The organism is Leptospira soteropolitanensis (genome assembly GCF_026151655.1).
Lineage (GTDB): Bacteria > Spirochaetota > Leptospiria > Leptospirales > Leptospiraceae > Leptospira_A > Leptospira_A soteropolitanensis.
Genome location: NZ_JAMQPN010000011.1, coordinates 1 through 115,343, shown reverse-complemented (window position 1 = coordinate 115,343; position 115,343 = coordinate 1). Strand labels below are relative to the sequence as shown.

The 115,343-nt window shown below is 38.1% G+C and carries 106 protein-coding genes, 1 tRNA gene, 1 other RNA gene and 1 pseudogene (1 of these 109 running past the window's edge); 63 read left to right on the top strand and 46 right to left on the bottom strand.

Annotated features, from left to right (window positions below):
• Positions 1 to 1,096, bottom strand: partial view of a flagellar hook-length control protein FliK gene (locus ND811_RS17800; protein WP_265353333.1) — the 5' portion only. Its footprint begins 542 nt before the window's first position; only the first 1,096 of its 1,638 coding nucleotides appear in the window; its start codon is at positions 1,094 to 1,096; the stop codon falls past the left edge of the window.
• A 179-nt stretch (positions 1,097 to 1,275) separates the two neighbouring features.
• Between ND811_RS17800 and ND811_RS17795 the strand changes: the two genes are divergently transcribed.
• From ND811_RS17795 to ND811_RS17755, 9 genes are all read left to right on the top strand, one after another.
• Positions 1,276 to 2,313: a sulfate ABC transporter substrate-binding protein gene (locus ND811_RS17795; protein ID WP_322113236.1), complete on the top strand. Its 1,038-nt coding sequence runs from the start codon at positions 1,276 to 1,278 to the stop codon at positions 2,311 to 2,313.
• Positions 2,314 to 2,316: 3 nt separating this feature from the next.
• Positions 2,317 to 3,144, top strand: coding sequence for a sulfate ABC transporter permease subunit CysT (cysT, locus tag ND811_RS17790; protein WP_135743523.1), 828 nt, complete (start codon positions 2,317 to 2,319; stop codon positions 3,142 to 3,144).
• Positions 3,141 to 3,956 carry a sulfate ABC transporter permease subunit CysW gene (gene cysW / locus ND811_RS17785; protein WP_265353332.1) on the top strand — a complete coding sequence of 272 codons (816 nt, stop codon included), beginning with the start codon at positions 3,141 to 3,143 and terminating at the stop codon, positions 3,954 to 3,956. The genes cysT and cysW overlap by 4 nt, the downstream gene beginning before the upstream one ends.
• Positions 3,946 to 5,010, top strand: a complete 1,065-nt coding sequence (locus ND811_RS17780) for a sulfate/molybdate ABC transporter ATP-binding protein (protein ID WP_265353331.1) — start codon at positions 3,946 to 3,948, stop codon at positions 5,008 to 5,010. Before cysW ends, ND811_RS17780 begins: the two co-directional genes overlap by 11 nt.
• 67 nt (positions 5,011 to 5,077) lie before the next feature.
• The gene (locus ND811_RS17775) at positions 5,078 to 5,803 is read left to right on the top strand and encodes a phosphoadenylyl-sulfate reductase (protein WP_265353330.1); all 726 of its coding nucleotides are present in this window, start codon (positions 5,078 to 5,080) and stop codon (positions 5,801 to 5,803) included.
• A gap of 7 nt (positions 5,804 to 5,810) precedes the next feature.
• Positions 5,811 to 6,719 carry a sulfate adenylyltransferase subunit CysD gene (gene cysD / locus ND811_RS17770; protein ID WP_265353329.1) on the top strand — a complete coding sequence of 303 codons (909 nt, stop codon included), beginning with the start codon at positions 5,811 to 5,813 and terminating at the stop codon, positions 6,717 to 6,719.
• Positions 6,719 to 7,951, top strand: a complete 1,233-nt coding sequence (locus ND811_RS17765) for a sulfate adenylyltransferase subunit 1 (RefSeq protein WP_265353328.1) — start codon at positions 6,719 to 6,721, stop codon at positions 7,949 to 7,951. The genes cysD and ND811_RS17765 overlap by 1 nt, the downstream gene beginning before the upstream one ends.
• A gap of 68 nt (positions 7,952 to 8,019) precedes the next feature.
• A complete protein-coding gene (locus tag ND811_RS17760) occupies positions 8,020 to 9,090 on the top strand; it encodes a TauD/TfdA family dioxygenase (RefSeq protein ID WP_265353327.1) in 1,071 nt (356 codons plus the stop codon).
• Entirely contained in the window at positions 9,091 to 9,996 is a 906-nt protein-coding gene (locus ND811_RS17755; RefSeq protein WP_265353326.1) for a bile acid:sodium symporter family protein, read from the top strand.
• On the opposite strand, the gene ND811_RS17750 is transcribed toward ND811_RS17755, so the two are convergent.
• Both ND811_RS17750 and ND811_RS17745 read right to left on the bottom strand, forming a co-directional pair.
• Complete coding sequence (locus tag ND811_RS17750) at positions 9,993 to 11,660, bottom strand: NADPH-dependent assimilatory sulfite reductase hemoprotein subunit (RefSeq protein ID WP_265353325.1); 1,668 nt, start codon at positions 11,658 to 11,660, stop codon at positions 9,993 to 9,995. The two genes, ND811_RS17755 and ND811_RS17750, sit on opposite strands and share 4 nt — an antisense overlap.
• A 7-nt stretch (positions 11,661 to 11,667) precedes the next feature.
• On the bottom strand, positions 11,668 to 13,437 hold the full coding sequence (locus tag ND811_RS17745) for a diflavin oxidoreductase (protein ID WP_265353324.1): 1,770 nt from the start codon (positions 13,435 to 13,437) through the stop codon (positions 11,668 to 11,670).
• 165 nt (positions 13,438 to 13,602) lie between these two features.
• Between ND811_RS17745 and cobA the strand changes: the two genes are divergently transcribed.
• Together cobA and ND811_RS17735 are read left to right on the top strand one after the other, a co-directional pair.
• The gene (gene cobA, locus ND811_RS17740; RefSeq protein ID WP_265353323.1) at positions 13,603 to 14,394 is read left to right on the top strand and encodes a uroporphyrinogen-III C-methyltransferase; all 792 of its coding nucleotides are present in this window, start codon (positions 13,603 to 13,605) and stop codon (positions 14,392 to 14,394) included.
• On the top strand, positions 14,384 to 14,980 hold the full coding sequence (locus tag ND811_RS17735) for a precorrin-2 dehydrogenase/sirohydrochlorin ferrochelatase family protein (protein ID WP_265353322.1): 597 nt from the start codon (positions 14,384 to 14,386) through the stop codon (positions 14,978 to 14,980). The genes cobA and ND811_RS17735 overlap by 11 nt, the downstream gene beginning before the upstream one ends.
• On the opposite strand, the gene ND811_RS17730 is transcribed toward ND811_RS17735, so the two are convergent.
• Positions 14,973 to 15,578: an LBF_1134 family protein gene (locus ND811_RS17730; protein ID WP_265353321.1), complete on the bottom strand. Its 606-nt coding sequence runs from the start codon at positions 15,576 to 15,578 to the stop codon at positions 14,973 to 14,975. The two genes, ND811_RS17735 and ND811_RS17730, sit on opposite strands and share 8 nt — an antisense overlap.
• Before the next feature lie 43 nt (positions 15,579 to 15,621).
• Between ND811_RS17730 and ND811_RS19650 the strand changes: the two are divergent.
• Positions 15,622 to 16,011 (top strand): annotated as a pseudogene (locus ND811_RS19650) (nuclease-related domain-containing protein); the annotation flags it as partial.
• A 1,151-nt stretch (positions 16,012 to 17,162) separates the two neighbouring features.
• Here the strand turns inward: ND811_RS19650 and rnpB are convergent.
• Positions 17,163 to 17,512: RNase P RNA component class A (gene rnpB / locus ND811_RS17725), an RNA gene on the bottom strand.
• A 104-nt stretch (positions 17,513 to 17,616) separates the two neighbouring features.
• On the opposite strand from rnpB, the gene ND811_RS17720 reads away from it, so the two are divergent.
• Positions 17,617 to 18,063: an LEPBI_I1174 family sigma 54-regulated protein gene (locus tag ND811_RS17720; RefSeq protein WP_265353320.1), complete on the top strand. Its 447-nt coding sequence runs from the start codon at positions 17,617 to 17,619 to the stop codon at positions 18,061 to 18,063.
• A gap of 89 nt (positions 18,064 to 18,152) precedes the next feature.
• Here ND811_RS17720 and msrB read toward each other — a convergent pair whose 3' ends face one another.
• Positions 18,153 to 18,533, bottom strand: a complete 381-nt coding sequence (msrB, locus tag ND811_RS17715; RefSeq protein WP_265353319.1) for a peptide-methionine (R)-S-oxide reductase MsrB — start codon at positions 18,531 to 18,533, stop codon at positions 18,153 to 18,155.
• Positions 18,534 to 18,642: 109 nt separating this feature from the next.
• On the opposite strand from msrB, the gene ND811_RS17710 reads away from it, so the two are divergent.
• Genes ND811_RS17710 through ND811_RS17680 form a run of 7 tightly spaced genes read left to right on the top strand, consistent with a single transcriptional unit; the run spans position 18,643 to position 26,855 of the window.
• The gene (locus tag ND811_RS17710; protein ID WP_265353318.1) at positions 18,643 to 19,512 is read left to right on the top strand and encodes a Rossmann-fold NAD(P)-binding domain-containing protein; all 870 of its coding nucleotides are present in this window, start codon (positions 18,643 to 18,645) and stop codon (positions 19,510 to 19,512) included.
• Positions 19,505 to 21,040 (top strand): hydroxymethylbilane synthase, encoded by a 1,536-nt coding sequence (gene hemC / locus ND811_RS17705; RefSeq protein WP_265353317.1) that lies wholly within the window; start codon positions 19,505 to 19,507, stop codon positions 21,038 to 21,040. Before ND811_RS17710 ends, hemC begins: the two co-directional genes overlap by 8 nt.
• Positions 21,037 to 21,990 (top strand): porphobilinogen synthase, encoded by a 954-nt coding sequence (hemB, locus tag ND811_RS17700; protein ID WP_265353316.1) that lies wholly within the window; start codon positions 21,037 to 21,039, stop codon positions 21,988 to 21,990. Before hemC ends, hemB begins: the two co-directional genes overlap by 4 nt.
• On the top strand, positions 21,987 to 23,270 hold the full coding sequence (hemL, locus tag ND811_RS17695) for a glutamate-1-semialdehyde 2,1-aminomutase (RefSeq protein ID WP_265353315.1): 1,284 nt from the start codon (positions 21,987 to 21,989) through the stop codon (positions 23,268 to 23,270). The genes hemB and hemL overlap by 4 nt, the downstream gene beginning before the upstream one ends.
• Positions 23,267 to 24,310 (top strand): uroporphyrinogen decarboxylase family protein, encoded by a 1,044-nt coding sequence (locus ND811_RS17690; protein WP_265353314.1) that lies wholly within the window; start codon positions 23,267 to 23,269, stop codon positions 24,308 to 24,310. Before hemL ends, ND811_RS17690 begins: the two co-directional genes overlap by 4 nt.
• The gene (hemN, locus tag ND811_RS17685) at positions 24,307 to 25,647 is read left to right on the top strand and encodes an oxygen-independent coproporphyrinogen III oxidase (protein WP_265353313.1); all 1,341 of its coding nucleotides are present in this window, start codon (positions 24,307 to 24,309) and stop codon (positions 25,645 to 25,647) included. The genes ND811_RS17690 and hemN overlap by 4 nt, the downstream gene beginning before the upstream one ends.
• Entirely contained in the window at positions 25,644 to 26,855 is a 1,212-nt protein-coding gene (locus tag ND811_RS17680; RefSeq protein ID WP_265353312.1) for a protoporphyrinogen/coproporphyrinogen oxidase, read from the top strand. Before hemN ends, ND811_RS17680 begins: the two co-directional genes overlap by 4 nt.
• Here ND811_RS17680 and hemH read toward each other — a convergent pair.
• From hemH to ND811_RS17655, 5 genes are all read right to left on the bottom strand, one after another.
• Positions 26,820 to 27,914 (bottom strand): ferrochelatase, encoded by a 1,095-nt coding sequence (gene hemH / locus ND811_RS17675; RefSeq protein WP_265353311.1) that lies wholly within the window; start codon positions 27,912 to 27,914, stop codon positions 26,820 to 26,822. The genes ND811_RS17680 and hemH overlap by 36 nt on opposite strands.
• A complete protein-coding gene (topA, locus tag ND811_RS17670) occupies positions 27,904 to 29,793 on the bottom strand; it encodes a type I DNA topoisomerase (RefSeq protein WP_407658923.1) in 1,890 nt (629 codons plus the stop codon). Before topA ends, hemH begins: the two co-directional genes overlap by 11 nt.
• 57 nt (positions 29,794 to 29,850) lie before the next feature.
• Positions 29,851 to 30,765 carry a cysteine synthase A gene (gene cysK, locus ND811_RS17665; protein WP_265353310.1) on the bottom strand — a complete coding sequence of 305 codons (915 nt, stop codon included), beginning with the start codon at positions 30,763 to 30,765 and terminating at the stop codon, positions 29,851 to 29,853.
• Between the two features lie 65 nt (positions 30,766 to 30,830).
• Positions 30,831 to 31,718, bottom strand: a complete 888-nt coding sequence (locus tag ND811_RS17660; RefSeq protein ID WP_265353309.1) for a HEAT repeat domain-containing protein — start codon at positions 31,716 to 31,718, stop codon at positions 30,831 to 30,833.
• A gap of 48 nt (positions 31,719 to 31,766) precedes the next feature.
• Positions 31,767 to 32,315: a polyhydroxyalkanoate synthesis regulator DNA-binding domain-containing protein gene (locus tag ND811_RS17655; protein ID WP_004789271.1), complete on the bottom strand. Its 549-nt coding sequence runs from the start codon at positions 32,313 to 32,315 to the stop codon at positions 31,767 to 31,769.
• Between the two features lie 58 nt (positions 32,316 to 32,373).
• Here ND811_RS17655 and ND811_RS17650 point away from each other — a divergent pair, with 58 nt between their 5' ends.
• Positions 32,374 to 33,237, top strand: a complete 864-nt coding sequence (locus tag ND811_RS17650) for a hypothetical protein (RefSeq protein WP_265353308.1) — start codon at positions 32,374 to 32,376, stop codon at positions 33,235 to 33,237.
• 11 nt (positions 33,238 to 33,248) lie between these two features.
• Here the strand turns inward: ND811_RS17650 and ND811_RS17645 are convergent, their stop codons facing one another.
• From ND811_RS17645 to ND811_RS17625, 5 genes are read right to left on the bottom strand one after another with little or no spacing between them, the layout of a single operon-like run.
• A complete protein-coding gene (locus ND811_RS17645) occupies positions 33,249 to 34,022 on the bottom strand; it encodes a hypothetical protein (RefSeq protein ID WP_265353307.1) in 774 nt (257 codons plus the stop codon).
• A gap of 17 nt (positions 34,023 to 34,039) precedes the next feature.
• The gene (locus tag ND811_RS17640) at positions 34,040 to 34,549 is read right to left on the bottom strand and encodes a TlpA family protein disulfide reductase (RefSeq protein WP_265353306.1); all 510 of its coding nucleotides are present in this window, start codon (positions 34,547 to 34,549) and stop codon (positions 34,040 to 34,042) included.
• Between the two features lie 5 nt (positions 34,550 to 34,554).
• Complete coding sequence (locus ND811_RS17635; RefSeq protein WP_265353305.1) at positions 34,555 to 35,454, bottom strand: decaprenyl-phosphate phosphoribosyltransferase; 900 nt, start codon at positions 35,452 to 35,454, stop codon at positions 34,555 to 34,557.
• Positions 35,451 to 36,476 (bottom strand): hypothetical protein, encoded by a 1,026-nt coding sequence (locus ND811_RS17630; protein WP_322113488.1) that lies wholly within the window; start codon positions 36,474 to 36,476, stop codon positions 35,451 to 35,453. Before ND811_RS17630 ends, ND811_RS17635 begins: the two co-directional genes overlap by 4 nt.
• 54 nt (positions 36,477 to 36,530) lie before the next feature.
• The gene (locus ND811_RS17625; RefSeq protein WP_265353303.1) at positions 36,531 to 38,057 is read right to left on the bottom strand and encodes a TrkH family potassium uptake protein; all 1,527 of its coding nucleotides are present in this window, start codon (positions 38,055 to 38,057) and stop codon (positions 36,531 to 36,533) included.
• Between the two features lie 126 nt (positions 38,058 to 38,183).
• On the opposite strand from ND811_RS17625, the gene fusA reads away from it, so the two are divergent.
• The 7 genes from fusA to prmC all read left to right on the top strand — a co-directional run bounded on the left by fusA (position 38,184) and on the right by prmC (position 44,953).
• Positions 38,184 to 40,301: an elongation factor G gene (gene fusA / locus ND811_RS17620; RefSeq protein ID WP_265353302.1), complete on the top strand. Its 2,118-nt coding sequence runs from the start codon at positions 38,184 to 38,186 to the stop codon at positions 40,299 to 40,301.
• A gap of 99 nt (positions 40,302 to 40,400) precedes the next feature.
• Positions 40,401 to 41,039, top strand: coding sequence for an LIC_10271 family cell wall hydrolase (locus ND811_RS17615; protein WP_265353301.1), 639 nt, complete (start codon positions 40,401 to 40,403; stop codon positions 41,037 to 41,039).
• Positions 41,039 to 42,268: an amidohydrolase family protein gene (locus ND811_RS17610; protein ID WP_265353300.1), complete on the top strand. Its 1,230-nt coding sequence runs from the start codon at positions 41,039 to 41,041 to the stop codon at positions 42,266 to 42,268. Before ND811_RS17615 ends, ND811_RS17610 begins: the two co-directional genes overlap by 1 nt.
• Positions 42,269 to 42,293: 25 nt before the next feature.
• Complete coding sequence (locus ND811_RS17605) at positions 42,294 to 43,346, top strand: tetratricopeptide repeat protein (RefSeq protein ID WP_265353299.1); 1,053 nt, start codon at positions 42,294 to 42,296, stop codon at positions 43,344 to 43,346.
• 11 nt (positions 43,347 to 43,357) lie between these two features.
• A complete protein-coding gene (locus ND811_RS17600) occupies positions 43,358 to 43,990 on the top strand; it encodes a Crp/Fnr family transcriptional regulator (protein ID WP_039928954.1) in 633 nt (210 codons plus the stop codon).
• A 2-nt stretch (positions 43,991 to 43,992) separates the two neighbouring features.
• Positions 43,993 to 44,065: transfer RNA gene (locus tag ND811_RS17595), tRNA-Arg, on the top strand.
• Positions 44,066 to 44,071: 6 nt separating this feature from the next.
• The gene (gene prmC, locus ND811_RS17590) at positions 44,072 to 44,953 is read left to right on the top strand and encodes a peptide chain release factor N(5)-glutamine methyltransferase (RefSeq protein ID WP_265353298.1); all 882 of its coding nucleotides are present in this window, start codon (positions 44,072 to 44,074) and stop codon (positions 44,951 to 44,953) included.
• 7 nt (positions 44,954 to 44,960) lie between these two features.
• On the opposite strand, the gene ND811_RS17585 is transcribed toward prmC, so the two are convergent.
• Positions 44,961 to 45,416 (bottom strand): MarR family winged helix-turn-helix transcriptional regulator, encoded by a 456-nt coding sequence (locus ND811_RS17585; RefSeq protein ID WP_265353297.1) that lies wholly within the window; start codon positions 45,414 to 45,416, stop codon positions 44,961 to 44,963.
• 128 nt (positions 45,417 to 45,544) lie between these two features.
• Here ND811_RS17585 and ND811_RS17580 point away from each other — a divergent pair, with 128 nt between their 5' ends.
• Positions 45,545 to 46,405, top strand: a complete 861-nt coding sequence (locus ND811_RS17580) for an alpha/beta fold hydrolase (protein WP_265353296.1) — start codon at positions 45,545 to 45,547, stop codon at positions 46,403 to 46,405.
• 93 nt (positions 46,406 to 46,498) lie between these two features.
• On the opposite strand, the gene ND811_RS17575 is transcribed toward ND811_RS17580, so the two are convergent.
• Together ND811_RS17575 and ND811_RS17570 are read right to left on the bottom strand one after the other, a co-directional pair.
• Positions 46,499 to 47,482, bottom strand: coding sequence for a malate dehydrogenase (locus ND811_RS17575; RefSeq protein ID WP_004789024.1), 984 nt, complete (start codon positions 47,480 to 47,482; stop codon positions 46,499 to 46,501).
• A 31-nt stretch (positions 47,483 to 47,513) separates the two neighbouring features.
• Complete coding sequence (locus ND811_RS17570) at positions 47,514 to 48,563, bottom strand: DsbA family protein (RefSeq protein ID WP_265353295.1); 1,050 nt, start codon at positions 48,561 to 48,563, stop codon at positions 47,514 to 47,516.
• A gap of 160 nt (positions 48,564 to 48,723) precedes the next feature.
• Between ND811_RS17570 and ND811_RS17565 the strand changes: the two genes are divergently transcribed.
• Positions 48,724 to 49,032 (top strand): hypothetical protein, encoded by a 309-nt coding sequence (locus ND811_RS17565; RefSeq protein WP_265353294.1) that lies wholly within the window; start codon positions 48,724 to 48,726, stop codon positions 49,030 to 49,032.
• A gap of 2 nt (positions 49,033 to 49,034) precedes the next feature.
• Positions 49,035 to 49,673, top strand: a complete 639-nt coding sequence (locus tag ND811_RS17560; RefSeq protein ID WP_265353293.1) for a hypothetical protein — start codon at positions 49,035 to 49,037, stop codon at positions 49,671 to 49,673.
• A 7-nt stretch (positions 49,674 to 49,680) separates the two neighbouring features.
• Here the strand turns inward: ND811_RS17560 and thrB are convergent, their stop codons facing one another.
• Genes thrB through ND811_RS17545 form a run of 3 tightly spaced genes read right to left on the bottom strand, consistent with a single transcriptional unit; the run spans position 49,681 to position 53,427 of the window.
• Positions 49,681 to 50,634 carry a homoserine kinase gene (thrB, locus tag ND811_RS17555; protein ID WP_265353292.1) on the bottom strand — a complete coding sequence of 318 codons (954 nt, stop codon included), beginning with the start codon at positions 50,632 to 50,634 and terminating at the stop codon, positions 49,681 to 49,683.
• Between the two features lie 34 nt (positions 50,635 to 50,668).
• A complete protein-coding gene (locus tag ND811_RS17550; RefSeq protein WP_265353291.1) occupies positions 50,669 to 52,189 on the bottom strand; it encodes a phytoene desaturase family protein in 1,521 nt (506 codons plus the stop codon).
• 53 nt (positions 52,190 to 52,242) lie between these two features.
• Positions 52,243 to 53,427: an acyl-CoA dehydrogenase family protein gene (locus tag ND811_RS17545; protein ID WP_265353290.1), complete on the bottom strand. Its 1,185-nt coding sequence runs from the start codon at positions 53,425 to 53,427 to the stop codon at positions 52,243 to 52,245.
• Between the two features lie 374 nt (positions 53,428 to 53,801).
• On the opposite strand from ND811_RS17545, the gene ND811_RS17540 reads away from it, so the two are divergent.
• A complete protein-coding gene (locus ND811_RS17540; protein WP_265353289.1) occupies positions 53,802 to 55,274 on the top strand; it encodes an HD domain-containing phosphohydrolase in 1,473 nt (490 codons plus the stop codon).
• Here the strand turns inward: ND811_RS17540 and ND811_RS17535 are convergent.
• Complete coding sequence (locus ND811_RS17535; RefSeq protein WP_265353288.1) at positions 55,271 to 56,620, bottom strand: adenylate/guanylate cyclase domain-containing protein; 1,350 nt, start codon at positions 56,618 to 56,620, stop codon at positions 55,271 to 55,273. The genes ND811_RS17540 and ND811_RS17535 overlap by 4 nt on opposite strands.
• Positions 56,621 to 56,701: 81 nt before the next feature.
• On the opposite strand from ND811_RS17535, the gene ND811_RS17530 reads away from it, so the two are divergent.
• From ND811_RS17530 to ND811_RS17465, 15 genes are all read left to right on the top strand, one after another.
• Positions 56,702 to 57,532 carry a hypothetical protein gene (locus tag ND811_RS17530; protein WP_265353287.1) on the top strand — a complete coding sequence of 277 codons (831 nt, stop codon included), beginning with the start codon at positions 56,702 to 56,704 and terminating at the stop codon, positions 57,530 to 57,532.
• Positions 57,533 to 57,548: 16 nt separating this feature from the next.
• Positions 57,549 to 57,848: an LIC10362 family protein gene (locus ND811_RS19645; RefSeq protein WP_407658922.1), complete on the top strand. Its 300-nt coding sequence runs from the start codon at positions 57,549 to 57,551 to the stop codon at positions 57,846 to 57,848.
• Between the two features lie 67 nt (positions 57,849 to 57,915).
• Positions 57,916 to 58,677: an electron transfer flavoprotein subunit beta/FixA family protein gene (locus ND811_RS17525; RefSeq protein ID WP_265353286.1), complete on the top strand. Its 762-nt coding sequence runs from the start codon at positions 57,916 to 57,918 to the stop codon at positions 58,675 to 58,677.
• A 10-nt stretch (positions 58,678 to 58,687) separates the two neighbouring features.
• Positions 58,688 to 59,647 carry an electron transfer flavoprotein subunit alpha/FixB family protein gene (locus ND811_RS17520; protein WP_265353285.1) on the top strand — a complete coding sequence of 320 codons (960 nt, stop codon included), beginning with the start codon at positions 58,688 to 58,690 and terminating at the stop codon, positions 59,645 to 59,647.
• Positions 59,648 to 59,669: 22 nt separating this feature from the next.
• Entirely contained in the window at positions 59,670 to 60,251 is a 582-nt protein-coding gene (locus ND811_RS17515) for a LolA family protein (protein WP_265353284.1), read from the top strand.
• 3 nt (positions 60,252 to 60,254) lie between these two features.
• Positions 60,255 to 62,222, top strand: coding sequence for a hypothetical protein (locus tag ND811_RS17510; RefSeq protein WP_265353283.1), 1,968 nt, complete (start codon positions 60,255 to 60,257; stop codon positions 62,220 to 62,222).
• Positions 62,219 to 63,187 carry a tryptophan--tRNA ligase gene (gene trpS, locus ND811_RS17505; RefSeq protein WP_265353282.1) on the top strand — a complete coding sequence of 323 codons (969 nt, stop codon included), beginning with the start codon at positions 62,219 to 62,221 and terminating at the stop codon, positions 63,185 to 63,187. Before ND811_RS17510 ends, trpS begins: the two co-directional genes overlap by 4 nt.
• Before the next feature lie 44 nt (positions 63,188 to 63,231).
• Complete coding sequence (locus tag ND811_RS17500; RefSeq protein WP_265353281.1) at positions 63,232 to 65,061, top strand: ComEC/Rec2 family competence protein; 1,830 nt, start codon at positions 63,232 to 63,234, stop codon at positions 65,059 to 65,061.
• A complete protein-coding gene (rsmA, locus tag ND811_RS17495) occupies positions 65,015 to 65,893 on the top strand; it encodes a 16S rRNA (adenine(1518)-N(6)/adenine(1519)-N(6))-dimethyltransferase RsmA (RefSeq protein ID WP_265353280.1) in 879 nt (292 codons plus the stop codon). The genes ND811_RS17500 and rsmA overlap by 47 nt, the downstream gene beginning before the upstream one ends.
• 19 nt (positions 65,894 to 65,912) lie before the next feature.
• Positions 65,913 to 67,154, top strand: coding sequence for a sterol desaturase family protein (locus tag ND811_RS17490; protein ID WP_265353279.1), 1,242 nt, complete (start codon positions 65,913 to 65,915; stop codon positions 67,152 to 67,154).
• A 253-nt stretch (positions 67,155 to 67,407) separates the two neighbouring features.
• Positions 67,408 to 68,193, top strand: coding sequence for a M23 family metallopeptidase (locus ND811_RS17485; protein WP_265353278.1), 786 nt, complete (start codon positions 67,408 to 67,410; stop codon positions 68,191 to 68,193).
• Positions 68,194 to 68,199: 6 nt separating this feature from the next.
• A complete protein-coding gene (locus ND811_RS17480) occupies positions 68,200 to 69,027 on the top strand; it encodes an HAD family hydrolase (protein ID WP_265353277.1) in 828 nt (275 codons plus the stop codon).
• A complete protein-coding gene (gene rsmI / locus ND811_RS17475) occupies positions 69,024 to 69,710 on the top strand; it encodes a 16S rRNA (cytidine(1402)-2'-O)-methyltransferase (protein ID WP_265353276.1) in 687 nt (228 codons plus the stop codon). The genes ND811_RS17480 and rsmI overlap by 4 nt, the downstream gene beginning before the upstream one ends.
• A 39-nt stretch (positions 69,711 to 69,749) precedes the next feature.
• Complete coding sequence (locus ND811_RS17470) at positions 69,750 to 70,373, top strand: helix-turn-helix domain-containing protein (protein ID WP_265353275.1); 624 nt, start codon at positions 69,750 to 69,752, stop codon at positions 70,371 to 70,373.
• Between the two features lie 2 nt (positions 70,374 to 70,375).
• Entirely contained in the window at positions 70,376 to 71,302 is a 927-nt protein-coding gene (locus ND811_RS17465) for a 50S ribosomal protein L11 methyltransferase (RefSeq protein WP_265353274.1), read from the top strand.
• Here the strand turns inward: ND811_RS17465 and ND811_RS17460 are convergent.
• Positions 71,299 to 73,413, bottom strand: a complete 2,115-nt coding sequence (locus ND811_RS17460; RefSeq protein ID WP_265353273.1) for a 7TM diverse intracellular signaling domain-containing protein — start codon at positions 73,411 to 73,413, stop codon at positions 71,299 to 71,301. The two genes, ND811_RS17465 and ND811_RS17460, sit on opposite strands and share 4 nt — an antisense overlap.
• Positions 73,414 to 73,517: 104 nt before the next feature.
• Here ND811_RS17460 and ND811_RS17455 point away from each other — a divergent pair, with 104 nt between their 5' ends.
• Positions 73,518 to 74,894 carry a flavin monoamine oxidase family protein gene (locus tag ND811_RS17455; protein WP_265353272.1) on the top strand — a complete coding sequence of 459 codons (1,377 nt, stop codon included), beginning with the start codon at positions 73,518 to 73,520 and terminating at the stop codon, positions 74,892 to 74,894.
• Between the two features lie 2 nt (positions 74,895 to 74,896).
• Here ND811_RS17455 and ND811_RS17450 read toward each other — a convergent pair whose 3' ends face one another.
• The gene (locus tag ND811_RS17450; protein ID WP_265353271.1) at positions 74,897 to 76,009 is read right to left on the bottom strand and encodes an acyltransferase family protein; all 1,113 of its coding nucleotides are present in this window, start codon (positions 76,007 to 76,009) and stop codon (positions 74,897 to 74,899) included.
• Positions 76,010 to 76,058: 49 nt separating this feature from the next.
• Between ND811_RS17450 and ND811_RS17445 the strand changes: the two genes are divergently transcribed.
• Together ND811_RS17445 and ND811_RS17440 are read left to right on the top strand one after the other, a co-directional pair.
• Positions 76,059 to 76,352, top strand: a complete 294-nt coding sequence (locus ND811_RS17445; protein ID WP_265353270.1) for an HNH endonuclease — start codon at positions 76,059 to 76,061, stop codon at positions 76,350 to 76,352.
• The gene (locus ND811_RS17440) at positions 76,352 to 76,717 is read left to right on the top strand and encodes a DUF1292 domain-containing protein (protein WP_265353269.1); all 366 of its coding nucleotides are present in this window, start codon (positions 76,352 to 76,354) and stop codon (positions 76,715 to 76,717) included. Before ND811_RS17445 ends, ND811_RS17440 begins: the two co-directional genes overlap by 1 nt.
• Here ND811_RS17440 and ND811_RS17435 read toward each other — a convergent pair.
• From ND811_RS17435 to ND811_RS17420, 4 genes are read right to left on the bottom strand one after another with little or no spacing between them, the layout of a single operon-like run.
• The gene (locus ND811_RS17435; protein ID WP_265353268.1) at positions 76,701 to 77,123 is read right to left on the bottom strand and encodes a MaoC family dehydratase; all 423 of its coding nucleotides are present in this window, start codon (positions 77,121 to 77,123) and stop codon (positions 76,701 to 76,703) included. The two genes, ND811_RS17440 and ND811_RS17435, sit on opposite strands and share 17 nt — an antisense overlap.
• Positions 77,107 to 78,372 carry a sensor histidine kinase gene (locus ND811_RS17430; protein ID WP_265353267.1) on the bottom strand — a complete coding sequence of 422 codons (1,266 nt, stop codon included), beginning with the start codon at positions 78,370 to 78,372 and terminating at the stop codon, positions 77,107 to 77,109. Before ND811_RS17430 ends, ND811_RS17435 begins: the two co-directional genes overlap by 17 nt.
• A gap of 3 nt (positions 78,373 to 78,375) precedes the next feature.
• Positions 78,376 to 79,950: an acyl-CoA dehydrogenase family protein gene (locus tag ND811_RS17425; protein WP_265353266.1), complete on the bottom strand. Its 1,575-nt coding sequence runs from the start codon at positions 79,948 to 79,950 to the stop codon at positions 78,376 to 78,378.
• Positions 79,947 to 81,848, bottom strand: coding sequence for an AMP-dependent synthetase/ligase (locus ND811_RS17420; protein WP_265353343.1), 1,902 nt, complete (start codon positions 81,846 to 81,848; stop codon positions 79,947 to 79,949). Before ND811_RS17420 ends, ND811_RS17425 begins: the two co-directional genes overlap by 4 nt.
• A gap of 121 nt (positions 81,849 to 81,969) precedes the next feature.
• Here ND811_RS17420 and ND811_RS17415 point away from each other — a divergent pair, with 121 nt between their 5' ends.
• From ND811_RS17415 to ND811_RS17395, 5 genes are all read left to right on the top strand, one after another.
• Positions 81,970 to 82,569: a CBS domain-containing protein gene (locus ND811_RS17415; RefSeq protein ID WP_265353265.1), complete on the top strand. Its 600-nt coding sequence runs from the start codon at positions 81,970 to 81,972 to the stop codon at positions 82,567 to 82,569.
• A gap of 8 nt (positions 82,570 to 82,577) precedes the next feature.
• Positions 82,578 to 84,011, top strand: coding sequence for a sodium:solute symporter (locus ND811_RS17410; RefSeq protein ID WP_265353264.1), 1,434 nt, complete (start codon positions 82,578 to 82,580; stop codon positions 84,009 to 84,011).
• A 192-nt stretch (positions 84,012 to 84,203) separates the two neighbouring features.
• Positions 84,204 to 85,388 carry a 2-isopropylmalate synthase LeuA2 gene (gene leuA2, locus ND811_RS17405; protein WP_265353263.1) on the top strand — a complete coding sequence of 395 codons (1,185 nt, stop codon included), beginning with the start codon at positions 84,204 to 84,206 and terminating at the stop codon, positions 85,386 to 85,388.
• 105 nt (positions 85,389 to 85,493) lie between these two features.
• On the top strand, positions 85,494 to 87,242 hold the full coding sequence (locus ND811_RS17400; RefSeq protein WP_265353262.1) for an N-acyl-D-amino-acid deacylase family protein: 1,749 nt from the start codon (positions 85,494 to 85,496) through the stop codon (positions 87,240 to 87,242).
• 46 nt (positions 87,243 to 87,288) lie between these two features.
• Entirely contained in the window at positions 87,289 to 88,086 is a 798-nt protein-coding gene (locus ND811_RS17395) for a DUF4349 domain-containing protein (protein WP_265353261.1), read from the top strand.
• Between the two features lie 14 nt (positions 88,087 to 88,100).
• Here the strand turns inward: ND811_RS17395 and ND811_RS17390 are convergent, their stop codons facing one another.
• The 7 genes from ND811_RS17390 to ND811_RS17360 form a co-directional block, all read right to left on the bottom strand.
• Positions 88,101 to 88,667, bottom strand: a complete 567-nt coding sequence (locus tag ND811_RS17390) for a TetR/AcrR family transcriptional regulator (RefSeq protein WP_265353260.1) — start codon at positions 88,665 to 88,667, stop codon at positions 88,101 to 88,103.
• A 35-nt stretch (positions 88,668 to 88,702) separates the two neighbouring features.
• Positions 88,703 to 89,761, bottom strand: a complete 1,059-nt coding sequence (locus tag ND811_RS17385) for an alkaline phosphatase D family protein (RefSeq protein WP_265353259.1) — start codon at positions 89,759 to 89,761, stop codon at positions 88,703 to 88,705.
• Between the two features lie 71 nt (positions 89,762 to 89,832).
• Positions 89,833 to 90,309, bottom strand: coding sequence for a hypothetical protein (locus ND811_RS17380; protein WP_265353258.1), 477 nt, complete (start codon positions 90,307 to 90,309; stop codon positions 89,833 to 89,835).
• A 183-nt stretch (positions 90,310 to 90,492) separates the two neighbouring features.
• Positions 90,493 to 91,023, bottom strand: coding sequence for a hypothetical protein (locus tag ND811_RS17375; RefSeq protein ID WP_265353257.1), 531 nt, complete (start codon positions 91,021 to 91,023; stop codon positions 90,493 to 90,495).
• Between the two features lie 188 nt (positions 91,024 to 91,211).
• Positions 91,212 to 92,099, bottom strand: a complete 888-nt coding sequence (locus ND811_RS17370) for a hypothetical protein (protein WP_265353256.1) — start codon at positions 92,097 to 92,099, stop codon at positions 91,212 to 91,214.
• 119 nt (positions 92,100 to 92,218) lie between these two features.
• Positions 92,219 to 93,331, bottom strand: coding sequence for an MBL fold metallo-hydrolase (locus tag ND811_RS17365; protein ID WP_265353255.1), 1,113 nt, complete (start codon positions 93,329 to 93,331; stop codon positions 92,219 to 92,221).
• Positions 93,332 to 93,573: 242 nt separating this feature from the next.
• Positions 93,574 to 93,864, bottom strand: coding sequence for a hypothetical protein (locus ND811_RS17360; protein ID WP_265365542.1), 291 nt, complete (start codon positions 93,862 to 93,864; stop codon positions 93,574 to 93,576).
• 193 nt (positions 93,865 to 94,057) lie between these two features.
• Between ND811_RS17360 and ND811_RS17355 the strand changes: the two genes are divergently transcribed.
• The 4 genes from ND811_RS17355 (at position 94,058) to ND811_RS17340 (ending at position 99,766) form a co-directional block, all read left to right on the top strand.
• Positions 94,058 to 94,582: an efflux RND transporter periplasmic adaptor subunit gene (locus ND811_RS17355; RefSeq protein ID WP_265353254.1), complete on the top strand. Its 525-nt coding sequence runs from the start codon at positions 94,058 to 94,060 to the stop codon at positions 94,580 to 94,582.
• Positions 94,582 to 97,701, top strand: coding sequence for an efflux RND transporter permease subunit (locus ND811_RS17350; RefSeq protein WP_265353253.1), 3,120 nt, complete (start codon positions 94,582 to 94,584; stop codon positions 97,699 to 97,701). Before ND811_RS17355 ends, ND811_RS17350 begins: the two co-directional genes overlap by 1 nt.
• Positions 97,688 to 98,974: a TolC family protein gene (locus ND811_RS17345; protein ID WP_265353252.1), complete on the top strand. Its 1,287-nt coding sequence runs from the start codon at positions 97,688 to 97,690 to the stop codon at positions 98,972 to 98,974. Before ND811_RS17350 ends, ND811_RS17345 begins: the two co-directional genes overlap by 14 nt.
• Before the next feature lie 105 nt (positions 98,975 to 99,079).
• Complete coding sequence (locus ND811_RS17340; protein ID WP_265353251.1) at positions 99,080 to 99,766, top strand: SH3 domain-containing protein; 687 nt, start codon at positions 99,080 to 99,082, stop codon at positions 99,764 to 99,766.
• Positions 99,767 to 99,830: 64 nt separating this feature from the next.
• Here ND811_RS17340 and ND811_RS17335 read toward each other — a convergent pair whose 3' ends face one another.
• From ND811_RS17335 to ND811_RS17305, 7 genes are all read right to left on the bottom strand, one after another.
• Positions 99,831 to 101,078, bottom strand: coding sequence for a lactonase family protein (locus tag ND811_RS17335; protein WP_265353250.1), 1,248 nt, complete (start codon positions 101,076 to 101,078; stop codon positions 99,831 to 99,833).
• 137 nt (positions 101,079 to 101,215) lie between these two features.
• The gene (locus ND811_RS17330) at positions 101,216 to 102,160 is read right to left on the bottom strand and encodes an MBL fold metallo-hydrolase (protein WP_265353249.1); all 945 of its coding nucleotides are present in this window, start codon (positions 102,158 to 102,160) and stop codon (positions 101,216 to 101,218) included.
• Positions 102,160 to 102,723, bottom strand: a complete 564-nt coding sequence (locus ND811_RS17325; protein ID WP_265353248.1) for a ClpP family protease — start codon at positions 102,721 to 102,723, stop codon at positions 102,160 to 102,162. The genes ND811_RS17330 and ND811_RS17325 overlap by 1 nt, the downstream gene beginning before the upstream one ends.
• A 9-nt stretch (positions 102,724 to 102,732) precedes the next feature.
• Positions 102,733 to 103,311 carry an RNA polymerase sigma factor gene (locus tag ND811_RS17320; protein WP_265353247.1) on the bottom strand — a complete coding sequence of 193 codons (579 nt, stop codon included), beginning with the start codon at positions 103,309 to 103,311 and terminating at the stop codon, positions 102,733 to 102,735.
• 537 nt (positions 103,312 to 103,848) lie between these two features.
• Positions 103,849 to 105,069, bottom strand: coding sequence for an RNA polymerase sigma factor (locus ND811_RS17315; RefSeq protein WP_265353246.1), 1,221 nt, complete (start codon positions 105,067 to 105,069; stop codon positions 103,849 to 103,851).
• A gap of 26 nt (positions 105,070 to 105,095) precedes the next feature.
• Complete coding sequence (locus tag ND811_RS17310; protein ID WP_265353245.1) at positions 105,096 to 105,452, bottom strand: YciI family protein; 357 nt, start codon at positions 105,450 to 105,452, stop codon at positions 105,096 to 105,098.
• Positions 105,453 to 105,455: 3 nt separating this feature from the next.
• Positions 105,456 to 106,373 (bottom strand): alpha/beta hydrolase, encoded by a 918-nt coding sequence (locus ND811_RS17305; RefSeq protein WP_265353342.1) that lies wholly within the window; start codon positions 106,371 to 106,373, stop codon positions 105,456 to 105,458.
• A gap of 508 nt (positions 106,374 to 106,881) precedes the next feature.
• Here ND811_RS17305 and ND811_RS17300 point away from each other — a divergent pair.
• Positions 106,882 to 107,358, top strand: a complete 477-nt coding sequence (locus tag ND811_RS17300; protein ID WP_265353244.1) for an ester cyclase — start codon at positions 106,882 to 106,884, stop codon at positions 107,356 to 107,358.
• Positions 107,359 to 107,810: 452 nt separating this feature from the next.
• Here the strand turns inward: ND811_RS17300 and leuD are convergent, their stop codons facing one another.
• Positions 107,811 to 108,437 (bottom strand): 3-isopropylmalate dehydratase small subunit, encoded by a 627-nt coding sequence (leuD, locus tag ND811_RS17295; RefSeq protein WP_265353243.1) that lies wholly within the window; start codon positions 108,435 to 108,437, stop codon positions 107,811 to 107,813.
• Positions 108,434 to 109,837 (bottom strand): 3-isopropylmalate dehydratase large subunit, encoded by a 1,404-nt coding sequence (gene leuC / locus ND811_RS17290; protein WP_265353242.1) that lies wholly within the window; start codon positions 109,835 to 109,837, stop codon positions 108,434 to 108,436. Before leuC ends, leuD begins: the two co-directional genes overlap by 4 nt.
• Positions 109,838 to 109,929: 92 nt before the next feature.
• Between leuC and ND811_RS17285 the strand changes: the two genes are divergently transcribed.
• Entirely contained in the window at positions 109,930 to 110,829 is a 900-nt protein-coding gene (locus ND811_RS17285) for a LysR family transcriptional regulator (protein ID WP_265353341.1), read from the top strand.
• Positions 110,830 to 110,941: 112 nt separating this feature from the next.
• Here the strand turns inward: ND811_RS17285 and ND811_RS17280 are convergent, their stop codons facing one another.
• A complete protein-coding gene (locus ND811_RS17280) occupies positions 110,942 to 112,264 on the bottom strand; it encodes an LA_0442/LA_0875 N-terminal domain-containing protein (RefSeq protein WP_265353241.1) in 1,323 nt (440 codons plus the stop codon).
• A 405-nt stretch (positions 112,265 to 112,669) separates the two neighbouring features.
• Here ND811_RS17280 and ND811_RS17275 point away from each other — a divergent pair, with 405 nt between their 5' ends.
• Both ND811_RS17275 and ND811_RS17270 read left to right on the top strand, forming a co-directional pair.
• Positions 112,670 to 114,127, top strand: coding sequence for an HD-GYP domain-containing protein (locus tag ND811_RS17275; RefSeq protein WP_265353340.1), 1,458 nt, complete (start codon positions 112,670 to 112,672; stop codon positions 114,125 to 114,127).
• A 686-nt stretch (positions 114,128 to 114,813) separates the two neighbouring features.
• Entirely contained in the window at positions 114,814 to 115,197 is a 384-nt protein-coding gene (locus tag ND811_RS17270; protein ID WP_265353240.1) for a TfoX/Sxy family protein, read from the top strand.
• Positions 115,198 to 115,343 lie beyond the last annotated feature (146 nt).

The window sequence follows — 115,343 nt, the reverse complement described above, 5'->3', positions numbered from 1 at the left end:
GTTCTTCAAAAGAACGGCCACCCTCTTCTCCCGATTTAGAGGATGAGGAATTTTGAATATTAGGAATAAACGAAGCTTCTGTCTGTTTTTGTTTTTCAGAAGGAGTGTGTACTTTAGAATCTTGTTTTTGAAACTCTTTATCTTTGACACCAAGAGAACGAATCATTTTATCTGAGTTTACTGTTTGGCTCGACTTTTCTTGTTCGGAGGAAATCTCTCCAGTTTCAGATCCGTTTTTAGTTTGTTTGTTTGTTTTTATTTTTCCGTCAACTTTACGAACAGAATGTTCCGTCAGAATTTCTTTTCCTTCGACTTTTACTTCTTTCCCTTTGGCAAAAACAAAATCAGAAACAACGGAACCGGTATGAATGGATTCTTTTTTCACACCTACAGATTCTAACTTTTCGTTTGTCTTTTTATTTTCTAAGGATTTTTTTTCCGCTTTAGGAAAGAGAACTAAATTAGAATCTTTTTCCAAATTAATTTGTGATTTAATGGAATTTGGTTCGTTTGGTTTGGATCCTTTTTCTGTTTGAAAAAAGCTCATTGCAAGTTTTTTTGCTTCATCAATAAAAGCGGTTCCCTCTTTAGGAGAATAGGATGTGGTTTTTTCTGCAGATTTCTGTAAGGAAAGTAAAACTGTTTTTTCCTTAACTGTCATCTCATTCAATTGGTTGGCAGGAACTAAAGTCCGGTCCCAATCTGCATGAGTTGCAACAAGTCCAAGGCTATATTCCAAAGCATCGCGGTCTAAATCTTCTTCTTCCTCAGTCTCTTCGGATTCTTCAATAGAAGCAGATTCTTTAGAAACGGTTTTATCATTTTGCGATTCAGATACAGAATTTAATTCTTGTTTTGTGGTCCCTTCATGTGAAGATACTTCTGCAGAGGAAGATTCTTCTTTCTCTCTCCCAATGGTTTTGTATTCAGAGCCAGTTTGTTTTTTTTCGGTGTGCACCTGAAACTCGCGTTCCAAAATTTCTCCAAAACTTTCCCGCACTGCCGCTGCATGGTTTTCGAAACCGGTGGGCAGGGAAGACTTCCCTTCAACTTTCGGGAATGGAATTACGTTTTGGTTTGGGGCTTTTACGTTCATAGGGTGCCTTCTCCCTTAAGGATCGAACTTCCCCAGATAACCTTTAGAGAATTATCTTCTTCCTTTTCCGGTTTATGTCGGAAAGGCCAAATCAGAGAGTTTTACGAAATAAATTTCGCTTGACAAATATCCGCTAAATTGGAGGATGATTCTGATTTATTAAACAAAAGGGCACAAAAATGAAAAAGTTTACCCGTATTTCGAACCTAAATTCAAAAATTTCTGCCATATTGTGCATTTTCTTGGGTGTGATGAGTTTCTCCACACTCGCAAGTGAAGGCACTTTCCTCCATGTGTCCTTTGACCCCACAAGAGAATTGTATGAGGAAATCAATAAAGCTTTCTTAAAAGAATGGAAAAACAAAAAAGGAAACGATTTTGCCATCCAACAATCCCACGGCGGATCCGGGAAACAAGCACGTGCGGTCATTGATGGACTGGATGCTGATGTTGTGAGTCTTGCGCTTTCCTACGATATTGACAGCATCTCCACCAAATCAGGGTTAATTGATGCGAATTGGCAAAAAAAACTCCCTAACAATAGTGTTCCCTACTACTCAACCATCGTATTTTTAGTACGTAAATCCAATCCAAAAAAAATCAAAGATTGGGACGACATCGTAAAACCTGGAGTTTCGATCATCACACCTAACCCAAAAACCAGCGGTGGTGCTCGTTGGAATTATTTGGCCGCTTATGGATTTGCCAAACGTAAATACAAATCGGATGAAAAAGCAACCGAGTTTATCAAGGCACTTTTCAAAAATACATCGGTTCTTGATACAGGAGCTCGCGGATCCACAACTACCTTTGTCCAAAGAGGGATTGGTGATGTACTCATCACTTGGGAAAATGAAGCCAAACTATCTTTAGATGAAGAAAAAAGGTCAGGTAAAAACACTTTAGAAGTAGTATATCCATCTGAATCGATTAAAGCGGAAACTCCCGTGGCTGTTGTTACCAAAACTGCGACTGAAAAAGGCAATTTGGAAAAAGCTACAGCTTATTTAGAGTTTCTTTATAGCAAAGAAGGACAATCCATCATCGCAAAACATTTTTTTAGACCAACGGATGCCGCAGTATCAAAAGCTTCTGCAAAAGAATTTCCCAATATAAAATTATTTTCCCTATCCGATTTAGGGGAAACTTGGGATTCTGCACAGAAAAAACATTTTGCAGATGCAGGTGTCTTTGATGCCATCTACAAAACTAAGTAAAATATGCTTATAGAAACACGGCCGTATAAAAAATTACATTTTGGAATCAGTTTAGGGCTGACTGTTTTTTATTCGTCCGCTGTTGTCGTCATTCCGCTTCTAGGACTTTTTTTCCATTCTCTTGGGATTGGAGTTTCAGGAATTCTAGAAGTGTTTGCAGATGAAAGAATTCGTTCCGCACTCTTTTTAAGTTTCAGTGTGGGTTTTATTTCTGCCCTCATCAATCTCTTTGTTGGATTTTTATTTGCTTGGGTTTTAGTCCGTTACAACTTTCCTTTTAAAAAATTGCTAGATACCTTAATCGACTTACCGTTTACCTTACCGACTGCTGTGGCAGGAATTGCTCTCACGACTATTTATTCACAAAATGGAATCATCGGATCTTTTTTTGACAAGTGGGGAATTAAAATTGCCTATACACCGATCGGGATTGTAATCGCTCTTGTTTTTATTGGATTTCCATTTGTGGTACGAACTGTCCAACCTGTGATTGAAGAATTACCAAAGGAATTAGAGGAAAGTGCCCGTTGTCTTGGTGCTACCCCCTTCCAAACTTTTTATAAAGTTTTACTTCCCGAACTTTGGCCTTCCCTTCTTGCAGGAACAGGAATGGCTTTTGCTCGGAGTATCGGGGAATACGGGTCTGTTGTTTTTATTTCAGGAAACATCCCTGGAAAAACAGAAATTCTTCCCCTTCTCATTGTCACCAAACTCGAACAATACGAATACGAAAAAGCAACTTCCATTGCACTTGTAATGTTACTCACATCTTTTGTTTTTATGTTTCTTATCAATTTACTCCAAGAACGGGCATCGAAAAAATTATCATGAAAATCAAAATTTTGCCCATTTTCTTAGTGTTTTTGGCTTATTGTTTTGCAGGGATCATTCTCATATTACCCATATACACTGTGTTTTCCGAAGCATTTTCCGAAGGGTATACAAAGTATATCGAATCCATTACCGGCGAATATGCCCTTTATGCGATTGGACTTACCGTTAAAGTATCAGTTGTCTCTGTCATTTTAAATACAATCTTTGGTGTAACTGCTGCCTTTACCATCACTAGGTTTCAATTCCCTGGGAAAAATATTTTAGTCACCATCATTGATTCTCCCTTTGCCGTTTCTCCTGTGGTTTCGGGGCTCATCTTTTTATTGTTATTCGGAAGGCAAGGTTACTTTGGAGAATTTCTTTCCACACATGGAATCAAAATAGTTTTTAATACACCTGGCCTTATCCTTGCCACAGTATTCATTACTTTCCCATTTGTAGCCCGGGAACTAGTTCCCTTAATGCAAAGCCAAGGAAGAGAAGAAGAGGAAGCAGGAATGTTACTGGGTGCTAGTTTTTTCCAACTCCTCAGACGAGTCATTCTCCCCAATATCAAATGGGGTTTGTTATACGGGATCATCCTTTGTAATGCAAGGGCTATGGGTGAGTTTGGAGCGGTTTCTGTCTTAAGTGGGCATATCCGTGGAAAAACAACTACTCTTCCTCTCCACATTGAAATGTTATACAATGAGTTTGATTCCGTGGGTGCCTTTTCCTGTGCCACCTTACTCGTGTTTCTCTCTCTTCTCACACTGATCTTTAAATTGATTTTGGAAAAACGAACTGCGAGTAAGAACCATGCCAATTGAAATTAATCATGTCAATAAAACCTTTGGGTCGTTCACCGCTCTAAGAGATGTAAACCTTACGATCCCTGACGGAGAACTCGTAGCCCTCCTTGGACCCTCTGGATCTGGAAAAACCACCTTACTTCGGATCATCGCAGGTCTCGAAGAACCATCTTCTGGAAAGGTGGAGTTTGTAGGCGAAAACCTTTCCACATCCAAAATCCAAAATGGCGAAGTGGGATTTGTTTTCCAACATTATGCTCTCTTTCGCCACATGACCATTGCGGAAAACATAGCCTTTGGATTAGAAGTGAGACCAAAAAATCTGCGACCTTCTAAAAAAGAAATTCAGGAAAAAGTTTCGAAACTCCTCACCCTCATCCAATTAGAAAAATTCCATAACCGTTACCCTCACGAATTGTCCGGAGGCCAACGCCAACGAGTGGCCCTAGCCCGTGCCCTTGCGATCGAACCAAAATTTTTATTACTGGATGAACCTTTCGGTGCCCTTGATGCCAAAGTGAGAAAGGAATTAAGAAACTGGTTACGTCGTCTCCATGATGAAATTCACATAACAAGCGTTTTTGTCACTCATGACCAAGAAGAAGCATTGGAAGTCAGTGACCGTGTAGTTATCTTAAATCATGGCCAATTAGAACAAGTGGGAAGCCCTGACGAAGTCTACAACAAACCCAAGTCTCCCTTTGTGTTTCATTTCCTTGGAGATGTGAATCTCTTTCATGGAAGGATCGAAGAAGGAAAAACAAAAATTGGAAATTTAGCCCTCGATAGCACAGAACACCAAGATGTAAAAGAATCGGTGGCCGTAGCCTATGTTCGTCCTTACGACGTGGAAATCGTTCGGGAATCTGACCAAGGGATCGCTGCCGAAATCCAATACATCCATTCCACGGGAAGGAATGTGCGGGTGGAGCTAAAACGAGTCGACACGGGAACTCTCATCGAATCAGTACTCGAACAGGAAACCTACCGTCTTTTGAACCTTTTGCCTGGAGAGACGGTCTATTTGAGGATTAAAAAAGCAAAAGTTTACGTAGAAGACTTCTCTATCTAATATTTTCCGCTAATATAGTTTACAAATCGTCCAATATACAAAACATTGGACGGTAGGATTGGAAAAAATGGGAAATTTGGAAGTTTTGACAGAAACCTATACCACCCTCTCCCTGGAACAGGGATTACGGCAACTCAGTCTGGATTTTCCTGGAAAAGTTGTCTTCACTACAAGTTTTGGCCTGGAAGACCAAGCCATCACTCATGCCATTCTAACAAACCAAATCGAAATTCGGATTGCGACATTGGACACGGGGCGCCTCTTCCAAGAAACTTATGATGTTTGGCAAAAAACAAACGTTCGTTATGGGGCAAAAATTGAAGCCTTTTATCCAAATGAAAAAGAAATCCAAAACTTTGTGGAACAGAATGGTCCCAATGCCTTTTATGATTCCCAAGATTTAAGAAAGGAATGTTGTCGTATCCGAAAACTTGTTCCTCTTGATGCTATTTTAAAAGGCGCAGAAGTTTGGGTGACAGGTCTACGAAAAGACCAATCAGGATTTAGAACCGAAATGTCAATTTTCGAATCAGATCCCCAAAGAAATTTAATCAAATACCAACCACTACTTTTATGGTCCTTTGAAGATACTTGGAAGTATATCAGAGAACATAATGTACCATACAATATCTTACACGACAAAGGTTTTCCAAGCATTGGTTGTGCTCCTTGTACCAGAGCCATTGAACCGGGAGAAGATTTCCGTGCTGGCCGATGGTGGTGGGAACAAGAATCTAAAAAAGAGTGCGGTTTACACTGGGTAGATGGCAAACTCACACCGAAAAAAGGATAATACCAATATGACCGATTTGCATCGACTTTCCCATCTAGACCAACTAGAATCGGAAGCCATTTATATTTTAAGAGAAGTAGCAGCACAATTCGAAAGACCTGCCCTTCTGTTTTCAGGAGGAAAGGATTCCATTTGTTTAGTGCATTTAGCATTAAAAGCCTTTCGACCTGGAAAATTTCCTTTTCCTCTGGTTCACATCGACACAGGGCATAACTTTGATGAGGCGCTTAAATTCAGAGATGATTTAGCAGAAAAAACTGGTGAAAAACTGATTGTTCGTTATGTGCAAGATTCCATCGACCAAGGAAAAGCTGTCGAAGAAAAAGGAAAGTTTCCTAGTCGTAATGCCATCCAAGCAGTGACACTACTCGATACGATTGCAGAGTTTAAGTTTGATGCTTGTATTGGTGGGGCTCGTCGGGATGAGGAAAAAGCCCGTGCTAAAGAAAGAATTTTTTCTGTAAGAGATGAGTTTGGATCTTGGGACCCAAAACTCCAACGCCCAGAACTTTGGAATATTTATAATGGGAAAATCCATATTGGAGAAAACGTTCGAGTGTTCCCAATTAGCAATTGGACCGAACTTGATGTTTGGGAATACATTCGAAAAGAAAATATTGAACTCCCTTCTTTATATTTTTCTCACAGGAGAGAAATAGTATGGCGAGAAGACTTAGTATTTCCAGTATCAAAGTTCATCTCCTTAGACAATACAGACAAAGTAGAAACAAGAACCGTTCGTTTCCGAACTGTGGGAGATATGACTTGTACGGCGGCCGTAGAATCAGAAGCCAATACAATTGATGATATCATTCGTGAAATTCAAATTTCGAGAACGACAGAAAGAGGATCTCGATTGGATGACAAACGTTCCGAAGCAGCAATGGAAGATAGAAAAAAAGGCGGATACTTTTAATGGATATTTTACGTTTTATCACAGCAGGTAGTGTGGATGATGGAAAATCAACGCTCATTGGAAGATTGTTATATGATAGTAAATCCATTTTCCAAGACCAACTAGAAGCTATCGAAAAAGCAGGACAGGTCAATGGTCAAATCAACCTAGCCCTTCTCACGGATGGGTTAAAAGCAGAAAGAGAACAAGGGATCACCATCGATGTTGCTTACAAATATTTTTCAACACCGAAAAGAAAGTTTATTATAGCCGATGCACCGGGGCACGTCCAATACACAAGAAATATGGTGACTGGTGCTTCTAACTCTGATCTTGCGATCATTTTAATTGATGCTAGAAAAGGAGTCATCGAACAAACATACCGCCACTCCTATATTGTATCTCTCCTTCGAATTCCTTATGTCGTAGTTTGTGTCAATAAAATGGACTTAGTCGATTTTTCTGAAGATGTGTTTTTAAATATCCAAAAACAATATTTAGAATTTGCCAAGGACTTAGATTTAAAATCCATTCACTTCCTTCCCATTTCAGCACTGAATGGAGACAACGTCGTAGATCTATCAACCTCTATGCCTTGGTGGAAAGGTAATTCGCTCCTTGGATTTTTAGAAGAAATTGAAATTCATACAGAAGAAGAATCACCTGCCCCAAGATTTCCTGTGCAAAATGTAATTCGTCCTCAAACGGCAGAATACCATGATTACAGAGGTTATGCGGGACAAATTCGTAGCGGCCATTTCACCGTAGGTGATTCTATAACAGTTTTACCCAGTGGCCTAAATTCAAAAATCAAAGCAATTGATACTTATGCTGGTTCAATCCAAACAGCTTACGCACCGATGTCAGTAACCATTCGCTTGGAGGATGAAATTGATGTGAGTCGTGGGGACATGTTAGTAGTCAGTGGCAAGGAGCCGACCAGTTCCCAAGATTTAGAAGCTCATATTTGTTGGATGGACCAAAAGGCAATGACTCCAGGTTCGAAGTATTTACTCCGCCAAACGACCAATGCTGTCAAAGCATCCATTCGTTCTTTGGAATACCGAGTGGAAACAAGTACACATGAAAAGAAAATACAAGATAGCCTAGCCTTAAATGAAATTGGAAAAGTGACCATCCGAACAGCTAAACCCGTGGCCTATGACCCTTATTCCAAAATTAGGGGAACCGGAAGTTTCATTTTAGTGGACGAAGGTACTAACCAAACAGTAGCGGCCGGCATGTTATTGTAGAAATTTAGTTCAATATAGTAGATTTTTTCTTGATTTAATACTGCCGGTTTCGCTAAAGTGACAGTATTATGACTCAATCTACCGCTACCCAAACAAAATGGATCCGCAAATCATTTATCGGGGAGACAAAACTCCCTGTCGTTTACGAACCAAAGGAAGAGAGAGAAGTTCAAGATTTATTCGATTGGGTCAGGCAAAACCAGAAAGAATGGAGAGAGGACCTAAAGACTTATGGGGCCATTCTATTTCGTGGTTTTCCTATTCATGAAGCAACCGACTTCCAATCCATCCTCTTTGCAACTGGGGAAAAAAAACTCGGTGAATTTTATTTAGGAACTTCTCCCAGAGACCAGGTCGTCAAACATGTGTTTACTGCAAGTGAACTCCCTCCCCACTACCCCATCATGCAACATGCAGAGATGAGTTTTCTTGATCATCCACCGAAACTTTTATTTTTTTATGCGGAAAAAGCCTCCGAAACGGGTGGTGAAACTCCTCTCACCGATCTTCGTGAAATTTATAAAGAGATAAATCCAAAGATCAGAGAAAAAATAGAGAAACACGGGATTCGTTATAGAAGACGTTATGATGGTCCATCCAAAAAAGCAAGGTTCTCTTTATGGAAAACAAAACGTTGGGATGAAATGTTTGGAACCACAGACTTAGAAGAAGTAAAAAAGATATCAAAGCAAAATAGATTTCATCTAGATTGGTTTGGAAAAGACTCCTTAACCATTACCAATGAACAATCGGGATTTCGAATTCATCCAGAAACAAAAACCATTGCATGGCATAACCATTCCCAAACTTTTCATTACCAAGCAGCTGTTAGTGAAGTATGGAAAATATTCAAAAAACAAAAAACAATTCGTTCTCTTGGTGTAGCACTTCTACTCACTCTTTTAACAACCATCAAACGAATTTCTGGATCAGAATCTCACGATGTTCATGTGACTTATGGAAATGGAGAAGAAATTTCGGCCAAAGAAATGAAATCTATATCCGATGTATTTTGGAAACATTTAGTGGCCATTCCTTGGCAAACGGGAGATGTACTCATCATTGACAACTTATCCGTTTCTCATGGAAGGCTTCCCTTCACTGGGCCAAGAAGAATCCTTGTAGGATGGTCTGATTAAATGGATATCAATTCAGTTCGTCTCAACTTTAACAAAGATTCAGTCTATTTAATCAATGCCCTGGTTGGTTTTATTATGTTTGGAATTTCCTTGGAATTAAAACTCCAAGACTTCAAACTACTTTTACGTTACCCTAAACCGGCGTTTGTTGGTCTATTTAGCCAATACATATTGTTACCAGTTGCCACCCTTCTCATCATTTGGGTGATAAACCCACACCCAGGCCTTGCTCTTGGAATGGTGCTTGTGGCAGCATGTCCTGGCGGGAATATGTCTAACTTTTTCACACATTTGGCAAAAGGAAACTTAGCGCTTTCTGTGAGTCTGACAACGTTTTCTTCTGCATTTGCTTTTATTCTGACTCCTATTGGATTTTTCTTTTGGGGGAATTTACTTCCCGTCACAAGAGAATACCTTAAGTCAATCTCAGTAAGCCCTTATGAAATTTTGGTTTCCATCACCGTGCTCCTGATTGTCCCACTGATAATAGGAATTCTATTCCAAAAACTATTTCCCAAATTAACTCATACAGTGAAACGAGTTGTGCAAAGGATTTCCATTTTACTACTCGCTTTCTTTATCGTGGGTGCTCTTGCAACTAACTGGAAATTTTTTAAAGAATACATCCACCTTCTCTTTGGTCTTGTATTCGTGATGAACCTTGCTGGACTTTCTCTTGGATACTATTTGGCCAAAATCTTCCGATTACCGCTCAGTGATCGGAAAACTGTAGCGATAGAAACTGGAATTCAAAACTCAAGTCTTGGTCTTGCTATTGTTTTTAGTTTCTTTGATGGCCTCGGTGGAATGGCTATGATTTGTGCACGGTGGGGAATTTGGCACCTGATTGCCGGTGCCACCATTGCTACTTATTGGAACAAGAGTTCGAAAGGATTGGAATCTTAATTTAAGATTCCAATTCGATTGATATAATCTCCAAAAGATTCTTTGGAATTTCTTTCTTTCGAGAACCTTCCAAAGAGTCCATCAAGTTCTGATAAAATACCTGCTTCGTCTAAATCTTCTTTATATTTACGATTGAGTCGGTATCCTTCCGCATCCGCACCTAAGTGTAGATTGTATTTTCCGTAAGAAGTTCCCACAAGGCCAATCTCTGAAATATATGGCCTTGCACATCCATTCGGACAACCAGTCATCCTGATGGAAACAGGTTCCTCTGCCAACCCATGTTTTCCAAGGATAGGTTCAATTTTATCAATGAGACTAGGAAGGTATCTTTGCCCTTCCGCCAATGCCAAAGAACAAGTATTAAGCGCAACACAAGCAATTGAATTTTTTCGAATCGGTGAAACTTCCGCCGTTTTACGATGAACTCCAAATTTTACAAGTATGGACTCAATGAGATCTTTATCCTTTGGAAATATATCAGATAAAATAAGATTTTGATTACAAGTAAAACGAAATGTAGCTCTTCGTGTTTTAGAAACTTCCAAAAGTGCTGTTTTTAAATTATAACCATGTTCATCACAAACGCGGCCGTTCTCCACAAATACAGTATAATGCCAGTTACCTGCCGCGTCTTGTTTCCAACCAAAATCATCGGATCTTTGTGTGAACTGATAATCTTTTGCAGGTTCAAAACTGATACCGACTCGTTTTTCGACTTCCCTTTTGTAGAACTCAACACCTAAACGGTCTAGAGTGTATTTTAAACGGGAAAGTTTTCGATCTTCCCTATTTCCAAAATCTCTCTGGACTGTCACGATTTCATAGACTACCTTTAGTATATCCTTTTTAGGAATAAAGCCAAACACAGTTCCCACTCGCGGGTATGTATCTGGATTTCCATGAGTGGTTCCAAGTCCCCCACCCACTGCCACGTTAAATCCGATGAGTTGTCCATTTTCAATGATAGCAATGAGGCCTATATCATTTGTGAAAAGGTCCACATCATTGTAAGGTGGGATCGCAATCGCAATTTTAAACTTACGCGGAAGGTATACATCTTTGTATAAGGGATCTTCTGGTTCTTCTTTTTCTGCCAAAAGATTTTCATCGAGCCAAATCTCATAATAAGCTCTAGTTTTTGGTAATAGTGAACGACTGATTTCGCCAGCATATCCGAATACTTCCTTGTGTAAGGGACTTGTGGCAGGGTTTGATGTACAAGTAACATTACGATTCACATCACCACAAGCCGCAATCGAATCCAAAAAAACGGAATCAAATGCTTTGATTGTCGGTTTGATTTTTGATTTTAAAATCCCATGAAGTTGTACGGTTTGTCGAGTAGTGATTTTAATGGTTCCAGTCGAGTTTTCACCAGCGACATTGTGTAAGGCTTCCCAATGTACAGGACCAATCATCCCACCAGGAATCCGTAAACGAATCATAAAGGAATACAAACGTTCTAATTTTTTTGCCGCACGTTCTTCTCGACGATCCCTGTCATCTTGTTGGTACATTCCATGAAATTTAAGTAATAGTTGGTCATCAGACCGTAAAGAACCAGTGTGTTCATCCTTTAAACTTTCAGCCAGAGTTCCTCTAAGTCCTCTGCTGAGGCGTTTTACTTTTTCTGCGAGTGTTTCTTTTTTTTGTTCTGCCATGATTACCTCAGTAAACGTCTTTAATATAACGACCGGCCTCTTCTAATTCTTTTAGATAATCAGAAGCATCTTTACCGGTATCAAATGTTCTTTCTGATAAAATTTCAATGAGTTTGCGGTCGACATCTTTACTCATTGGATCTTTTGACCCACAAAGATAAATCACTGCACCGTTTTCTATCCACTTCAGAAGTTCCATTGCATTTTCTCCCATACGATCCTGCACATATACTTTCTGTTTAGTATCTCTGGAAAAGGCAGTATTTAGTTTATGTAAAACTCCTGTATCCATAAGCTCCAAAAGTTCTGTTTGGTAATAAAAATCGGAGACAAAATTTCTTTCTCCAAAAAATAACCAATTCTTTCCATTACCCGCATTTTGTTCCCTTTCAAACAAAAAACTACGAAATGGGGCAATTCCTGTTCCTGGTCCAATCATAATAATATCTGTATCGGGGTTTGGGAGACGGAAGGAATGATTTCTCTGAATGAAAAAAGGAATAGTATCTCCCTCTTTTAAATCTGATAAAAATCCAGAACAAAAACCAGTTTTGATTCCGGTAAATGTTTCAATCTCAACTTCTGCAACGGTTAGGTGAACTTCATCTTCCCCATGAGCAGACGGACTAGAAGCAATGGAATAATACCTAGGAACAATTGGCTCTAAAATATCTACAAGTGTTTGAATCTCTAATTTAGTTTCCGATGGGTAGAGAGTTAATAAAACATCCAAATCAGTTTTGCCAGAAGGAATCTCTTTTCCAAAAAGTGTTGCATACTTTTGAATCACTCTATCTGGTAAAAAACGAATGGATACTTTTTTGCGAAATAAATCGTACGCCATCCATGTTTCCCCTTTATAAGTAAGGCGAGTTTCACGATCTACTTGTAATAAAGATAAAATACGTAAAATTTCTTCATCTCGATTGTATGCAAGAAATCCAGCACTATCCCCTGGTAAATAGTCAACAGGAACTGGTGTTTTGATTTCAATATGTCTTGTGGATTTGCTTGCTCCAATATCATTTAAAACTATATTTGTTACAACGGTTCCCTCATAAACAACCTTCCCACCTGAAGCCGGTTTCGTAACCGGATTTTGTCCAGGTTTTGTTGTTTGTGTGGTTGCTGTTTTAGAATGAGCATTGATTTTAGAGATGAGCTCACTCATCCAAGGTTTGGCAACGATCTCAAAATCTACATCACATTTACCTAAGGTTTGAATGCGTTCCGCACCCAGTCCTGCCAACAGGGAATCAACATCTTCTCCTGTTTGGCAAAAAAGTGGATAACTAGTATCACCTAACCCAAGCACGGCAAATTTAACTTTTGATAAAGAATCTTTTGTATCTTTTAAAATTTGAATAAAAGGTTTTGCTGCTTGAGGTGGTTCTCCATCTCCATGTGTGGAAACAATCACGAATAAATACTCTTCTTCTTTTAAGTCTTTGGCTTTATAAGTGTCTGTACTTTTAAGTTTTGCCGAAACCCCAAGTTCCTTTAATTTTTTAACGAGTTCTGTTCCTAGTTTTTTGGAATTTCCTGTTTCTGTTCCGTAAACCACACTGCATTGGATGGGTTGGGTTTTTAAATTTCCATGTAAAGGATCAGTTCCAGAATCAATGCTCACAGGAGGTGTGATGGATACATCCACACTACTGCCCGCAAGGCTTGGTTGGGTCAAAGCAGCCAAATAGCCCGACATCCAAACCCACTCGTCTTTGGTAGACTCCTTCAGTAATTGTAAAAATCGATTGCGTTTCTCATCGGATAACATAAAAACCTATTTTCGATTTGGATTCCAGTAAAACATCCAAAAAGTCTGATAAATTGAATCTTTTCCCAGAGTTATGCCCCGAGTAAACCAAAAAAATGGAGATTTTGTAGAAATTATTAGCCATTCACTTGACTATTTCTAGCGATATCGCAAGGTATAACAGATATGTCCTCCAATAAGACAGAACAGGGATTTGTCAGTTTTGTAAGCGGCGGCCCAGGCCCCATCGACCTTTTGACCCTTCGTGGCCGAAACCGAATCGAATCAGCAGAGGTCATTCTTTACGATGCCCTCCTCGATCCAGGATATTTAGAACTTTTTCCCGAAAACGCACAAATCCTCTACGTTGGAAAACGCGCAGGCGAACATGCCAGAACCCAAGAGGAGATCAATCATCTTCTAGTGGAATTTGCAAAAGAAGGAAAACGGGTTGTCCGTTTGAAGGGTGGCGATGCAGCTGTTTTTGGTAGGCTCGCTGAGGAAATTCAAAGTTTGGAAGTTTTGGGAATCCCCTTTGAAGTGGTTCCCGGTGTGAGTTCCGTGACCGCTGGCACAGCAGACCTAGGGATCTCGCTTACGGTTCGGGGGATTTCCAGACAGATCATCATCTTAGATGGACATACGATTTTGGAAGACGAACGCAGTTGGATGGGTATGGAAAACTTTCTTGGGACAATTGTCATTCTCATGGGAAGTAAAAAAACAAAGGAACTGGCAGAAAGATTAATTCAAAAAGGGATCAAGGATACAACTCCCATTGTACTCGCAGAAAACGTAGGGAGAGGAAATCCTACATATACGTCCTCTACTCTCGCAGAAATATCGTTAGATGGGATAACAAAACAAACTTCTGGCCCTGGAATTCTTTATGTGGGAGAAGCTTTACGCCCACTCCTAAACAGAGAAGAAAAAATGGAAAAGAAAACTCTGATTAGTCTTTTAGAAAATGAATTATAAAAAATACCCCATTTTCCTAAACCTAGAAAACAAAAATATACTTATCGTAGGTGGTGGGAATGCATGTTTGGAAAAACTTTATGGTTTAGAATTTACTGGTGCTAACCTGCAGGTGATCTCCACTGAATTTAGTGATGAGGTAAAAACTTTTTTAAACAAATATCCGAATATTTCCATAGAAAAACGAGCGGTCAGAGAAGAAGACCTTAACTTTCGGGATATTATTTTTTTAGCCACAAGTGATTCTGAAACTAACCTATACTTTCGTAAAATTGCTAAAGAAAAAGGCATTTGGGTTAACTCAGTGGATGATCCAAAAAATTGCGATTTTTATTCTTCTTCCAGTGTTTTCATCGGCCCGATTCAATTTGCTATATCTACCGATGGAAAGTTTGCAGGAGTATCTTCCACACTTCGTAAACTTTTTGAAGAAATTCTACCAGAGGAAGATTATGAGTTCATGGAAACTATTTTTGAAATGAGAAGGAATCTAAAAGAAATCCTTCCCGACCAAAAAGAAAGAAGACTCGCATTAAAAGAAATCATTCAAAACTTAAATTCAAAATATTTTCACAAATCTAATTAGAATCTGGAAATATTTGAATCGTTGTTAGTTGGTGTTCATTTAACCAAACGGAATGTAAGGGAACGTTCACAACCATCTTATCAGGACTATCCAACCTTGCTGTCCATTCCCCAGGAGTTCTCGGTTCGGCAAATTTCACCTTCCTTATCGGAAAAGGAAATTGAATTTCAAACTGAATGAATTCAACCAAAGTGTTAAACCGCAGTAAATCATCCCTGAGTTTTGCTTCAGTCAAAATAGAATCAATTTCTGTTTTGTTGATTTCTAGTGCCTTTAATAGAGGAGACGAAATACTAGTATCCACTACCAATTGGATTTCTCGAGTATTGTCTTCGGTAAATTCAATGAATCGAAATCCTGGCGGAAGGATATGCGTATAATTAGAGAATTTGTAAGCTCTTTCTTTAATGGAAATTTCTAATTCCCCCGCTGGCGCAAGACCAGAGCCAAAAAAAAGTCCCGAAGGCTTTTTGGTTATTTTTTTTTGGTATAAAACCAAATCTCCTGATAGGTCAGGACGAATCTTTATTTTAATATTCCCACCGGCACAGGCGCAAAACAATAGGCAGAAAATTACGGTTGGTGGTATCAGTTTCATATCGCCAATGGAAACACTGGTGCTCAGTTTAAAGAACTAAAAAATGCTCTATCCAAAACAGTTTCACGGAAAAGCGAAGGACGTTTCGCTCGAATCTCATTTTTACCATCGTTTTTCAAAAGAAATTCGGATCCCATGTAATATTTATTATTCCATTACCCTCATCACACCCGATGTCCCCATGAGAGAAATTGACTTCCTTGTCGTTTCCCCTTTCGGGGTCATCACCATTGAACTCAAAAACGGGAAGTGGAGAGAAAAAAAAGGGGAATGGGAGTTTTATAACGTTCGAGCCAGAGAATGGAATCCAGTTGAAGGTAAGTCCTATACAAATCCCATTGAACAAGTTCAGACACAACGTGATTTAATTCGTGAATTTTTTAAAAACCACAACCAACTCTCTGATTTATTCCCTCCAGATTATTATGATAGTGCTATTTTCTTTTTAAAAAACGACAGAAAAGAATTTCACCTTCCTAACGACAGACATCTGTATGTGTTTGGTGGTAGAGAAGTTGAGGATGATGTAGATTTAAATTCAGTTTTAGAATCGATCCTTTATCGTTATAACAGAGAACCTTTACCGGAATCTGTCTTAGTAAAAGCACATGAAATCATCAAAAAGAACTTAAATTTCTTTCAAACTTTTCGATCCGAAAAAGAAAAAGAAGAAGAGAATTTATTATTTTTTACCAAAGAACAATTCCAATTGGTGGAAGGAATTAGTAACTACTCACATAACTTGGTTTTTGGTAGCACTGGGTCAGGTAAATCGATACTGGCAGGTGAATTAGCCTTACAAAACGCACGAGCAGGAAAAAAAGTATTATTATGGCAAGGAGCCAAAGCACTATACGAAATCTGGAAAGAGGAATTAGCAAATATTCCAGAAAAAACAAATATCGATCTCATCTCCAATGTAAACGAAATCAACCATAACAATATTGATCTTCTGATTGCTGATGGAATCGAAGACATTTTAGACCAAACACCAGAAAAGGAAGTTTTTTTATATTTATCTAAGTACTTTTGGGAAAACAAAAATTGGATTCTTTTTGTTTCGAGAAGATTCAAATATTTAAATTCACCAATGTTAGAATATTGGAATTCACTTTCTGTTCATGTATGGGATATAAAACGAAATATACGCAATTCTCCAGAAATTGTAAATTTTGCAAACACACTACTTGCTGATTTTTCTGAATCGCCCATTAAAGGTAATCTCTCAGATGTACAATTTATCAAAGTTGATGAAGACCTAACAGACCAAATTCGATGGTGTTATGGTTATGCTAAAAAAGTGTTAGAAGTAGAGAATGACGAAATTGTAGTAATTTACAAATCGGAAGAGTCCATATCCCAAAATGGGCTCAAGCAGTTTTTAGATGAAAACGGGATGAGAAACTATTCTGCTAAAGAATTTGTTGGAATGGAAGAAACTTGCGGAATCATAATTGGTTATGAAAATTGGAGCCAAACAGAAACAAGAACTTCTCTGGCAGAAACAATTTTAAAAATTAGAAGTTTAGTTTGTGTCTTCTACCCACCTAACGAAGAAGAGGTGATTCAATCTATATTAAAAGAAGGTGACTCTGGCCCGTAAGCCGGATTCTGTTTTATGCGACCATTTATCTAATGCTCTCTACCCACAACCTGGCGGGACAAACTCATAACGGTTGTTTACTTGAGATTGCACATCGGAGGGTTTACCATGCCCCTATTTTTACAAATAGAGCGGTGGGCTCTTACCCCACCCTTTCACCCTTACCTACCAAGGTAGGCGGTTTGCTTTCTGTTGCACTTTCCGTCCCCTAGATCCCATTTCTGAAATCCAAAGGCCCAAGTGTTACTTGGTCCGATTGTCCCCTAGTGTCCGGACTTTCCTCCCCTTTTCCCCCAGGAGGAGAAAAAAAGGCGATCGCTCGGCCAGAGTCAGTTTCATTGGAAAGTTCGCCTCTCTACCGTCTATGAGTATTTCATTTCCTTGGCACAAATTATGCAAACTATAAGGGAACGGAGTCAGCGAGGCTAATCCTGTATGATCAAATACCAATTTGCTATACTTTTCATCATTTCTTTCGGTTTGCATGCAAATCCTATTTTGGATGAATCAGCCGATGACATCCTTAGGGCGATCCGATTGTCTCGAATCCCTTCAATCATCACCAGCTTAGAGGAAAGAGCCATTCAAAAAATGGAAACCAACGATTTACTTTCCGCAAGAGAAGATTTAAAAAAAGCCATTCAACTCAAACATGCGATTGGAATGAAAGAGTCCGAAGGCAATGCAAGCCTTCTATTACAGATCTCTAAATTAGAATCGCGATTGGGAAATCGCTGCGAAGCCAATCAGTATTCACATTTGGCAAAAAGAATTGCCCTACGTATCGGAGTAAACCTCGGTGCAGTCGCTCTAGAACGTGCTACAGTGAGCGAGACGAGAAAACCTGAAGGTTGTATTGAAGTTTCTTGGTTAAAAGAATAGAACCAAATATATTAACAATTCATAAATTTATCATGAAAGATCCAGTCTTTGTTTTTACAAACCTTCGTGGATCAATTCATTCCAATATCTTAAGATTCCTTTTCAAACTTTAAAGAAGCAGAATTCACACAATACCTTAGTCCCGTTGGTTTAGGTCCATCAGGGAAAACATGTCCGAGATGTGCCCCGCAGTTTTTACAATGGATTTCTGTTCTGACCATTCCATGACTTTGGTCCTTCTCTGTTGCTACAGCTTCTTCTCTCACTGGTTCATAATAACTTGGCCATCCACTACCGGAATCATACTTGGCACCGGAAGAAAATAATTTTTCACCACAACATACACAAAGATAGATTCCTTTTTCTTTATGTGCATAGTATTCACCAGTAAACGGACGTTCGGTGCCTTTTTCCCGAGTGACTTGGTATTGTAAGGGAGTGAGTTTTTCTTTCCAATTTTCTTCGTTCATTATAAACCAATCCTTATTAATTGAGACTAAGTTTCAATATCATATTTTATTTTTTTAGATACTGACAATCTTGTGACAGTTGGGAGTCTGTATTTGATAGAATAAAACTATGTGGTCGAACCTGATTCTATTACATTCAAATGATCCCGTCAATTCCTTAGACGATCCAGGTCTCGAGGTTTGGCAAACATGCCAGAGAACCATTGCGTTCGGAGACCGTAGACTATTTCCGCTTTCGGAGACAGAACGATTTTACAAAGGGTACGAAGTGTTTCATGGCTTTGAAGCTTACCGATTTCTCTTAGAAGTGGTTTCTGGTTTACGATCCAAATTATTCGGAGAATCAGAAATTCAAGCCCAATACCGAGATCGTTTCCGAGAAGATAAGGTCAATGATTCTACATTTGCTCTTTCTCTTCTAAGACTACGAGATCAAATTCTAGAACACACAAAACAAATTCGTTCCAAATATCTAACAGGGATTGGTAGACAAACTTACGGCAGTGTAGCAGAATCCTATTTGCAAAAACATAAAACAGTGACTCTACTCGGTACGGGAAAACTTGCTACATCCATCCTTCCTTATCTTGTTTCCAAAAACAAAGAAGTACGGCTTGTCGGACGAAACCAAACCAAAATGAATGAATTACAAAATGAGTTTCCCATTACAACTCACCACTGGGAAGATTACAAACCAAAAGATGAGGCCATTGTCATTGCTTCCAGTTTTTTACCATTCAATTGGGAATCAATGATCGAAAGTTCTACACTCATTTTGGATTTTCGTGAAACGGATTTTAACAAACCCAAATACCAAAATTACATTCCTCTTTCCAAAATTTTAGGAGATTTACAAGAAACCGATGAACAAATCCAATCAGTGAAAATGGACTTACAATTCTTTCTCACTGAACTCACTCGGGAAAGGGAGGAAGAACAAATACACATTATGAATGGATGGGAAGATTTACTTGTCTGAACAAATTAAAGTTGGAGGAAGATCCTCCCTACTCTCTCGAATTCAAATTTTTTCTGCCATTAAGGCCCTTCAGGAAAAAAATAAAACAAAAAACTTCCTACCAGTCTTTCGGGAATCTGCCGGTGACAAAGATCTAAAAACTCCACTTTGGCAATTTGCAGGACAAGGAATTTTCACCAAAGATCTCCAAGAAGATTTATTAAATCATAAAGTTGATATTGTCATCCATTCTTGGAAAGATATGGATCTACGAGAAAGAAAAGATACCATTCTTATACCCATTCTTCCTAGAGAAGATGTAAGAGATGTTTTATTATTCAAAAGAAATAAATGGATTTCTGCACCGACAAATATTACTATTCTTACTTCTTCGCCAAGAAGGGAACATCATATAAAAGACTTTATAAAAACTTATTTCCCTACTCCCATCAATTCCTTTGAAATCAATATAGAATCTGTTAGGGGGAATATACAAACAAGACTAAGAAAGTACCTCGACCATGAAAATGGTGGTATCTTAGTCGCAAAAGCTGCTTTGGACCGGATCCTAGGTTTTGAAGATCCAGAAAACCTAATTCCTGAATTGCAGGCAGTTAAAAAACTAATTACCGAAACGATTAGCCTTTCTTTGTTTATGGTATTACCTTCTTCTATTTTTCCTAGTGCGCCGGCGCAAGGTGCTCTTTGTGCTGAAATTCGAAAAGAAGACAAAGAATTAGAATTAATACTTAGAGAAATTACAAACAAAGAAGCAGAACTTACTGCAAATGAAGAAAGAAAAATATTATCTATGTATGGTGGTGGTTGTCATCAGAAAATTGGAGTTTCCGTATTAACTAGAGGTTACGGAAAAATAACCTTCGTTAAAGGAGAAACGGAGGATGGAAAAACTCTATTAACAAAAGAGTTATCCGGCACTCCCGAATTTAGTTTCGATCGATCCGAAGTTTGGCCTCCTAATGCTAAAATGGCAGCAAGACAAAGAGAAAGACTTACTTACTCTCTCCCGAAAGATGTGGATGTATTTGTCTCAAGAGGATATGCATTTCCTCTCGATTTATCCGTTAATCCAACAAACCAAATCCTTTGGTCAGCTGGTCTTTCCACCTGGAAAGATTTGGCACTCCGAGGATTCTGGGTAAATGGTACCTGTGATGGATTAGGTGAAAGTGAGCCTCCTATGATCGATTTACTTCTCGGAAGAAAAACCAATTTTGTTAAACTTACTCATGTAGATTCAGACAAACACAATAGTATTTATCCTGTGATTCCCACATATTTTGTATCAGCACCCGAAATCCCAGTACCATTTGATACTTCAAAAATCAAAGCAGCATATTGGAGAAGTGGCTCCGAATTTGATATTGTAACAAAAAGATTTCCTGAACTCCTTAACGTCATTCACTTTGTAGGCCCAGGATCCACATTCAACAAAATCAAACAAACGATAGGTGAAGAAGTCGCAAAGCAGAAAGTATTTGTCTCTCTGTCTTTTGATTCTTGGGTAGAAAGGTATATAAAACCATGAAAAAACAAACACTAAGATTACGTTCCAACCAATACTTAAGAAACTTAGGAGAAACTGGATCTCTCAATGTAAATAAAATGATCCAACCACTTTTTCTTGCTGAAGGCATAGACGAAAAAGAGCCTATCAAAGGTTTACCGGGAGTATTCCGCGATACAGAAAAATCGATTCTCCAACAAATCGAATCTGATTTAAAATCCGGTGTTTCTCAATTTTTGTTGTTTATGGTTCCAAAAGACAAGTCGGATACAGATTTTCCAAAAGACTTTTACCATTCCAATATCAGTGCGATCAAGAAGAGATTTCCTGAAATGTTTTTGTGGCTCGATACTTGTATCTGTTCTGTGACAACGACAGGGCATTGTTGCCATTTCCATAAATCAGGAGCTATTGACCTTGAATTAACATTAAAGCGTTTATCTGATTTAGCACTGATCTATGCAGATGCTGGCGCAGACGGTATTGCTCCCAGCGATATGATGGATGGCAGAGTTGGTTCACATCGAAAAATTCTAGATGCGAACGGACATTCAATGGTCCCTATCATGAGTTACTCAACAAAATTCAAAAGTAACTTTTATGGCCCATTCCGTGGTGCTGCTGATTCATCTCCGCAATTCGGAGATAGAAGTGGATACCAACTTGATGTTAGGGATCGCGATACAGCTATCCATACATCCATTCGAGACAAAGAAGAAGGTGCCGACTTACTCATGGTAAAACCAGGTATGACTGCCATTGATCTTATCGGACCGATTAAAGAAAAAACAGGACTTCCCACCGGAGCATACCAAGTAAGTGGTGAATACGCAAGTCTTGTGTATTTAGCAAACGAAGGTTTTTTAAATTTTGAAGAAGGTTTAAAAGAAACTTGGGATGTCTTTAGGAGAGCCGGGTCTTCCTATTTAATTACTTACGGTGCAAGAATCGCACAAAGGTTGTATTCATGAATTCAGAAGAACTATTTTTACGTTCTAAAAATGTGGTTCCAGGGGGAGTCCATAGCCCGGTTCGTTCCTTTGCCTCTGTCGGTGGCACACCTATTTTTTTTAGCGAAGCAAATGGCGCCTATTTAAAGTCAGTCGAAGGAAAAGAATATATAGATTATTGTTTGAGTTTTGGCCCACTTCTTTTTGGTCATAGACATCCAGAAATTCAAGAAGTAGTGGAAGATACGGTAAAAAAGGCTTGGTCTTTCGGTGCTTGCGAACCTTACTCCTTAGAACTTGCCGAATTTATCACGAGCAAAATTCCCTGGGCAGAAAAAGTCCGATTCGTTAACTCTGGAACGGAAGCTGTAATGAGTGCCCTTCGGGTCGCAAGAGCAGCAACAGGTAGAAGTAAAATTCTAAAATTTGACGGTTGTTACCACGGCCACCTAGACCAACTCCTTGTAAAAGCGGGTTCAGGTCTTGCCGGGTTAAGTTCAAGTGATAGCAAAGGGATTGGACCAGAAATCATACAAAATACCCTCGTACTTCCGTTAGATGATGAAACGAAGTTAGAAAATTTATTTTCGGAACAAGGAAAGGACATAGCTTGCCTTATCATTGAACCACTTCCGGCAAACTACGGGCTTCTGCCACAAAGAATAGAATTCTTAAAAAAATGTAGAGAACTGGCAACTAAACACGGAACCTTACTTTTGTTTGACGAAGTGATCTCTGGCTTTCGTGTATCTTTTCAAGGGATGGCGGGACTTACAGGAATTGTTCCCGACTTAGTATGTTACGGTAAAATCATCGGAGGAGGTTTTCCTGTGGGAGCCTATGCAGGCAAAAAAGATCTTATGGATTTAGTTGCACCCAGTGGCCCTGTTTACCAAGCGGGTACATTATCAGCAAATCCAATAGGTATGCGGGCTGGTCTCAAAACTTTAACGAAAGCCTGGAGTGAAAATCCGTATCCAGAATTAGAATCAAAAACAAAACAACTCACTTCAGGAATATTAAAACTTTTAGAAGAATCAGGAGATTCGAACTGGGAAGCCGTCACTTTCGGAAGTTTATTTTGGCTCAAAGGAAAAACTAAGGATCCTGTTCGCACCATAACAGCCATTCCAGAAGACCACAAATCCAGGTTTGCTGTATTTTTCCATAAACTACTAAAACAAGGCGTGTATCTTGCACCAAGCGGTTACGAGGTTGGATTTCTGTCTACGGTTCATTCCGATAAAATTATCGAAACCACATTAAATAAAACCAAACAGGCATTAAAGGATATAAAATGATTACAACTACGTTTAGAAATGAAAAATTTGCCAATGCCTTAAATTTAATACCCCAAAAAGTCCCGCCTGTTTGGTTTATGCGTCAAGCAGGGAGATACCACTCCCATTATCGTAAACTAAAAGAAACTTATAGTTTTATGGACTTATGCAAACAACCAGAACTAGCAGCAGAAGTAGCCTTAGGTCCTGTTCGTGAATTTGGTTTTGATGTTAGTATATTGTTTTCTGACCTGCTATTTCCATTGGAAGCCTTGGGAATGGGTTTAACTTATGATCCCGGACCTAAACTTTCTTTTTCCCTCACCTCCGAAAAAGATATATTAAGATTAAAATCACAAGATGAAGCAATCGAAGGGTTAAAATTCCAAAAAGAGGCAGTGATTCGAACAAGAGAAGTTTTACCTAAAGATGTTTCTCTCATAGGATTTGTAGGTGGCCCGTTTACATTAATGACCTATGCAAGTATAGGAAAACACGATGGGAATTTATCCTTTATCAAAACAAATCAAAATTTTGTAGATAAATTTTACTCAATACTTGTTCCTCTCCTCAAACAAAATATCGAATTACAATTGCAAGGTGGCGCAGAGGTAGTAATGATTTTTGATACCGCCGCAGGAATGTTAGATCCTTATAACTTTCAAAGATATGTTGTCCGTCCAATTACCGAATTAACAAAACTCTATCCAAAACAAATTGGATATTACGCAAAAAACTCCACGGAAGAACATGTTAGACAAATTCAAGATATTCCTGGTTTAGCGGGTTTTGGTGTGGATCATAGATTTTCAATCAGACAAACTCTAAAAAACTTTGGTGGCAACGGTTTTATCCAGGGAAATTTTGATCAGGAACTTTTATTCGCAGATCCGATGGTTTTAAAACAAAAGATAAGAGAGTATCTTTTACCGATCAAAGATTTAAGTCCTGATGAACGAAAAGGATGGGTGGCCGGACTCGGACACGGAGTTTTACAGTTCACACCGGAAACTTCAGTCCATCTTTTGATTGACGAAACAAGAAAGGTATTTAGCGAATGAAGCACTTACTCGAAAAATACGATACACCAGCACCAAGATACACCAGTTATCCTACAGTTCCTTATTGGACAGATTCCCCAACCTTGGACGAATGTATCCAATCTTTGGAAACCCATTTAACGCCCAAAGAATCTAAGCTGGCACTATACCTTCATATTCCATTTTGCGAAACACTCTGTACGTTTTGTGGATGTAATACTTCAATCACAAAAAACCATACAGTAGAAGAACCTTATGTGAAGGCTCTAAAAACTGAGTTAAATCTTTATACGGATAAAGTAAATAGCTTGAAGGGTAAAAAACTTAGCGAACTACATTTAGGCGGCGGAAGCCCAACTTACCTTTCTGACTACCATCTAGAGTCTACAATTGATTACATTTTAAATAAACTAAATCCAACAGAAAATCCACAATATTCAATTGAAGTAGACCCAAGAAGGACAAGAGTTTCTCAACTGAAACTACTACAAAAATTAGGATTCAGAAGGATTAGTTTAGGAGTGCAAGACTTTGATCCTGAAGTGCAAAGGTTAGTTAACAGAATACAACCTTTTGAACTTACAGAGAATATCACTCGTGAGGCTAGAGCTCTCGGTTTTGATTCCATCAATTTTGACCTTATATATGGCTTACCCAAACAAACTTTGGATTCAATGAAATATTCCATTGAACGGACGTTAGAACTAAAACCCGATAGAATTGCTTTTTATTCTTATGCTCATGTACCTTGGATAAAAGCATCACAACGTCTGTTTACAGAAAAAGATCTCCCTGAAGCTACCGTAAAACGAGATTTATATGAAACAGGAAGGTTACTTTTAGAAAAAGAAGGTTACAGGGAAATTGGAATGGATCATTTTGCCCTTCCCCACGATAAACTATGGAAAGCTTTTAATACTAACCAACTTCACAGAAATTTTATGGGTTATAGTGACTCAAGAACAGATGTTATGTTAGGATTAGGATCCTCTTCAATTTCAGAAACTCCCGATCTTTTTTTTCAAAACCAGAAATTAGAAATGAAATATCGAAAATCTTTGTTAGACGGAATTATCCCAATCCTTCGCGGCCACAAATTAACAAAGTCAGACCAAATGCGTAAACAGCTGATTTTAGATTTAATGACCTCTTGGAAAGTCAAAGTTCCTAATGAAATAAAAGCTCACGTATATCAATTTCTAAGTGAAATGGAATCGGACCAGTTGGTTAAATGGCAAGAGAATATACTGACAGTGACTGAACTTGGGAAACCTTTCCTAAGAATCATCGCAATGGCTTTTGATGAGAAACTACAACTAAGCCAACCAACAAAACCTGTTTTTTCAAAAGCAATATGAGAGACCAAGTTCATATCGTTGGGGGCGGCATTACTGGTTTATTTTTAGCATACCATCATACAAAACTTGGAGACTCAGTTACTTTATACGAAATGTCCGATAAATTAGGTGGAGTGATTGGAACAAAAGTTGTTAATGAAGGACTTGTCGAACTTGCTGCCAACGGTGTTTTGCTAACGGATGAAATGAAATCTATGTTAGATGATATCGGCCTTTCCCCTGTTTTTCCAAATAAAGCAGCAAAAAGAAGATATTTTTGGACCAATCAAAAATTATCAAGACTTCCAATTTCTATTTTCACTGGCATACGGTTAGTTTTTACATTACTGTTTAAAAAAATAAAATTTAATGAAAACCAGAACTTTGAAACTTGGGCATGCCAAATGTTTGGCACCTCTGTTACAAAAAACATCATTGAACCGGCGATTGGTGGAGTTTACGGTACTCGACTCGACTCCCTACAAGCAGAGTCGATATTTTCCAAATGGGAAGGATCGGGTAAAAATACAATCCTTCAGGAATTAAAAAGGAATAAAACCAAAACGTATGGAACGGTATCCTTTCCCAAAGGTATGGGCGACTTAGTTTCTCATTTAGTCCAATATTTAGAACATAAAATACAAATCAAAACTCAATTTCAACCAGTTAACCTAAAAGAAATTCTTACTTGGAAAGGAAAAATTCGTTTTTCAACATCCTTAAAAAATCTAATTCCAATTCTTGGTGATCTCATCGAACCTAATGAAGTTCCCAATTTACTTTCCATCACGACAATCACAAGGTTTGGAAAAAATCACCTTACAAAGAAACCATGTTTTGGAGTCCTTTTTGGAAAAAACGAAGGAATCCGTGCACTCGGTGTATTATCAAATTCGGATATCTTTCCAGGCAGGTCGCAACAAGGCCTTCATTCAGAAACTTGGATTTATCCAAGTATAATCAAACCAAGTGACTCTATAACCTGGGAATCTATCCTCGAAGAAGATAGGAAGGTAATCACAGAAAAAGAAGATTCACCAAAGGCAGTTTATGTAACTTCCTGGAGCGGTGTATTTCCGGCTTATGATAAAAAACTATATTCGTTCAACAAACGATTAGATTCTTTAGAAAGACAATGGCTGTCAAATGGAATAGACATACGTTTTTTGGGGAACTATCGAAAAGGAATTGGACTAAGATCCATATTTGAATCGACAAGTAGAGAGTGATTCCCCACCCATTTCTTTACAGAAACAGTGATGAATTGACTTGTCTACTGCAAGAACCTTCTCCGCCAAATACTCGATAAACGGAGGATAAATACCAAACGCAGGAATTCGAATAAATGCTTTTGCACCTAACTCTAAAGCAAGGTCTTTAAATTGTTCACCAATTTCTTCTAACGTTTCTAAATGATCGCTAACAAAACTAATTGGATATACTGCAATTTGTTTCCCTTCTTTAGCAAGGGAACTTATCATTTCCAAGGAACTTGGTCCAGTCCACTTTGCGGGCCCCACCTTACTTTGATAAGATATATGGATTTGTCCTCGAAAACCAAACAAACGGAGTTCGTTTGTAATACCATTTACAGAAGATTCAATTTCCTCCATGTACCTATCCCCTTTCCGAATGAGTCGCATTGGAACACCGTGTGCAGAAAACACGAGATCCATCTCTCTCCAATCTAATGTTGTTTTTTGAGTAGGAAAATGTAAAAAATCCTCAGGTTTTAAGGCTCCGGTAAAAAAATCGAAAATAAACTTAGCTGATATTTGGTGAAACTTAGGATCGGAGGCAAAACTGGGAACATATCCCCCGCTTCCAACAGGGCATTCTTTAAACTTTTTTTCTAAATGATTTAATGTAGATAAAACTGTCGAACGAGAAAACTGAGGATATAACGGTAGATAGATGGTATCGGTTGATGGTTTTCCAAATTCTTTATCCCTAATATGAGGAAATCCACAGGTCATGGCAACCTTCACTGTCCAAGTAACATTAGTCTTTTGATTCAAAATCCTTTCTATGGTTCTAGCTTGTTTCTCGGTTTCGGAAACCAAAGGAGAACCTCCACCAAAACCCATAGATTCATATATTTTTTTTACCTTAGGGCTACGTTTTTTGGCAATAAACCTCGCCAAAGGTAGGCGTAAAAATTCAGGTAAAGGCAAATCGAAGACAAACGGATCTGTAAATAAGTCTGTTAAAAAGACCTCAATTTCTGCTGTGTTTCTTGGCCCGCCTAAATTGACGAGGACCAATGTTTTTTGCGGTTTATGGCTCATAGGTTATGTAGTCACAATGCGGGTAACGGGAACAAAAATAAATGGTTTTTCCTTTTTTGCCAAGTTTGGTTTTTACAATTCCTTGTTTGCATACAGGACATATATTTCCATCATTTAGACGAGACTCACCAAAATCAGAGGATATATTTTCTTTTTTTACTTTAGTGTTTTTAGCGGTAACAGGTTTCTCCAATTTATTTTTATGCACTAAAGGATTAGTGTCTAATTCAGATTGGTTTATTTTTTTTCTAGGACTTCGTAAGATGCGAAGTAAATCTTCATAAAAATTTTGGATGAGAAGAATTCTTGATTCTTTATTCTCGGTGACTAAATCCAACTTCTTTTCCAAATCTTTCGTAAAAGACTCACCAATCATTTCTTGAAAGTTTAGATATAAGTAATCGTTGACTTTCAAACCAAGTGCAGTAGGACCAATAGACTTGTGATATTCAACAATGTATTTTCGAATTTTTAAAGTTTCGATAATTGTCCCATAAGTGGATGGTCTACCCACACCGGTATCTTCCATTTTTTGCACAAGTTTACCTTGCGTGTAACGAACAGGAGGTTCCGTTTGTTTTTCTTCTATGGTATAGGACTCGTAAAGAAACCGATCTCCCAATTTCCAATCTAATCTCTTTTGTATTTTTTTCTTTTCTGATTTAGTAAAGGCTTTAAATCCAAAATCGGTAATGAATTCGTTTTTATAATAAAAAACTTCCTTTTCTTTTTGGAATTCATAGATAGTCTCTTCACCTAACTCAGGCTTCATTAAAGAAACCAAAAAACGTTCCCATATCAAATTGTATAGTTTCTTCTCATCTGGCGATAGATAGGGCGAAATGGAATCGGGAGTCAAATTTGGATTTGTGGGAATAACTGCTTCGTGAGCGTCCTGAGAGTGTTTTTTTAGTTTCCCTGGAAATGAACTTATTTGGGAAAGTAAACCAGGATAATTTTTATTCAAATATTCCTCGCCTAACTCTCGTTTACCCGATGACACACGTGTGCTATCCGTACGCATGTAAGTAATTAAACCGACCCTCTCGCCAGAACCAATTTTTTTCCCCTCAAAAAGCATCTGTGCCAATTTCATAGTTTTTTTAGAGTCAAATCCTAAAAGACGAAAGCTTGTTTCTTGTAAACTTGCAGTAGAAAATGCGGGAGGCGGATTTCTTTTTATATTTTTCTTTTTAATTTGAGATAATCTTAATTCTTTTAACTTGGATGGTTCCGGTAAAATTTCTATTTCTGACAGTAATTTCTGTATCGATTGAGAATTTAACTTATCCTTCGTTTGGTGGTCTAAATCAACCGATTCGCCTAAAACTGATCCATGTAACTTTAATTGGTAGTAAACTTCTTTGGAAAAATTCTGAATTTCTTTTTCTCGTTCACAAATCCAATGTAAAACGGTAGATTGCACACGTCCTGCTGATAGAGAAGAAATTTTTAATTGTTTCCACAGATCTGGCGAAACCTCAAATCCAAAAATTCGATCAACAACTCGTCTGGCAATTTGTGATTCAATTTCAGCAAGATCCAATCCAGATTTAAATTGGATTTGTCGGCGTACTTCTTCTTTTGAAATTTCTTTTAATCGAAGTCTATAAATTGGTTTTTTTAATTTCACCAACTCATCATAACAATGTTTGGCGATGATTTCCCCTTCGCGGTCGGGGTCACTTGCAATGTAAATAACAGAAGATAGTTTGGCTTTTGCTTTAATCGCAGAAAAAACGGTCTTTTTTCCTTTTAACCATTCATATTCCGGTTCAAATTGATTTTTTAAATCAACTCCATAGGACTTGGGAGGAAGGTCCTTGATATGACCTTTAGTAGCAACAACAATCCAATCCTTATCTAAATAGGAAGCAATTGTTGTTGCTTTTGTCGGTGACTCGACTATTAAAATTTTGGTGATCTTAATCCCCTATTAAACGAACAAACCTTCAACAGATAAGTATCTTTCTCCTGTATCATAACAGAAAGTAAGAACCTTCGAACCGGCAGGAATTTCTTTTAATTTTTTTGAAACTGCGGCAAGACTCGCACCAGAAGAAGTTCCGATAAAAATTCCTTCTTTTTTAGCAGCAAGGACAGCCATAGTAAAGGCTTCATCTTTACCTACAGTAATGATTCCATCAAGTAACTCTGTTTTACAGTTTTTAGGAATGAATCCAGCGCCAATTCCTTGTAGAGGATGTGGGCCAGGTTTTCCACCACTGAGAACAGGAGAACCTTCTGGTTCGACAGCAAATACTTTGAGTTTAGGGAATCTCTTTTTTAAGTTCTCAGCACAACCAGTGATATGACCACCAGTACCGACTCCCGTAATGATATAATCCAATCCGTCCGGGAAATCTTTTGCGATTTCTTCGGCTGTTTTTTCTCTATGAACTTGAATGTTTGCCTCGTTTTCAAACTGCTGGGGCATCCAAGCTTTTGGGTTGGCTGCAACAATTTCTTGGGCTTTTGCAATCGCACCTGGCATTCCTTTTTCTCTTGGAGTAAGTTCAAACTTAGCACCGTAAGCTGCCATAATTCTACGTCTTTCTACCGACATATGTTCTGGCATTACTAGAGTGATCGCATACCCTTTAACAGCTGCTACCATAGCAAGTCCAATCCCTGTGTTTCCTGAAGTAGGTTCTACAATAAAAGAATCTTTTTTTAATTTTCCAGATTTCTCTGCTTCTTCAATCATCGCAAGAGCAATCCGATCTTTGATCGATCCGCCAGGATTTTGTCTTTCGAGTTTCATATATACTTCATGGTCTGTTCCAAAAAGTCGCGACAATCTAACGTGAGGTGTATTTCCGATGGCTTCTAGAATGCTGTTTAATTTCATAATTTCTCCGCTCTGTCACATTTTAAGGGAAAAAGCGGATTTGTCCACAATGAAAATTGGAAAACTTATGGAGCGTGGAAAGAAACGAGAAACTGGTAATCCGATTTCATTTGCTTTAGAACCTTAGCATTGTTTTCGGATTGGATCACCTTTTCTAAGTAAGGTGCCGATGTTCGAAAATCCAATCGACGTAGTGCATCTGATGCTTTTGCCCTAACCTCCGGATCCTTATTTGTCAAAGATTCCAAAACGGATTTATAATTTTGGTTTGGCAGTCGTTCCAATCCTACCACAGCGGAAAGAAGGGAAATTTTTGCATAAGGAACTGTCTCTTTGCCCAAAGTATCCAACAAACTAGACAGAAATTCAGTTTTTCCAGAAAGATAAACTGCGTCAGCTGCCGAACTGCGAAGGTAAAAATTGGGGCTCGTTAATGCGGATTTAATTGTCGATTCTGATTCAGCAGTTAACGGCAACGATCCTAAAGCCCTTAAGATTTCCCCACAGGCGAGAGTGATGGGAATCTCACCATCATCATAAAAATAAGGACTGGAAGGAGATGAGCTATCGGCAACACCATCTTTCCAAGTTCGCACTTTTTGTGGGTTATGTTCGGGAATGTTGTTTGATTCTTTTTGGTAAGTTTTGATTAAATAGGGTATGGCAATTTTATCGCCTTTTTTTCCCAATGCTTGTGCAGCATAAAATTTAACTGCAGGTGCATTTCTCGGACTTGTGGGAAAATGAGAAGTCCCTTCCAAAGCCGAGATAATATCTCGAATTCCCAAACTTGATTTAACAAAAGTAAGCTTGTCAATTGCATCACGAATTTCAAATACATCGGAAGATGCTAATCTAGTTTGTTGGATTTCAAAAAATCGTTCATCACTCTCTGCCATAAGAGTTACGGGCACCAAAACAGCGCACAAAATCCAACCAAATATTCGAATCATCCTAACCTACCTCTGTTTACAGGAGACGGGAAAAGGAGGCAGATTCTGTTAGTTTTCTTTTAATTTTTCTGCCACTTCTTTTAGTTTTTCGGAGAGGTCCCCAAGAGTAGCTTTATCTTCTTCCAAAATGGACTGGCTGAATTTTTCCAAATCTCTTTGGATTTGTTCCTTTTTTTCGCTGGCGCGAGAGGCCATTTTACGCAATAGATCTTCCCTATAATGACTGAAATCTGCCTCTTTGAGTTCGCCCAGTTCCACCATAGAATTCACTATTTTTTCTAGACGTTCTGAAGTGAGGTAATTGGCTCCAATTCCTCCAAGAATCAATCGTTCAAAAAGACCAGAAACATCTCTTCCCGTTTCGCGAATCAGAGAAGTTAACATAAAGTTTGAAAAGTCTTCATTTCTTTGTCCTAAACTTACCTTAAGAAAGGTCTGTCCCAAAATTTTAGGAGTGATGTCTTCTCCTGTCATATTGTCTTGGACTTTGATTTCTTCTCCACCAATGATCATCTTAGCCACATCTTCTAAAGTGATGGTGGAGCTAGTTTCTGGATCATAGAGTCTGCGGTTTGCGTATCGCTTAAGGAGCTTCATCGGAGATGCTTTTTAAAATGACTTTCAAGCCTAGGGGGTCAACTAAAATACAATCGTAATGGACACTCTATTCGGTGCAGTTTTGACACAACTTCCAGAACCTGAAAAAAACCTGATCGCATCCTGGTTACAAGTACAGGGACTCGTTGTAAAAGAATGTACAAGTAAAAATTGGAAGGATTATCAAGACTCCATTCGACTTTTTACAAAACCATCTCCAGACTTAGCAAAAGAATTATTGGAATGGAGCATTGAACCTATCTTATGTGGTAATTTCACAAATGCAGAAAAGGAAATTTATAAAGAAGTTGGTGTCACCCTACTATGGGAAAAACCATACACAGAAATCCATACTTTACCATATAAAACCTTACCTTTGTCAAAATTGACCTGGGTTATTTACACAAAAGATCCAATATTCGACAAACATCTGTCAGTATTTTTAAAAACTATGGGTCAAACTGTTTTTGCCGAAGGGAACCTGGAATTTCTGTTAAAGAGAATTCAAACGGGGCCATGCCATTTTCTTATTTTAGATTGGGATGTAGTGAATGACCCAAGGACCTTTGTGTTAGAAATTTCGAAGCTAAAAAAAGCAAAACAGTTTTTATCCATTGGGATCAAAGACTTTATGAAGGAAAATCTTTACAGAGATTTAAAAACAGGGATAGGAACCATTTCGGAGGTATTGGTTGCTAAATTAGATTTTTGGAATGTACTTGTTCATTCCTTTCCGCTGAGAGAGGAAGAAGACACAAACGATTGGAAAGAATCTTCTCAATCGATTTCAAAACTCAGTTTTTCCTTCCAAGAGAAACAAATCCCTATTTCCATGCAATTAACTGAAACCACAATGATCAAAAAAAAATTAATCCATCCACAAGTAGAAAACTTGTTAGGACTCTTTGGTTGGTTTTTATAATCGAAATTAGATCATTCAAAAAGTAACATATCATCACCAGAAAGTTCTCCAGCCCCTCGATTCGGAAAAGCTTGTTCAAAAAAAAGTGCAGCAAGCAAGTCAAAATCCTCGTCTACTTCTCGATTTTCCAATTCCCAAAGTTCATTTCTTCGTTTGATAAGAAGGGATACAGTAGAATCTTCTAAAGCAAAATCGATCTTCAATCGATTCAAAGTGCGGATGAAAAAATTTAAGTTATAAACAACATAATCTCTAAAATACGTAAGGCCGGCAATGGTTGGTTCATATTTCAAAAGAGCTTCGGTCAAATAACAGGCTGTTTTTAAATCTTCTGTTGCCCCCGTATCCTTATACGCTTTGAAGATATGATGTATTGTCTCATGCATAGAAATAGTGGAATGATAGGAATCCTCAATCAGTCTTATTGCTTCTGGGTGAGATTCCATATAAGCAAATACATCTACAATTTCACCGAGGGACGCCGCACGTTTCCTTTCGGCATCACATGGTTCCTCTGTAATTTTTGGATCTACTAGTAAAATAAAAAGGTATTTGGTTTCGAAGGCAAAACGTGATTCCTTAGGAATATAATATTCGATCCAAATTGGTTCTTTGTAATAATCAATGGATTCTTGAAAGCTGAGTTCTGGTGTGACTTTAAGGGACTTAAGTTTTTTTACGTCATCGGTGATGACCTTCTTACCTTCAACCCGAGTCCTACTGCGTTTGATTTGCCGGAGTTCCGACTTATTCAAAAGCGGTTTTGGTTTAAAGGAAGAATCCATGTTATATCATCGACAGTTTAAAAAAAGCGCAAAAGAAAAGATCGTAACCAAAATCCAAATGGACTCAAGATTCCTGTGTCAGAAAAAACGACCCTTCCTTTTTCATTCAAAAATACAGTGGTAGGATATGCCGAAATTCTCCATTCCTTCAAAATCCTGTAGTCGGCAAAGTAGATTGGTCGTTTTGCTTCTGGAGAAAGTTGGGAAATAATGGCCTTCGTTTCTTCCGAGTCTTCTGCCTCTAAAACAGAAAGAAAAATCATGGATTTCGGTAAAAGTTTTAAATTCGCTTCTAAGATAGGAGCATAAGCCTTACAAACGGTGCACCAAGTAGCCCAAAAATATACCACCTTAGGGTGTCCTTTCCAAGAATTGGCTTCTGTGGGAGTTGTCGCTAAGACCTCGATAGAAACACCGGGACTAGTATCTCTTCCCTTAAAGTAAGAAAAACAAAGGGTCGTGGAAAAAAAGAAAACAAAGGCGAATACCACCTTCCATCCATAAGGTAAATTCTTCCAAATTTTCATGGTCTCTAATGTAAGACTGGAGTATGACCCGATAAGTTCCCAAACATTAAAAATAAGATGAGAAGTAACCAAATAAACCCGGATGAAAGGACACTGACATCCGTAAGGATGGCTTTTGTGGGGTTATGACCCATGTTCTTGATATAAATGATATATAAAGAACGAAAGATGGCATACACTACGATAGGAACTGTATAAACCATATAAGGAGTTCCTAAACTTTTTGCCGTTTCCGCACTCACAGTATACATTACATAACTGACAAGAGTGAGCGTTGCAACAACAGCCATCATTAAATCCAAAAACTCAATAGAATATTCTTCCAAAATCTTTCTGTGTTTGCCGGCATCCGTTTTTAGGATATTGATTTCACCCCGACGTTTGGAAAAACCCCAAAAAAGTGCCAACATAAAAGTACAGAGCAACAACCAATGTGAAAATTCCACTCCAATGACAACGGCACCAGCAATGGCACGTAACACAAATCCAATAGAAATACTCATCACATCCAAAATTACAATATGTTTTAAGACTTTGCTGTATAACATATTAAAGAGCAAATAGAAGATAGTTAGATAAAAGAATACCGGAGAAAGTTTATAAGCACCGATGAGTGCGATCGGAAGAATGACACCAGTGATTGCCAAAGCAATCCCAGAATCCAACTCTCCACTAGCAAGTGGTCGATGTTTTTTTTCCGGATGTTTTGCATCTTCCTTTTGATCTAAAAAATCATTAAACACATACTGGCAACTTGCGACCAATGAAAAACAAAAGAACGCCAAACAAACTTTTGTTAAAGAAGAAAGATCGAAAATTTTTTTAGAAAAAATTAACCCTGCAAATAGAATGACGTTTTTCACCCACTGAGGGATTCGCATTAACTTAAAATATAGGTTAATCATTTTTTCTTCACTTTATGAGCTTCAATGAACTTCATTTTTAATTTGATAGTTTTTGCATCTTTAACTTTTGGGAATACAAAATGAATTTGGGGGTCAGATCCCGTTGTAATCATTTCCACAAGCTCTCCCGGTGTTTGTTTTCCAGCAGTTTTGATATCGATAATTTTCAAAAAATCCTGGTAATCCTCAGGTAGTAAATTAGGACTCACAACAATTTTTTTCTTATAAACCTCATTTCCCTTTGCATCGAGAATGGAAATTTGATCTAGAGCAAAACGAATTCCCCGTTGCTCCAATGGATCAATACGAAGTCCACCGAACTCAGACATTGAATTGGGAAGTTCCCATTCATATTCTACCCAACTTCCGCTGTCTTTTTTCAAAACAGGTTTTGTAACCATAAGAGATTCCCTGGTATCAGGTTTTTCTCTACTGATAAAGCTATATACCTTGATCGATTGGTCTTTAAGAACAGGGTATTTGTAATGGTAATAGGAAATACTAAAGAGAATACTTGCTAAAATTACACTCACTAACCCAATCCGGACTCTTCTTAACAAACGAAATTGGTCTAAACTTGTCAAATAACGAGTATTAAACTCTTTTTTGGATTCCGTCGATAAAAACTCAAAAGTATCAATGGCAGAGGACAAAACATTTTCTAATTCCTTGCCACTCCCTTCGGAAAGTTTTCCAAAGGACTCTAAAAACTGAAATGGTTTTAATTTTTGTTTTGTTTCAGGGATCAAAAAACCTTCGAGATTTCCCTCAAAAGGGATCTCTTTTTGACTGGTCATTCGCAAATGGTAATTTACCAAATCATAAGCCAAATAACGAAACAAAAGTTTTGTATCGTCTAACTTATCGTTTGATAATAGAATTTCAAGGGACTCTAACCTGGACTCAATCGAAGACAAACTTCTCTTTTGAGCCTCTTTTTGTTCCTCCAATTCTAACTCTTCAGGGGTCAAAACGGGAGCTTTCCAAAAAGAAAACAATAAATTTTGTATGCTTAATTTCACAAATACCAAGTCTTCCCCATCCTCAAAATCCTAAAACCGATTTTTATCCCCATTCTAACCCACTTGGATTTTCACACCATCATCGACGGTTCCCATTTTTGGAACTCCAGAGTGACCAGTGGCAGCAATGAGAACGGTAAAGATCCCAACACGTCCCACATACATGACAGCCGCATAAAGTATCTTTTCAATGTCCCCTAATTGAGAGGTTAAGTTCAAAGTGAAACCAACAGTGGAAAAGGAAGAGATCAGTTCAAAAAAGATTACATGTAAAGAATGTTGGTTTTGATCCAAGATTCCAAGAAATATAAATACAAAAGCCAAAGCAATGGTAGCAAGAAAGTAAACACGAATGGCAACTGCAACAGAATTTTTGGAAACAGTTTCACCAAATAACATAACAGGTTTGGATGGCTGGATCACATTTTTTAAATATGCAAGTAACAATACAAAAGTGGTAATTTTAATACCTCCAGCAGTTCCTTGAGGACCACCACCAATAAACATCAACACAGTTATGATAATGACTGTTGCGTCATTCAGATGACCAAGATCCATAGTCGAAAATCCAGCCGTTCTAGAACATACCGACATAAAAAATGCATTCGATATTTTATCTACAAAGGCTAACTCATGAAAGGTGTGAGGATTAAACCGCTCCAAAAAATAAATCCCTACAAAACCAAACAAAAGCAAGGCGAAAGAACCATAAACCAAAACTTTCGATTGGATCCTCGTGGTTTCCCCGCGTAAATGTTTGTTATAATCACCCAAACGGTTTTCTAAAAATGCGGAAAACTGAGCAGGAAGTAACAAAAGCCTAGGAACATTTCCTGTTTTTAGGGCCTTTTCCATCATCAAAGTTTCTGCCATCACTTCTATACGATATACGATTCGCACAAATACAGTCAGGAGAAATTTTTCAAGAAGGATGATCACGGGAAAACCGATTCCTCCAAAAATCACAAGGCCAGAAACAATGTACAAAGAAAAAGGATCCAATCGAAGTGCACTCAGGTCATCAGTAATCGAAAAACCAGCGTTATTAAAAGATGAGATCGCTGTAAAAAGGGAAAAGAACCAACGGGTGTTCCCTCCCTCAACTCCGTCTGGCATATGCAAATATAATCCAATCGCCCCAAGTATTTCCAAGGAAAACGAAATATTGATAATGGAGAGTAACATCCGATTGACTTCATTTGTAGCAAGGGACTCAGTTTCGGCTTGGGTATCAATGGCCGCACCGACAAAGGCATTAAAACGGGCGTTCCGCGAAATACCTTGGGTGATGAGAAAACCGACAATCACCGTAAAACTAATAATCCCTAGTCCACCTAGCTGAATGAGAAAAAGCATGATCCAGTGCGTTCCAGGATTCAGGCCAGAGAGCCGAACTGGTGAAAGCCCTGTCACACAAATGGAAGAGGCTGAGAGATAAAAACTATCGACATAGGAAAGTTCCCCCTCTTCGGAAATATAAAGGGCAAACGACCCGAAAAGGATTGCGGTAAAGAATCCCAGACATACCAGTCGGGCAAAGGACAGTGTTCGAAAAAATCGCTTCAAGCGCGCTAGTGGCATATTCCCCTAATCTCTACTTTCTCCAGGATTTTCCTTTTGACCAAAAATCCCAAGTACTTTACAAACGCAGTCCATTTCAGATTTTGGTAGAATCAATTCAACTTTAACCTTATTTTTGAGGAAAATATGACCTCTGCGACAGAAACAAAACGCGACCCTAAATTGGAAAGAATCCGTAACATCGGTATTTCTGCACACATTGACTCAGGGAAAACAACCCTCACTGAACGTATTTTATTTTATACGAACAAAATCCATGCCATTCACGAAGTACGTGGAAAAGACGGTGTGGGGGCTACTATGGATAGTATGGACCTCGAACGAGAAAGAGGGATCACGATCCAATCAGCAGCAACTTATGCTACTTGGAAAGACATTACCATCAACATCATCGATACTCCAGGCCACGTTGACTTCACAATTGAAGTAGAACGTTCCCTTCGCGTACTTGACTCTGCGATTATGGTTCTTTGTGGTGTTGCGGGAGTTCAATCTCAGTCCATCACTGTTGACCGTCAGATGAAACGTTATAATGTTCCACGTGTTGCTTTTATCAACAAACTCGATAGAACGGGAGCTAACCCTTGGAGAGTGATCGAACAACTTCGTGAAAAACTCCACCTCAATGCTCATGCGGTTCAACTTCCTATCGGACTTGAAAACGATCTTAAAGGGATCGTTGACCTTGTGGAGATGAAAGCGTATTACTTTGAAGGTCCAAACGGACAAGATATCAAAATCACTGATATCCCAGATGAGTTAAAAGACCAAGCAAACGAAAAACGCGAAGCCCTACTTGATGCAGTTTCCCTTTTTAGTGACGAACTCACAGAAGAGATGTTAGAAGGTGCACCAACAGAGGCACGAATCAAAGAAGCGATTCGCCGAGGTGTTCTTGCACTTAAATTTGTTCCTGTATTTATGGGATCTGCTTTTAAAAACAAAGGGGTTCAAAGACTTCTAGACGGAGTAGCAGACTACCTTGCATCTCCTTACGACGTTGAAAACAAAGCAAAAGAAATCGGAAACGAAGAAAACGAATTCAATTTAGAATCAGATCCAGAAAAACCATTAGTTTGTCTCGCATTCAAACTAGAAGACGGTCGTTACGGTCAGTTAACTTATGTTCGCGTTTACCAAGGTAGACTCGAAAAAGGGATGACGATCTACAACTCTGCAACAAACAAACGTCACAACATTGGACGTCTTGTTCGTATGCACTCAAACGATATGGAAGATATTTCTAAAGCGGAAGCTGGAGATATCGTAGCACTATTCGGTATTGATTGTGCTTCAGGGGATACATTTACGGATGGAAAGGCAAAAGTGACTATGGAGTCCATGTTTGTTCCAAATCCAGTAATTTCACTTACCATTGAGTGCAAAGAGTCAAAACAACTTCCAAACCTTGCAAAGGCTCTTAACCGTTTCACAAAAGAAGACCCAACCTTCCAAACGGAAATTGATAAAGAGTCTGGCCAAACCATCATCAAAGGGATGGGAGAACTCCACCTCGAAGTATACATCGAACGGATGAAACGGGAATACGGTGTGGATCTAGTGACTGGTGCACCACAGGTGGCTTACCGTGAAACCATCACAAAATCTGCAGAATTTGATTACACTCATAAAAAACAAACGGGTGGTCAAGGTCAGTTCTCTCGAGTGGCAGGTTACATCGAACCAATCCCACAAGAAGAAGGTAAGGACTACGAATTCGTAGATAAAATCGTGGGTGGATCCATCCCTCGCGAATACATTGGATCTTGTGATAAGGGTTTTCGTTCTTGTTTAGAAAGAGGATCTCTCATTGGATTCCCTATCATCGGAGTTCGTTGTGTGATCAATGATGGTGCTTACCATGATGTGGACTCTTCCGATATGGCATTCCAAATTGGTGCTCGTTACGGATTCCGCCAAGGTTTCTCAAAAGCAGCTCCGATCATCCTAGAACCAATCATGAGAGTGGAAGTGGAAGGTCCAACAGAGTTCCAAGGAGCAATCCTTGCTTCTGTGAACCAAAGACGCGGAATGATTTTAAGCACAACTGAAGAAAACGGTTATGCTAAGATCGAAGCGGAAGTTCCTCTTGCAGACATGTTCGGATATTCTACCGTTCTTCGTTCTTCTACCCAAGGAAAGGCAGAGTTTGCTATGGAATTTTCCAAGTATGCTCCTGTTCCAAGAAACGTAGCAGACGAGCTTATGAAAAAATACAAGGTCAACAACAAAGACGAAGAATAAACCTTCGTTTCAATGGTCGATTTTGGAAAAGGCGGGGGAACCCGCCTTTTTTATTGCCCTCTCCATTTTTGCTGTCGATACTTCTAAAAGGGATAGCGAATGCGGAAATTACGATACATTCTAATTTTTTTGGGATTCTTGTTTGGGTTCTCTGTTTCTCCGAAACAAAGTCCGAAATCAGAAATCCCTTCTTCTTATCGCGTGGCAAAAGGTGATTCTTGGTTTGGAATTGCCCGAAAATTCAATATCTCTCCAGAAACCTTAGCTAAGTTAAATGGCCGAACGACCAGTGAAAATTTGTATGAAAGGGAACTCCTGCGTATTCCGAAAGGTAACGAAAAGCTCATGGTCTCAACTGAATCCGTATTGAAAGAGAAACCCTCCTTCCCCTTAGCCCAAAAAGAAAAAGTCTTAAAAAAATATTCAGAACTGACTTATGATCCCCACAAAGGAATCCAATTCCAAAGAGGGTCTTCATCACTTGTTAGAGCAAGCCTTCCAGGGAAAGTAGTTCATGTCGATTATATGGATGGATATGAAAATTTCGTAATTTTAGAACACCAAAGTGGACTGTATTCCGTTTATGGAAACTTGGAACGAATTCAAGTTACCGAAGGTCAACAAGTAAAAGCAAAGGATCGTCTAGGAATTCTGTCAAAAGACAAAGGCCTATATTTCCAAATGAACAGACAAAAACAAAACCTAAATCCAGAACGTATTTGGGAGGTTGGCATTTAATGGGATACTCAGTCCTCTTCCAGTCTGCTTCCGTATATCGAAATGGCAAACTAGAAACTAGCGATCTTTTTGTGGATGGTGAAAAGATTTCTGCCATCGACACAAATCTTTCGCCAAACAATAATACGGTGACAATTTCCCTAAAAGGGAAAAAAATTTATCCAGGTTTTATCAATTCCCATGACCATTTACTTGCTAGTTTTCTCCCAAAAGTAGGAGGAACTGAGAAACACCAGTCTTGGTTATCCTATGACAATTTATATAAAAGTTCAGGAGTGTTTGCAGAACGCCAACAAGTGGATCCAGAAATTTTATATTATCTAGGCGCTTATAAAAACCTTTTTGCTGGAGTCACAACGGTATTTGATCATATCCCCCATCATGTACAAAATCCATTCAGAGGAATACTTCCCGTCAAACTTATCTCCGATTACACTCTAGCACATTCCATTGGAAACTATAGTTTAGGTTGGGGAGAAGGACCGGCACTGGAATACCGAATGGCGGAACATGCAGGACTTCCCTTTGTCACACACTTGGCAGAAGGTGTCGACGATGATTCTAAACAATCTTTACGACTGCTAGAAAAAATGGATGCTCTTGGCGGACATTCTGTACTTGTTCATTGTTTGCCTTTTGGGCAAAAAGAAGTCGAAAAAATTTTAGAAAAAGGTGCTTCTGTTGTTTGGTGCCCTACTTCCAACCTACATATCTTTGGCAAAACTACCAATATCAAACTCTTTTTAGATATGGGAGTTAACGTATGTTTGGGGACAGATTATTCACCAAGTGGATCCATTCATCTTTTAGAAGAATTAAAAACAGCTAAATCTATTTATTTTGGTTTATATGGGGATGAATTACCTGAATCAACTTTACTAAAAATGGTTACAGAAAACCCAAGAAAGGCATTTCGATTAGGAAATCCAAATGCTTTAATGCCTGGCCTTTCAGCAGATTTACTCATAATCAACGATGATAAAAAGGATTCGGAAATCCATGTGTCAGAACTTTCGTGGAAACACATTGACCTCGTTGTCATCGATGGATACCCCATTTATGGGTCTGAAGAATACAAGTCACTCTTTGTTCATTTCGGTTTAGAAACAGAAGAATTTTCCATTGATGGAAAAACCAAATTGGTTGCAGGTTCACCAAAAAAACTCCTGAAACAAGTTTCTGATAGTGTCGGTTATAAAAAGAGTTTGGCTTTTTTACCTAATTTTTGAAAATGAAGCGCAAGCGAGGCATGAGTTGTCAGGTCCTATAGTACGTAATTACAAAGGAGGTTCCATCGTCTACTTCGAGAAAGACAAGGCGGAAGATATCTTTGTACTACAAAAAGGTCGTGTTGTACTAACATACACGAATATTAATGGCGTGGAACTCAAAGAAGACGTAAAACTCGGCGAGTTTTTTGGAGTTAAGAGTGCCATTGGTCGTTATCCCAGGGAAGAAACCGCTCAAGTCATAGGAGCCGCTACAGTTCTTGTCTTCAAAGTCCCCGAATTCGAGAAATTTGTTTCAGACAAGACCCATCTCATCATCAAAATGCTGAAAGTTTTCTCAAGCCAACTTCGGCAAGTCCACCGCCAAGTTAGGGAAATCCTCGGACAAGGGGAAGCCAAGAATCCTGCTTTTGAACTAATGAATGTGGCTGAAGTTTTTTATAAAAATGGGAACTTTGAACACGCCGCATATGCTTTTGAAAAATACTTACAACATTATCCGGACGGAATGTACGTAGACCGAGCCAGACAACTCCTTGATTTAGCTCGTAAAAAAACTCCATTTCCGCTCACCATACAAGAGTTAGTTTACAAACCCGAACCAGGTGCCCAAGCAGGTAAACTTCAGGAAATGTTAAAAACGATGGCAGTCCCATCCCAAAACTCTGGTTCTAGTATTGATCCCAATTCGATTCTTTCCCAATACGATAAAGCCTCTACTCTTATGAATGCGGGAAAGTATGCAGAATCGATCGACCTATTCAAAACCGTATCCGAGAGGACGGATTCCGTTACTCAAGAAGAAGAACAGTTTGTCGAAAACTCTTTATTTTATATGGGAAAGTCTAGTTTCAAGGCCAAGGATTATCCTGGCGCCATTTCCCATTTTTCTAATTATATAAAAAAATACCCCAAAGGGCTACTACTCAAAGAAAACCTTTACTACCTAGCACTTGCTACAGAGGCTTCAGGGGAAAAAGAAAAAGCCAAACAGTTATTCCAAAAGGTAACTCAAATGCCTCCTTTGGATGATAGTATCTCTGAAGATGCTAAATCCAAACTCAAAGGAGGCAAATAGTGAACGACCAAATGTTAGAAGCCATGTTTGGTAAGTTTGGAAAAGTTTTCCAACCCAATGAAGTATTGTTTTGCGAGTATGAACCAGGTAACGATTTTTACTTAATCAAAGAAGGAAAGGTCAAAATCACAAAAACCATTGGAACCAGTATCAAAACCTTAGATGTTTTGGAAGCTGGGGATATCTTGGGAGAGATGGCCATTTTAGAAGAACAACCCCGATCTGCCACTGCCATTGCTGTGACAGAAGTAAAAGCCCTCAACTTCAACCGTGCCAATTTCGAAATGTTAATGACGAAAAACCCGGCACTGGCGATGAAACTGCTTCATATTTTTTCCTTCCGGATTTATGACCAAAAACGCCGACTTATGATCCTTCTTATGGATGATATCGTTGGAAAGGTCTGCGACGTCTTTGTGATGTTATACGAAAAACAGTATAATAATGATGTATACAATGAAATTATCCTTTCTGCCACTGTGGATGACATTGCGAATTGGTGTGCCCAACCTGTTGGGGAAGTCCAAAAAGTGCTCATGCAATATGTAAAAACAGGCAAACTAGATCTCTATCCGGATAAAATTGTTATTCACAATATCTCCGATTTCCAAAGGATAGTGAATCAGAAACGTAAACCTACGTAAAAGCTCCCATAGCTCAGGTGGATAGAGCACTAGTTTCCTAAACTGGGGACACAGGTTCGAATCCTGTTGGGGGCAAAAGTTATGGCGGAAGAACCCGGAACTCTACTTTACTATTTAAAACGGTCCACAGAATTTCTAGAGAAAAAGGAGATTCCCAATCCCCGTGTCGATGCAGAATGGATCCTTTCCGATCTCTTAAATCTCCCAAGGATCAAACTCTATTCTCAATTTGAAATGCCGCTCGGGCAAAAGGAAATCGACCTGTATCGGGAACGAATTGTGGAACGAAGCAAAAGAAAACCTGTCGCCTACATTACAGGGAAAAAAGGATTTCATAAATTTGAATATTTGGTAACGGATGATGTCCTTATCCCAAGACCTGAAACAGAAGAACTTGTGGACTACCTTTGGAAAAGAAAAGATGAAATTTCTCTCCATGATTCCCATCCATTACAAATTTGGGACCTTTGTTCGGGGAGTGGGTGTATTGGCCTTAGCCTAACACAGCTTCTACCTTCAAGTATTGTGACCCTCTCGGACTTATCTGAAAAAGCCATCGATGTGAGCCGCCGTAATGCAGAAAAATACAACCTAACAGAAAAAACAAATTTTTATGTTTCTGATTTAGACTCATCTCTTCCAAAAGAATTACAATTTGATTTGATTGTTTCCAATCCTCCTTATATCCCCGAATCAGAGAAACCAGAGATAATGCCAGATGTCATCGAATATGAACCCCATCTGGCACTTTTTGTTTCTGATTTTCACAAATTTCACAAACAATTGTTAGATGTCGTATTTAACCGCATAAAACCCGGTGGAATGATGATGTTAGAAACCCATCCTTTGTATAACAAGGATTTAGAAGAAATGGCAAAAACAATCGGTTTTGTAGATACCAAAATCATTTTAGACAGCTCCAATAAAGAAAGATTTCTTTTTGCTAAAAAGACTATTCATTGAATTGGTTCTATTTGTTTTCTAGGTTTGCGAATTGAACTGATGATTGGATTTTAAAAAGAAGTAAATACAATTCCTTTTCCTCTTTCTCCGAGAGATCCTTCCGAAATACCTGGTCTGCCGACTGGACAATCGGAATCCCCTTCTCCCAAATTTCTTTCCCTTTTTTGGTAAAACGTAAATGGTAATGACGTTTGTCCGTATCAGAAACAACTCGTTTCACCCATGATTTTTTCACCCAACCATCGACAAGCCTAGATACAGTGGTTTTGTCTTTGACTAAACGTTCGCTCAATTCCTTTTGATTTGAGGATTCTGACTCAACCAAAGGTAAAAGTAACATCCAGTCCTCAAATCGCATCCCGATTCTTTGTTTGATAAATTCATCCGATAGAAACCGCCTCATCAGAAGCATGGTTTCGCTCATATAAATCCCGAGAAAACTTGCGATTCCTTTTCCTTCCATTATCCCAGTCACCTTATTTTTTGAAAAACCACAAGTCTTTTTTAGTTGCTATCTGCAACCATATAGTTGTATATTACAACTATATCCGAAAATCAAATATAAAAGTATAAAAAACCTGAGGAAATGTTATGGAATGGAATTATCAAACGATTGAAAGAGAAGGATTTGCCCTCCAAGTGGCAAAAAACAACGCAGGTGGCCCTCCTTTGTTTTGGATTGGGAGCGCTTTGTATTATCCAAGAGTCATCCCAAGTGAGATGGCCAACCAATACCAGATCACAGTGGTGGACCAAAGAGGGTTTGCAAAGAGAACCAAATCCTTAAACGAAACAAAAGATGATTATTCTTTAGAGAAACTACTCGAAGATTTTAGATTGATACAAACAGAGTTAAAAATCCCCGCATGTCCCATCATTGGGCACTCTGGACATGGGTATATGGCCCTTGCCTATGCAGCCCAATATCCAGAAAATGTCACAAGTCTCATGATGGTTTCTACGGGCCCAAGTCACGGCAGTCCCATGTCTGAGGCAGAAGTTTATTTTGAGAGGGAAGCATCTGACATTCGTAAAGCCGCCCATTTACAAAACCAATTGCAATTTCAAAAAAATATAGAAAGAACACCGGAAGATTTTTTTATCCATTACTGTGTGAGTTTGGAGGCAAAAGGTTTTTTCCAAGTTCCCTTTCCTTCAAAAAAATTTTGGGAAGGAATCCACACAAATAAACTAGCATTTGATTATCTCTTTGGCGAAGTGTTTCGAGACATCGATGTATCAACCTATTTCAAAAAAATTTCCAAACCGATTTGGATTTGTATGGGAAAAGAAGATTATCAAGTCGCACCTTATTACACTTGGGATTCCATCTTAAAAGAATTTCCTCAGATCAAAATGACAGTGATGGAAAAAAGTAGCCACTTACCATTTTTGGAAAGGCCAAAGGAATTCTTAAGCCAGTGTCAAACGCACTTATTGGCTATTAGGTAATAAAAAAGCCCGCTAACCTTCTCGGTTTTGCGAGCTTTCTAAAAACAAACATTTTAGTCTTTAAAGAATAAATTCTCTAAAGACTAAAGAGTGTTAACCAAGCATGTCTTTTACTTCGTTTCTTTCTTCTTTCAACTCGTTATGAGTGATGTCGAATTTTTCCTTACCAAAGGCATTGATTTCAAGACCAGTAACGATCTCTACTTTTTTGCCATCTGATTTCAGTGGGTATCCGAAGATAAGGCCTTTGTCCACACCATACTCACCGTTAGAGTGACAAGCGGCACTAAACCAATCACCAGGTTTTGTAGGAGTTACGATGTTATGCACTGTGTCAACGACTGCATTTGCTGCAGAAGCCGCAGATGATGCTCCGCGCGCTGCAATGATCGCTGCTCCCCGTTTTTGAACGGTAGAGATAAAATCACCTTTCAGCCATTCCTGGTCAGAAATCAAATCTGTGGCTGGTTTTCCTTTGATTTTTGCATTGTAAAAGTCTGGGTATTGGGTTGCGGAGTGGTTTCCCCAAATCGCTACGTTGGAAACGTCTTTTACAAGAACTCCTGCTTTTTGGGCAAGTTGTGTTTTTGCACGGTTTTCATCAAGACCAGTCATCGCAAACCATCTGTCAGACGGAACACCTTTTGCATTGTTCATAGCAATAAGAGCATTAGTATTACATGGGTTACCGACTACTAGAACTCTAACATCACTTGCTGCATTCTTTTCGATTGCCTTGCCTTGTGTTGTAAAAATTCCGCCGTTGATTTTAAGAAGGTCTCCCCTTTCCATTCCTGCTTTTCTTGGAACAGAACCAACAAGGAGTGCCCAGTTGATGTCTCGGAACGCCTCATCAATGTTAGAAGAAACTGATACTTTTTCGAGTAAAGGGAAAGCACAGTCATCTAATTCCATAATGACACCTTTGGCAGCAGGAAGTGCTTGTTCTAATTCCAACAATTGGAGTTCTACTGCAGTGTCAGGTCCAAACATTTGTCCTGAAGCGATACGAAATAATAGTGCGTATCCGATTTGTCCGGCAGCACCAGTAACAGCAACTTTTACTTTTTTGCTCATATAAATTTTCCTTTAATTTTATAATTTATGATTATTGTTTTAATTCTTTTTGGATGATCTCATCAAAGTTTTCGAAAGGAAGTGCTCCCGAAACAAAGATTCCATTGATAAAAAATGCAGGAGTTCCACTCACACCCACTTTTTGACCGTCTTGAATGTCTGCATCAATTTCTGCTTTTAATCCAGAAGCATCTTTCATACAAGCTTGATATTTGTCTTTAGAAACACCAGCTTTTGCAATGAGTGCATCCACATTGGCTTTTCCTAAATTTCCACTGTTTTCAAAAAACAAGTTAAACACATCCCAATACTTTCCTTCTGATACAGAACAGTTTGCAGCCATATGTGCATACATCGCATCTTGGTGAAAAGGAAGAGGAAAATCACGGAATACCCAACGAATCTGTCCCTTGTATTTCTCGCGAAGCTTTTGGTTTACATCCTGGCTTCGTTTACAAAACGGACATTCAAAATCTGAAAATTCAATTACTGTGATCTTTGCATCTTTTGGCCCGATGGAAGGGTTATTTTTTTCTTCCACAGTCACTCTAACTGCATCTGGCTCTTTAATTAAAAACTCAACCGGATATTTAGAAACAATTTCTCTGTAAACATTACGACTATGTTCTTGTTCTTGTTGGCTTTTTAAGAAACCAACAATTTTGTCTTTTGTCTCATTCAAGGATTTACCACCTAACTGAGCCTTGTTGGACATATATACATTTAAAATTTCTTCTTCTGATGGTTCTGTAGCGGTGAAACCTTGGTTCAATACTTCGGTGGGTTTAATATTTTTATCTTTTGCAACAAGTTCGAATAATTTGTCCTGAGCAAATTCACCTAACGTGTTTTTAATCAAACTTTTGTACTCCGACTGGAATTTGGAATAAGCAATCGGAGAAGTTTCTTTCACATCACTCAGGTCATATTTTTTTCCACCGATACTGACTGCATCTTGTGTAATGTATTCCCGAACAAAGGAAGGAACACTGACAATAAAGAGAAGGGCAAAAACGAAGTTGGTCGCAAGGACGATTTTGGAGATGGGGTTTTCCATCCACTTTTTAAAAATATTTTCCATCCCTGCCAGCTTCCCGCCTATAAAGCGGGCAATCAAACGGAAAAAACTGAAAAAAAAGGAGGTTTTTCACTAAAGCCTAGCTCCGAATGACCGAAAATCTGAGGGAGGGAAAAGAAAGTTTTTTCCCTATGCGTATCCTAAACACGGAGGTTTGGGAAAAATGAACACAATCAACATTCAAGGAAACTCACACATTCCCCCTACGATTCCAACCCAAACGGGGAAACAATCAGAAGAAGGGAGTGAATCCTTTTCTGAAAAGTCTCCTAACCCAAGAATCACGAAGTTAGAAAAGGAAAAGGAATCGAAAATTAAACCAGAAGATTTGGTTTTGAAACCGACTCCTGCTTCTTTAGAAGAAAAACTAAACCAAATTATTTCTCCAGAAGAAGTAAAAGACTTACTTTCTCTTGTGACACGAACTCCCCTTCCAGAGCCAAAAAGTCATAAGGTAGATACCAAAAGGTAAGTTTGTTTCTTAGTATCGCCATCCTTGATAGTTTTATCCTAGTTCTGAGCGGGGTTTTGACCGTATCCGTATTCGGACTAGGATTTGTTGTGTACAACCAATTCATTCATCCCATCATCTCTAGAAAAGAATCAGACCGTTATATTCCGGTCCAATCGGGAGATAAATACGACCTTGTTGTCGACGAACTTAGCAGGTTTGCTACCTTCCATATTGGATGTAAAACTGGGCAATTGGCAACGCGGTGTAATGCCATTTCCGAAGACCACCTCATTTTCCAATTTAAAAAAAGTCGTGATAGCGAAGATTACACCATCACTGTTTTAAAAAATGGACCAAGTTTCTACAAACCTCCGCGAATGGAACATTATGGAAAAATGGAATCCAAAGAAAGTTTTGAGTCCTATGAAATCATTGGACATCCTGCCGAATTTCGAATCTCGGATAAAATCACAAAAGAAAGAATGGTAAACTTTATAGAAATTTCTCTCACCTCATCCTTTTATTTCAATAGGTCAGGTAAGGAGCGAATGAAGTTTACCTTTGAAGTGGGAAAAATCCAACCGGGGATTAACAGAAAGGTTAGGTTTCGCGGAGACGTTTACGGATTTGGAAAAGAAGAAGGGAGCGAAGAAGACTAAATAGATACTATTTGAATTGAATTCGAACTCCGATTCCATCAGGCTTCACTCGTTTGAAAGAATAAGGTATTTTTGCCTCTCCCATCACTTTAGAAATTTTTTCTTCTAAGTCTGATTGTTTACTTTTTACTGACTTTCTTTCTAAAAATACAAGTAAGCTCGGTCCAGACCCAGACAAACAATAACCAATCCCAGACTCAGAAAACATTTCTACCAGAGGGGATAAAGGGGAAGATTTAGGAATCCTATAAGGAGTATGCATCTTATCTTCTAAACCGACAAGCAAGTCACCAAACTTACGTTTGTCTAAAAAGTGCATCCAAGCACCAATCCGAGATAAATTAAAAATCACATCGGATGTGGCATAAGATTTGGGAAGTGTTTTCCTGGATTCTTCTGTCGATACATGGAACTCTGGAGTTAAAACAAAAATGGCAACAGAGGATGGAAATTTTTTACGAAAGTATCTAAGCCTTTCACCAAATGTGGAATAGGCGAATACAAACCCACCCAAATAAGCAGGTAGAGTATTATCAGGATGCCCCTCAAACTCTGCTAAATACTGTGTAAAATCTGATTCAAGAGGAACCGAATTTGGTTCCAAACGTTTGTGCACTTCTCTTGCTAACGAAAGACCTGCAACGATGGCCGAAGCACTAGAACCAAGCCCACCTTTTAAAGGTAAAGAAAGCACCATTTTACAATGATAAGCTGGAGGTGTAAAACTCGGTAAAAATTTTTTAAAATAAGAAAGGTAAGACTGATAAACTAAATCTTCCTTTTCTGAAAAAGGCAGGGGCTTGCCGTTTTTTAATTCTGTTTTGAATTCTGTAATTTCTTTCGAAAAACTAAATTCAAATTGGTTACGAAGATCCAAAGCAAGACCCATAAGGTCAAAACCAGGCCCCAAGTTGGCAGAAGTTCCCGGCACTTGGATCAGAATCTTAGGAAGGCGAATCATCGTTTCGCCCAGGCTCTAAGACCTGATTCGAAAATCAACCTCTCTTTCTTTCTAGGAACTGTTCTACCGCATGAAGACCGCCAAGGACTACCGCCGGAATTCCCTGCCCTGGATAGACAGTATCTCCCGTAAGAAGTAAGCTTGGATCTTCTGATCGGTTACTCAACATTTTAAAAGGATTCGAAAAAAAAGAATTGGGAATCCCTCCCACTCTCCCAAATTTCCTACCTGTCCAAGTTTTCCATGTAACAGGTGTTGCAGAATGCCTGAACAGAATCTTATCTTTCTGAAACCAAGGAAACTTTTCCTCTATAGTTTGAATCACAATCGATTCCATTCTTTTCTTTTTTTCTGGATAGAAATCGTCACGAATCCAAGATTCAGGATTTGCTATATGGGTTGAAATAGAAAGAATACGAATTCCATTTGGTGAACGAATGGAATCTTCTGGATGGGAAAGAGAAAGAAAAATGGATTTTCCTCCTCCAAATGGTAAGGCATTTTTCATATGGATCTGGTGGTGAAGGCATTCAGTTTTTGTCCATTCTTCCGTTGGATTGGTTTGTATGGCAATCCCCATCGAAAAAGCACCCCAAATTCCATTTTCAAATTTTGTAGTTTTCTTTTTTAATTTAGGTAAGTCATTTGTGATTTCTGTTAGGTTCCAAATAGGAAGATTCGAAACCACCAAAGAAGCACGAAACAAAAAGTTTTCTCTATGTTTCGTACGCAACTCCCAGAAGTTTTCTAGATTCCCTTCAGTAGTAGTGATTTTTTTCAAGTTAGTGACTTCTTGTTTATAAAGGACTTTTCCACCATTTGATTCAATTTTTTTTATAATTGTTTCTGCAAGACTTACCATTCCTCCTTTGACAACATAGTTTTTTAATTGCGGATAAGTTAGACCAGCGGCAGCAAACACCATAGGAACTTTTGTCGATGTAGTTTGACTTGTTATCAAAAGTTGTTCTTCTAAAAATCGGATCCAATCCTTGTTCTTTGTTAGGCCCAAACATTGTAAAACAAAACGTAAAGATACAAAGGAAAAAAACAAAACAAGTAAGTCGAAAGGTCGAAAAGAACCAATCGATTTCATTACGTCGGAAAGATTCTTAAAAGGAAAATATTTATACCTACATGACAAATTCCAAAGAGAATCCGAAATTAAATCACAAAGTTTCCAAAACACCTCCATTCGAAGACCACCACCGAACACACGTTTTGCTTCAAGAGTCCATTCTTTGCGATCCTGGTAACGTTCAACGGTTTTTTCATCCAAATGGACCAACATCGATCGATTTAATGGGAAAAGTGGAAATTGAATTTGAAATTCGGAGGATAGTTTATGAAAAGGAAGTCCAGGTTCCATACCCACGAGAGTCGTGGCACCAGATTCAAAGACATAACCATTTTTTTGGAAACTGGAAGCGCAACCACCGGGAGTTGTCCCTTTTTCTAAAACCAAAACTTTTTGGCCATTTTCAGAAAGTGACAAAGCGGCACTAAGGCCGCCAAGTCCTGAACCAATGACTACTACATCCCAATCAGTATCCATCCTTCTGTAGACCATTTTGCAAAGAAAGACGGATATAAATTATAAAAATTTGTTTATTCGGACCAAAGTCTTTTCAAATCGCTTGCAATGTTTTTTTGCATGGCTTCGTTTGTTCCTCCACCAATGCTGAGTAAAATCGCATCCCTATGCAATCGTTCCACCGGATATTCACGACAGTATCCATATCCACCTAACACTTGAATAGCGTTTCTTGAAACACGTTCCGCCATCTGGGTGGCAACCAATTTTGCTGAGGCTGCTCCAAGAGAGTTACGAACATCGGGTCCCAGTTCACTTGCTACATGATAAACAAGGGCGCGAGCTGCTTGGTAGTCAGCATAAGATTCGGCCACCATACGTTGAATTTGACCAAACTCCAAAAGTTTTTTCCCAAATGCCTCTCTATGGCGAATGGTATAATCGCACATAATATCAATACATCTGCGAGCAATTCCAAGTGATTGTGCCGCAAGTGTCACACGTTCGATTTCCAAATTTCTCATCATGTGTGTGACAGCACCATTTTCCACACCAAGTAAATTTTCTTCAGGAACTTCCATATCCTCAAATACAAGTTGTGTTGTGGGAGAAGAACGCATTCCCATCTTTTCTTCCTTTTTTCCAACCGAAAAACCTTTGTAAGACGACTCTATTACAAAAGAGGTCATTTTTTTGGCTGTTTTTTCTAACTTGGTATAAAGAAGAAAAACTTGGCCAATAGATCCGTTGGTAATGTATTGTTTGACGCCATTGATGATATAACGGTCCCCTTTCTTTACCGCATTTGTGGTCATCCCAAGGACATCCGTTCCAGCACCAGGTTCTGTCATTCCCATCCCACCGATCCATTCTCCGGTAATGACCTTACTCAAATAACGACTCCTTTGAGAAGGGTTCGAGCTATAGTAAAAGTTATTCACAAAGAGTACTTCATGGGCCAAATAAGAAAGTGTAAATCCTGGATCAAACCGAGACATCTCTTCATGAATGATGACAGAAGCAAGAGGGTCTAGTCCATGCCCTCCATCAGATTCCGGCACAGTGATTCCAAAAATTCCCAGTTCAGAACCAAGGCGTTTGAATAACAAAGTATTGAACGTTTCTTTTTCATCGTTTTCCTTCGCTTGTTCATCCATTTCGCGCTCTGCAAAGGCTGCCACGGACTCCCTTAGTGCCAGGTGGTCTTCCGATGGATTAAACAGATTTAAAGATGATTTTTTTGTCGAAAGCGTATTCATGGGGATAATTTTTTCGGACTTTTCCTGAACTTGTAAACGAAAAAACAAAGGGATTAATGCCTAAGTAAGATTGAAATCGCTACAAAAACGAACAGTTTTTCAACGAATCAAAAAAGAAAAACAAAAGGTGAATTTCGCTACAACTAACAAAAGTTATTTTTACATGAATCAATGACACAACTGCTATTAAGATAAAACAAAATCTACACCTGCCAATAGTATCACTACTAAGAACTAGTAGTTGCCCTATGAGGAAATCCCTGTAAATCAAAAAGTAATATTAATTTCTAAGGAATGATTTACTTTTTATCGATTCTATTAAAACATCACCATAATATCAGGAAATAAGTTTCGTCTTATTAGCCAAAATTATAATGAGCACTAACGATACAAACATAGTACCTAGAGATAAGCTCGCCAAATTTGAGTTAACTGAAGAGTCCTTAAATAGTTTTCGCAAAAACAACAATATCCCTCTTGATCTCTATAATAAAGACGGACAAATTCTAATTCATAAAAAAAGAAATCCGACCGAGGCTGATTTCGGAAAACTCCTAAAGTTCGAAATGCAAGGAGTCTATTTCCTTATCTCAGAGCTAAAAAAAACAAAACAACATCCCAATGGTGCCCAATTTTTAGAGCCTGGCCGTACGACAAAATTATTTGACCAAGAGAAAACAGCACGGTTTGCAAAACAATCGCAAGCACTCATCGAAGATCTCCGCAAGTCTTCCTTTTCTTCCGAACAGGCTGTGTTTGTCCAAAATTCTGTTAATGAACTTCTCACTGACTTTACCAGTAATCCCGATTATGAACTGGGAATTTTTAATATTTTAGAGATCCTTGGAGTGGCTGGAGTTTCTGTTGAATCGGAGCTCATGACCAAACGCACGGTGGTGGCAATGGGGATGAAGGTTCGCACAAAAAAGATTGTGAACGAAGGTAAGGAAGAATCCAATAAAAAAGACCATTTGAGCCTTATGATGGCAAGTTATCTAGCTGATGTGGGTTATTCTAGACTTGATATCAAAAACAATCCCAAACTCACAAAAGAAGAATATGCTGTCGTCCAACAACATCCTATCATCAGTTATTTGATGACGCTTCCTGCTCCTGAAATTGACTCGCATGTTCGCACCTTAATTCTAAATCATCACAGACCTTATCGTGGGAATGGAGTGAACAATAACTTCCCTGATCCCAGGTCACTTTTCACCAAACTTATGTCAGTTCGCGACAAATACAGCAAAGAAGTGGGAAAAGAAAGGATCACGCAGGACATTGAACTCCAACTTCACTTACAAGAAAATAATGTAACCTCTGCTAGCTTTGAAGAAGACATTGCTATCCTTTCACTGGCAAGCGAATATGCCTCTCTCACATCAAACCAACCTTGGAGACCAGCTTTCAAATCATCGACAGCTCTGAAGATGATTCTAAATGATTCCTTTTTCTCCTATAGCAATAAAAATATCAGGCATCTCTTAGATTATGTGGGAAGTTCTCTCACAAATAACGAAAACATTGTAAACTTTGGTGACTTTGTAATTACCGCATCCGTGGATTCAGAAAGAAGAGCCCACTTTGATATTTGTATTGTTTTGGATGTAGGTCGTTACCAAACTAGACCCAAACTCCAAAGAATTTGTAGCATCAATCCAGTGTTCCAAAAAGGGATCAAATTCAAAATTGCCGATTTTGATTTGCATAGTATTAAAATCGATCGCAGAAAAGCAATTATGGATTTAGCCTTACAAGCGGGAACCTCTCGAGTGATTTATATCATTGATCCCGAACTAAACCCAGCACTTCACGAAGCAGTTTATAAAATCAATATGGCCTCCTAAGTTATGCTTGGTGCATACAGATGAATTTTTTGTTCTCTACCCAAAAGAGTTACAAGTTCCTTTTTATCCCAACCCGTTGGAGATCCAATCTCCAACCAAACTGCTTCCGAAATTAAAAAATTAACTCGCAAATCTTTACAAGCAGACTCGATTCGCGACGCAGTATTCACTGTATCACCAATGACTGTGTATTCCATTCTCTCTTCTGATCCAATACTTCCACAAAAAACTTCCCCTGTGTGTATCCCAATTCCAATTTTTATCTGAGACTTCCCCAACTTAGATCTTTCTAGGTTCCAGTTCTCAAGCTCATCTAACATACACTTGGCGGCAAGAACTGCACTTTTGGAATCTTCCCCAACTATATCTGATGGAGAAGGAGTACCAAAGGTAGCCATGACCGCATCCCCAATAAATTTATCCAAACTACCTCCGTATTTAAATATGGCTCTTACCATACGCCGGCGAAATTCAGTTAAAAAAACAGACAGTGCTTCCGGATCCATTGATTCCGACATTTGCGTAAAACCTCTAATATCACTGAAAAGTACAGTAACCTTTTGACGTTTGCCTTTGGCGATGACTTCAGGTTCCGAAACAATTTCGGAAACCAAATCAGGAGAAAAGTAACGAGATAAGGTTGTTTTCTGTGATTCTGCGGCTGCAAATTTTAATAACATTCGGAGGCTACGAAAGATCGCATAAGAAATGGCAAACACCAAAACCAAATACACGGTAGGTTTTGTCACAGAAGCATCTGATAAAATGATTTGATCACCGAGTACATAATTGTGCCAATCATCACTACTTACAGAATTTTGATCTACTAATGCATAAATCAAAAACCCATAGTAACTCAGCAAAAAACAAACAAAGGAAAAATTAACAAGAGAAAACCGGTACTGGAATAAACTTAAAGACAAAGGCAAAAGATAAAATACAACCAATGGTGTTTTGACAAGAAAATTAGGATTCCCATCACCTTTTAAAATATACCAATTAAAAATAGTCACAGTAACCAGTAGGTTATCGATAAACAAACTTATGTAATCATACTTTGTTTTCCAATGCCCTTTACTTTTTTTTAAAATTTGGGCATGTACAAAGGTATTAATAAAATAAAATGAAATCGCTACGTAATTGGTCAAATATCCATATACAGAATCTGTATTGCTTAAGTTGGCTACCGCACTGGCAACGAGAGCCACTCCAATCACATAGCGAAACCGAACTGCAAATAAAGCACCCATTTGTTCTTCTTGGGAAAGAAGATCAGACATATACCGAGGGAACTGGTCTCTGATGCAGTATACAGAACGAATGGCCTTAACGACTGAAGTAAACATTGGCAGACATTCCATCAGAGAAAGTTTCACTGGCAAGGGAATTTTCTTTTTGCCAAACGAGAAACCATTCCTTATCAATGAATGATGTTCCTCAAAGGGTCGATTGTCTCCATTGCAAAACTAATTTCCTTTTTAGCTTTGGATGTATTCATTTCCCTCATTGCCAATCTTTCGTTTTTTTCCTCCTACTTAAATGAAAAAATCCGTCCCACACTATTTCTGTTTTACCTAAGTTCTGTTTGGGCTTTGTATCTAGCTGATCATTTATGGGATGCATTCCGAGAAAAAGAACCACTTTCGGAAAGGAGTGCCTTTTATTTAAGGCACCGTTTTGTGCTCGTTACCTTTTTGACGTTTTCCTCAATAATATCCCTTATCATAGGATTTATGTATGAATTAGATTTCCTTCGAAGCCATTATCATGTTTTTCTTTCCTTTCTTCTTTTTTTGGTATTCGTTGTGACTAAACTTTCACCTATCCCTAAAGAGATTTTGGTTTCTGGATACTATACATATGGAATTTTTCTCCCCTTCTCTTCGTTTTGTGAAAACGATCGAATGATTTGGATATTTTTTCTCCATGTCTTTTCCAATGTCCTACTTACCTACAACAAAGACAGAGAATTCGACAAGTCCCAAAAAACCTTTACCCTCATCCAATGGATCAGTCCAAAAAAGGTGAACTACTTAGTGTTCGCACTTTTGGGAGTGGGTTTTGGTTTCCTACTATGGACTTCCATTTTTCAAAATCTACCTTGGGAATTCCTTTGGGGAATGGGTTTCACCTATCTTTGGTTGGCCTTTTGCGGTTTGCAAAACAGGAATGGTTTTGAGTTTAAGTCCCTTTGCGAACTTTCTTACTTTCCTATGTTTTTTCCCCAGATCATTTTTTTCTTCTCCCTACTTCTGTGAAAATTAGGGTGGGCTTATGTGGTTACTCCTTGTACATTCTCTCGTACTATTCCTCTTGGTTCTAGTTTATGCCTTTCGGTTTCGGAAATCGGTGTCAAATCCCGAGAAAAATATCCTAGTGCAAATCCAAGAGGCCACAAAGGTCTGGAAATCCACTCCTCATTTGATCCTACTCTCGGCATTTGCACTTTTTCTCCTATTCCCCCTAAGCTTGGGTTTTACCTTCTTCCTCCAGACAGACGCCAATGTCCTAGTTGTCATTGTTTGGATCATTTGGGCCTATAATTGGAGCAAATACAGCTTCTTTAGAGAATAAATTACTTCCCTTATGACTTCCCTCTCGTTTTCTGGTCTAAGGTAATCCACGAAAACGGGGTTAAGGAATGAAAATTGTTGTTCTAGTAAAGCAGGTTCCGGATACGGAAACCAATATCAAGGTCGGTGACAAATCGATCAACGAAGCTGGCGTAAAATGGATCATCTCTCCTTATGATGAATTTGCAATCGAAGAGGGAATCAGAATTCGTGAAAAAAGCGGTGGAGAAGTCATCGCAGTGTCCCTCGGCCCGGATCGTGCCGTAGAAGCACTTCGCACTGCCTACGCAATGGGTGTAGACAGAGCCATTCATGTGAAAGTGGATGACTACGTAACTTTTGATTCTACATACACTTCTGAACTTCTTGCAAACCTCATCAAAGCAGAAAATGCAGATGTAGTGATTGGTGGTCGTCAATCGATCGATACTGACAGCTCACAAGTAGTCGTACAAATTGCAGAGAGATTGAATATTCCTCACGTTGCTATGGCACTCAAACTTGAGTTTGATGGCAAAAAAGTAACCGCAACACGAGAAATTGAAGGTGGAACTGAAGTAGTTGAAACTTCTGCTCCTCTCGCAGTGACTGCGCAAAAAGGTTTAAACGAACCAAGATACCCAAGTTTAAAAGGAATCATGTCTGCTAAGAAAAAACCAGTAGATGTGAAAAAACCAGAAGAACTCGGAGCTACTGGATCCAAACTCGAAGTAGTATCTCTCGAGCCACCTCCTCCACGTATCGCTGGTCGAAAACTGGAAGCAGCAGATGCACAAGGTTTTGCATCTCAACTTGTAAAAGCTCTTCGCGAAGAAGCGAAGGTCATCTAAGGAGACGAACATGGCTGATGTTTTAGTAGTTGGTGAATTAAAAAACGGCGAACTTAAAAAAATCTCAAAAGAACTTACTTCTGCTGGTCGCAAAATTGCGGATGCCATCGGTGGTAAAGTTCATACAGTTCTTATCACTGACAACGTGGATGCGTTCGCTGGTGATTTGAAAGCAGTTGGTGCTGATGCAGTGATTGGTGCCAACCTTGGTGAATTTTCTCCTGAAGGTTATGCAAATGGAATTTTTGCAATCATCCAAGAGAAAAAACCTGCAGTGGTTCTTATGCCACACTCTGCTCAAGGAAAAGAATACTCCGCAAGAGTGGCGATCAAAGCAAATGCTGGAATCGTTGCGGATGCAGTAGGACTTTCTGTTGATGGTGGTAAAGTAGTAGCAAAGAAACCAATTTACTCTGGAAAAGCTTACGCGAACTTTAAAGTTTCCTCTGAAATCCAAATGTTTACAGTACGTGCTAACTCCCAAGAAGTAACTCCGAAAGACGGAGCAGGTGCGGTTGAAAAATCGGGAGCTTCTGCTGGTGAAGTGAGAACAAAATCACTTTCCAAAGACCTTTCCGGTGGAAACAAAGTACAACTTGCTGATGCTTCTATCATCGTATCTGGTGGTCGTGGAATCAAAGGACCAGAAAACTGGCCGATCATCCAAGACTTAGCTGACACTCTTGGTGCAGCTCTTGGTGCTTCCCGTGCGACTGTGGATGCAGGTTGGATATCTCACTCTCACCAAGTAGGTCAAACAGGTAAAACTGTCTCCCCTAACTGTTACATCGCTTGTGGAATTTCTGGAGCGATCCAACACTTAGCGGGTATGGGATCTTCCAAATACATCGTTGCCATCAATAAAGATGGAGATGCTCCTATTTTCAAAGTAGCAACTTACGGTGTAGTAGCAGACCTTTTCGAAGTAGTGCCTGCACTTACTTCTGAGTTCAAAAAAGTATTGGGTTAATCCCAATACGAACTTTCGTCCTTTGAGGAATTTTCTTCCCAAACTATCGATCGTTCTCCTTTTCTCTGTCCAAACGGGTGTCCTTTGGGCAGAGGATGGAAGGGATCGTTTAAACGCCGTAATTGGCAAAATGAATTCTTTGGAAAGTTTTCGCGCCTCAGTTACCGTCAATGGTGGACTCACAGGTGTTGTTTCCTTCAAAAGCCCTAACCAACTCCATGTTCGTTTCAGTGATGGACGAATCATTTCCTCCAACGGTAGAATTTTATGGTTCTACAATCCAGATTCCTCGATTGCAGGGAAACAAGACCTAAAAGGTGTTTCGGGAGGACTTGGAGGACTTCTTTCTGGTTATGAAAATGTGTCGGTTAGTGGTAGAACTTTTCGTCTTACATCTAATACCAAACGCTATAATGAAATTATTTTGGTTGTTTCCGATAATGACCTCCCCCGTGTACTGAAAATGAAACGTTCCGACGAAGAAATCACTGAAGTGGCCTTCTCTGGCATAGCGACCAATATAGGTCTCGGAACAGGACTATTTAACTTCCAACCACCTACAAGCTCACAAATTGTTGAGAACCCTCTCAACCAAAAGGAGTAATTGGTGACCCCGGTCTCTCGTACAGAAGCACACCGAGTATTTGCCGACTTATATCGCAAAACGCGTACGCCCGAACACCAACAACTCATCGATGAGGCAATTTTAAAATCAAACGATGTCTTTATTCGTATCGATCTCATTCGTAAAGTGGACGAAGACTACGAAGCAAAAAACAAACCCAAAAAAGAAGATTCCAGGGATCGTGGACTTCCAGAAAAAGAACCACCACGCAGAGAAGTCATTTCCAGGCCTACAAGTCCCGAACCTAAACCAAAACGTTCTAGCAATTTAGTTACCATTGAAAGTGCCAAACAAAACCCAACAAAAAAAAGGACCATAGAACAAAGACAAGGTGGTGGTTTACTTGCAGGTTTATTCGGTGGTGGTGCCGGTAGCGTTAATAATTCCATTAGCAAATTTGGCAAAGATACAGGAACCATCGACATTGGACTTTTTGGTAGAAACCCAACGATATCCAATAACGTGGAAAAACTCTTTCGCGGAATGAAAGAAGATGTTCTCATTCCAACCATCCAAGCTCTTCGAGTTTCGGAACAACAAGGTTGGAGGATTTGGACTCCTCTTGTTTATAATATCATTAACAACTTCAATAAGTTTTATAATGCCTTTGCCTCTTTGGATGCTTTGATTTTAGATAAAATTTCTGCAGATATCTTTTTAGAACGTTCGTTGAAGATGCAGATGTTTTATGTTCGTTTTTTACAAAGAAGCGATGCAAACGACATCATCCTTTCCAATCTTCCTGACATTGTCAAAATGGATGAAAAACTCACACCCAAACTCGGCAAAATAATGGAAGGTGTGAATTATGCACTTAACCTAGAAAATACGAGGCCAAAGTTATCTGAGGCAATTACTGCTTTTTATATAGTAGCTAAAAAGAAAATGTTCACTTGGCCTGAAATCGTATCTGACTTAAGAGTTCCAGCCATCCAAGAACATAAATTCCAGGCGGCTCGCGAAATTCAAAAAGAAGTAGAAATCACTGTTGCTAAAATATCAGACGATATCAACACAAGAACCTTCAAAAAAGAAGAATTACAAAACTTAAGGTCTCGTTATTTTTCCATCGACGACAAAGGGAAAATTAGTTTTGATTTTTTAAATGCTGTTGTGGATGATTTTATGGCACACCATATGCCGGAATCGGCCAAAAGCCAAACAGTCAAAAATAGTTTTAAATCCCAACCACATAGACTCGTTTACTTATTATTACGTGACTTACAAACGGTTTACATAAACCTAATTGAAGGATACGTTCGGTTAGGTGACAAAAACCAAAACCAAGAACTTCTAATCATTCAACCGGGTCTTTTTAGAAACGAAATTGACCAACTTAATTCACTCGTTCGAACCATAGATAACTTCAACAAAAAATTCCCTAGTTTTCAATATAGTTTCCAACAATATGGAATGGATTTTAGCACAGGAAATGCCGCTAATGATCAAATCGCAGGTCCTATTGTTCAAGCACTACAAGAAGCATCTGAGTTCTTTGGAAGTTTTGCAGATAAACTCAATATCATTGTAGAAAACCATTTAATGGCAAAAGTCACTGAATCCAAAGGGAAAGTGAACGATAAAATCGCATCTACAAAAGACAAAGTTATCGAAGAAGTAAAAATTGCACAAAGATTCATTCCGCACTATGACAAAGCTGTAGTTGCAAAAGAAAGAATCAACGGAATGAAAGTAGAAGACGTTTTCATCCAATTCACAAAATACCTTTATAACTATGCAGTGATTTTTAAAGACCAAGCGACCACTTCAAAACTAACGGCACACCGTAAACTGGAACAAGAACTGATCAAACTAAACAAAGAATACGAAAGGTTAACCTACTCAAGCTTTCACAAAGATGCAGGAGGAGTAAGCGGTAATGCTGAATCTTCCGAAAACCAAAATGATACAGAAACAATGAACAGTTCCGCGACGGAAGGAGATACATGAGAGTCCTAACTGGTTTACAACCTTCAGGAAAACTTCACTTAGGAAATTATTTTTCTGCGATCAAAAAAATCTTAGATTATCAATCCAAAGAAGACTTATTCCTTTTTATTGCCAACCTACATGCACTCACTACCTTCCGATCGAAAGAAGAATTAAAGAATTTCACCTTAGAGTGTGCAATCGACTTACTCGCACTAGGTGTAGATCCCCAAAAAACTGTTTTTTGGATACAGAGTGATGTCCCTGAAGTCACAGAACTCACATGGTATTTGTCACAATCGATCACTGTTTCTCAATTGCAATTGGCCCATTCTTTTAAAGACAAAGTGGCAAAGGGCTTTGTACCTGGGGCGGGTCTATTTACTTACCCAATACTAATGGCGAGTGATATCTTACTTTTTTCTGCAGAAAAAGTTCCTGTAGGCAAAGACCAAAAACAACATTTAGAATTTGCAAGGGACATTGCCGAAAGGTTTAACGCACAATTTGGTTCCGTTCTTACGATTCCTGAACCGGATATTGATGAAAATACAGCGACAGTTCCCGGAGTAGATGGGGCCAAAATGTCAAAATCTTACAAAAACACCGTTGATTTCTTTGGAACGGAAAAAGACATCAAAAAGAAAGTGATGTCCATTGTGAGTGATTCAAAAGCGGTAGAAGAACCAAAAGACCCAGAAACATCTGTTATCTTTCAAATCCATTCACTCTTTTTGTCAGAAGCCGAAAAAGAAATTCAAATCGAAAAATACAAACGAGGTGGGGCAGGATATGGAGATCTCAAAAAAGACCTACTAGAATCCATTTTATCGCATTTTGCACCTTACCGTGAAAAACGGGAAGAACTTACACAAAACTTAGATTATGTGCACCAAGTCTTAAAAGAAGGAAAAGAAAAAGCAAAAATGGTGGCCCAAACCAAAATAGAAGACATTCGAAAAGTTTTAGGGATCTATCCTTTTTAAAAATCTAAAGAACCAATACACTTCTATTTTTACCTAATCCCTGCATGAAGCAGGAAGTTTATCTACTCCCTCGGGCTGATTTTAGTTGGTTCTGTTTGGGAGTTTGTGGAACTGCGTTTCTATTGAAACTCATGTTTGGGTTACAAGGCTCCCATTCCTTCTTACTCACCCTCTCTCTATTTTTATTTTTCCTTTATACATTTCTCCCAAAAACTCTCCCTCCCAAAATAGATCGAAAAGTCTTTCTTTCCCTTTTGGCATCCATTTTGTTTTTATTATTTGCAAACTTACATTCTGGACCTAGGGTAAAAAAGGTTCATCCTCTCTTTCGCTCTTATCTGGAAAGCCAAATAAAGCAATCTCCACTAAGTATATTCGAATCACGAATTGTTATGGGATTTGTCACAGGCTCTACAAAAGAAATACCCGGAAGTTTCAAAGACTTAAGTAAAGAATCGGGAATCTTACATTTGTTTGCTGCATCCGGTCTCCACCTAGGAATCTTTATAGGCTCCCTACAGTATTTTGGAAATCTTTGTTTTCGAAAAAGAAAATGGATTTCAATACTAATTTCATTAGGTGTTGGTTTCTTATATTTATTTGCTCTCGATTTTCCTGTTTCATTTTTACGGGCCTATCTCTTTGTTTTTTTATCTCTTACCGCTTCTTTGTTTTTTAGAAAAATCGGCCCCGCTGATTTACTTGTGATCTCTTCTGCTTACATTGCTTTTTTTCTTTTTTATGATTTTTTAAGTATTGGATTTTTATTATCCTTTGGGGCTGTTTTTGGAATTTTTTTTCTAAAACCTAGTTTAGATCAAATTTTGTTACCCCAATCAAAATCACTGATCAAAGAAAATCTCCACTTAACCATTGCTTGTTCCCTTTGTAGTTTTCCTGTTTTAGTGTATTACTTTCGTTCGTTTTCCTTTGGAGGAATTTGGATCAATTTTCTTTTGGTTCCTTTGGCAGGAATCCTTTTACCGACAATTTATTTTACCATTTTTCTACAGTCTTTAGTGCCAGAATTTTTATTGGACCAACTTAGTTCCTGGATTTGGATACCCGCCTCATTTGAGCTCTCCCTTTTCTTAAAAATTTTTCATTTATTAGGAAATTTAGGCAGAGGATATAAAACTTGGGCCAATGTTCCATTCGAATTCTGTTTTATTTCCGTTTTTTTATCCTTTGTTTTGTTTCTTTATCCCAAAATTAGTTTCCGACAATCACCCTTCCTAAAAAATCCTCTTTATCTTTTACCCATTTTATTTCTTAGTATTTCCTATTTTTTCCCCGTTCCCGATTTACCCTTTTTGCAAATCAAAAGGAGAAAAGGAAATCTATCCATTCGTCAGGGGGATCATTTGTATCTCTTCGGTAATTGTTATAACAAAAAATGGTCGGAACCAAATCCAGGTCTACCCCCTCCCCAAAAAATTTCCTTTGAATCCGAGTCTTGTTTGACCCATATTTTTTCATTGATCCGAAAGCACAATATAACAGACGTTTATTGGTATGGCATAAAAAATCCAATGGAATGGATTTCTAAATTCCAACTTCCCATAAAACCGATAAAAACGGAGATCCTCGGTGCCAATATGAACCCATTATATTCGATCATCCGCTTCGACGGAAATCCTAAAGAAGTTGAGAGGTTTTTAAAACAAATGAAATTGGCAGATAGGTCTAGGTCCAACCCTCATTGGAAAGGGATTCTCCTTTTGGACTTTCCTCCTTGGAAAAAAAAGGAAGCGAAAGAATGGATTCAGTATCAAAAACTACTTGGGATTTCGACTGCCTGGAAAATGATACTCGTTGAGGAAACTTTTGAAATCCCCTTACTCGACCATATCCAAAATCCAAACCTTCTTTGAAGCCAAAGGCATTCGGGCCCAAAAGAAATTTGGGCAAAACTTCCTCATCGACCAAAATATCGTCGATTTCATTGTTAGATCCGCAGAACCCCTATTCAATGATGATTCAACAGTTCTTGCAGAGATTGGGATCGGCCTAGGCACTTTAACTTACCCCATCCTCAGTTTGAATCAAAAAACATATCTTTTTGAAATCGATAACGCCTATATCGAATTGGCTAAAGATGAAATTTTACCTCAGTTTCCGAAGGCCTTTTTATATGAAGGTGATGCCTTAGAAAACCTCTATTCTATATATAATGAAAAGGTATTTGTATTTGGGAATCTGCCCTACCACCTAACCACAGAAATTATTAATACACTTGTCATCCACTGTAGAAATTTCCAAGGGGGGATTTTTATGGTACAAAAAGAATTTGCGGAACGCCTTGTAAAAGAAACTTCCTCTTTATCTGTTTTTCTCTCTGCTTTTTGTGATGTGAAATACCTTAAGACAGTTCATAAAAACTGTTTTTTCCCCATTCCCAAAATCCATTCTGCATTGATCCTGCTTTCTCCCAAAAAGGAATCGAAAGAAAACCAATGGCTCCTCAAAAACCAAACTGAGGTAGAAATCTGGTCGAGAATGCTTCGCACATTGTTCTGGGGAAAACGAAAACAGATCCAAGTTAGCCTCAGAGAATCTCCTTTTTCGGAGGATCCCCATTTCCGCGAAGCCCTCGGCAACGCCATTCAATCCGCCAAAATTCCACCCACTGCAAGGCCCGAAGAATTGAACCGTGAACAATTTCTGACCCTGGGTCAACATTTACTTGACCATTTGTCAAAATGATGGCAAAATTAGCACCGCCATGTTCGAGAATTTCACACCTCCGCCCATTGTTACCTATGCCATCCCCGTATTCTTCCTTCTCATAGGGATTGAAGTTTACATTGGCTACCGCAAAAACAAAGACCTCTACCGGTTAAACGACTCCATTGCCGACTTAAGTACGGGGATCATTTCTCAAATCTGGGGACTTTTCCAAAAAGGAATCGGACTTTTTGCTTATTTCTATATCTACGAACACTTTCGAATTTTTGAATTTGCTATGACCAACCCTTGGGCTTGGATCCTTTGTATCGTAGGCCAAGACTTTTGTTATTACTGGTCCCACCGTTTGGCCCACGAAGTGAATCTGCTCTGGGCAGGACATGTCATCCACCACCATAGCGAAGAATACAATTTAGTGGTAGCCCTCCGCCAAACTGGACTCGGGGGAATAATTTCCTGGATCTTCTATGTTCCTTTGGCCCTCATTGGTTTCCATCCTTGGATGTATCTTGCCAGCGGACAAATCAACCTGATCTACCAATTTTGGGTACATACAAAAGCTGTGGGTAAAATTGGAAAAATTGGCGAATACATTCTTTCCACTCCTTCCCACCATAGAGTGCACCATGCCATAAACCCCATCTATATTGATAAAAACCACGGTGGCATTTTTATCATCTTTGATCGGATGTTTGGAACTTTCCAAGAAGAAACTGAACCTTGTGTGTATGGAACTGTGAAACCCCTTCGTAGTTTCAACCCCGTTTACGCCAATTTTCATTACTACTGGGAACTCATCAAACAAGCGGCCAGTGCCCCCTATTTCTTAGATAAAATTAAGGTGTTTTTCAAACCACCAGGTTGGTATCCGAGAGAGGGAACAAAACCCGCTGGATTTTTACCCATCCCGGATGTACGCCCGGAAACTTTCCATAAGTATGATCCGAAACCCCAACAAGAAGTGAAAACATATACCACCACTTGGTTTGTTCTCGTTCTTCTATTGTCCTTTGCTTTCCTTCTTTTTGTGGCAAAATTCTCTTTTGTTTCTCAAGTGCTTGTAACAATTTGGGTCACTCTCTCTTTGGTTGCGATCAATGCCCTCATCGAAGGAAAATCCTGGGCTGGAGCTATGGAAATCACAAGACTCCTCTTTGGATTTTTGGTCATTGCCTACTTCGACGTCAGTTGGACCTACTACGCCATTGGCATTGTCTGCCTCCTTGTGGCAGGAATCTACCTTTACCGTACGAGCGGACAGAAAGCCCAAGCAGCTTAACCTCCCTTTTTCATAAGGAACCAAACCAATTCCTCCCATTGTCTGAAAAACCTCTCAGTCAATGGGTGAGCATCCCACAAAACACCGTTCTCTAATCAATCTAGGAAAATAAAAACGCGTGACCTCAAATACTCTCTCAGTGTTATGTCACATAAATGCCACGGATAGGGCAGATTCCGTCGACCGTTCCCCTTGACCGGACGGGGTCCCGTGAGAATTTGGCATTGCACCAGAGTTTTTGAGGCGAAATGAGATGAAGCGCAACCGAAGTTACTATATCATTCTAGTCCTAATCCTGTTTGTAGTGACCTATTCCGCCTATGCGGCCTACCAGAAGCAAAAAAATGGTCCTGTATTTTTGGACAACCATGTCTTCCAACGTTACAACGAGCAGTGGGGGCTTTGGGTGGACCTGAGGCTTGAGAAAAAAAGCCTTCTCGAAAAGGCATCAGAATTTGGGATCCTTGCTCGGGAAGTGATGGAGATCAATAACCTCAGAGAGGCCGATCTTCCTCGTTTGAAACGATCTATTTTCTTTCCTTATTCAGCTGAATACATGCGAGGACTCCAAGAGAGAGAACTCTTCCGTGAAACAGTTGAGTCTCCGATCGACCAATTCATTTGGCCGGTTCTACCGAATCACAAATCCCGGATCTCTTCTCGGATTGGCAGACGCTGGAACACCTGGCACACGGGACTCGACATCGCCATTCCCAAAAATTCCATTGTACTTGCTGCCGCCGACGGAGTGGTAGAAGAATCCGGCCGCAGTGGCGATTATGGCCTAGCAGTCAAAATTTACCACCATGACATGAACCATTTTCATACGGTTTATGGCCACAACCAAGAGTTACTTGTTAAACCTGGGGATGTGGTTCGCAAAGGACAGATCATTGCTTTTTCTGGAAATACGGGAAAGTCAACTGGTCCTCATGTTCATTTTGAAGTGCGATTTCACAATGTTTACCTCAATCCAGAAAACTTTCTCACTCCCTATGAAGAAGGAGTTGCCACAAGCATCGTTGGATTTGCAGACTAAGTATTAGTGACTAACCTGACAAAGAACAGTTGGACGGACGAGATATTCGACCGTCTGACAACCATCATACCTAAAAAACCAGGCATTGCCTGTTTTGATTTTGATAATACTCTCATTCGCAACGACTTCGGTGAAAAAATCATGGAAGAACTTCTCCGTGACGGACTCAAATTTGTACCAAAAGATTTATCGGAATTTTTTCGGGACAAAGAACTTTGGAAAGACCATACCAAACTGAGCACCCAAGAGAAGGAAGGTTTGATATGGGAAGAATATTCCTATCAGCTAAAAGAATATGGAATCGAAAGGGGTTACCGTTGGACTAGTTTTATCTTCCAAGGAATGAACATAGAAGAATACTATGAAATTTCAAGAAGGGCCTGGGAAAGAGTTTATATTCACGATAAAGATTCTGGAGTTTTCCCCCAAGTCGAAATGAAAGACCTTATCGCATATTTATACCACCACCAGTGGACTGTTTACATTGTGACCGCATCTCCAGAACCAGGAATTGCCGCCATATCCCACCTCTTCCCCGTGGAAGAATCCAAGGTTATCGGCATGAGACAAGAGTTAGGTGAAAATGGAAAATTCACTCACAAACTCATTGAACCTTATACTTATGGAGAAGGAAAAGTAAAAGCAATTGAAGAAAGAATTGGGGTATATCCTGATCTTGCCTTTGGAGATTCCTTTAACGACTACCCTATGCTTTGCCGGGCTAAACAAATGGCTGTGGCCATCAACCGCGACAACCCTGAATTTGCCAATGCTTGTGCAGCCAAAGGAATTTACGTCCAACCTTACTTTACCTTTCCTATAGTGCTTACATGAACCGACTCTATTTAGTATCCAATTCTATAGGAAATGATGAAGACATTCCTCCTCGCACCAAAACCTTGTTAGAGGAAGCCGACTGGATCATTGGGGAAGAACAAAGGACAACATCGACTTTTTTAAAAAAGTTAGGAATTTCCAAACCCTTTGATCTAGTGAATGAACATACATCCAGAAAAGAAATGGATGAAATCGCCATGAAACTTGCGACCACTAAAAGGACTTGTATGATCTCTGATTCAGGTAGCCCGGGCCTCGAAGATCCAGGCAAATGGCTTGTCCCTCTGGCTTGGGAGATGGGTGTGGAAGTTCGATCGGCCCCTGGACCAACTGCCCTCATTGCTGCCCTAACCAGTTCTGGGTTTGCGACCTCTCCCTTTCTTTTTTTGGGATTTTTGCCTAGAGAAGAAAAAGAAAGAGAGCGAACCTTAAAACAATACATTGGACTTGGGATTACCATTGCTTTTTATGAAACACCTTACCGGGCGAAACATTGTCTGGAAACCTTAGCAAAGATCTTACCGGGAGATCGACAGATCTTTCTTGCCCTTGGTATCTCTATGGCTGCAGAAACCAGCTTTCGAGGTTCTGCCAAAGAAATTTATAAAAAATTTCCACAAGGTTTAAAACTTCCCCCTGTCTTTGTGCTCGAAGAGAAAAAAGAAAGGATCAAACGATAGTTTCTTGACAATACCTCTGTTATATTGGATGCTTGGACAATGGTAAGTAAAGTAGAGCAACCGAGTGACGGAATAGACCAATTGATTTCAGAGTCTGGCGATTATATAACAGATGTCGTCAAAGAGAACCTGAAACTCATCCGTCATACAAAAGGTTTTTCTTTGGATAAACTCGCAAACCGATGTGGCGTGAGTCGCGCGATGTTATCACAGATTGAACAAGGGAAATCAGTTCCTACGATTTCTGTTTTGTGGAAAATTGCAAACGGCCTCAATGTTCCGTTTTCCGAACTCCTCAAAGAAAAAAACCAAGATGGGATTCATGTCCTCAAAGCGGAAAACTCAAAAGTCTTATATTCCAATTCCAAAGTATTTGCAAGCCGAGCCCTATTCCCTTTTTTAGGGAATCGCAAAACAGAATTCTACGAACTGACTTTAAAACCGGGTGGGCATGATGTAGCCGAACCACATAAAACAGGTACCACAGAAAACTTGGTTGTTGTTTCCGGCAAACTACGGTTACGTGTTGGTGAAAAAGTTGTGGAACTGGAACCCAAAGATTCTGTATTTTTTAAAGCCGATGTTTCGCATGAGTATTCCAATCCCTCAGACCAAGAAACTCTCATGTATCTTGTAATGGATTATACGGACGAAATAGGTTAAGATTGGAATATAGAGAACTCAAAGTTAATTTACCCAAAGAATTGTCCGACAGTTTTTACGAACTGTTGGATACATTACAATGTGCCGGTTATTACGAAATTTTATTTGATGGAGAAGCTCCCAAAGAAAAAGACCAGGGCCTTATTCGAGACAATACTAACATTCGTATTTATTTACAAACGGATGAAATAGATAAAGAATTAAAGATTCTTATCTTTTTAAAAATCAACGCACCAGACAATTCCAATGCAGAATCAAGAAACATCGAAACTCGTGATTACGAAGAAGCATACAAAGAATACTACAAACCATTCCCCATTGGAAAAAAACTTTGGGTGATTCCTACTTGGGAAAAAAACGAACCAGAAACCATCAAACTTTGGAAACCAAGTGGAGGAATTCCGCTCTTTATCAACCCAGGTGTTGCTTTTGGAACGGGTCACCATGAGACCACCAAGCTGATATTAGAATATTTAGATGAATTATATAATAAGGGTGAATTTCATTTTCAATCCGCATGTGATGTAGGAACCGGTTCTGGAATATTATCTATTGGTCTTGCGAAATTCGGCGTTTCTAAAATTTTTGCTTTGGATATAGATCCCAATGCGGTGAAGGCAGCTTGGTCGAATTGGACTGAAAATGAATACCCAAAAGGATTTCAATTCAGCGTGGAAGAATCAGGCATTGACAATCCGAAGTTATCCAATTCCAAATATGATTTAGCTATTGCCAATATCACGTATGCAGTTTTATCACAAAACATCCGTCATCTGGCAAAGATAGAAGCACCACGAATCATTTTTTCAGGAATCATTACTGAAAAAAAAGATCAGTTTTTAGGCTTATTACAAAGCCATCTCCCCGGTAAACTCCTCTACTCTAAAGAATGGAATGAGTGGTGGGTTTTGGATTGGATCCGTAACTAATCTTTATTTAAAAATTTAATCAAACTGACCTGGTTGCCCCGATCATTGTATTCAATTCGATCAAAAACAGATTTAGTCATTAGAATTCCACGACCATGTTGCTCATGAGCTTCATTCATCTCTTCCAGTGATTTTTCCATATGTTTTTTATGATCAAAACCGCGACCTTCGTCGGTAATTCGGTAGGCTACAAATTCGTTAGTAAATGAATATTCGATTTTTACCCTCTTTTGGATATAACGAGGGTCTTCTTGTCTTTTTTGTAAGAATTCCAGGTAATTCCCTTCCATCAAAGCTTTCGATTTTTCATCAAAACTAATATTTAAATTTCCATGTTCGACTGCATTGATGATAATTTCTCGAACTGAAGATCGCACTTCTGTTTGTTCTATATTAGAAAGGAACTTGGCTAATTGAGATGTGATTCTCTGAGAAACAAGTTCTGCATTTCTCAAATAATTGTTCATCGAAAGTTCGACCTTCTCTGATTCTATGAGTTGAATGATTGTGTCTTCATATTGCGAAGACATAGTGGCAAGAACTTCCCTGGTTTCATCGAAGTTTATGTATTGTAATCTACAATACATCTCTTTTGGTTCTTTTACATACTTTTGTTCAAATTCCGTTTTAAAATTCACGATAGAACCTGTCATCTTTAGGTCTGTTAGTTTATCATTTACGTAAAGAATATTGTAATCAGAACTCTGGTTGCGCCCCCTGTATAAAATTTCTGTTATTTTTTTACCACGTAAATCATCTAAACGAAATCCCATATGTTTTGAAAGGGCTCTGTTTGCATTTATGATTTCAAAGTTATCGTTCATCATGAGAATAACTTCATCTGAACCTTGAAAAATTTCTCTAAACCGTTTTTCCGACTCTTCAATTTTTAATTTCGCATGTGATAATTCCCTAATATGATCTCTTAGACTACGAGTTAAAAAGTTGATCCGGTCCGCAAGTCCAAGTGATAACAAAATAGTTTGTAAAGCTGTACCTATTTGAATCGTCCAACGAGTGATATGATTGTCAGGCAAAAAACCCAAACTTTTTACAGAATATAAAAGTACACCCGCAAGAAAAAAAGTCCAAGATATCAAAAAGTAGCGAGCAGCTCTTACCTCAGAAAGATAAGTGGTAGCTCCACTAAATACCATAATGAGAGCCGTTGGCACTGTTAGTAAAATCGCCGTGATCATTGCGATTCGGTAACTCAAAAAAAACAAAATTCCTGAGAATAATAAAAGAATCCCTGCCCAAACCCACATCAATTTAGAAATCTTGGGTAAATGTTTTTTTAAACTTAGGTAATTGTCTGAAAATAGAAGTCCAGTGATGCAAGAAACACAAATGAAAAAAGGAAGAGAATAATTTCCCCAAAAAATGGAATTTGGCCAAAGGTATTGAAATGCAAATCCATTATTAATTAAATGAAAGAAAAATATGGAACTAATGAAAAATAGATAAAAGAGGTAACTTTTTTCATATGTAAAAATATAAATGAAAAAGTTATAAGCAATCATTACAAATAGAATACCATAAAATAAACCAAAGATCATTTGTTCTTTGTTTAATTGGTCATAAAACTCACGTTCTGTCCATATAAGGAGAGTTAATGGTATTGTGGATTCAGATTGGATTCGTAAATAATAAACAGATGTAGTTTCGCCTTTCGTTTCTAAAGGAAATACTAAATTTCTATAATCTAAATTTCTTTTAAAAAAAGGATGGATATCTCCTAAAGTTCTTTCAACTGACTTAGGAATTTCTGTTCCAAAGATCTTTACCTCATCCAAAAGAGGAAAATCAAATACCAAATTCCAGCGAATCAAGTCTTTGGAGGGATTGTTGACAGCCAAACGAATCCAAAATGTTGATTTGGAAAAACCTAAGTTTGGAGAAGTAATTTTTTGGAATTGAGTATCTAAAGTTCCACGTATGATATTTTCCTGAGTAATCGATTGGTCTTTGTCTTCTAAAACAAGAACTTCTTGCCAAATGGGTTTTCCTGAAATTTGAGGTTGGAGGGAAATGGCCGACTCCGCCGATAGAACTGACGGTAAAATAACAAATAGGATTAGAAAAAAATATTTTATAGAGTGAAAAAACAAAGGTCGCAATCTCCAATTCGCTTAAAAAGACAAAGTAATCAGATTGTATTTTTCTAATTTTTCTAGCCTTTTTTGTTTCCATTGTTAAAATTGGGGAAAGTTCTATGAATCGAAAACGTTTCCTACAAAAGATAAGTGCTGTTACCTTGGGAGCAGGTTTGATCCTCCCTAAAAAGTCATTTGGACAAACCACAACCACTACGATCGCTGAAACCAAACCCAAGTCTAGTGCCGGGAAAAAAGCTATTGTTTTAGGTGGAGGCCTTTCGGGACTCTATTCAGCCTATTTATTAAAACAAACGGGATATGATGTTACCATCATTGAGCGCGGCGATAGATTGGGTGGTCGCATCGCTACTTATGAAAATCCAGACCTAGGAATCATACAAGATCTAGGTGGTGAGTGGATTGGCGACGGCCAATCTGATATTAAAAGTTTGGTAAAACAACTAAACTTGGATTTGGTAACCACCAATATTTCAGATCGTTTTTCGATACAAAAATCAAATAGCGATTTATTAAAAATATCGAAAAGCTCAATAGAAACTTTAGATAAAGTTATCGATCTCCATAAGTCTTTAGGCAGTACGCAAAAACAAGGTTTAGACAAAATCAATTTTTCTTCTTATGCAAGATACCAAGGATTAACAGAGGAAGAAATTCGTTCCATGAACGATCTCTACCGAGTGATTCTTGGTGCTGACCTAAATCAAATTTCCAGCGAATCAGTATTAGATGATCTTTCCGCGTTACAATCAGCGTTGAAACCGAAATTTCAAGTAAGAGGAGGAGCAGAAAGAATTATTAAAGAACTAGCAAATCTCTTAAAAAACCAGGATATTCTTTTAGGCGAAACAGTTACTAAAGTTTCACAACAAAAAAATCAGGTCACAGTAGATTTGTCCTCTGGAAGAACCTTAAAAGGTAGTTTGATTGTTTGTGCGCTTCCTGCTGCAGCAGTTCTTGATATCAAATGGACACCTGGACTTCCAAAAGATTTAATATACTCTGGATTACGGATGCAGACGGGGAAAATTTCAAAAAACTTAAGTTTTGTGAAACCAAAATTATCTCTTTCAAATTTCTTTCTGTCAACCAACACCGCGGCGGAAACTTTTTATGTTTCCGAAGCTGCCATTGGTCCAAACATAACAGCCATTACCTCCATTTCCACTGGAGATCGCGCCTCTTTATTTGAAAAGGGAAGTGATCGTCAGAAAAAGAATTTGATGACATCTTCTTTGGAAGAATTGGGAGACATGGAGTTAGTCTTAGAGTCCCCATTTTTCTTTCATAGTTTCCAGAAAACCACTGGAAGGTCAGGATTTGTTTCCTTGTTTCCTCCTGGAAGTTTTGGTATAAAAGATGTCTGGGCAGAGCCTTTTGAAAGAGTTTTTTTTGCTGGAGAACATTTAGCGTTTCATACAGGTAGTATGGATTCTGCCGTTGCCTCTGCCATCCAAGCCGTTAGCAAAACATAAACTTATTTACTCTTTAATCCGAAGAGAAACCGAAGAGGTTTCATCTTTCGGATTAAAAATTCATAAAAGAAAAAGCTAACACCTAATACCACAAGAATATGGGAAATAAATTTTACCCATATTCCCCACGGCATCTCTCTTACCCAATAAGCATACACTAAAGACATAGGATGGTGGAGCAAATAAATCGGAAGACTAGCCTCTATCAAGTAAAACCCTAACCTTCCGTCTTTATTTCCAAAAGTTTGAAAAATATATACTAGAAAACTTGTCCATAAAAAGGGAGCTATCACCCATAAAAATATATGTAAGGTTCTATTCCAAAGATTGGCATATTGAAAATTAATCCAAAGTGGATCATCAATTTCTAATTCTTTAAAAATCAAAAACACAAGGATAGCCCAAACTAATATGGCGATTATCTTAACGGTCGAATTATTTTTGGGAAAAAGAATATTCTGCCAATGAAAACAAAACACTCCTGCTAAAAAAAAGGAAAACTGAAATACGAAAGTAAGTTTAAAAACACCATAATAGGATTCTCCTTTCGGAATTTGTGTATGAAAAAGATATACAAATAGAAAACAAAAAATAACAAGAGTTATATACCGGAAAATACCTTTCGGTATATGATTCCAAATTTTTGCAGTAAAAATAGCTTTAGGAATCAGAGAATAAAGGATACTAAAAAAAAACAAATCCACAAGAAACCAAATATGAGAATGTTGGAAATGATCCTTTGTGAAAAAAAATTCCAAAAAAGGCAGAAAGTCTAAACCTGGATTATTTATACGTTCGGTAAGATAATATTGGATGGGGGCAAGAAAAATAAGTCCAAACATTGTTGGAATTAAAACTCGTTTGAACCTAGCCTCTAAATAAAAAGCCCGACCTTTTTTAGTCCATACCATCGCAGAAAAAAAACCAGATATCATGTAAAACATGGGCATCCGGTAACAATGAATCCAATAACAAAAATAGGAAAGAATCTCACTTCTTTTCTCATCCTGAATGGCGTATTTAATGTCTGATGCATAAACAATAGCAGCATGAAACACAATTCCGAGCAAAAGTGCAAAGGATCGCAAATTGTCCAAATAAACCAATCTACCCATTCCTACATCTTTTTCTTGACGAACAGAAAAAAACAGATTTTTTTAAACTATGACGGAATCACCCTCCGATTCATTTTTTTCCGATGTGACAGATGAAGAAATCGCGCGGGAAAGAAGGAAAGCAAAAGATCTCAAAAACAGTGCGTGGTGGAAGAACAAACGTTCTTCTGGACTTTGCCACTACTGCGGAAAAAAATTCAAAGTGGAAGAGTTAACAATGGACCACCTAATACCTCTTATCCGGGGTGGCAAGTCAGTAAAAGCCAATTTAGTGCCAGCTTGCAAAGAGTGTAATTTTAAAAAGAAACACAGTCTTCCCTTTGAAAAAGAGTTCTTTTCCTAATGGATATGAACGATCTAGGATTCCAAGCTGATGATTTTCTTCCGAGCAGAGTCACTGAAGAAATTGATCTTGTCGATGAAAGAGGCAATAGCTACCAATGGGAGGTATTTTATTCATTTTCTCAAATGGGAAATGATTACCTTGTTTTTTTACCTGCGACAGAACAAGAATTCCAATTTGTCAATGTGGAAATGGACGATCCAGATTCCGATGTCCCTGGGTATATCGTCATGAGAATTAGCCAAGACGAAACCGGAGAGGAAATCTTGGAAGAAATTCTGGATGTTGATGAACTGGAAGAAATCCGAGAATATGTAGAAGATGAGATCGGTCTTTTAGGCCAATTTCTTAGCCGGGAGGAATGACAAGAGTCTCTCCCTTACTGACCACTTCCGATTTTTGATTTGTCCAAATGATTTTCATCTTCACTGCTTTTAATCTTTCTACTTTTTCTACAACTTCCACATAACAAGTGATCGTATCTCCAAAATAAACAGGCTTACGAAACTTTGTTGTCGTTTCTAAAGCAACAGTTCCAAGTCCGGGAAGTTTCATTCCAAGTACAGGTGCTAATAGGGAAGCAGCAAGACCTCCATGAGCAATTCTTGTTCCAAAAGTTGTTGTCTTTGCATATTCTTCATCTACATGGAGTGGGTTAAAATCACCACTAATACCCGCAAATAAATACACATCTGTTTCCGTAATGGTTTTCGTAAAAGAAGCAGAATCACCGACTTGGATTTCTAAAAAACTTTTACCTTTTTGATACATTTGAATCATCCTTAGGAATAACTTTTTTGGGTGAAAAAGCAAAGTGATAAAATACTCCTTCGTTTGGAGCCGAGGAACATTCTACTTCGCGACCATTCATTTGACTACATAATGAAAAAATAACCGATAATCCAATAGACTCTGCTTTTCGATAATTCAAACCAGGTGGGAAACCGACGCCATTATCTCTATATTTTAATTCGTAATTGAATTTATCTGTAACAATAAATTCAATTTTTATTAAAGCATCAGTTTTTCCATTGGCGAAAGCATGCCTAAAACTATTCGTTAGCATCTCAGTGATCATTAATCCCATAGGGATCGCATCAATAATATTAAATTCCAATTGTTGTATATCCAATTCAATTGAGATATCAGTTCTCATATACATGAGTTTTATATTTTCAACTAAACTAGTAATATAATCGACTGAACTAAGACCCGATAAATTTTTGCTGCTGTATAACTTTTCATGAACAAGAGCGATCGCCTTAATTCGCACAATACTTTGTTCCAAAATATCAGCTGTTTCTGGTGGAGAAGAATATACTTGAAGTTGTAAAAAGGAAATGATGACAGCTAAATTATTTTTGACTCGATGGTGAACTTCAGTAAGTAAGGTTTCGTTCTCTCTGAGAGACCGTTCCAGTTTGGATTGATTCTCCATATAACTAGTCATATCTGTTATGACTGCTACAGCTTTGTTAGCACTTCCCTCTCTCGCTGGAATATAAAGCCTATGCTCCAAGGCCCACTTAATTTGTCCGTCTAAGGAACGAATCCGATACAATAAACCGGTATGGTTTTCTCGTAATTGATTCATCCATATTTGAGTCATCCGCTCCCTATCAGTTTCATGGACACGTTCTATTAATAATTCCGGATAGGTAAGGATTTCATTTGTAGGTATATCAAACAAACGAGAAACTTGTTCGCTTAAAAAATCAATTTTCCATGTATCCAAATTGAATACAATTACTGCATCTTCGATTCGCTCCAAAATCACTTGGAAAAGTTGATCTGATTCGATTTTCTCAAGCAAAACAAGTTTTTGTCTACGTAGTTCTCGCACTAAAAGCACAAAGATAATCAGAGCCGAAACCGTAACAAAACCCCATCCTTTCACACTTTGGATTTCTCGAATATCATCAGGTGATTGAAATATAAGTGAAATCGCATAATCCGAAAAATAAATCCAAACGTAGCCGAATAACAGATATAAGAATGCTATTCGGCCAGCGGCTTTCATCGGTTATAAAAGTTCCTGCAAAGATTGAAATCGTCCATGCACAGTATCTTCAATCGTTTTCCCTAATTGTGAATAATGATTCCACAATTGAGTCAGCTCCGAAGGAACATAGTTTGATAGTCTACTGAAGGACATAAGATATTTCCCAATAAGATAATACGAAAGTAAGTTTCGATCCACTAATTTTTCCTCTAAAGAATAGTGTTCTGTAGATTTATGTGTATCAATTTCAGAAAGAGAAAGAATTACAAAAATGGACAAAACATCAGCAAAAGCAAATTCGATTGATTGTTGTTTTTTGCGATTTGGTTCTGCATCCATAACAATTATTATGTCAAAAAGTACATTCTGTATTTTGTCTGTTAGATTTGACTCCTTTTCCAATCTAGCAAATTCTTTTTGGAATTTTTCTTTCCCCGAATATAAAGAAGAAATAATAGACCGTTGAATTTCACTAGTTCCACCGCCAATGGTTCCTAACTTGACATCTCTATAAAAACGTTCTACGGAATATTCTTTCATATATCCATAGCCACCAAACAATTGTACAGAGTCCCTTGCCACATCCTCTGCAATTTCGGATGTGATGAGTTTTCCCAAACTGCTTTCCAAAGGAGAAGGAACTCCTCTATCTTTTCGTTCTGCTACCCAATAAATCAATCTCCTTGCTGCCTGAATGTAGACCCAGTTACGAACTAAAATATCTCGCATTCCATAAAAACTAGAAATCGGTTTTCCAAACTGAACTCTTTCGTTCGCATAACGAAGTCCTTTCCGAAAACAAAACTCCATTGCTCCTGCAAGACCAGCCACAAAGACAGTTCTTTCCCATTCCAAAGTCTCTTTACCGATTCTCATAAACCCAGTATTTAAAGGGCCAAGAAGATTTTCTTTAGGAATGAACATATCCTCAAATACAAGTTCAGCGGTCATTGAAGTATGGTGTCCTAATTTTTTCAGAACCTTACTCACTTTAAACCCAGGAGTATTACTTTCTACAATGAAAGCTGAAATTCCCATAGGCCCTCTTCCTTTTTCTGAAGTTCTAGCCATGACCACAAACACTTGTCCTACGGGACCATTGGTGATGTACATTTTCGTTCCATTCAATTTCCAACCGCCATCAACTTCTTCTGCTTTGGTTAAAAGAGAAGCCGCATCAGAACCAGAAGCAGGTTCTGTTAAGGCAAATCCAGCCATCCATTCTCCGGTAGCAAGTTTCGGAAGGTATTTTGATTTTTGTTCACTTGTTCCCTGAAAAATAATTGGCATTGTACCTATTACTAGATGGGCAACCCAAGAAAGCCCCATTCCGCCATCTAACGAACCGGATGCGAATGCATCGGTAGCAATCGAACATAATAAACAACTGGCACCTTCGCCGCCATATTCAGAGGGAATCGTAAGTCCAGTTAAACCAGCTTTACTAAACTCCTTCCATAATTCGTTTGACCAAATTTCTTTTTCATCTCTTTCCTCTGCAGAAGGGAAAACTTTTTCTTCAGAGAATTGGAAAACGGTATTGTAAAAACTTCTTTCCTCTTCATTCAGATATGGATTCAGTTTTGGGTGTATCATTGGTAAATTCCTTCAATTTGTTTTGAGAATACATCCGAAATGACATTTCTCTTCATTTTTAAAGTTCGTGTCATTTCGAGATCGGGATCAAAGGGGCGAGGAACCACATAAAAATTATTAGCTGGTATCATCTCGAATCCTTTGAATCCGTTTTCGCGTGAAATAATGCGTGCTATTTCGGCTCGGTATAATTCGCGAACCTTGGGATGGAGATTCCATTCCCCTGCTTTTTCCTTGGAAATTCCTGGAATTTTTGCTTCAACTGCTTCGAAGTTAGGCACGATCAGGGCACCAAGTGTTTTTTTATCATGACCCACAACCATTACTTGGTCAATGAATGCAGATGTAAGAAGTTTGTCTTCGATTGGGATCGGCTCTACATTTTCTCCACCGATCAGCGCAATTGTATCTTTGGACCTACCTGCAAAAATCAATTCATTTCGATGAGAAATATACATAAGGTCCCCAGTATCAAAAAAACCATCTGTATCAAAGACAACTTGATTCAGTTCAGGACGTTTATAATAACCTTTCAAAATTTGTTTTGATTTGATCCAAAGGGTTCCTTTTGCACCAGCTTTCGTTACGGTTTTCCCCATATCATCTTTCAATCGAATTTGATAGCCATCAATTGGAACTCCAACAGTACCTTTGGTTGGTTTCGAATTTGACCGGATGGAAACTACTGCAGATGTTTCTGTCATCCCGTATCCTTCTAAAACTTTTAAGCCAATCGCAGATAAAAATTCATCAACTACACTTGGCAACGCAGAACCAGCAGAAATACAAATTCTAATTTTTCCACCTAGTGCTTTATGAATGGCAGAGAAAATTTTCACACTGAGTAACTTAAATGGTGAAATTAGAGTTAAAACTAACAAACCATAGGTTCTTTTTAAAAGAGAAATAAAGATATTTGGTTTTCGAATTTCAAATTCGAATCCAAAACACATAGCATAATAATGTGCCCATTTTGATCCGACTTTTAAAAAGAAATGGAAGAGTTTTTCTTTAAACCCACCTTCTTTAGCAACTTTAGAAATGATTCCATTGTAAACTGATTCCCAAATGCGTGGAACAGAGGGAAATATTGTAGGACGAAAATCACGAAGGTCATCTTTTAAGGATGACATATTCGAAACTAAAAAATCAATCCCGAGAAAAATTCCAGCATATTCAATGGCTCTTTCAAATGCATGCCAAGGAGGAAGTAAACTAACGGCGTTGTCATTGGCATTCATATCCAATCGAGAAATGGTATTTCTAATGGCAGTGATCCATCCTTTTTGGGACAACATCACACCTTTAGGATTTCCTGTAGTTCCTGAAGTGTAAATGAGAGTGGCAAGTGCATCAGGATCAGTTTGACTCATTCTTGTTTCTAAAGACTTTTTACCATCTTGATTCCATCTTTCTTTTCCTCGCTCGGCAATCGAAAGTATTGAATTCTCCCCCGTATATAAATCACCTTGGTCAGTTTCTAATATAAAAGTTTGTTTTAAATGAGGTAGATCACCTAACAAATCATCAATGCGCTTTTTATCTTTTGGTTTTTGAACTACCAAGTATTTTGCTTCAGAATGGTTTAGAATATAGAGGATTTCTTCTCGAACTATATCGGTTCCCCGAGGAACCACAACTGCTCCAGACGTAAGAATGGAAAGATCAGTTCTTAGCCAATTGACACTGGCATCACAAAAAAAACCGATTCGATCCCCTACCTCAACTCCCAAATCGATAAAACCCAAAGTCAAGTGGTCGACAAACAGTTTCAAATCCTCAAAACTGATCCCAGGGAATTCTGTGGCCGATTTTCTCTTCCGAAAGGAAACTTTTTTAGGGAGAGTTTCTGCGACATGGGCCAATGCTTGGTAGAGATTTTCGTAATTTGGGATCATGGGTTTTGCCTTTTCCTTTGGAATCTTTACAGAAATGTAGGTTGGATAAAAAACCACTGTTCGTTTTTTGCAAGTATTTTTGTTATTTTTGACAAACTTTTCAGAAAGGTAGGGCATAATTATGTTCTTTTGGATCCATGACGGGCGGATTTTGCCAAATCTCCCGGCTACTTACGCCGATCGGGTGCATAAAATCCATCCCGGGGTCAAAAGCTCCCCCATTTCTGGGGATCGGGAGGACACAGGGAGTCCGACGACGGCTTCTTTTTTGCACCGTTCTCCAGGGGACGTTTACAAGGAAACGGCAAAACAAACAGAAAAAACGGTCTACTTCCTCCATGAAATTATGTCGACTCCGGCACTTACTAGGCCATCTACCGAGACAATTGCTAATTGTTTGGATTTTATGTTGGAAAAAGGGATTCGGCATCTCCCCATCGTAAACGATGAAGGAACCCTTGTCGGTTTTGTTTCCGATCGGGACATTCTCGAAAAAAGTAAGTCTTATGAAAGAGACTGGCTAATTTCCGATATAATGACAAAACGCGTGTTAGTTGGCTCTCCTGGTTCGGAAATACGTGGGGTCACTCAAGTTCTTTTAGAGGAAAGAATTGGATGTATTCCTGTCGTAAATGACGATAATCAACCTATCGGTATGATCACTCGTTCTGATTTACTTCGATTGTTATTAAAGTATCCGAATTTGAATATCATAGCTTAGGGAGTTTTATGTTTTGGGATTTACTCGTCCTTGTTTTTTATTTTGTGATCGTTTTTTATTTTGGATTTCACTTTGCCAAAAATAACCAAAAAGAAGAAGACTTTTATTTAGCTAAAAAAGAAATCCATTGGATCTTTCTATTATTGTCCCTTGTGGCAACGGAAACTTCAAGTTTAACTTTTTTAAGTATCCCCTCCTTATCTTTCAAAGGTGATTACAGGTTTTTAGAAATTGCCTTAGGATATTTGATCGGCAGAACCATAGTAGCTTTTTATCTATTACCATCCTATTTTTCTGGTAATACGATTTCGGTATACGAATACGTTGGAAACCGATTTGGTAAATCTCCGCAAAAAACCCTATCCTTAGTATTTACCATTTCAAGGCTTCTCGGAGACGGGATTCGTTTGTATGTTAGTTCATTGCCGATTGCCTTTCTATTAGAAAGGATGGGGCTAAATCTATCTCCGGAAATTTTAGGGATGGTTGCATTAACCACACTAAGTATTGTCACTATCATTTATTCCGTTGTCGGTGGGTTTCGTGCGATTGTTTTTACTGATGTACTGCAATGGGTTATTTATATTTTTGGTGGAATATTTGCACTAGGACTACTCATCAATAAATTAGAAATCCCTCTTGGAGAAGGAATCAGTATCCTTAAGACAACGCAAAAGTTTAATTTATTTGTCTTTGATTACCTTCCATCTGGTGACAATAGTTACTTCATCTTATTTGCTCTAATCGGTGGAGCATTTATCTCTATTGGTTCCCACGGAACTGACCTAATGCTTGTGCAACGAGTCATTGCTACTAAAAATTTAGCATCTGGTCAAAAGATACTCATCGGGAGTGGGATAGTCGTCCTTCTTCAATTTATCCTTTTTCTTTGGATTGGGTCTCTGCTTTATCTTTTTTATTCAGGCCAAACAATGGCACCCGACAAAGTGTTTAGCAGATTCATTGTGGAAGAAGTTCCCTCACCACTACTTGGCATCCTTGTCGCCGCAATATTGGCAAGTGCCATGTCTACATTAAGTTCCACAATCAATTCCCTCTCTTTGACCTGGGCTCGTGATTGGGGAATGGACCAGTGGTTTAGTCCTCGCACACTCTCTCTGTTTTTTGGACTCACTCTATTTGTTTCAAGCTTTATCCCTTACTTTCTGATCCAAACCTGGGAAAAAGGAATTTTGGAAGTAGGTCTTACCATTTTTTCTTATACCCTCGGACCATCCATTGCCGTTTTCTTTCTTGCTAAACTTAAAGCTGAGTTACCTGTATCTGGACTTGTATTTTCGGCTTTCTTTCTCACCAGTATCCTTTCTACAGTGGCCATTGGATTAGGTTTTCAAATTTCTTTCACCCTTCTCATCCCCATTGGGTTTGGGATCCAAATATTCCTTGTGCAAATTTCCCGACTTACACTTAAAAAAAATTGACAGGAATCCTGCTGGCTGTTCGTCTAAAAGTTAACAATGAAATTATCTGCTAACATTCAGTTGCTCCTCCTCCTCGAACTTTTATAGATCGAGGGAGATAGTGCTGTGTGACAAAGCCCACTCCCAACCGGGAAGTGGGCTTTTTTTATTTTTGGTCCTCCCGGTGGTAGTGGCAGCGGATGTGGAGGAACCATGAAACCAAACCAAATCAAAATCCAAGACGTAACCTTAAGGGACGGAAACCAAGCCTTGCGCAGACCTTGGACCTTAGAGGAAAAAATTGAAGTCTTTGACTTACTTGTGGAATTGAACGTCGATGGAATCGAAGTAGGATTTCCTTCTTCCAACGAAACTGAATTTTTAGCTAGTAAAACCTTAGCCAAACGAGCACCAGTTGGGAAACCGATCGCAGGTTTATCGAGAGCCAACGAAACAGAAATCGCTAAAACTTGGGAAGCCATCCAACATGCAAACAAACCAAGAATGCACATTGTCTACCCTGTTAGTGATTTTTCCATTCGGAATGTTTTAAAAATTTCTGAAAAAGAAGTCATAAAAAAGATACAAAAATCAATCACCTTTGCCAGATCCATTGTAGGACCGGATGTAGAAATCCAATTCTCTGGGGAACATTTTGGTGATGCCATAGAAAATTTTGCATTCACAAAAGATGCGTTTTTATCGGCAATTGAAGCAGGTGCCAATATCATTAACTTACCTAATACAGTGGAACGTTACCGACCAATGATATTTGTGAATATGGTTAAGGATATAAGTGGGTTTATTGGAAAGAGAGCCAAAGTTTCTGTTCATACCCATAATGATTTAGGAATGGCTACTGCAACTTCCGTTGAATGTGTTTATGTAGGAGCTGAACAAATCGAAGTCGCATTGAATGGATTGGGAGAAAGGGCGGGAAATACAAATTTATACGAGACATGCATCGCCTTACATCAGAATGGTGAATCTTTAGGAATTAACTTCCAAAGAATTTACCCAACTGCCAAACGAATCTCAGAAATGACTGGCATACCAATTGGAGAAAAAGCTCCTATTATTGGGGAAGATATTTTTTCTCATAGATCAGGAATCCATCAAGATGGAGTGGCAAAGACCATCAAACAATCCAAAGGTGCTTACAGGACTTTCTCTCCCGAATTTGTGGGCAGAAAAGATGCAGAAACCATTTCCTTTACCAACCAATCAGGCCATAGAGCGATCCAATTTTTATTGGAAAATAAAGGAATTTTGATTCCACCAACGGAAATCCACCGTTTGTTTGAAACAGCGAAAACCATTTCTTCCCAGGAAAACAACAGAGAGGTCACCGAAGCAGAGTTAGTGGATTTAGCGACAAAGCTTGTGGCATCTCTCTGAACAAAGAGAGATTTCGTCCAGAGAATCTTTTGAGTGATTCTTAACGAATCATTGACAAAACTTTGTCAATCTGCCATAATTTCGTTTGGTTTTTACGGAGGTATCATGGCAGACACGCTTATCAAACAGGCACGTATTTTTGACGGTAGTACAAATCCATCTTTTGTAGGTGATGTGCGAATCAAAGAAGGAGTGGTTACAACCATTTCAAAAACGGAACTTAGTCCGAAGCCTGGTGAAACAGTCGTCGATGCAAAAGGCCTATGGTTAACACCTGGTTTTATCGATTTCCACACTCATTATGACGCAGAAATTGAAATGGCACCTGATCTCTCTGAATCCGTACGCCACGGAATTACGACCATCTCCCTGGGAAGTTGTTCTCTAAGTTTAGCCGTGGGTGATCCGGTTGATTTGGCAGATATGTTTAGTCGCGTGGAAGCCATTCCGCGAAAGAATGTTTTATCGATCCTTGAGAGTAAAAAAAATTGGAATTCGGCTGCAGAATATAAAAAACATTTAAACAATATGCCACTTGGTCCCAATGTCACTTCATTTGCTGGACATTCCGCCATTCGAGCACATGTTATGGGACTCGAACGATCATTAACTAAGGGAGAAGTTCCCACAAAACAAGAGTTAGAGAAAATGAACCAAATTCTTGAAGAAGCTCTGGACCAAGGTTTTATGGGTCTATCTATCAATACATTAATTTGGGATAAAATGGACGGTTCCCGGTTTAGATCAAGGCCACTGCCTTCCACTTATGCAAATTGGAAAGAATACCAATACTTAAACAAAACATTAAGAAAAAGAGGAAAAATCTTCCAAGGTGTTCCAAACGTTTCTACGAAAATCAATGTTTTAATGTTTTTAAAAGAGGCCTTTGGACTTTTTCGCAAACCACTCAAAACAACTATCATTTCTCTTATGGATGTTAAATTTGATCCAGGTTTATATAAGCTACTTGGTCTCATTGGTCGCATTACCAATACAATCTTTAAATCTGACTTTAGATTCCAGGCCCTCCCAGAACCGTTTGATTTGTATGCAGATGGAATGGACGTAGTTGTTTTTGAAGAGTTTGCAGCAGGTGCCAAAGCAAATCATATTGAAGATGAGTTAGAAAGAAAACAACTGATGAAAGATCCCAAATATCGTTCTTGGTTCAAACGCCAATGGACCAATTGGTTTTTGCCTCGAGTTTTCCACAGAAATTTTAGAGAAACTAAAATTGTAGATGCACCAGACAAATCGTTGATTGGAAAATCGATTGATGATGTTGCTAAAGAAAAGGGAGTTCACTCGGTCACAGCCTTTCTTGACCTTGTGGCCGAACATGGAAATAATGTGCGTTGGTATACAGTAATGGCAAACCATAGAAAGGAACCATTACAAAAAATTGTATCTTACCCGGATGTACTCATAGGTTTTTCTGATGCAGGTGCCCACCTACGCGGTATGGCTCATTATAACTTCCCACTTCGTATGTTAAAGTTAGTTAGAGATGCAGAATTAGAAAACAAACCATTTATGACTATGGAACAAGCTGTCCACCGGCTAACAGGAGAAATTGGAGATTGGTTTGGAATTGATGCAGGATACATCAAAGAAGGTAAAAGAGCCGATTTAGTTTTGATTGATCCAACCAAACTAGATGACTCGCTTGCAAAAGATGTGGAAGCGCCAATGCCATTTATGGAAGATTTTAAACGTTGGGTTCGCCGTAACGATGACACTGTTAAAAAGGTATTTATCAATGGCAAACTGGCTATCGATAAGGGGGAACCTGTCGCCTCTCTTGGGAAAGAAAAAGGATATGGAAGATTTTTGGAATCCCAAATCGGAACGTAAAAAAGATTGCGGTTGGATACAGAAATGATTAAACTCTGTATCCAACATGGTTTTTTCAAAATATTTACCAAACTCCCTACTACTTCTTAGTTTTTTTCTATTTTTGATCCAGTGTTCCTCGGCCAAAGGGATGGAACGAGAGATGTCTCATATCCGCGCCAACGAAGAACAAGCCGATTATGCACCGTCAGTTTCGGCCCCTTCTCCCAAAACAGACAGTTATTCCAATGAACTCAAAATTCAAAAACGAATGATGGTTTATTCAGTGAATGTCAACTTACAATCAAAGGAAATTGAATCAAAAGTTACAGAAATCATCAAACTTGCAGAAACTTACGGAGGTTATGCGCTTCAATATAGCTCCAATGGAATCATTCAACTCAAAATCCCTGCAGAAAAACTAAGGTTATTCTTATCCACTTTAAGAAACCAATCTCAAAACTATTCTGAAGATGTATCGGCAAAAGATGTCACAGAAGATTACAGCGATACAGAGATTCGAATGGAAAACGCTTTGAAAATGAGAATTCGCCTCCTTGAAATTCTAAAAACTGCCAAAACTTTGGAAGAAACTTTAAAGGTGGAAGCCGAGCTAAGTAAGGTTTCTGAATCGATTGAAAGATGGGAAGGAAAACTGAAATACCTATCAAACGCTGTCCAATTGTCTTCAGTGCAGGTCCAGGTGCGTCAGAAATGGGAACCAGTTGTTCAAAAAGAATATAAACCAGGACCCTTAGGATATCCTTTTTACTATCTTTATATTGGTCTTGGAAAAGTGAAAGACGGAATCATTTGGATGTTTGTACAAGAAATCCCAAAAGAAAAAATAGAACAAAAAGAATGAGATAATCTTATCATCTAATTTTTTATAATTCTTTCTGCGGATGCGATCATTTGGGATTTCATCCGTTCGATAACTTTTCTGTCTTTCGTTAATGCATACAATCTAAGTCCACCGAGGTAACTCATATACAATTCATAACTCAATGACTTTACCTGATCGGATCTTAAACTGGGAGCAAATTTCAAAATACATGTTTCAACCGTTTCTAGAACATGATGTACAGCCTTATTTCGATAGGTATCGAACTGACCCAAATGAGATATCTCACCAGAAAAAAGTGCAATGGGGCAATCCTTTCTCGAGGTATTTCTCTGGTTTCTGACAATAAAATTAACCCATTTTTCAATAAAATCCGACATACTATTGGCTTTTCCCAAAACCTTTAGCATAACCACTCTTTGTTGCTCAGATAAATAATTTAAATACTCAAAACCGATATCATCTTTAGATTTAAAATGATCGTATAAGGTTTTTTTGTAGGCACCTGCCTTATCTAAAATTTCAGCAATGCCCGTGGCTTGAAATCCTTTCTCACGAAACAAAGCAAAGGAACTTTCTAAAATTTTTTGTTTGGGTTTCAAAATGGAAATCCTCCTATCGTTCCTTAATAGAAATTTTAATTAGAATCATTGTTACCATATTCTCTGACTACATTTCCAATTTTGTCTTTAATCTCAGCCCGCCAAACCAATTTTCCCTCTTTGATTTGAATCCTTAACACTCCATAGTTTTCTTCCAAAAAAGCTGGGGTAAGTTTAAATCTAGAATCGTATTCTAAAGTAAGAAACGGTAAAGGGAAATTGAGTGAACTTGACGTGATCTCAATGAACTTTCTTTTGTCCTCTATTGGATATTCGTAGATTTCTGCAATATGTCTATCACCAGAAAGAATCACTAAATCAGATGTTTTGGCAGAACCCAAAAGTTGAAATAGTTTTTCCCGTTCTTTAGGAAAGTTTCCCCATTTTTCAAACGGTTGTTCGGTGGGAATAACTTGAATTCCTGAAACAAAAACAAGAAAATCAGATGGTTTTTCTAATTCTTCTGTAAGCCATTTCCATTGTTCTTCTCCAAGAAGGGTGGCATCCAAGTTTTCATTGGGTCGATAATGTTTTTTCCCCGTGAAAAAAGACCAAAAAGATGGTTTTAACTCAGAACGAAAAAACCTTGTGTCAGGAATCACTATATGGATTTTTTTCTTTTTGAAATCTAGAAAGTAGGAATGAAAAATTCCTTTACCATCCTTCGTACCCAAACGACGGCCTTTGGGCATAAGAGCTCCGACTTGTGAGATAAAAACTTCACGACTCTTTTCTTTATCCACATATTCGCTTCCGCTATCATTAATTCCATAATCATGATCATCCCAAGTGGCAAGAATTTGGGAAGTAGCTCGAATTTTTTTCCACTGAGGTCTAACAAATTGTTTTTGATACGCTGGGATTTTTTCTTCTGCAACTAAAGAATCTGCATAGATATTATCACCTAACAGAAGAATTAAATCGAAGGACTCTTTTTCCCATTGGTTCAGAATGGGACTTTCTTTGTCTTGGTGTAAGCAAGATCCAAATCCAATGCGTAAACTCTCAGATTCTTTCCCGAAAATGGGTAATTGGAAGATCAATAAATAAAAAATCAGATAGTAAAACAAAACGAAACGAAAAGGTTCTTTCATGGCATTCCAAAAATTTAAAACTTTTGCCTAAATTAATATTAAATTTTCCCTTTCCGTCAATCGTAAATCTTCTACCTGCGTCCTGGATAAAAAGGATAAACTCGATAAGGATACCTTGAATAATATTGCATTACTTCTGTTCCATATATATCACGTTTGTAATACAAGGGAGAAAACCGAGGGAGCCCTCTATTCTGTGAATAACTCGTAAAAAATGCAATACTTTGATAGTATTCTTGGTTTACGTGTAACCCATATCCATAACCAGCAATGTACCAATCCACAGGAAAAGAATCTCCTGCTACTTCCACTTCTGTCTCACGATATAAATCCTTTCCCGACCGAAGGTCTCCAATGGCACAAGGTTCCATCCGACTGGGAACGGGTCCTTCCATTAGCACCAAACATTCAGAATGATACCCATATTTTTTTGCATAACTCAATTGTTGGTGTGGCTGGTATTGTGATGTTTTGTAGAAACCGTTGAAATAAGTTTTTTTATCTACCGAAGTACAATACAGAAAAGATCCAAGTAAGAGAAAAAACACGGATCTCCAAAAAGTCCCTTTTTTTCGTCCTAGAAAAAAAATAAACCCACCAAATAATCTCATGGGAACATTTTATCCACAAACTAACAGGAATGCGATGGTAGATTTCCGCAATTGCGGAAACTACCTAAAGTCCAAGGAAACCTTCCGCTGTTGCCAAAACAAAAAAATCCTAAAAAAAACTTAGAGTTTACGGAGATTGATTCGGTAAGGCGTAATATTTGAACTTACAGCTTTCCCTTGGCATTGGTAATCAGAAGGGTTCACAAGCCCTGTCGACTGAATACTATATGTTTTCCCAGATTCTAAACTAATCTGTTTTGCTCCCGATGCAGAAGAACTAAATAATTCCGTATTCCCCTCTTTTAAGGAAACAAGGAAATCAAATCGACTAGAATTACAACTAGTGGAGGTAAGTGTCTGTCTACCAGAGGTGGCCGTCACTTCATATGTCCCTGCTGTTTGTACTGTGAGTGACCCACTAACAGATTGTACACTGCAAATGGAAATAGATCCATTGACTTGAAATGCGGTGTTTGCGTTTTCATTTGTCAAATATTGACAACTAGGAGTGGTTAAGATAGAAAGAACCACTGCATCAGTTAATGCATCACCGGTGAGTTTTGTGCCGGGGATCAGGCCCTCTTCCTTATTTTGCGAACAACTCCACATGAGGAAGGAGATGATGGGAATACAAACTAAATGTTTTAACATAGAAAATCCTAATGATTGTTTCTTAAATTGGTATCCATTCTATTGTGTTGGTTCTAAAATTTTTAAAAAGGGCGCCTCGCAATCTTCTAGGTTCAGCATTGTTTCACTACTTTATGCGACCGCGCTTTTCGCTCCAATCTTTCGCATTTGCGAAAGGATTTCCGCTGCAATCGCTGGCGTAAAGGCCTTCATTCAGAAAATCCACATTTTGGATCTGTCAAACAACCAAATTGGCTTATATAACAGATTGAGGAATTGGAACAAAGGTGCGGCGAGGGTCCTTTACAAGTGGAAGTCTGTGAAATGGACCGACAAGTTCGATTAAACTTCTCCTCTTCCGAAACTACTATCATTTTCAATTGCGATTCAATTTTAAGACTGGGATTTGTTTTGACTCGAAGAACGATTTGAAACGATCGAAATTCGTTTCCTGTTGTTTCCAAAGGGATCCCAGAAATTTCCCCCGTCTCTTTATTGATTTGAATTCCCTCTGGCAATGCGGGTTCTGAAATAAATTCCAAATCTCCCAAAGTCCGCAAAAGTTCTAAAGAATTTTGATTGAATTGAGGTTGCAATGGAGAAATGCCAACTCCTTGTTCATAGAGAAGCGATCGCAAGGAATAACGAAAACTACCAAGACAAGGAATGGAAATTTGACGTTGATTTCCTTTGTCTCCAAAGGGGAAAACAACAAACGGAGAATCCGAACAATGTAACACTGTTACAACAATTTTGGAACTACTTACTTCTATGATTTTCAAGAACTTTGAAAATCCATCACCAAACAATTGTATTCCTGTTGCAGTATCTAAATTTTTTCCTTCAAGAGTAAAATTGGCACTTTCAAAAACAAATTCTTTTGACACCGATAAAACTTCGAATTCAGCAGAGGATCCTGAACTTGTTTCCTCTGCTGTTTTTTTCTCTTCAGAAAAGGAAGAAACGAGGCCGAGTATTCCAACAAACAATGATTTTTCGGTGTTTTTATCTTTGAAAGCACAACCTATCAAAAACAAAGAGAAAATGATTAAAGACCAGAGAACTGTTGGAAAAATTAAAAAAAATCTTTTTAGCATACCTACTACTCCTTTCAAAGGGAGGGGTGGACCAAAAAGAATCTTGGATATAAAAAATCTCTAATGATTCAGAGTTTTACAAAAAAATAATCTGAATTCAGATTTTAATTCGTTCTTTTTCATTCCGACTGCATGAATTTTTTCCACCAACGTTCCATTAGGTTAGGTTCACGAACTTTTACCATCTGTCCAAATTTCGGAGTAAGAATATCTATTTTGTAATTTTTCGCCTGTTTCTCTAATGATTCTGCAGGTTCATACCAACTATGTAAAGACAAGTTGAACATCCCCCAATGGACAGGAACAAGACGTTTCCCTTTTAAATCCAAATGTGCTTTTGCTGTTTGTTCAGGTAAAACATGTACGGCTTCCCACATAGGATTGTATTGGCCATTTTCAATAAAAGTAAGATCAAATGGTCCAAATTTATCTCCAATGTCTTTGAAATGTACATCATACCCCGAATCACCGCTAAAATAGAACCTTTCTTTTTCTCCAATGATAGTCCAGGAGGACCATAAAGTTTTGTTCCCATTCATTCCTCTCCGTCCTGAAAAATGTTGGGCCGGTGTGCAAACAATTTTGAGTTTTCCTAAATCCTCACTTTGCCACCAGTCTAGCTCCGTTAGGCGATCTTCTGTGATTCCCCACTCTTTTAAATGCGAAATAACGCCAAGCGGTGTGATGAATTTAGTATTTGTGGATTTAAAAAATTCAATGGTCTGCATATCGAGATGATCATAATGGTCATGGGATATGATAATATAATCAATAGGAGGTAATTCTTCCAATTTGACTACCGCATCTTGAAATCGTTTTACCATAAAACTAAAAGGGGCTGCTGATTCAGAAAAGACGGGATCAAAGAACAAAAGTTTTCCCTCTATATTCACAAGAAAGGTAGAATGTCCAAACCAAATAAATTTTATGGTTTCGTCTGGTTTTAAAAACTCTTCGAAGTCAGGTTTTTCTTCGGGTAACTTCACATCAGGTTTTTGGTGTTTATCTCCACCAAACATAAATTTAAAGAAGAGAGAGAAGAAGTTTTGATTCTCTCTCATTTTTTCCAGGACGTCAGGCCTACGATTTACAAATTGTTCGCGAGTATGGTCATAATGTGTAGATGTTTTTATTTTTTCTAGATGAGATCCTTCCGGATCCTTTCCGAAAGCTTTGCATTGAATCAAGATAAAGGTAAAAAATATAAAAAGAAAAAATGATAAAAATCGCAAATGTTTCTCTCCAGAAAATGAATTCCCATTTAGACTCATTTCCTCGGGCAAAAGTAAATGGAAATTCCCTAATTTTTCGAGAGTATTTAGTTTTTCATTGGTGAAAATCTCAATCCTATAAATCCTCAGGAAATTCGATTCTAAAATTTTCGAACAAGCCACCAACTGTTGCCATTACCACAAAATGACTAACGAGCCATAGGGACGGTCTATCTAGAATCCAACTTTTTCATTAACTAAAATCATTTTTCCGATTGCCTTCCCTTCGAAGGCAAGTTAACTAAGAAGAGAAATTGGTAAGCGTAAATATCTAGCAATCTGCTTTGTCTTGTTTTTTCCATTTCTTGCCAATCAAAACCTGAAGAAAATCGGCCTCGCATCGCCAGTTTCCATTCCATCCAAGACGGCGAGATCATTAAAAAATCGGAAGGAGACCTCCCATCTACAATTGCACTTGCTAATGTAGAATACAGGAATTTAGGTGCAGCTCTTTCAATTCCAGTTCGTATAGCAGTTGTTTGCGTTTCGTCCAAAGAAGCAAATTATTCCTATCACTTTGAAACGGAAGAACAATCCGTCATATATTCAGAATACCTCAAAAGCAAAGCAGCTCTTTATGGAGCAAAAAAATCCTATTCCCGTTTAAAGTATCTTGTTGAAAACCAAGCTGCTGCCGGTAAAGAATTGAATGATGCCCAAGTTCAACTACAACAAATGGGTGCTTCAATGGAAGAAAACCTAAATCGTCTTCGCATGCAAGGAATACCAATCGACAAATTATCAAAACTCAAACCGGGAAATATTTTGATCGTAGGAGATATTCCTGAAACAAAACTAAATCGAGTAAAAATTCAATCCAGGCTTTATATAAAGTTTTCAGCTTTCCCTGGTGAGCGATTTGAAACCCGAATCGATTCCGTTTCAGATGTGATTGATCCAGTCAGTCGAACTGTAAAGGTTTTGATCGTTACAAAAAATACTAACAATCAATTCAAACCTGGTATGTTTGGGACAGGACAAGTTGAACTGGAAAACATAGAAGCGTTATCTGTTCCCAACGAATCTATTATCTTAATTGGTGACACAAGTTATATTTTTAAACGTGTTGACGCCAGCACATTCCAAAGGATTCAAGTGGAAACAGGGATCGAAACTGAAGAATATACTCAAGTATTATCAGGACTTAAAATTAATGACCAAGTTGTTTCTCATGGTTCAACCTTATTAAAAGGACTTAGCTTCGGATACTAATGGGTTTCATCCGCTTTTCACTCAATAACTCACCCGTCATACTGTTTTGTTTTTTAATGATCTCTGCATTTGGAATTTATTCGGTTACACATCTAAAGATTGATGCTTATCCAGACGTCTCTGATACAGAAGTCATCGTTATCACAAAATTTGATGGGAGAGCCTCTTCTGAAGTAGAGAAGTTAGTAACAATACCCTTAGAACGTGCATTAACCGGAATTCCCGGATTAACAACAACTAGATCCCAAAGTATCTTCGGACTTTCTGTAGTTCGCTTAACATTTAAAGATCACACGGATGAGTACTTTGCAAGAAACCAAGTCAACGAAAGATTAAAGTCTATACAATTACCAGAAGGAACTGAAGTTCCAGAATTAGGTCCATTGACTTCTCCTGTAGGAGAAATTTTACGTTATGCATTGGAGGGAGATGGTTTACCTACAATGGAACTAAGAAGTATCCAGGATTGGGAATTAGCACCTCGAATTCAACAAATCCAGGGTGTTGCTGACGTCATTACGTTCGGTGGTGACATCAAAGAATACCAAATCGAAATCAACCCGATTAACCAGGACAAATATAATGTTTTCCTACGTGATTTGGTTCTCGCAATCGAAGAAAACAATGCGAATACCGGTGGAAACATTTTCAAACATGGAAACCAAGCCATCCCAGTGCGTGCGTTAGGTGCTATTGAAAATGAAAAAGATATCGAAAACATCATTGTTACAGAAAAAAAAGACATTCCGATTTATGTAAAAGATATTGGGAAGGTTAGAGTTATACCGCATCCACCAAAAGGAATTCTAGGATACAGATTAAAACCTGGTAAAGAAATCAATTCAGGTGTGCAAGGCATCATTATGATGCGAAAAGGGGAAAACCCAACTGAAGTATTACGATTAGTAAAAGATAGAATTAAAAACTTAGAAGGTTTTCTAAAAAATAAAGGTGTACGTATTCGAATCCTGTATGATAGAGAAGAACTCGTATCCAATACCTTAAAAACTGTTGTTAGAACCATGATGGAAGGAATTACAATCGTAATGATTGTTTTAATTTTCCTTCTAGGAAATTACAGAGTAGCACTCGCTGTCGCTGTTACTATTCCTTTCTCTTTATTATTTTCATTTTGTTTAATGCATCTAGTTGAAATCCCTGCCAACTTACTTTCACTAGGTGCTATTGACTTTGGAATCATTGTAGACAGCTCCATTGTAATCATAGAAGGGATCATTGCAACCATAACCTTATCGTCCCTTTCGAAAAAGAAACTTTCCTTAGATGAAATAATTCTTCAATCTTCGGGACATACAGAGAAAGAAGTCTTTTTCTCAATTTCTGTGATTCTTTGTGCTTACCTCCCAATTTTTCTATTTGAAAGAGTGGAGGGAAAATTATTTAAACCGATGGCCTTTGGATTGGCATTCACACTTATTGGTGCCCTACTTTTTTCTTTAACGGTATTACCTGTCATCTTTTCCCGTTTTTTTAATGAAGAACATCGCCGCAAAACTAAAGAATTTTTTATTCTCACACAAGCAAGAACCCACTTCCTTCGTTTCCTTGGCTATTTTCTAGATCATACAAAAAAGATTACTTTACGAATCTATATCATAGTGATCTCACTCCTTTTTTTAGTTTTCTTAGGACTTGGAACTGAGTTTTTACCGGAGTTAGACGAAGGTGCCATTAACTTTAGATGCAAACTGCCAACAGGAATTCATTTAGATCGAACAGCAAACGTAGCCAATTTATTACGAGAAGCTGTAGGTGAATTCCCAGAGGCAAAGGTAATCATCACACAATCAGGCAGAAATGATGATGGAACAGATCCATTTGGACCAAATAGAATTGAAGGTTTAATCACATTAGAAGATTACTCCAATTGGAAAACCTTTGGCTCAAAATCAGAAATGATTGAACAAATCAAAGAAAAATTTGAAAAAATAGTTCCTGGCGCTAAATTTAGTTTTTCACAACCCATTCTTGACAATGTTGCGGAAGCAGTGACTGGATCAGCAGCCGACCTTTCTATTCAACTTTCAGGACGAGATGTTTCTGTTCTCTGGCAAAAAGCGACCGAAATCGAGTCCGCTTTGGAGAAGTTAGATGGAGTCTCTGCAATTGGAATTGAACAAGAAGGACCAAACACTGAATTGGTGATATCAATTGATAGAGAGGCAGCAGCAAGAGCCGGAATTAACTTTTCCGATATCCAGGACATTACTGAAATGGCGATAGGTGGAAAAGAAATTAGTAAACTTTATTTAGACAACCATATTTACAATATCACGGTCCGCTATCCAGAAGAATACAGAACATCTGTTAATTCAATCGGAAACATCAATATTAAAAGTAAATATGAAAGCAAATACCCATTATCTTCTGTTGCAAAACTAGAATTAAAAGAAATGCCAGCAAAAATCGCTCGCAAAAACGGAAATAGGATGGTCTCTGTTTGGATCAATATTGAGGGGAGAGACCAGGGTGGATTCGTAAAAGACGCCAAAAAAATCGTAAACAAACAAATCAAACTTCCTTCCGATGTGGAAATCGAATGGGGAGGTCAATTTGAAAACCTAACAAGAGCAAGTAAAAGATTAATGATAGCAGTACCACTTACATTTGCTTTGATTTTATTCATTTTATACCTCATGTTTCATAATATTTCTGATAGTCTATTGGTCATGTCGAGTATTCCTGTTGCAGCGCTCGGAGGACTATTATTTCTTTTTTTTAGAGGTATGCACTTTAACGTTTCCTCTGGAGTTGGACTTATTTCTCTTTTTGGAATTTCAATTATGGGAGGAGTTCTCTTTGTTTCCAACTTCAATCACGAAAAAACAAATAGAGAAATAAAAAGTTTGGCTGAACTAAAAAAAATACTACTACATGTTTCGGAAATTCAATTCCGCCCTAGATTTTTAACTCTGACAACGGCTATCATTGGTTTACTACCAGCCATGTTAACAAATGAAATTGGATCAGATATCCAAAGACCAATGGCCACAGTCATCGTAGGTGGATTATTATTCACTCTTATCATTGGGAATTTTACAATCCCCCTACTTTGTTATCTTAATGAAGAAAGAAAAATGAATCATGCAGAAAATTAATCGATCGATTCTCCATTCATCCATTTATTTTCTTTTTTTATTTGGATTCTTGTCTTTACCTATTTACTCAAAACAAAAAGTAAAAAAGGAATTTAATTTTGATGAATCCATTCAATTTGCAATTAAAAACAACAAACAAGTGGCGATCGCAAAATTTGAAATTGAATTCAGCAAAGCCGATCGAATTACAGCAGGCTTAAGACCCAACCCTTTCATCAATATTGTGGCCGATGTGTTGCCCTTCAATCCAACTTCAAAACAATTTGATCCCAACAGGAACCAATATGGTGTTAGTTTAGGTTTTGTTTATGAAACAGAAAATAAAAGAGAAGAAAGGATCAACGTAGCTAACAAAAAACTAAAGATGGACGAATTGATTTTTTTAGAGTCTCTTCGCAAAATTTCATTAGGAACTGGCAATTTATTCATTGCAACGTTAGCCGCACGCGAAAGATACCTACTCGCAGAAGAAAATTACAAAAACCTAGTTAACATCGTTGAAATTAACAAAATTAGGTTTAAAAAAGAAGATATTTCTAAACTCGAATTACTACGATCAGAAGTAGCACAAGACCAGTATGCCGTAGCAAAAGTTTCTGCCCAAGTAGATTATCTAAAATTAAAAAATGAACTAATCGTTGTATTGGGATTAAATCCAAGTGAAATTGATATTGTTCTTTCCGGCAATTTAGATTCTTTAAAATTATTACCACAAATTGATTCAGATAAACTTTTAAAACTAGCAACAGGAGGAAGACCGGATTATCTAGCATTAGCCAATGCTGAAGATGTTGCTTTAGCTAATATTAAATTGCAAAAAGCTTATGCTGTTCCAAACGTAAATATCCTTTTTGATTCACTGGTCCAACAGAACCAATATATGTATGGTATGTCATTAAATATGGAATTACCGGTGTTTTCACGTAACCAAGGTGAGATAGCTAAAAGTCAATCGGCCAAAAACCAAGCAGCTCTATTTCGAGAAGAGTTGTATTTGAATTTAGCCAAGGAAATAGCAATTACAGAAGAAGAAATCAAAGTCCGATTTGAAGCTTTAGAACAAATGCGTCAGATCTCATTGTTAAAATCGCAACAAGCAGTTAAAATTGTAGAATTGGCGTATAAAGGAGGAGGTTCAACATTACTTGAGTTTTTAGACACGACAAGATCATACAATGAAACTCGGCTGAAATATATTGATGCATTGGTAGAATACGAAAGAGCTTTACTAAGTCTAAAATACATCGCTGGGTTTGACTATGAGCCCGACTAACTTAAACTCCGCCAAATCAAAACTCTCGATAAAAATTGATTGTTTTTTCAGATATTCTTATATCATTTAGAACATTCTAGACAAATAAGGAAATTAAAAATTTCTATGAAACCGCAGATCATTGTTATATCTATTTTACTCACATCTTTTTATTCTCCACTACTACCTTGTGAACCGTTCGAACCTGTATTTCTAAAACCAGTTGATACCTCCAGAGAAGATAAAGATTTTTTTTCCTTCAAACAGAAGTTAGAAAAATCGGTAAAAGACAAAGATGTAAAATTTATTGAATCGATAGTGGATCCTCAAATTTCCTTCGCGTTTTCGGAAGACGGGATGGGAAAAGGAAAATTTCTAAAATACTGGAAACTTGATAAAAATCCTAAAAATTCTGACTTTTGGAATGTTTTATCTCAAACCATTAATCTTGGTTTTACCTATAAAGACAATATTTGGTCTGCACCCTTTTTGTTTAATCTTACACCAGAATCCATTGATTCCTATAGTTTTTCACTCATCACAGGAAATACTGTCAACATAAGAAACAAACCTTCCAAACAAGGTACAATACTAACACAACTTAGCTGGGAATTCGTAAAAAACGAGTATGACGAAACTAATATAAAGGCAAATCCAAACGAACCATGTAATTGGAAAAAAGTATGTATTTCGGATGGCCAAGTAGGTTATATTTGCGAACAATATTTGAGAAGCCCAATGGACCACCGTGTTGGATTTTCAAAGAAAAACAAAAACTGGATGATGATTTTTTTCATGGAAGGTGGGGACTAAAAAGATAGGATTTCATCAAAAAGTAAAATCTGATTTATTAGATGCTAACCTCTATAAATCAAACTTAATAAGAAACAATTTCAATGGAAAATGGACTTGTTCCTGCTGTTACTGGAAATCCAGCGAGCGGGATTAGAGCTCCATTTTCGCTAATGGAAAATCCAGCGATATTTCCTCCTTCCGTATTGGAAGAATACAAATATTTTCCGCTCGGATCGATACTAAGACCGATCGGACTGAAACCCGTAGAAAAAGGGGACCCATTAACGGGCGCTAATGTTCCATTGGTAGGCTGAATGGAATAGGCAGAAATTGTCCCCTGACCTGTACCGCTATTAGCAACATAAACAAATCGGTTGAGTGGATCTACAATGGTATATCCCGGTGCCACTCCTGCAGAAATACTAGTTTGTATACTGAGTGTTCCCGTATTTACATCTCGCAAAAAGGGAAAAACATTTTCAGATGTATAATTTGATCCATAAACAAACTGACCGTTAGCAGAAATTCCAAGAGAAAGATTATTGATGCCTGTTACGTAAACATTAATAGAGCTTAAACTCCCCGTTGATGAATCCAGAGAAAAAACTTGGATCCCTGCGTTGTTTCCAGGCGCACTTGTCAGTCCGACATACAAATGTTTACCCTTAGAATCAAAACTAAGTCTCCCCACGGACCCCCCTGAGGGATTTGAGGTTGGCATAGCAGGTGTTAGGATTGTCAATTGATCCGAAGAATCGATAGCCATCCGGTGAATTTCTGGGTTTTGTTCAGAACTTGCAAATAAGTACTTTCCATTCGGATCTAAAGCAAGTGAGTATGGAGTCGAAGAAAGGACTAAATCAGAATGTTTTAAAGATAAACTTCCTGTTTCTGGATTTAGATTGAGTACGGAAATTGATTTATTTCCAATGTTTGGCACATACACAACAGTACCTGTGGAATTGGTCGCTGAAAAACGAGGACGATCGGTCAGTTGGAAGGGAGAACCAGAAACCTGTGATATTTCTCCGGTATTTGGGTTTATCCGAAAAACACTGATACTACTTGTAGCCGAATTCAAACCTACATTTGTAACAATTAAAAAACGAGGAATTTTGAGTTTCTTAACGAAAGGACTTTGGACCACTTTACCACAGAAATAAGCACTATCGCTAACACCGAGTAGTATGGTTAAAGTTTGTATATAGGAAGGATGATTCGGATCACAGTCATTTTTCAATCCATTCAGTCTGCATTGAAAAACTAAGAATGGAATCAGGCAAATACATAGAAAGTTTCTCCAGTGTTTGTCGATTGGCTTTCGTATCATCCCGAGTGTTTTCCTTTTTACAATGTATGTATTTCTTTCGAACAGAAAGTACACAAACCAATTTCCTCTTTTTAAAGAAATTATAGTGAAATTATTTCAATAAAAAGAGGGAGTAAAAATGGAAAAAAAAGAATCAATTATTTTTTTAAGGTTTGAGAGATCCTTTCTTGGTGGCCTGGATAAACAAACTGAATTACATTTGTTCCCGCGACTTCTTTTAGAAAATCCAAACTTTGACGATTTAGATTTGGATCAGATGTGAATTTACCAGGAATTACGCCTTCTTTCCATCCCCATTGTGTGTGACAGGAATCTCCTAATACTAAATGAGCACCACCTTTTGCTGGAATATAAAAAGCCAAACTGCCAGGTGTATGTCCTGGCACAGAAAGCACAAAGAAACTCTTATCACCAAAAAAATCTAAAACCAAAATTTCGTTGGTATTTTTTCCAAAATCAAACTGGATTAGATTCGGATTTTTGCCTAACAAGTGATCGGTGGAACCTTGTACAAAGAGGTTGATGAATTGTCTACTTGTCACCTCACCTGGTCCAACGTAAAAAGGGACTGTTCTATCTATCTCATAAGCTCCAAGAGTATGATCCAAATGCAAATGAGTGAAAAAAATCCCTTTTAAATCAATTTTGTTTTTTTGTAAATATGCTCTTGTAGTTTCATAAACTTTGAGTTTATCAAAATGCATCTGAGATTCTACGATGGAATTAACACGATTTCCATTTTCACCCTTGGGGAAATTTTCTCCGATACCGGAATCTATCATATAGGTTCCAAATTTTGGATGTTTGACGAGATAGAAATAAATGGCTATTGGTTCTAAACGATCCTTTAATCCGACTGCCTTTGCTTTGGGATCATCCAAATCCAAAAGACCAGCTAGGGAAGATTCCCAATCCGCCACTTTCACAACTTGGAATTCTACATACTTTTTTGGATCTATGGAGACAGGGAGGGTGGTACTCACTTTATCAGAAAAATATGGTTTCACATTATGGGACGTCACCTGACAGGAGAAAACCAAACCCATAATACTAAGGATAAAAACTGGTCTTTTAAAAAACATCAATCACCTCCAATAATCTTATCGATAATACCATAATCCATTGCTTCCTTTGCAGTAAACCAAGTATCCCGCTCTGTATCTTCCTTTAATTTTTCTATCGGCTGTCCCGTTGCCTTTGCCATAATTTCATTTAACAAATCTTTTTCTCTTCTAACGGATTCAGCAAATATTCTTATATCTTCTGCAGGTCCCTTAAATTCTCCCATAACATGAGGTTGGTGAATAAGAACTTTACTATGAGGATAAGCAAAACGATATCCTTTGGCACCTGCCAGAAGTAAAACAGCACCAAAAGACATAGCCATTCCTAAACATATAGTATGTACAGGATTATGAAGATGATTCATCACATCCAAAATCGCCAAACCTGCATAAGTTGATCCCCCAGGAGAGTGAATGTAAAGAGTGATTGGTCTTGTAGGATCTAATGCTTCCAGATATAAAAAACGATCAATTAAGTAACGAGCTGAATTGTCATTTACCTCACCCCAAAGAAAAACTTTTCTTTGTTCGAGATAAACATTTTCAATTTGTCCATTTGAATAAACTTGAGTTGCTTCCACATGAATCTCCTAAGCCGCTATCATTAAATTCAAATTTGCTTCTGGCCGGAATGTTTCACCAATTCCAATCCTTAGAATTCTCTTAACGCGAGTATGTCTTTTTTTTATAAAAGATAAGGATTTCCCTTCTGATTTGGAAATTTCGACTAAGGAATAATTTTGGTAGTAGTAGAGTTCGATTAACTTTTGGTCTTCTGGTTCCAGTTTTTTGACATTTTGTTCAATTGTTTCAATACACTCCTTTTCTAGATAGGAAACATCTAATCCTCCGGAGTTTTGTTCTATTTGGATTGGATCCACAAAAACCAAATTCTGGGACTCCTTCTTTCGCAAAATGCGGTCTACATGTTTAATGACAGTTCTTTTCAATAAAGATGGAAAAGCCTCTGGCGTGGTGATTTTTTCTAAATTTTGATACAAATCCCAGAAAGATTCCTGGACGACATCTTGGGAAAGGTCTGCATCTTTTAGAATCTTATAAGCAAATTGATTGGCAAAATGAGAAAATCGATTTTGTAGATCCGTCCAGGCACGTAGGTTACCGGATTTTGTCAGGTCTAAAAGTTCAAGATAGGAATTGTCTTTCATACGTACAAACGTCCCAGTTCACCGAAATTTAGTTCTAAAAAAAAAGAAATTTCCATTGGAATTAGTTGAAATTACGAAAATTCCCCCACTTTGCCAACAGAAAAAAAAAGTTTGAATGCCACAAGGCCTTCTACTTTCAAAATCTATCGATTCATCTTCTAGTTAAATTCCAATTAGCAACGGCTTGATGGACTCCGCTACCAAAGGTATTATGTAGCAACAAATTCTATTTATGTTTTAGCGGGTCTCATTCACTTTACGTTTATTTTTTTCTTTTGGATTGTAGGGGCATGGGAAATGGCATGGTTCAACGTAGGAAGCGTTCTTTGGTTTGCTTTTACTATCTGGATCTAATTGTCCAAATTGTGGCTTACAGTTAAACAAACTTTACCAAGCGATCTCGGAACATTAACAATTGAAATAGGATCGTTTCAAGAAAGTGAGTGTGACAAAAAATACCTAATATTCTGATACAATTTGTAAGTATCATCGTAGATTCATCTGCTACTGACTGAACTCATATCATAAATTATCAAATCAAACTATCCGCTTTCGAATCAACTTCTTATCAAATTCAGTCTTTGCAAAGACCAGTGCCTTGTTATAGTATATCTTTGCGTTTTCCGGTTCTAATTCTGAATGTAATTCTCCCAATAGGAAAAAATAATAAGGATTATTTTTTAGTTCCAGACTTTTAAGTTCTTTTAGCGCAGCATCTCTTCCCTTTACCTTAAATAGTGCATAGGCCCTATTTAATAATAATAATGGGGAGGGTTCTATTTCCAATAAGCCCGTATAAAGCTGGAAAATGAAATCCCATTTTCTTTCCGTTTCTTCTGGGCGTGTATGCCAATATGCAATCGCTGCCTCTAAATGGTATTTAGAAAATTTTGGTACTAAATTTGACTGAAAAAAGAAATACTCTCCCTTTTTAATGAAATCTTGATTCCAAAGTTCCCTATTCTGATCTCCATAAAGTATCATCTCACCTTCTCTATCGATTCTTGCCTCAAATCTTGAAATATGAAAACAAAGAAGGGCAAGAAGAGCATTTGCTTCAGAGGTGTTAGTATCTGTATTTTCCAATAAAAGAGAGCATAGTCGAATCGCCTCCAAACATAAATCTTTACGAAGGATACTATCTTGAGTTTGAGAAAAATATCCTTCGTTGAACAATAAATAAATGGTCCGAAGCACAGAAGAAAGCCTTTCCTCCAACTCAAAAGAATTTGGAAATTCCAGAGTGGCATTGTTTTCTCTAAGTTTTTTTTTTGCGCGAAGTAACCTTTTGTTAATTGTTTCGCGGTTCGATAGGAAAGCCCTTGCTATTTCATCAATTCCAAATCCACATAAAATTCTTAGCGATAAACCAATTTGCGACTCCAAAGGAATAGATGGATGTGCCACAGCAAAAATCATTCTTAATTGGCTGTCTTTTATGTTTTCCTCTGAAAGATCCAATTCTGGATCAGTAACAAAACTTTCCCTTTGATAAAGAGGGAGAACTTTTTTTTGCAAAATAGAATCTCTATAAATCAGATTTTTAGCTTTATTTTTAGCAACTACATATAACCAAGCGATAGGATTCTCTGGAATACCATGAATTCCCCAGGCGTGTGAAGCCGTCAAAAAAGTTTCACTTGTTATATCTTCCGCTATCTCTATCTGATAAAAACCAAATTGTTTACAAAGAACCGAAATGATTTTTGAATACTCAGTTCGAAACAAATGCGGCAAAAGCTCAGATTGATTTTTCATTAATTCAGAATATACAATTTATCCAATTAATCCTCCAGATGTATTCCGACTATCTTTCGAACCTCTACACTATTTCCAGGCCCCATTAAAATAGGACAATCTTTGGCAATATTTGCAGCATCATCAAAATCATTTGCAATAATGATAATAAAACCTGCGAGAGATTCCTTTGTTTCCACATAAGGACCATCGGTGATCAGATGGTCTGATTGAATGACCCGCCCCTCTGTAGACAAAGCAGTCCCTGACTTAAATTTTTTCTTTTCCACGATGCTATTTACCCATTCTTGGTATTGTTGCATGTAAATTTGCAATTGTTCAGGCGATGGTTGGGCTTCCTTTGTAAGTATGTCTAAACGCATTAGAATTAAGTATTCTTCCACTTTCTACCTCGTTTTCCTATCATTTGTATTTCTTTGAATAAAATCTCGAACCCTCATTTCATATTCGACTTGGTTTGCCTCCCAAACCATCCCATGAGATCCCAAATCAGGAAACCATACTTCGCTTGGTCCTGAATAAAGTTTGGCCAGCGCAATTGAATGTTGGTAAGATACAACCATATCATTTTTACTATGAATGATCAATAGAGGCACATTTGCAGCCAAAGGTAAAGAATTTTCAGGACTGAGTAATGTATCGAATTTTCCTCGAATCGTGACTAACTCTATTAGTGTTTGAACCATCCAATGTGGTAAACCAGATGACTCTGGTGAGTCCAAAATCAATCGATGGAAACTTAACATAGGATTTTCCAAAACAAGTCCCTTTACTTGTTCCAAAAACGGAAGAGAAATTAATATGGAAGTTGCTCCTACGGAAGATCCCATCATTAGAATATTCTGATATTTTTTCGAAAGATACAGGTATGCTGATAAAACATCGACAGATTCTCGATTTCCAAAACTTAAACCAGGAAATTGGCACGGTGCTTCACCATGACAAGATAAATCAAAACTAAAAACATCAAATCCTTGATTGAGATAGAATGGAATAAAACGGGTGAGCTCGCGCCTATCGGCCCCTCCTCCATGTACAAGGAGAATCACACCTTTTTGGAATCCTACTCCGTTAGCAAGTGCCGGTACAAACCATCCGGGTAACTCATATCCATTGAAAGAGCGAATGGATACTTCTCGAAATTCGAATTCTTTTGTTAGTCGAATATTCCCACAAAATTTCCCCCAAAGTCTTTCTCCTAAAGAACTACATTCCAAAAAATCTTTCGTGATACCTTTCCATTTCGGGAAAAGAATTTGGTTACTTGCCGACCAAATTCCGAATGCAAAAATAGAAAGAACCATTAGATTGATCGTAGCTGTGAAAATTCCGAACCTCCATAAACTTGGCCGTTTTTGCCAAAGACGTCGTAACGCTGCTTTCTTTTGGAACATACGGATCTCCTTTCTCTCTATAGCAAACGAAGGTGGAAATACTGGACAAGTTCCGGCAAAAAAGCGAAAATATTTTAAAAAAAATGTGAGAATTCGGAAGTTCGTTTTCAAATGTTTTGGGATGTGTTAGAGGGGAAATTGCCACCTTCCCACGAGCCACTCCCCTCCTCCCTAACTCGGGCGGGGGTTTGTGGATTTGCGCACAAATTATGTCTCATCAATCTTTTTCCAAAACAAAAGTCCCACATTCACAATAATAACCACAATAGAAATTGTGCATCTACAGAGGCTCTATTTTCCAACAAGTAAGGTTTACTTCTTAATAGAATATGAAGTGTAGATGCGGGAAGGTTTGGAATTCCATAAATGTTTCCGATATTAGGAACGGTAGTTTGTGTTGAGCAGTCAGTAAAATTTAATGCAAAAAACCAATACCCAGATTTTTGATTGCATACGTTTCACAAACTACAAAGACTTATTTATGGATGTTTTAGAAAAAAACAAGCAAGTCGTGATACGATTTAACAAAGAAGTCATTCAGAATTGTAATGAAGTAATCTTTAAAGAACTAATGCACGAAAATTTCATCAATCGATCAGCACCCGAACATGCGAATGATTCGAATGCAATGTGGAATACTTTCAGTTCCGTGTTAAAACCAGCCTTTCCAGATCTGACTGTAGAAATTTTAGACCAAGTTGCTGAAGGCGATAAGGTAACCACTCGCAAGGCCATCACGGGAACTCACAAAGGTGTACTAATGGGTATTGCTCCCTCAGACAAAAAGATTAGAATTGATGTCATTGATATTGTACGTTTGCAGGACGGTAAATATATCGAACATTGGGGACTCAACACATTACAAACTGTTCTTACGGATCTTAGGTCCAAGTAAAATCTAAGCATTCGAGCTAAGACCTGCATCAAAACAACCATTGTGTTAGAGGGAAAATTGCCACCTTCCCACGAGCCACTCCCCGCATGGCCTAACTCGGGCGGGGGTTTGTGGATTCGCGCCCAGAGAATGTCTCATCAATCTTTGTCCACTTACAGAAAGACTCTTCTTTTTAAATCCCCCTTTTTGATGGTGAAAAACCTCTTCGGGGCGAGTCCCCAAACACTTCCTCATGTTACAAAAATCACTATTGATCATAACAAAAAAGTAATGCATTGGGGACCGGGCTATCCAGGGCTTCGGTCGCAAGGAGCGACCGCATACGCGCCCTTCCTATCCCTCTCGCAGGAACCAAACTAGAGTTATATCCTTTTTATTTGGTTATTGGATCCATAAGAGCCACTCAGATTTTTTTTGCACGAAACTCTTTTCGAAAATATTTCTCATAAATTTTACCAATACACTTCTAAAACTGAATTTTCCATTTTTCGTTTCTGTTCGAATTCTAAAATCTCTCTTTCATTTTTAAGAGTGCTATCAATATCATCCCAACCATTCCGTATCCGGTTGACAGATGCAGTATCCAAATGGAAATAAAATGTTTTTTCTCCTGCTTGTACTTCTAATTTTTCCAAATTGATCCTAATTGAAGATCCAGGATTTTTAGAAACCCATTCACCAAGAGAATGGATTTCGTCTTCTTTCAAACGAACAAGAGCGATCCCATTTTTTGCCGCATTAATGGAAAATATATCTGCAAAAGAGGGAGACAAAATCGCTCTAAATCCAAAATCAGAAAGAGCCCAAGGGGCATGTTCCCGACTCGAGCCACAGCCGAAATTTTTGCATGCGATGAGTACACTCGCATTCTTAAATCCATCTTGGTTCAAAGCGAATTCAGGATTAAGTATCTTTCCTTCTAAATCCAAATACCTCCAATCAAAAAATAAATGTTTTCCAAAACCTCTTTTATCGATGAGTTTCATAAATTGTTTAGGAAGGATTTGGTCCGTATCGATATCCTCTCTAGGAATTGATACCGCTACTCCAGTATGGATTGTCCATTTGTGTACGCTCATGTTAATATCCTCACATCTACAAATTTTCCGTTTATTGCTGCGGCTGCGGCCATCGAAGGACTGACTAAATGCGTTCTTCCACCTCTCCCTTGTCTTCCTTCGAAGTTGCGGTTAGAAGTGGATGCACATCTTTCCCCCGGTTTTAATACATCGTCATTCATCGCAAGACAAAGGGAGCAACCAGGCTCTCTCCATTCGAATCCAGCCTCTTTGAAAATTTGATCCAAACCTTCTGCTTCTGCCTGTCGTTTCACTGAACCTGAACCAGGGACTACTAAAGCTTGCACTTTTGGATGGACTTTTTTTCCTTTAGCAACTTCAGCTGCAGATCGTAAGTCTTCTATCCTTGCATTTGTACAAGAACCTATGAATACCTTATCAATTCTGATCTCCGATATAGGAGTCCCTGGTTTTAAATCCATATATGCTAAGGCATTTGTGGCTGTCTCTCGAGCCCCACTCTCTTGAAATTCTTCCGGATTGGGAACAACTCCCGTAATGGATAAAGTTTGAGATGGATTGGTCCCCCACGTAACTTGTGGTTCTATATTAGAAATATCTAATTCAATCATCTCATCAAATACTGCATCTTCATCCGTAAAAAATGTTTTCCAATATTCTATAGCTTCTAAAAAACTTTTTCCTTTCGGTACAAGTTTTCTATCTTTCAAATATTCAAATGTGATTTGGTCTGGTGCGACAAGACTTGCCCTGGCTCCTGCTTCAATACTCATATTACAAAGAGTCATCCTCCCTTCCATAGAAAGAGAACGAATCCATTCACCTGAATATTCTAAAGTATAACCCCGGCCACCAGAAGTTCCCATTTTTTTTATGAGCGCAAGGACTACATCTTTTGCAGTGATTCCAAATCCAGGTTTTCCTACAAATCGAACGGACATTGATTTTGTTTTGGACTGTTTTAAGGTTTGTGTCGCAAGTACGTGTTCAACTTCACTTGTCCCAATTCCAAATGCCAAAGCACCGAAAGCTCCATGCGTTGCTGTATGAGAATCTCCACAGACAATCACGGACCCAGGAATTGTGAATCCTAACTCGGGACCAATTACATGCACTATGCCTTGTTCTGGATCTTCCGGACCAAACAAACGGATTCCAAACTCTTTGCAGTTTTTTTCCATTGTATCGATCTGCAATCGTGAGACCGGTCCTGCTGCATCTCTGTTTTTACGATCTCTTGTGGAAACATTATGATCCACGACGCCAAAAGTGAGATCCTTTCTTCTTACATCTCTTTTCTTAGTTCTTAGTCCTTCGAATGCTTGGGCAGAAGTCACTTCATGTAAGATATGACGATCCACATATAAAATAGATTCGGAGTCAGAATCCTCAAAGATCCGATGACTTTCCCATATTTTGTCATATAGAGTTTGTCCCATATTTCCCTCTTGGTAAATAAGGTATCAAATTAATTGATATAATGCAAATAAATTGGTTTTATAAAATATATAACCAAAAGTTATATGTCGGTATGGAATTCAGACAAATCATTTATTTCCTAGAAATCGCTGAATCAGGCACATTTCAAAAAGCAGCATCTCTGCTAGGATTAACACAACCAGCACTCTCTAGACAAATTTTTCTATTAGAAAAGGAATTAGGAGTCACTGTCTTGGAAAGAGGAGGAAGGTCTGTCCGACTAACACACGAAGGTGAAAGATTCTATCAATATTCTGTTCGCATGAAAGAATTATGGGAAGAAATACAAAACGGCTTTTCTAAGGAAAAGGAACTAAAAGGGAACTATTCGATTTCAGCTGGTGGGACCGTCTCTGCTTGGATCCTACCTCAAATTTTAAAGGAAATCCTAAAAAAAAGACAAGGACTTTCTCTTTCCGTTAGAGAGGGAGATGATAGGGAAACAAAAGACGCCTTATTAAAAGGAGAAGTAGATCTTGGAATTTTGACTGGTCCCATAACTGAACCAAGTTTGAATGTTCTAGAATTTTTATCCGATCAAATCATTCCTTGCGCAGCAAAAAACCATCCCATTTTTCTAAAAAAGAAAATTAGAATCGAGGACTTAAAAAAACAATCCTTTGTTTTTTTCCACCCAGGTTCTGCTCTTAGAAAAGCAGTGGAGAAAAAGATAAAATCTTTTTCAAAAGAATTTGCTTCTAAGATAGCGATGGAACTAAGAAGTGTAGAATCAGTTATCAAATCATTAGAAGCGGGACTAGGAATCGGTTTTCTATCTGAATATGCGATGAGTTCAAAACTAAAAAAAATTAAATTCGAAGACTGGAATGCAGAAAGGAAATTCTATCTCTGTTATCGCAAAAAATCAGGTCCTGGACTTGCTAAGCTTGCCGAAGAAATTTTAAGAGCCTCAGAAAAATGGAGAATCGAAAAGGAACCTTTTCCGAATTAACAGGAAAAGGTGATAAAATTCATATCATATTGGAATCCTCTATGGTTGAAAATATTTGTTTTAGTTTAAATCCTTATTTGATTTACAAACTGTTCAAAACAAGTTTTTGATTTTAGAAATTAAAACGATAATTAGCACCAACTTGAACATAACTCAAAATTGTCTTCGAATCATAAAACATCGGAATTAATATTTGAGGCCCATACACTTTTAATAAGATTTGGGAAGGATCCGTATTTCCCCCACCTTCGTTTTCCGTTATATAACCAGATTGTAATTTGTTATTTAAGGTCATGTTACTTGCTTCTATGAATAAACTGAAATCACCTTTGACCTTCGTTACGAATTTCACATTCACTTCAGTTCCAGTTGATTTCCATTGGTAGTCTAGGCCATATTGATTGTATCGAAAAGGTGAAAAATCCAATCGAAATTCGTTGCTCCGAAACGAGGATGGGCCTTGCATATCCAAATGCAAGATCTGCCCTTGTAGAGTAAATCTTTCTAAAAATTTCCATTCGAATCCAATACCTAAGCTATAACCTTTAAGCGAATGGCTCGTATCACGATAACTCACTCGATTGGGGTTGATTCCTGTGGTGGTAATCCCTCCGAGACTATCGACTTCTTGGTTGGTTTTTGTCCAAATTCTTTCCAAACCTCCCAATATTTGAAGATCTAAAACCGGATGCGGATAAGGAGTAAAGCCGATCCTAGAAGAAAGTTTTTGAAACTTTGAATCGCCGTTTCCCAGAAGAACATTGGCAGTTTTGTCTGAAGTAGAAGAAGAGCCATTTCCACTTCCGTAAGCTAACGTCTGAAAGCCGCCGACATCAAACTTCCCTTTGGTTTCCGTACCACGTATCTCAATGGTAAATCTGTCCCAAGCATAAAACAATCGTGCCGTTCCGCTGTGATTTTTAGTTTTGTATGGAGTGGATTGTAACTCGGCTTGACCGCCACTGCTAAAAAGAAGTCCAGCTACCTGAATGGTTTGGAAAAAAGGGCGAAGCTCTGATTGACTTTCGCCACTCCCAACTCCCAAAGAACCTTCCAGATAATGTCGTTTCGCATTAGAAAGTTGTTCCTCTCTTTTTTTTTGTTTCTCTTCTTTGGATTTGAGATTTTCTTCTTCCTGCTTTTGTTTTTCTGCGAGTTCTTTTTCTTCTTTGATTTTCTTTTCCTTTTCTGAAATCTGAGGTTCAATTTTTAGAGCTGAAGGTTTGGGCTTCTTTGCAAAGGACACTTTTCGAATTACAGACTTTGAAAATACCTTTTTGCTACCGTCTGCGAGTTTGATCGTCACAGAATCTTTGTTTTGAGCAAGGATGGACCCTTCCCATTTTTCTCCGGACTTAAGTTGAATCGTTTCACTCCGTAGAGTTAAATTTGCAAAAAGTATAATTGCACATAAATAAGGGATAATGTTTTTCATAGTTTAAAACAGTTCCTCACTCCGATCTGAGTATCTTAACACATCGGCACACTGATGCAATTCGATTAAACAACTTAACTTGAGAATCGAAAGAAAAAAAGATATTCGCCAAATAGAAATATTCTTAAAAAAATAAAAATGAGGATATCGCGATTTTCATAGGATTCCTCCTAGTATTTTTTGTTTCCCTGCATCATTTGTTTTTGGCGAAACAAACATTGAATCGAAATCGATGTAAGGACTTGGACTCGATCGTTTGGTAGTAATCACTATATTCTCGCAGGTAACTTACGGTCCGAGAAAGCAGAATTTTTTAACTAAAAAAAAATGAAGTCTCTTTATGGAGAAGGCCATTTTTCTCGTCTTATATCACAAGGTAGTCATACCATAATCGGACAAGAAATTTTGAATGATACTCCTTTAATTCCCACTGACCAACTAGCTAAATTTGAATTCAATGATGATCTTTTGAGTAGTTATCGTAAGAGCAAACAAATCCCACTCGATCTTTATGATCGAACGGGCAAACTCATCATGGCAAAAAAGAAAAATGCAACGGAAGATGATTTTGGTAAACTTCTTAAGATTGAATTGCAAGGTGCTTATTGCCTTACCTCTGACTCAAAACAATTGCGAGTAACTTCGGCAGATACTGCTGACCCTCGCAACACAAAACTCTTTGATCCAGACAAAACAACAGAATTTGCAAAACAGACAGAATCACTGATTTTAGAATTAAAAAAGGAAGCGTTCAATTCAGATCATGCACTCAGAGTTCACAAATCAATCGGAAAAGTTTTAGATGACTTCACAAGCAATCCAGATTTTGAATCAGGGTTATTTAATATTTTAGAAATTTTAAATCATGCGGGTGTACCAGTCGAATCGGAACTCATGACAAAAAGAACAATTGTTGCAATGGGTATGAAAGTTCGAACCAAAAAGATTGGTGTAGGTGATGATAACAAACCTAATAAAAAAGACCATCTCTCCGTTATGACAGCTAGCTTTCTTGCGGACATCGGTTATTCAAAAATATTACTTCCAGACAAACCTAATTTAACCAAAGAAGAATACAATATAATCCAACAACATCCAATCATAAGTTATTTAATGACTCTTGCAGCACCAGAGATTACACAAGAGATTCGAACTCTTGTTTTGAATCACCATAGGCCGTTTCGAGGGAATGCAATAAACAATAATTTCCCTGATAATAATACTGTTTTTCGGAAACTTATGGTAATCAGGGATAAGTTCATCAAAGATCCAAGTAAAAAAATGATTGTGGCAGATATTGACGCACAACTTCGAATCCAAGAATCGCATGTAAACTCTGTCAATTTTGAAGAAGATATCGCAATTTTGTCCCTTGCAAGTGAATATGCAAGTTTGACAACCAACCAACCTTGGCGCCCTGCATTCAGTTCGGCAACAGCTTTGAAAATGATTGTTAATGATTCGTTTTTTTCCTACAGTAATAGAAATATTCGTCACTTGCTTGATTATGTCGGAGCCAGCTTAACCAATAACCAAAACATCATCAATGTTGGCGATTACGTAATCACTGCCTCTATTGATTCAGAAAAACAGGCTCATTTTGATATCTGCAAAATATTAGAAGTTGATCGCTTCCAAACTCGGCCAAAGATCCAAAGGATATGTACGATCAAACCATTATTCAAAAAAGGAATCAAGTATCGCATTGCCGATTTTGATATAAACGAAATTCGTATGGACAAACGTAGAGCGGTGATAGACCTTGCAGGACAGACTTCTAGTACACAAAGGATCATTTACATCATTGATCCAGAAATGAACTCACCACTTTACGATACAGCAAAAAAAATGGACAATACGTAACGGAATGGATTGTCCATCTTTCAAAACAAAGCGACAGCTAACGCGATCTCTCTTACATGTTCACTGAGTAATTACGAAATGCTTACATAGAACTGTCCCGGCAATGAAATCAGCGAATGCGAAAGAAACGCTGGATTTCTGTTTTTATCTTTAGCAATCTCTTTTCATTGGGAGCAAAAGTCCATCAGGGCTTGGTGGATTTGCCAGCGGCGCGAGTGGGCGGACCATAACATGCATCGGTATCATACAGTTTTACTGGACACAAGGAAAAATGGAAAAGGTTTGAAAACCTGCATTCTATCTTAGGTTGCAAATTAAAACTATCTTGCGTTCATCTTTGTAAATCTGTGTTATTCATCACCTTAACCAAACAATACAATTGTCCTATCTTAATATAAGAGGCTACTTAGAAACAAATACAAGGTAAATCGTAACCAATTTCTGTATATGAAGTTGTGTGTTTAGATACTAAAAAAAGGTAACTTACCTAAAAAATCAGCATGGTTCTCATGTTACGCTTCCAATAAACAAAACACAAAATAATTTATTATCCATTCTCTTTTACACAAAGAAATGCATCTGACTTTTTCTTTGATGTTTACCGAAGACACTTTCTCCATGATTTTTATTCGCTTTTTTAAAATAAGTTTACAATTCTAGAAATTGATTCTATATCTTTCAAACATATGGCAATTAACGAAAAATTATCGGATCGTGTTCGAAAGTCTATGGAAGGACAGACTGATGTAGAAGAGAAAAAAATGTTTGGAGGTTTATGTTTTATGGTAAACGGGAAAATGTGCATCTGCATTAGGCAAGATGAAATCATGTGTAGAATCGATCCCGAATCTATTGAATCCATTCTATCGAAGAAAAAAGCTCGTCAGATGATCCATAACGGACACCTCATGAAAGGATTTGTTTTCGTTAAAGAAGAAGATATAAAAACAAAAAAAGAAATCGAATATTGGATTCAACTATCTCTCGAATATAATAAAAAATCTCCACCAGCTAAGAAAAAAACCAAGAAAACGAGTTTAAAAATTCCTTTCAAAAAGAAAAAAATATAGGACCGGAAAGAGTCCCTTTATTTTTTGCGGTTCGATTTCTTGATCTGCAATGAATTAAGAAAACATGCTGCCGCAATTGATTATTTCACATTATCATTGCTATCAATGGATTATCAAGATTCCGCAAATGAGATTCCTTCTTCGGC

Excerpts from the sequence above, each read along its gene's own strand:
- ND811_RS17775 (WP_265353330.1), top strand. The coding sequence starts at position 5,078 with ATGGGAAATTTGGAAGTTTTGACAGAAACCTATACCACCCTCTCCCTG.
- ND811_RS17440 (WP_265353269.1), top strand. The coding sequence starts at position 76,352 with ATGGATATGAACGATCTAGGATTCCAAGCTGATGATTTTCTTCCGAGC.
- ND811_RS17525 (WP_265353286.1), top strand. The coding sequence starts at position 57,916 with ATGAAAATTGTTGTTCTAGTAAAGCAGGTTCCGGATACGGAAACCAAT.
- leuC (WP_265353242.1), bottom strand. The coding sequence starts at position 109,837 with ATGGGACAAACTCTATATGACAAAATATGGGAAAGTCATCGGATCTTT.
- ND811_RS17470 (WP_265353275.1), top strand. The coding sequence starts at position 69,750 with ATGGTAAGTAAAGTAGAGCAACCGAGTGACGGAATAGACCAATTGATT.
- thrB (WP_265353292.1), bottom strand. The coding sequence starts at position 50,634 with ATGATTCGCCTTCCTAAGATTCTGATCCAAGTGCCGGGAACTTCTGCC.
- ND811_RS17445 (WP_265353270.1), top strand. The coding sequence starts at position 76,059 with ATGACGGAATCACCCTCCGATTCATTTTTTTCCGATGTGACAGATGAA.
- ND811_RS17500 (WP_265353281.1), top strand. The coding sequence starts at position 63,232 with ATGAAGCAGGAAGTTTATCTACTCCCTCGGGCTGATTTTAGTTGGTTC.
- ND811_RS17585 (WP_265353297.1), bottom strand. The coding sequence starts at position 45,416 with ATGGAAGGAAAAGGAATCGCAAGTTTTCTCGGGATTTATATGAGCGAA.
- ND811_RS17600 (WP_039928954.1), top strand. The coding sequence starts at position 43,358 with ATGTTAGAAGCCATGTTTGGTAAGTTTGGAAAAGTTTTCCAACCCAAT.
- ND811_RS17340 (WP_265353251.1), top strand. The coding sequence starts at position 99,080 with ATGAAACCGCAGATCATTGTTATATCTATTTTACTCACATCTTTTTAT.
- ND811_RS17545 (WP_265353290.1), bottom strand. The coding sequence starts at position 53,427 with ATGAATACGCTTTCGACAAAAAAATCATCTTTAAATCTGTTTAATCCA.
- ND811_RS17650 (WP_265353308.1), top strand. The coding sequence starts at position 32,374 with ATGGACACTCTATTCGGTGCAGTTTTGACACAACTTCCAGAACCTGAA.
- ND811_RS17345 (WP_265353252.1), top strand. The coding sequence starts at position 97,688 with ATGCAGAAAATTAATCGATCGATTCTCCATTCATCCATTTATTTTCTT.
- leuD (WP_265353243.1), bottom strand. The coding sequence starts at position 108,437 with ATGAGCGTACACAAATGGACAATCCATACTGGAGTAGCGGTATCAATT.
- ND811_RS17780 (WP_265353331.1), top strand. The coding sequence starts at position 3,946 with ATGCCAATTGAAATTAATCATGTCAATAAAACCTTTGGGTCGTTCACC.
- ND811_RS17635 (WP_265353305.1), bottom strand. The coding sequence starts at position 35,454 with ATGATTAACCTATATTTTAAGTTAATGCGAATCCCTCAGTGGGTGAAA.
- leuA2 (WP_265353263.1), top strand. The coding sequence starts at position 84,204 with ATGAAACCAAACCAAATCAAAATCCAAGACGTAACCTTAAGGGACGGA.
- ND811_RS17550 (WP_265353291.1), bottom strand. The coding sequence starts at position 52,189 with ATGGATACTGATTGGGATGTAGTAGTCATTGGTTCAGGACTTGGCGGC.
- ND811_RS17430 (WP_265353267.1), bottom strand. The coding sequence starts at position 78,372 with ATGAAAGCCGCTGGCCGAATAGCATTCTTATATCTGTTATTCGGCTAC.
- prmC (WP_265353298.1), top strand. The coding sequence starts at position 44,072 with ATGGCGGAAGAACCCGGAACTCTACTTTACTATTTAAAACGGTCCACA.
- ND811_RS17420 (WP_265353343.1), bottom strand. The coding sequence starts at position 81,848 with ATGATCCCAAATTACGAAAATCTCTACCAAGCATTGGCCCATGTCGCA.
- cysT (WP_135743523.1), top strand. The coding sequence starts at position 2,317 with ATGCTTATAGAAACACGGCCGTATAAAAAATTACATTTTGGAATCAGT.
- ND811_RS17565 (WP_265353294.1), top strand. The coding sequence starts at position 48,724 with ATGAACACAATCAACATTCAAGGAAACTCACACATTCCCCCTACGATT.
- ND811_RS17485 (WP_265353278.1), top strand. The coding sequence starts at position 67,408 with ATGAAGCGCAACCGAAGTTACTATATCATTCTAGTCCTAATCCTGTTT.
- ND811_RS17680 (WP_265353312.1), top strand. The coding sequence starts at position 25,644 with ATGAGAGACCAAGTTCATATCGTTGGGGGCGGCATTACTGGTTTATTT.
- ND811_RS17660 (WP_265353309.1), bottom strand. The coding sequence starts at position 31,718 with ATGATTCGAATATTTGGTTGGATTTTGTGCGCTGTTTTGGTGCCCGTA.
- cobA (WP_265353323.1), top strand. The coding sequence starts at position 13,603 with ATGTCCTCCAATAAGACAGAACAGGGATTTGTCAGTTTTGTAAGCGGC.
- ND811_RS17350 (WP_265353253.1), top strand. The coding sequence starts at position 94,582 with ATGGGTTTCATCCGCTTTTCACTCAATAACTCACCCGTCATACTGTTT.
- ND811_RS17285 (WP_265353341.1), top strand. The coding sequence starts at position 109,930 with ATGGAATTCAGACAAATCATTTATTTCCTAGAAATCGCTGAATCAGGC.
- ND811_RS17795 (WP_322113236.1), top strand. The coding sequence starts at position 1,276 with ATGAAAAAGTTTACCCGTATTTCGAACCTAAATTCAAAAATTTCTGCC.
- ND811_RS17625 (WP_265353303.1), bottom strand. The coding sequence starts at position 38,057 with ATGCCACTAGCGCGCTTGAAGCGATTTTTTCGAACACTGTCCTTTGCC.
- ND811_RS17370 (WP_265353256.1), bottom strand. The coding sequence starts at position 92,099 with ATGCTAAAAAGATTTTTTTTAATTTTTCCAACAGTTCTCTGGTCTTTA.
- ND811_RS17530 (WP_265353287.1), top strand. The coding sequence starts at position 56,702 with ATGATGTTCCTCAAAGGGTCGATTGTCTCCATTGCAAAACTAATTTCC.
- ND811_RS17395 (WP_265353261.1), top strand. The coding sequence starts at position 87,289 with ATGGTTTTTTCAAAATATTTACCAAACTCCCTACTACTTCTTAGTTTT.
- hemN (WP_265353313.1), top strand. The coding sequence starts at position 24,307 with ATGAAGCACTTACTCGAAAAATACGATACACCAGCACCAAGATACACC.
- cysD (WP_265353329.1), top strand. The coding sequence starts at position 5,811 with ATGACCGATTTGCATCGACTTTCCCATCTAGACCAACTAGAATCGGAA.
- ND811_RS17575 (WP_004789024.1), bottom strand. The coding sequence starts at position 47,482 with ATGAGCAAAAAAGTAAAAGTTGCTGTTACTGGTGCTGCCGGACAAATC.
- ND811_RS17710 (WP_265353318.1), top strand. The coding sequence starts at position 18,643 with ATGTGGTCGAACCTGATTCTATTACATTCAAATGATCCCGTCAATTCC.
- ND811_RS17520 (WP_265353285.1), top strand. The coding sequence starts at position 58,688 with ATGGCTGATGTTTTAGTAGTTGGTGAATTAAAAAACGGCGAACTTAAA.
- trpS (WP_265353282.1), top strand. The coding sequence starts at position 62,219 with ATGAGAGTCCTAACTGGTTTACAACCTTCAGGAAAACTTCACTTAGGA.
- ND811_RS17280 (WP_265353241.1), bottom strand. The coding sequence starts at position 112,264 with ATGAAAAACATTATCCCTTATTTATGTGCAATTATACTTTTTGCAAAT.
- cysW (WP_265353332.1), top strand. The coding sequence starts at position 3,141 with ATGAAAATCAAAATTTTGCCCATTTTCTTAGTGTTTTTGGCTTATTGT.
- ND811_RS17735 (WP_265353322.1), top strand. The coding sequence starts at position 14,384 with ATGAATTATAAAAAATACCCCATTTTCCTAAACCTAGAAAACAAAAAT.
- ND811_RS17490 (WP_265353279.1), top strand. The coding sequence starts at position 65,913 with ATGTTCGAGAATTTCACACCTCCGCCCATTGTTACCTATGCCATCCCC.
- ND811_RS17400 (WP_265353262.1), top strand. The coding sequence starts at position 85,494 with ATGGCAGACACGCTTATCAAACAGGCACGTATTTTTGACGGTAGTACA.
- ND811_RS17455 (WP_265353272.1), top strand. The coding sequence starts at position 73,518 with ATGAATCGAAAACGTTTCCTACAAAAGATAAGTGCTGTTACCTTGGGA.
- ND811_RS17410 (WP_265353264.1), top strand. The coding sequence starts at position 82,578 with ATGTTTTGGGATTTACTCGTCCTTGTTTTTTATTTTGTGATCGTTTTT.
- ND811_RS17450 (WP_265353271.1), bottom strand. The coding sequence starts at position 76,009 with ATGGGTAGATTGGTTTATTTGGACAATTTGCGATCCTTTGCACTTTTG.
- ND811_RS17540 (WP_265353289.1), top strand. The coding sequence starts at position 53,802 with ATGAGCACTAACGATACAAACATAGTACCTAGAGATAAGCTCGCCAAA.
- ND811_RS17385 (WP_265353259.1), bottom strand. The coding sequence starts at position 89,761 with ATGAAAGAACCTTTTCGTTTCGTTTTGTTTTACTATCTGATTTTTTAT.
- ND811_RS17330 (WP_265353249.1), bottom strand. The coding sequence starts at position 102,160 with ATGTTTTTTAAAAGACCAGTTTTTATCCTTAGTATTATGGGTTTGGTT.
- ND811_RS17535 (WP_265353288.1), bottom strand. The coding sequence starts at position 56,620 with ATGTTTACTTCAGTCGTTAAGGCCATTCGTTCTGTATACTGCATCAGA.
- ND811_RS17690 (WP_265353314.1), top strand. The coding sequence starts at position 23,267 with ATGATTACAACTACGTTTAGAAATGAAAAATTTGCCAATGCCTTAAAT.
- fusA (WP_265353302.1), top strand. The coding sequence starts at position 38,184 with ATGACCTCTGCGACAGAAACAAAACGCGACCCTAAATTGGAAAGAATC.
- ND811_RS17415 (WP_265353265.1), top strand. The coding sequence starts at position 81,970 with ATGTTCTTTTGGATCCATGACGGGCGGATTTTGCCAAATCTCCCGGCT.
- ND811_RS17645 (WP_265353307.1), bottom strand. The coding sequence starts at position 34,022 with ATGGATTCTTCCTTTAAACCAAAACCGCTTTTGAATAAGTCGGAACTC.
- msrB (WP_265353319.1), bottom strand. The coding sequence starts at position 18,533 with ATGAACGAAGAAAATTGGAAAGAAAAACTCACTCCCTTACAATACCAA.
- ND811_RS17355 (WP_265353254.1), top strand. The coding sequence starts at position 94,058 with ATGGAAGAAAACCTAAATCGTCTTCGCATGCAAGGAATACCAATCGAC.
- ND811_RS17305 (WP_265353342.1), bottom strand. The coding sequence starts at position 106,373 with ATGGTTCTTTCTATTTTTGCATTCGGAATTTGGTCGGCAAGTAACCAA.
- ND811_RS17570 (WP_265353295.1), bottom strand. The coding sequence starts at position 48,563 with ATGGAAAATATTTTTAAAAAGTGGATGGAAAACCCCATCTCCAAAATC.
- ND811_RS17745 (WP_265353324.1), bottom strand. The coding sequence starts at position 13,437 with ATGTTATCCGATGAGAAACGCAATCGATTTTTACAATTACTGAAGGAG.
- ND811_RS17300 (WP_265353244.1), top strand. The coding sequence starts at position 106,882 with ATGCAAAAAACCAATACCCAGATTTTTGATTGCATACGTTTCACAAAC.
- ND811_RS17315 (WP_265353246.1), bottom strand. The coding sequence starts at position 105,069 with ATGAAAAATCAATCTGAGCTTTTGCCGCATTTGTTTCGAACTGAGTAT.
- ND811_RS17760 (WP_265353327.1), top strand. The coding sequence starts at position 8,020 with ATGACTCAATCTACCGCTACCCAAACAAAATGGATCCGCAAATCATTT.
- ND811_RS19645 (WP_407658922.1), top strand. The coding sequence starts at position 57,549 with ATGTGGTTACTCCTTGTACATTCTCTCGTACTATTCCTCTTGGTTCTA.
- ND811_RS17655 (WP_004789271.1), bottom strand. The coding sequence starts at position 32,315 with ATGAAGCTCCTTAAGCGATACGCAAACCGCAGACTCTATGATCCAGAA.
- ND811_RS17615 (WP_265353301.1), top strand. The coding sequence starts at position 40,401 with ATGCGGAAATTACGATACATTCTAATTTTTTTGGGATTCTTGTTTGGG.
- ND811_RS17610 (WP_265353300.1), top strand. The coding sequence starts at position 41,039 with ATGGGATACTCAGTCCTCTTCCAGTCTGCTTCCGTATATCGAAATGGC.
- hemB (WP_265353316.1), top strand. The coding sequence starts at position 21,037 with ATGAAAAAACAAACACTAAGATTACGTTCCAACCAATACTTAAGAAAC.
- ND811_RS17435 (WP_265353268.1), bottom strand. The coding sequence starts at position 77,123 with ATGTATCAAAAAGGTAAAAGTTTTTTAGAAATCCAAGTCGGTGATTCT.
- hemH (WP_265353311.1), bottom strand. The coding sequence starts at position 27,914 with ATGAGCCATAAACCGCAAAAAACATTGGTCCTCGTCAATTTAGGCGGG.
- ND811_RS17720 (WP_265353320.1), top strand. The coding sequence starts at position 17,617 with ATGATCAAATACCAATTTGCTATACTTTTCATCATTTCTTTCGGTTTG.
- hemL (WP_265353315.1), top strand. The coding sequence starts at position 21,987 with ATGAATTCAGAAGAACTATTTTTACGTTCTAAAAATGTGGTTCCAGGG.
- ND811_RS17755 (WP_265353326.1), top strand. The coding sequence starts at position 9,091 with ATGGATATCAATTCAGTTCGTCTCAACTTTAACAAAGATTCAGTCTAT.
- ND811_RS17335 (WP_265353250.1), bottom strand. The coding sequence starts at position 101,078 with ATGATACGAAAGCCAATCGACAAACACTGGAGAAACTTTCTATGTATT.
- ND811_RS17750 (WP_265353325.1), bottom strand. The coding sequence starts at position 11,660 with ATGGCAGAACAAAAAAAAGAAACACTCGCAGAAAAAGTAAAACGCCTC.
- ND811_RS17730 (WP_265353321.1), bottom strand. The coding sequence starts at position 15,578 with ATGAAACTGATACCACCAACCGTAATTTTCTGCCTATTGTTTTGCGCC.
- ND811_RS17580 (WP_265353296.1), top strand. The coding sequence starts at position 45,545 with ATGGAATGGAATTATCAAACGATTGAAAGAGAAGGATTTGCCCTCCAA.
- cysK (WP_265353310.1), bottom strand. The coding sequence starts at position 30,765 with ATGAAATTAAACAGCATTCTAGAAGCCATCGGAAATACACCTCACGTT.
- rsmI (WP_265353276.1), top strand. The coding sequence starts at position 69,024 with ATGAACCGACTCTATTTAGTATCCAATTCTATAGGAAATGATGAAGAC.
- ND811_RS17320 (WP_265353247.1), bottom strand. The coding sequence starts at position 103,311 with ATGAAAGACAATTCCTATCTTGAACTTTTAGACCTGACAAAATCCGGT.
- ND811_RS17765 (WP_265353328.1), top strand. The coding sequence starts at position 6,719 with ATGGATATTTTACGTTTTATCACAGCAGGTAGTGTGGATGATGGAAAA.
- ND811_RS17640 (WP_265353306.1), bottom strand. The coding sequence starts at position 34,549 with ATGAAAATTTGGAAGAATTTACCTTATGGATGGAAGGTGGTATTCGCC.
- ND811_RS17270 (WP_265353240.1), top strand. The coding sequence starts at position 114,814 with ATGGCAATTAACGAAAAATTATCGGATCGTGTTCGAAAGTCTATGGAA.
- ND811_RS17425 (WP_265353266.1), bottom strand. The coding sequence starts at position 79,950 with ATGATACACCCAAAACTGAATCCATATCTGAATGAAGAGGAAAGAAGT.
- ND811_RS17375 (WP_265353257.1), bottom strand. The coding sequence starts at position 91,023 with ATGTTAAAACATTTAGTTTGTATTCCCATCATCTCCTTCCTCATGTGG.